The following is a 114,459-nucleotide window of genomic DNA, read 5'->3' as shown; positions in this document are numbered from 1 at the left end:
GACGGCCTTGCCGCCCGCCCCGGAACCCGATCCCGAGCCGGATCCGGTGGCGGCCGGGCTCGCGGAGGCGCTGGTCAGGGGGTCTCCCCCGCCGCACGCGGTAAGTGAGAGCATCGCGGACAGGACGACCGCCGCGGTGCCGAACAGACGCTTCATCGTGCATTTCCCTTTCAAGCGGGAGGTTATTAGTAGATTAGCGGACGCGCTGCCTCCGGCTCACGCCAGGCGACACCGCCATCCGCTGTGCCAACGTGAACAACAGCTGTACGGCGAGCGCGAACAGCACCACCAGCACGGCTCCGCCCGCGACGCTCGCGTAGTCCTTCGTCGCCAGGCCGTCGATGATGAAACGGCCCAGCCCGCCGAGTCCGGCGTAGGCCGCCACGGTCGTGGTCGCCACCACCTGGACGGCCGAGAGCCGCAGCCCGAGCAGGATCAGCGGAAGCGCCACCGGCACCAGCACCCTGCCCAGGACCTGGCCGCCGCGCAGGCCCATGCCGTACGCGGCGTCCCTCAGGTCGGGATCCACGCCCCGGACGCCCTCGTAGGCGTTGACCAGGATGGGCGGCGCCGCCAGCGCCACCAGCGGGATGAGCACCGGCAGGACCGTGGTGGTGCCGAGCAGCAGCACGAACAGCACGAGCAGGCCGAGGGTGGGCATCGCGCGGGCGACGTTGACCGTCGCCACGATGAGATAGGCGCCCCGGCCGGTGTGGCCGATCCACAGCCCCAGCGGCAGCGCGATCAGCGCGGCCAGGGCCAGCGCCGCCGCGGAGAACGCCAGGTGCTCCAGGAGCCGGGCCGGGATGCCGTCGGGCCCCGACCAGTGGGCGGGGTCGCCGAAGAAGTCGGTCAGCCAGTTCACGCGTTCCCCCTCGCCCGCTGCCAGGGGGTGAGCAGCCGCTGCGCGGCGAGCAGGAGGCCGTCCACCAGCAGGGCCAGCGCCACGATGAGCACGATGCCCACGACCGCCGGGGTGGGGAAGTCGCGCTTGAACGCGTCGGTGAACAGGTTGCCCAGCCCGCCCTGGCCGATGAGCGCGCCCACGCTGACCAGGCTGATGCTGGAGACCGCGACCACGCGCAGGCCCGCCAGCACCACCGGGACGGCGATCGGCAGCTCGACCCGGAGCAGCCGGCGCAGCGGGGTGAAGCCCATCGCGACCGCCGACTGCCGGACGTGGTCGGGGACCGAGGCGATGCCGTCCACCACGGCGGGGATCAGCACGGCCACGCCGTAGAAGCTCAAGGGGATGATCACGGTCGCCGGACCGAGGCCGGTCACCGGGAGCAGGAGCATGAAGACCGGCAGGGACGGCAGCGCGTAGACGACGTTCATGAAACCGGCCGTCGGCTGGTAGAGCCAGCGCCAGCGCACGCAGGCCAGCCCGATCGGCAGCGCGACGAGGAGTCCGAACACGACCGGCAGCAGCGCCATCACGACGTGCTGCTGGAGCAGGGAGTCGATGCTGCCGGCCCGGCCGGTGCTCCAGTTGCGCCAGATCCAGTCCCAGCGGACCAGTGGCTCACCGTCCATCCGCGGCCTCCCGGGCTGCGCCGGTCTCCCCGGTCTCCCCGGTCTCCCCGGCGTCCCCGGCTCCGCCGGTCGTTCCGGTGTCCGCACCGGGTCCGGTCGATCCGGTGTCCGTGCCGGGTCCGGTGGGGCCGGGTCCGGTGGACCTCTCCGCCACGCGGGACGCCTCCTCGGCCGCCATGACCAGCGCCTCGTCCAGCACCTCGCGGGTGACCACGCCCTCGGCCCGCCCGGAGTCGTCCACCGCGATCGCGTTCCCCGAGGGCGACAGCAGCGCCGCGTCCAGCGCCGCGCGGAGCGAGTCGCGGCCCCTGACGAACGTCCCGTACGGCGCGAGCCGCACCTCCTCGAACGTCCCGCTCTCCGGCAGATCGGCGGTGGCGGCCCAGCCCAGGGGCTCGCCGTCCGGGCCGACCACGGCCAGCCAGGGCTCCGCCGTACCGCGCGCCGAGGCGACGTCGGCGGAGACCGGCACGGTCAGGCCGTCGCGCAGCCGCAGGCCCTCGCCGGGGACGAACGACAGCCGCCGGATGCCCCGGTCACGGCCGAGGAACTCCCGGACGAAACCGCCGGCGGGCCTGGCGAGCAGCGTCGCGGGGTCGTCGAGCTGCGCCAGGCGCCCGCCGACCTGCAGCACCGCCACCCGGTCGCCGAGTTTGACGGCCTCGTCGATGTCGTGGGTGACGAACACGATCGTCTTCTGCAGTTCGGACTGGAGCCGCAGCAGCTCGTCCTGAAGGCTCGCGCGCACGATCGGGTCCACCGCGCTGAACGGCTCGTCCATCAGCAGCACCGGCGGGTCGGCCGCGAGCGCGCGGGCCACGCCGACGCGCTGCTGCTGGCCTCCGGACAGCTGGAAGGGGTAGCGGTTCGCGAGCCCGGTCTCCAGGCCCACCCGCTCCAGCAGCTCCATCGCCCGGTCCCGGGCCTTCTTGCGGTCCCAGCCGAGGAGATGGGGAACGGTCGCGACGTTGTCCACGATCTTCCGGTGCGGGAAGAGGCCGGCCTGCTGGATCACGTAGCCGATGCCCCGGCGCAGCGTGGGCGGATCGACGGTGGTGACGTCCACACCGTCGAGGAGGATGCGACCCTCGCTCGGGTCGATCATCCTGTTGATCATTCGGAGGGACGTCGTCTTACCGCATCCCGAGGGACCGACGAACACGGTTATCCCGCCCGTGGGAACTTCGAGGCTGAGGTCGTCCACGGCGACGGTTCCGTCTGGATATCGCTTGGTGACACGGTCGAATGTGATCATGCGTAACCTTTTGCTCGCCGGCGGGGCGTGGGACCCCCTGCCCACAACCGCCCCATGGTCTAACGCGGGACCGACAAAGGTGAGGTATCCAACTCAACCCTCCCATGGCCCCCACCAGGGGGCCGCTCAGGCTAGCAAGCCCTCCGGAGAAAGGGCAGTCAATAGTGCGATTGGGCCCGCCGACCCGGCATGATTACCCATATCGTGGGGAGTGACTCATCTGACACACATGGATCAACAGCTACACCGACACCGCAGGTATTCCGCTCGTCCGGGTTCATCGTCAGATGCCCCGCCTGAACCATCCGAACCACCAGAGGAACCGGTCCCGTGACCCAACCCCTCCTCGGTCTGCGCCCGCGCGGTGGCCCCGTCACCGAGGTCACCGAGCTCTACGACCGTCACGCCGCCGGACTGTTCGCGTACTGCCACGACCAGCTCGGTGATCCCGGCGCCGCGGCCGGCGCGCTGACGGCCGTCTTCGCCGCCGTGGAGGCCGCGGGACCACGACACGCCACCGTGGCCGCGGAGGTCCCCGCGCCGTACCCCGCGGAGGGCCCCGCCGCGGAGGCCGCCGGGCCGCACGCCGCCGCGGAGGACGCCGGACCGCCGCGTGCCGCCCTCTACGCGCTGGCCCGCCGCGAGATCCAGCACCGCGACGTCGTCTACGCGCCACCGGTCGTCGGAGCCGACCTGGTGGCGTCCTTCGTCGGGCGGATCCTGCGCGACCTGCGGCCCCACCAGCGCGAGGTGCTGTACCTGTCCGGCGTGTGCGAGATGGACGCCTTCGAGCTCTCCTGGGTGCTCGACGTGGCCGCCGACACCGCCGACGAGCTGACCGTCAGCGCCTGCCGGCGCTTCGCCCAGGCACTGCGCCCGGCCCTGGCCTCGATGAGGGTGCCGGACCACATGGCCGAGGTGTTCGGCGCCCTGGACGCCGCGCCCATCCGCGACGTGCTCGCCCGCGCCCCCTGGGCCGTCCCGCCGCCGGGACTGCGCGCCACCGTGCTGGGCGCCGCCGTGCTGGGCGCCACCGCGCCGGGCACACCGGGTACGGCCTCGGCCCCGTCAGGGGTCCGGCCGGTGACGCGGCCGGGTACGGTTCCCGCTCCGCCGGGGGCCCGGCCGGGTACGGCCTCCGCCTCGCGTCCCTCCGGTCCCCCGCTCAGGGCGCTGTGGCCCGCGCCCCCGGTGTGGCCGCTCCCGCCCTCCGCGGCCGACGCGCTGACCGGCACCACCGTGTTCCCGCTGCCCGCCGGCCCGGCGGGCGGCCCGCGCGACGGCTCGCCCGTCACCCCGGGCTCCGCGGGCTCTCCGGGCTCTCCGGGTTCCCTGAGCTCCACGGGCTCCGTGGGTTCTCCCGGCGCCTCGGACCCCTCCGGCTCCTCCGGCTCCTCCGGCTCCCCTGGCTCCTCCCTGCGGGACCGCGCGTCCGACCCGCTCTCGCCGCCGGACCCGGACGTGGTCTCCGCACACGAGGCCACCACCGAGCCGATGCCCCGGCTCAGGGACTCGGTCCTGACCTCGCTCGACGACATGTCGCCCCGCGCCCGGCGGGCGAGGCTGCGCCGGCCCTCGCCGCGCGGCGCGGCTCCCGGCCCGGCTCCCCTGCCCGCCCCGGTCCCCGGGGACGTGCTCGAACCCGAGACGCCGTCCTCGCCGTCGCCGTCACCGCCGTCACCGGACGGGTTCCCCTCCGTGGGAAACCTGTTCCAGCCCCTCACCCCCGAGGCGCGGGCGGCCCTGATCCGGACCGACAGGCTGGTCGCCGCCGCGCCGCGTGAGGAACGCGACCGCGACGGGCGGAGCACGGACCGCGGACGGCGGCAGGGCCCCGATCAGCGGGTGGACCAGGAGCGCCGCGAGGACTCCGGACCGCAGGGGGAGCACGAGCGGCGGCTGCCCGGCTGGCCGCTGCGGACCGACGAGCTGGACGACCTGCCCGCCTCCGGCGCCGCGGCGTCCCCGGCCCCCGACCGGGCGCCGTACGACGAGTGGCCGATCGTCGACTGGACCGCGCCGGAACGACCCGTCCGCGTGCACGGGACGGACCGGGCCGCGGGCACCGGGCGGCCCCTGAGCGGCCGGGAGCCCGCGGGGACGGCCGCCGCCGGGACGAGCGGCCTTCGGACGGCCGCCACGGAGACGCACGACCTCCGGACGACGGGGACGCCAGGCCTCCGGACGACCGCCGCGGCCACGACCGACTTCCAGGAGGTCGCCGCCTGGCGGGCCGGGATGCTGGCGAGCGCCGGGGACCCCGGGAAGCTCGGGGACCCCGGGAACGCAGAGGCCGGCGCCACGGCCGTGATCGGGGTCCGGACCGAGGTCCCGGAGACGGGCGCCCGGGTGTCCCGGGCGTCCCGTACGACGCGGACCGGCGGACGATCGCACCGCAGGACCAGGCGCCGGCCGGGCAGGCACGCCGAGCGTCACCACGACTGGGTCTGGGAGCTCGCAGGCTTCCTCGTCTGCGTGGCGATCGCGATGATCGTCTTCCTCGCCATGCCCGCCCTGACACCGTGACGCCGTGGCGCGGCGGCCCGGCCCCGGGCGGTGCGCGTCTCAGCCCGCCGACAGGATCAGCCCGCTGGTCGGCACGCCGGTGCCCGCGGTGACCAGGACGTTGCGGACGTCCGCGACCTGGTTGGCCGCGGTGCCCCGGACCTGCCGTACGGCCTCGGCGATGCCGTTCATTCCGTGGATGTACGCCTCGCCGAGCTGCCCGCCGTGCGGGTTCACCGGCAGGCGGCCGTCGATCTCGATGCCGCCGTCCGCCACGAGGTGGCGCGCCTCGCCCCGCCCGCAGAACCCCAGCTCCTCCAGCTGGAGGAGCACGAACGGCGTGAAGTGGTCGTACAGGACGGCCGTCTGCACCCCCTCGGGCCCGAACCCCGCCTGCTCCCACAGGCGGCGGCCGACCACCCCCATCTCCGGCAGGCCGGTCATGTCGTCGCGGTAGTAGCTGGTCATCATCATCTGCCCGGCCCCGGACCCCTGGGCCGCGGCGGTGATCAGTGCCGGGGTCCGCCGCAGGTCGCGGGCGCGTTCGGCCGAGGTGACCACGAGCGCCACCGCGCCGTCGCTCTCCTGGCAGCAGTCGAGCAGGTGCAGCGGCTCGACGATCCACCGCGACGCCTGGTGCTCGGCGAGGGTGATCGGTCGGCCGTGGAACCACGCGGCGGGGTTGGTGGCCGCGTGCCGCCGCATGGCGACGGCCACCCGGCCGAAGTCCTCGGACGTCGCGCCGTGGACGTGCATGTACCGGCGGGCGAACATGGCGACCCACGCCGCCGGGGTCATCAGACCCTGCGGCACGTGCCAGCTCATCTCCAGGCCCAGGGACGACGGCGCGCCGCCGAGCCCCGGGTCGGGCCGGCCGTACCTGCGGCCGGAGCGCTCGTTGAACGCCCGGTAGCAGACGACGGTCTCGGCGGCGCCGGTCGCGACGGCCATCGCCGCGTGCATCACCGTGCCGCACGCCGCGCCGCCGCCGTAGTGGACCCGGGAGAAGAAGGTCAGGTCGCCGATGCCCACCTCGCGGGCCACGGCGATCTCGTCGTTGGCGTCCTGGGTGTAGGTGACCAGGCCGTCCACGTCCGACGGGCCGAGACCGGCGTCGTCCAGCGCCGCGAACACCGCCTCGGCGGCGAGCCGGAGCTCCGACCTGCCCGACTGCTTGGAGAACTCGGTCGCGCCGATGCCGGCGACGGCCGTACTCCCCGAAAAGGAGACCACGGTGGGGCCTTTCTGCGAAGTCTTCGAAGAGGCGCGGTTGTTCGGGATGTCAGGGGTCGTCCGGATGCCGGGGACGCGGTTCTCCGGGAGTCCGGGAAACCGGCCCTCCGGGAGAGGATGCGGCCGGGAGGGGCGCGTGTGGCCTTCGGGACGGGTCAGCGGTCGGGGAGGGCGAAGCGGACGGTGCCGAAGGCGTGGTCGCCCAGGCTGACCCTGCCCCGCACCTCGACGGTGAACTCGCCGTCCTCCCGTCCGACGACGGCGCCGGTGAAGGTCAGCCGGTCCCCGGCGTAGGCCGGGACGCCCAGTTTGACGTTGATGCCGCGGATCAGCGCCTCGGGACCCGCCCAGTCGGTGACGTAGCGCTCGACGAGGCCCATCGTGGTCAGGATGTTGAGGAAGACGTCCTTCGATCCCTGGGCCCTGGCGCTCGCCGGGTCGTGGTGGACGGGGGTGAAGTCCATCGTGGCCAGTGCCGTCGAGACGACCGTGGTGGGGGTCAGGTCGATCGCGAGCTCGGGGAGCGCCACTCCGACCTGGACCTCGTCTTCGGTAAGCGTCCGCATCACGTCTCCCGGGGGACCCAGAGGGGCAGTATGAGGTTGTCGTCCTTCTGGCGATACGTCACACGCAACGGCATACCGATACCCACTTCCGAGGGAGGGCAGTCCACGACGGCGCCCACGATCCGCACACCCTCCGGCAGCTGGACCACCGCCACCGCGAACGGCGTCTCCCATCCCGGGACCGGCGGACTGTGGTGCACCACGTAGCTGTAGACCTCGCCCTCGCCGCTCGCCACGACGTACGTCCGGCCGGCCGAGCGGCACGAGGGGCAGACCGGACCTGGGGGATGCCGGAGTTCGCCGCAGTCGGCGCATCTCTGGATCCGCAACTCGCCTCGGGCCACACCCTCCCAGAAGAAGGCGGTGTCGTCGCCGACGGCCGGTCCCAGCGGGTACGGCTGCCGGGTATCGGTAGTGGTTATGCGCTCCTCGGGATGAAATTTCAGTACCCGGAACAGCATCTCGGCCACCCGTTCGCCCTCCGAGTACCAGGTGACGTTCCAGGTGACGAAGTAGCCCTCGCCGAGGGCCGTCCGTTTCGGCCCGGACAGCCCGGTGAGCCGGGTGGCCGGGACCGGCCGCTCGCCGAGCCTCAGGTAGCGGTCGTAGGTCTGCTCGCAGTTCGTCGCGACCACCCCGGTGTAGCCGGCGGCGTCCAGCGCCGCGAGCACGTCGCCGATCGGGCCGCCCGCCCGCTCGGCGGGTCCGGCGAGGCCCGGCATGGTCCAGACCTGGATCATCGCCGGGGGCGCCACGATCTCCCCGTGGACGCCCGCGGCCGCGGCCTCCGCGTCGGTGTGGAGGGGGTTGGCGTCGCCCATGGCGGCGGCCCAGTGCCGGATCATCGGGAGGTTGACCGGGTCGGCCGCGGCGTCGCCGTACACCTCTCCCGCCGCCACCCGCTTCTCGGCCAGCGCGGTGAGCCGTTCGTGGAACCCCGGGTCCGGGGCCCAGGCGGGCCGCCCGGCCGGGTCCGGCGCGTCCTGACCGGACGTCCGGGCGTCCCGGGCGGCGGGGCCTCGACGGTCCCCGGGGGAAGGCGGGACGGGAGGGTTCGCGGCGGTCATCGGGGCGGCCTCGGCAGGTTCAGGCCCAGCATGGCGATGAGCTCGCGCTGGACCTCGTTGACGCCGCCGCCGAAGGTCAGCACGATCGCGCCCTTGACGCCGCGGTCGAGGCGCTCGGTGAAGCCGGCCGTCTCCTCGTCGTCCGGATCGCCGTACCGGGCCAGGACGTCCCCGACGATCCGGCCGACCTCCTGCATGCGCTCCGAACCGTAGATCTTGGTGGCCGAGGCGTCGGGGGCGCCCAGCCAGCCCGAATCCATGCCCGCCGCGACCTGCCAGTTCAGCAGCTCGTTGGTCCGCAGGCAGGCGTACACCCTGGCCAGAGCCCGCCGTACGGCGGGCTCGGCGATCAGCCCGGTGGCGCGGGCCCACCGCAGGAACCGGTCGTGGACGTGCGCGATGTTGCCCGCCGGGCCGAGCGTGACCCGCTCGTGGTTGAGCTGCTCGACGATCAGGTCCCAGCCCCGGTTCTCCTCCCCCACCACCATGTCCACCGGCACCCGCACGTCGGTGTAGTAGGTGGAGTTGGTGTGGTGGCGGCCGTCCATGGTGGTGATCGGGGTCCACGAGAAGCCCGGGTCGGCGCAGTCGACGATCAGCATCGTGATGCCCCGGTGCTTCGCCGCGGCCGGGTCGGTGCGGGCGGCCAGCCAGATGTGGTCGGCGTGGTGGGCGCCCGAGGTGAAGATCTTCTGCCCGTTGACGACGTAGTGGTCGCCGTCGCGGACCGCGGTGGTGCGCAGGGCCGCGAGGTCGGTGCCCGCCTCGGGCTCGCTGTAGCCGATGGCGAAGTGGCACTCCCCGGCCAGGATGCGCGGCAGGAAGGACTCCTTCTGCGCGGCCGTGCCGTACCGCATGATGGTCGGGCCGACGGTCTGCACGGTGATGATCGGGTAGGGCACCTCGGCGCGGGCGATCTCGTTGGCGAAGATCTGCTGCTCCACCGGGCCGTATCCGCCGCCGCCGTACTTCTCCGGCCAGCCCAGGCCGAGCTTGCCGTCGCGGCCGAGTCTGCGGCAGTGCCGCATGTAGGCCGGGCCGAACGGGTCGGCGGCGATCTCCCGGCGTTCCTCGTCGGACAGGCAGACGGTGAAGTACTCGTGCAGCTCGTGGCGGAGCCGCCGCTGTTCGGGGGTCAGGTCGATCATCATCAGAGGAGCGCTCCGATCGCGTCGAGCCGGGCCTCCACGCCGCCCAGCAGGTGGGCGTGGTGCTTGCCCCAGGCGAAGTGGCGGTGCAGCGGGTAGGCCACGTCCAGGCCGATCCCGCCGTGCAGGTGCTGGCAGGTGTGCAGCGCGGCGAGCGCCGCGTCCGTGACGGTGAGGGCCGCGACGGACAGGTCGGCCTCGGCCTCGGAGTCCATGCCCTCGGCCAGCCGCCACACCCCGGACCACATGGCGACGTCGAGGGTGCGGGCGGCGATGTAGACGTCGGCGATCTGTACGGTGACCGCCTGGAACTCGGCCAGTGCGCGGCCGAACTGCCTGCGGCTCCTGATGTGCTCGGTGGTCAGCGCGAGCGCTCCGGCCAGCACGCCGGAGGCGACGGCGACGATCCCGGCGAGCGCCAGCAGGCGCAGGTCCGCGGCGGCCCGGCCGTCCGGCCCGCCCACGGGCTCGGCCGGGGAGTCGTGGAGGGCGAGGGTGGCGGCGGGCTCGCCGGTGGAGACGCGCACCGGCCGCAGGGTCGCCGCCCCGGGGGCGACCAGGAACAGGCCGACGCCGTCCGCGGTGGCCGCGGGGACGAGGATCGCCGACGCCTGGGCGGCGTAGGGGACGGTTCCGGCCCGCCCGGTCAGCAGCCACCCGCCGTGGCCGGGTCGGGCGGTCACGACGGGGGCGGCACCGGGCTCCCCGGCGGGCCCGGGAACGGAACCGGCGCCGGGCTCTCCGGCGGGATCGGGGCCGTCAGCGAGGCGGGCGGTCACGGTGGGGGCGGCGCCGAGGTCGCGGCCGGGGCCGCGCAGCGCGGCTGTCAGCACCGCCCTCCCCTCGGCCAGGGGGGCCAGCGCCGCGCGCTGCTCCGGGGAGCCGTGCCGGGCGACGGCCAGCCCGGCGACCAGGCTCGCCAGGAGCGGCGCGGGGGCCACGTGCGCCCCGGCCTCCCGCAGCAGGACGGCCGCCTCCACCGGTCCGAGCCCCGCGCCGCCCGCCTCCTCGGGAAGGCATGCGCCCAGCAGCCCGGCCTGGGCGAGGGAGCGCCAGAGCCCCGCGTCGTACGGCGCGCCGCCCGCCTCGTGGGCCTCGATCCGTTCGGTGGCGGCCTCCCGGCCGAGGAGGTCCCCGGCGAGGGCGCGCAACTCACTCTGTGTCTCGTCAAGGGTGAAGTCCACGGGCGCTCCAAGGGACTCGCTCCAGGGGATGAAACGCTCAAGCCAACCGATCCGGAAACTAGAACAGATTTCAGTCCCCGTCCAGGGGCGGCCGGCGGGAACGCGCGGCGACGTGCGCCGGACAGGCGTCTTCAATGGAAGGACCGATGGCTCTCGTAACCGGCGGGTAACCCACTGGGACGAGCGGAGATCAGATAACGTGTTCTCATGCGTGTCCCGCGTACGACCATCGGAGCATCCGCGGCCGCCCGCGCCCCGCACGCTCCGCCCCCCGGATCCCCCCGCCCGGCCGCCGCCAAAGGCGCCTCGGGCGCGACCAAGGGCGCCTCGGGGGCGCGGGGAGCGCAGGGTGAGCCCGCGGCGGCCGGCGGCGTCCGCTCCAGGAGCCAGCACCAGCGCCGCAAGCGCATCATCCAGGCGGCCGCCGCGCTCGCCTCCCGCGGCGGCGTCGAGGCCATGCAGATGCGCACGGTCGCCGAGCGTGCCGGGGTCGCCCTCGGCACCCTCTACCGCTACTTCCCGTCGAAGATGGACCTGGTCGTCGCGGTGGTCAGCGAGGAGTTCGACCTGCTCGAAGGCAGCATCGAGCGCCGTCCTCCGAGTGCGGCCACCCCCGCGGGCCGGGCCGTCGACGTGCTGATGCGCGCCACCCGCGGCCTCATGCGCGAGCCCGAGCTGGCCGACGCGCTCATCCGCTCACTGATCATGGCCGAGGTCGACACCCCGTTCGGCGACCGGATGACCGGCCTGCTGCTGCGCGCCGCCGTGGACCGCCCGGGCGACCGGCTGACGACGGAGACCGCCACGGAGGAGCAGGCCATCCTGGCCGGCTCCCTGTCCAGCGTCTGGGTGCAGGAGCTGCTGGAGATGCTCCGCGGCCGCCGTACGCACGAGCAGGCGCAGCGCCGCGTCGAGATCGCGGCCGACCGGCTGCTCGCCGGCTTCTGACCTCTCGTCCGCCTCCCGGAGGCCCCCCGGGCGACCCTTCGCCGGCGCTCCCACCATGCCCCTCGGGAGCCCCCTCGGGACGCCCTCTCCCGCCCGAGACCTCGACCCCGCTCCTCCCTCCTCCGCCTTCCACCCGAAACTAGAACGGGTTACAGTCACAGGGCGGGCGCGGTCGGGATGGGAGGCCGGATGGGTGCGGTGATCGTCGAAGCCGTCAGAACCCCGATCGGCAGGCGAGGCGGCCTGCTCGCGGGCCTGAAACCGCAGGCGCTGCTCGCCGCCGCGCTGAACGGCGTGATCGGCAGGTCCGGGATCGACCCGGCGGCGGTGGACCAGGTCTTCGCCGGGTGCGTCACCCAGGCGGGCGAGCAGGGCGGGCACGTGGGCCGGTACGCCTGGCTCTACGCCGGCCTGCCGTACGGGACGGGCGTGACCACGATCGACGCGCAGTGCGGCTCCTCACAGCAGGCCGTGCACCTGGTCGCCGCCCTCATCGAGGCGGGCGTCGTCGAGGTAGGAGTGGCCTGCGGCGTCGAGGTGATGAGCCGGGCCCCGCTGGGCAGCAACGTGCTCCCGGCCGACCCCCGGCCCGGCGACTGGGCCATCGACATACCCGACCAGTTCACCGCCGCCGAGCGGATCGCGCGGCGGCGCGGGCTGACCCGCGAGCGGCTCGACGCCTTCGGCGTCCGGTCCCAGCGCCTGGCCGCCCGCGCGTGGGCCGAGGGCCGCTTCGACCGGGAGATCGTCCCGGTGACCGCCCCGGTCCTGGGTGAGGACGGACGGCCCACCGGCGAGAGCCGCGTCGTCACCGCCGACCAGGGGCTCCGCGAGACCACCGCCGAGGGGCTGGCGCGGCTGCGGCCGGTGATGGGAGAGGACGGGCTGCACACCGCCGGGACCTCCTCGCAGATCTCCGACGGCGCGGCGGCGGTGCTGCTGGCGAGCGAGGAGGCCGCCGCCCGGTACGGCCTGCGCCCCCGCGCCCGGATCCGCGCCCAGGCGCTCGTCGGCGCGGAGCCGTACTACCACCTGGACGGGCCGGTGGAGGCGACCGCCAGGGTGCTGTCCGCGGCGGGCATGCGGATGGAGGACGTCGACCTGTTCGAGGTGAACGAGGCGTTCGCGTCGGTCGTCCTGTCCTGGGCGTCGGTGCACCGGCCGGACATGGACCGGGTCAACGTCTGCGGCGGAGCCATCGCGCTCGGCCACCCGGTCGGCGCGACCGGCGCCCGCCTGGTCGTCACCGCCCTGCACGAGCTGGAGCGGTCGGACTCCTCGACCGCGCTGGTGACGATGTGCGCGGGCGGCGCGCTGTCCACCGCGACCGTCCTGGAACGGTTGTGACACGCCCGCGGCCGTCCCGGAGCCGCGCCGTGCCCGTCCCCGGAAACGCGCCGCGCCCGTGGACGGGCGGGGACACGGGGCGGCGCGCGGCCGGGCCGTACGGTCCGGCGACCGTTCGCGGGCCCGTGGGTTCTGTCCGCGTTCCCCCGCCGGGGGTGATCACGAAGCCGTACGCTTGCGGCGACCCGTTCCCCCCATGAGGATGACGCCATGCAGCCACTCGGTGAAGCCGATCTGCGGGTGGTCGCCGCCCTGCAGGTGAACGGGCGGGCCACCTGGGACCGCATCGGGCGCGTGCTGGGCGAGCCCACGCGCAACGTCGCCAGGAGGGCGACCCGGCTGATCGACTCGGGTGTGCTCTCGGTGATCGGGCTGGTCGACGACCGGCGGCTCGGGTCGTCGGTGCTGCGGTTGCGCTGCCGTCCCGGGACGGTGATCGACGCGGGCGAGGCGCTCGCCGAGCTGCCCGAGACCCGGTTCGTCGCGCTGGTGTCGGGTTCGGTGGACTGCACGGCCGAGCTGTCCGTGGCCGACGACGCCATGATCGACCTGCTGTTCCGGGGCATCCCGTCGATCGACGGGGTGGTGGAGAGCGTCGCCTATCCGGCGCTGCGTTACTTCAAGACCCCCCAGGAGTGGCACCTCGACGTGCTGACCCCGCAGGAGGTGGAGGGGCTGCGCGAGCAGTGGGCCCCGCTGCCGGGCCGCCTGCAGCGCCCGCGCGAGGCGCCGCCGGCCGAGGACGCGCGGATCATCGCGGCGGTCGTCACCGACGGCCGCGCCACCCACGCGGAGGTCGCGTCCGCCGCCGGGATCAGCGAGTCCACGGCCCGCCGCCGCCTGGACTCCCTGCTGCGCCGGGGGATCCTGCGCATCCGCGCCGAGATCGAGCCCCCCTACCTGGGACTGCCGGTCGAGGCCGTGCTCTGGCTGCGGGTGGCCGAGTGCGAGGTGGAGGCGGCCGGGCACGCGCTGGCGGCTCTCCCGCAGGTGCGATACCTGGTGGCGGTGGCCGGCGACCACCAGCTCGTGGCGCACGTGGTCGTGCCGGGCCGGCCCGAGCTGTACGAGTTCCTGCGGGGCATCGGCGGCCTGCCCGGCATGCGGGCGATCGAGACCACGGTGGTGCTCCGGCCGCTCAAGCGCGGCTTCATGATCAAACGCGACGGCCGGGTGGAGCGCTGGGTCGGCCCGATCGGGACGTACGGCGGAACGCCGGGAGGGAGCGCGGAGGAACGCCGGGAGGAGGCCCGGAAACCGGTGGAGGACGCGGAGGAACGCCGGAGGGAGACGCGGAGGCCGCTCCTTGACTCGCCCGGCGGTACATAATAGAACGCGTTACAGCAGGCGCCCCACCAAGCGCTTGATCGGTTAGGTCGGCGGGGCGGGCGGGCACGCCCGTCACCCGCGGCGTGGCGCACGTCGTCAGCACGTCGTCAGCATGACGCCCCGCGAGGACGCGCGGGCGATTCCCCGGGGAGGGCCATGGACATCAACCTCGTCGACCAGGATCTCTACGCGCGCGAGGGCGCACCCCACGACCAGTTCGCCTGGCTGCGGGCCAACGACCCGGTCCACCGGCACGGAGGCGGCGACCCCGGCTGGCCCGACTTCTGGGCGGTCACCAGGCACGCCGACGTCGTGCAGGTCTCCCGCCGTCCCGACCTGTTCTCCTCCAGCAGGAAGCTCGCGCTCTTCGACGAGATGCCGGAGGAGCAGCGCGAGTTCCAGCGGATGATGATGCTCAACCAGGACCCGCCGGAGCACACCCGGCGCCGTTCACTGGTCAACCGGGGCTTCACCCCGCGCGTCATCGGCGCCCTGGAACAGCACATCCGCGACATCTGCCACGCCCTCGTGGACGAGGCCAAGGGCCGCCCCTCGGTCGACTTCGTCCGGGACATCGCCGCCCCGCTGCCGCTGTACGTGATCTGCGAACTGCTCGGCGCCCCCGTCGAGGACCGCGACAAGCTCTTCGGCTGGTCCAACCAGATGATCGGTGCCGAGGACCCCGACTACGCGGCCGACCCCGCCGAGGGACGCGACGCCGCCGCGGAGGTCTACGCCTACGCCAACCGGCTCGCGGCCGAGCGCCGCGAGGATCCCCGCGACGACATCATCACCAGGCTCCTGCGCCCCGACGACGACGGCGAGGTCCTCGACGAGAACGAGTTCGACCTGTTCGTGCTGCTGCTGGTGGTGGCGGGCAACGAGACGACCCGCAACGCCGCCTCCGGCGGCATGCTGGCGCTCTTCGAGCATCCCGAGCAGTGGCGGCGCCTGGTCGCCGACCCCTCGCTGGCCGGCACCGCCGCCGACGAGATCGTCCGCTGGGTCTCCCCGGTCAACCTCTTCCGCCGTACGGCGACCGCCGACACGGTGATCGGCGAGCAGGAGGTCAGGGAGGGCGACAAGGTCGTGGTGTTCTACACCTCCGCCAACCGCGACGAGGACGTCTTCGCCGACCCGGGGACGTTCGACATCGGCCGCACCCCCAATCCCCACATCGGCTTCGGCGGCGGCGGCGCCCACTTCTGCCTCGGCAACCACCTGGCCAAGCTGGAGCTGCGGGTGCTCTTCGAGGTGCTGGCCGAGCGGCTGCCGAACCTCGCCCAGGCGGGCCCGGCCCGGCGGCTCCGCTCCAACTTCATCAACGGCATCAAGGACCTCCCGGTCACCGTCTCCTGAACCCCCGCGGCCGGCCGGGGAGGCCGGCCGCGGCACGGGCTCCGGGCGGGCCGGGCGGCGCGGGGCCGCTCCCCCGTCCCCCGCGTCCCGCGTCCCGCGTCCCGCTCAGAGGTTCCGCAGGAAGTCGGCCAGGGCGGCGCCGATCTCGTGCGGTGAGTCCTCCTGCACATAGTGGCTGCCCGCCACGGTGACCTCGCGCTGCGCGGGCCAGGTGCGGGCGAACTCCAGCGCCCTTCCCACCAGCAGCGCTCCGGGCCGCGCCGACACCAGCAGCTTGGGCACCCGGCTCGTGGACAGCCAGGCGCCGTACGACTCGACGATCTCCGTGACGTCCTCGGGCGTTCCCTCGATCGGCAGCTCGCGGGGGAACATCAGCGTCGGGACGCGCGAGTCCGGGGTCGGGAACGGCGCCCGGTAGGCCGCCATCTCCTCTTCTCCCAGCGGGCGCAGCACGCTTTTGGGCAGGACCGTCTCCACGAAGAAGTTCTCCTCCAGGACGAGGCGCTCACCGTGCGCCGACCGCATCGCCCGGAACAGCGCGTCGCGGCCCTCCGGGAAGTCGCTCCAGAGCCTGGGCTGGACGATGGCCTCCATGTAGGCGATCGCCCGCACCCTCTCCCGGTGCCGCTCGGCCCAGTGGAAGCCCAGCGCGGAACCCCAGTCGTGCAGCACCAGGGTGACGTCCGCGTCCAGATCGAGCGCGTCGAACCAGGCGTCGAGGTGGCGGACGTGGTCGGCGAACCGGTACAGCCCGTCCGGCGCGGGGCCCGAGTCCCCCATGCCCACCAGGTCGGGCGCCAGGCAGCGGCCCTGGTCCTCGACGTACGGGATGACGTTGCGCCACAGATAGGACGACGTCGGGTTGCCGTGCAGGAAGACGATCGGCGCGCCCTCCCCGACGTCGACGTAGCTCATCTCGGTCCCGGCCACGCTGACACGGCGGCGCGGGTGGGGGTCGGCGGCGGGGATCTCCGGGCGGATCCCGGCGGGTGCGGAGGTCATGACGAACGGCCCTTCGGGGGAGACGGGAGAAGACTTCAGGGGAGACCGGGGGAGAACGGACGTCAGCGCAGCACCGACGAGAACACGATCCGCTTGAAACGTTCGAGCGGCTCGGCGCCGCGTTCGACCTTCATCCGCAGGATCGCGCCCTGCCACGAGGCGAGCAGGAAGTCGGCCAGATCGAGCGCGGGCAGGTCGAGACGGATCTGCCCGGCCGCGGCGGCCTCCTCCAGGCAGTCGGCGAACGGCCGCCGCCATTCGGAGAAGATCTCCGACAGTCGTGTGCGCAGCGCCTCGCTGTGCTCGGCCGACTCCAGGCTCAGGTTGCCGATCAGGCATCCGTCACGCCAGCCGCGCTCCTCGAACCGGGCGGTGATGGCGTCGAAGTACGCGCGCAGCCTCTCCACCGGCGGCAGGTCGCCGTCGCGCAGGGTGGTCTCGACGAGCACGCCGACATCCGCGAAGTACCGGTCGAGGATCTCCAGCCCGAACGCCTCCTTGGACGCGAAGTGGTTGGTGAAGGATCCCTGCGGCACTCCGGCCGCCGCCGTGATGTCGCGCACGCCGGATGTGGTGAACCCGCGCCTGCGCACGGTCTCCAGCCCTTCGCGCAGGATCTGCTCTTTGTTGGATGTCCTGGCCATGGCAATCAATATGTACGACCGTATTATTCGTGTCAACCCGATGCCGCCTGGACGCTCCGGGCCCGGCCGGCGGGCGGCGTGCGGCCGGATCCGTGGCGCCCGGCCGGGCGGACCGTCCCGCTCCGCCGGCCCCGATCCCGGCCCCGGTCCCCTTCACCGCGCCAGCAGGGACTCCGCCCGGTCGACGTAGGCGCCGGGCAGTGCGTACAGGGCGGCGGCGACCTCCGGGTCGGCGATGGCGGGCAGCGCGGCCAGGGCGTCCGCGGCGAGGCCCCGGCAGTACTCCAGCGTGTCGCCGACCATGCGGCCCTCGCGCAGGCGGGCGAGCAGGAACGTGATCTCCTCCTCCGTCAGCCGCCTGCCGAGGAAGGACCGCAGCTCCCCGCGGTCGTGCCGGAGTGCCAGCAGCAGCGGCAGGGTGTAGACGCCCTGCCGCAGGTCGTTGCCGACCGGCTTGCCCAGCCGGTCGGCGGTGGAGGCCAGGTCCAGCAGGTCGTCCAGGACCTGGAAGAGGACGCCGAACCGCTCGCCGTACGCCGCCATGGTCCACCCCTCCGGGTGGGCCACCGCGCAGCTCGCCCGGAACAGGGAGGCGGTCTTGCCGGTGATGGACCGCAGGGCCGCCTCGGGGGTGCGCCCGGGGTCGAAGAGGTCGGCCGTCTCCTGGAACTGCCCCTCGGCGAGCTCGACGACCACCGCGGCGAGCGTCCCGGCCACGTGTTTGGAAGCCGAGGTCAGTGCGGCGAGCCAGGCACGGGCGAGCATGAAGTCGCCGACGACCAGCGCCCGGGCGTCGCCGAGTTCGGCGTTGAGGGTCCGCACCCCGCGGCGCTGCGCGGCGCCGTCCATGAGGTCGTCGTGGACCAGCGACCCGGCGTGGACCAGCTCGACGCAGGCCGCCGCGGTGACCGTCCGGCCGTCGATCCGCCCGCCCAGGGCGAGCGCGGTCGCCAGCGTCAGCGCGGCGCGCAGCCGTTTGCCGCCCGCGCCGGTGATGTGACCGGCCGCCCGGTTGACGAGCGGCAGCCGCGAGGAGGCGCTCAGCCGCCGGATGCGCTTCTCCACCCGCGCCAGCCCCGCGGAGACGGCGGGGACGGCGAGGATCTCCTCCGGCCGCACGGCGTGGACGGGCATGGCGCCTCCTCATGGCTCATCTCATCGACCGCCTCCACGGTGCCGGATGGTCGCTGAGGCGACGCTGAGCGCCGCTGAGACCCCTCTCAGCCCGCGTGCTCCGGGGCCTTCCGCATCACCTCGAACAGGCTGGTGAAGCTGGAGTCGCCGTGCCCGGCCGCCACGCCCCGCCGGAAGATCTCCAGGACGGCGCCCGGCAGCGCGACGTCGACGCCGGCCGCGTGGACGGTGTGCGTGACGTGCTCGACGCTGGCCACCCCCATGGCCAGCCGGTCCACGTCGCCGGGGTGCTCTCCGGCGTCGATCCGCGGCGTGTAGAACTCCATGAACCCCGGGACCGACGCCGCGGTCCGCGCGGCGTACGGCAGGAACTCCGCCGCCGTGATGCCGTTGGCGTCGGCCGTCGCGAGCGCGTGCAGCCAGCTGAGCATCGAGGTCCAGAAGATGTCCATCTGGAGCTGGTAGTACAGCGCCGCCAGACCCGGGTCCTCTCCCCGGTAGTCGGCGCCGGTCAGCACCTCCAGGGTCGGGCGGTGCCGTTCGAACACCTCCCGCGGGCCGCTGTAGAAGGTGGAGGAGGCCGGGTCCCCGATGCCGGACGGCGGCACCTGCACGCCACCGGTCAGCTGCCGGGCGCCGTGGGCGGCCAGCCACTCCGCCCCCTTCCGTGAGCGGTCCGGGGTGTCGGAGCTCAGGTTGACGATCACCTTGCCGGCCAGGTGCGCCGCAGCTGGTTCGAGGATCGCGTACATCGCGTCGTAGTCCGTCAGGCTGAGGACCGCCACCTCGCCCGCGGCCAGCGCGTCGCCGACCGTGGCGGCCAGGATCGCGCCCCCGGCCACCAGTTCGCCGGCCTTCTCCGGGGTCCGGTTCCACACGGTGACCTCGTAGCCCCGGTCGAGGAACACCCGCGCCATCGCCCGGCCCATCGGCCCGAGCCCGATGACCGTCACCTTCCGCACGCTCATCGCGCATCCCTTCTAAAACGAACGTTCTATTCAGGGAGGACCGTAGCACACCTCTAAAACGAACGCTCTATTCGGTAGAATCGCCGGATGAAGACCAGCGCACGACAGCGCGGGGCGGCCGGCCCGCACGGCGCCCTCGGCACCCGCGACCGGATCGTCCGTACCGCCTCACGGCTGATGCAGCGGCAGGGCTACGACGGCACCGGGATCAAGCAGATCTCCCAGGAGGCCGAGGCCACGCTCGGCTCCGTCTACCACTTCTTCCCGGGCGGGAAGCAGGAGCTGGCCGTCGCCGCGATCCGGCACGGCGAGAAGGAGTTCGCCGACGAGCTGCGGGAGACCCTCGACGGCGAGGACGACCCGGCCGAGGCCGTCGTCGCCTGCACCCGCAGGCTCGCCGAGGGCCTACGCGCCTCCGACTGGGCGGACGGCTGCCCGGTCACGGCCACCGCCCTGGGTACGGCGGGCCGGGTGCCCGACGTGCAGCGGGCCGCCGCCGAGGCGTTCGCCCACTGGCGGCGGCTGGTCTTCGACCGGCTCCGCCTCGCGGGCCTGGCCGAGGATGACGCCCACGACCTGGCGCACACCGTGATCAGCACGCTGGAGGGCGCCGAGCTGGCCGCCCAGGTCTCCCGGGACGACCGGCCGCTGCACGCCGCCGGACGGCACCTGGCCCGGCTGATCGACCTCCACCGGCCCGGCGCCGCGCGCTCCTGACCGGACGGCGAACGCGCCGGACCACCGGACGGCCGGCGCCTGGCTGTCGGGTACCGAGCGGCTCGCGAGGCGGCCTCCGGGCGGAACGGCGCATCGACTGCGAAGCCGGAGGCGAACCGGGAAATAATTTGCAGTGGACTCCAAGTTTGCAATACGTTCCACCATGTGGCCGATGGACTGAGGGAACGCAAGAAACGCCGGACGCGGCGGCACATCTCCGAGGTGGCCATCACGCTGTTCGTGGAGCGGGGCTTCGACCGCGTCACGATCGTCGAGGTGGCCGAGGCGGCCGAGGTGTCGGTCAACACCGTCTACAACCACTTCCAGACCAAGGAGGACCTCGTCTTCCCACCCGAGGAGGCGTCCGCGGAGCGGCTGGTCGAGATGGTGCGGGACCGCCCGCCGGGTGAGCCGGCCGCGCGGGCGATGCTGTCCGTCCTCCGCGCCGAGTTGCGCCGCGGGGACCGCAGGGTCGGCCTGGCCCACGGCTTCGGGCGCTTCCTGGAGATGACGCGCGCCGCCCCGACCCTCGTCGCCCGGCTGGAGGAACTGGCCGGGCGGATGGTCGCGGCGCTCGCCACCGTGCTGGCCGAGGAGACGGGCGCCGCGCCGGACGACCCGCTGCCGGGTCTCGTCGCCTCCCAGCTCGGCTGGGTCCACGAACAGGTCCTCCGGGAGATCGGCCGGCGTGCGGCGGCCGGGGAGGATCCCGGCGTCACCGCCGAGGCCGCGCTGACCCTCCTCGACGCGATCGAGGGGCTGCTCGGCGAGGCGGTCCTGACGTACGCCCCCGGGGGACCGGGGGGAGACACCGGAACCGCCCGGCACGCCCCGGAAAGACCGTCCGGGGAGACCGAAGACGCCTGAGGCGCCCGGTAGGGCCGCCCGGAGAGTTCTCACACGTCCCGGGAGGCCGCCCGGAGACGTTCCGTGAGCCCCCGGCGAACCGTCCGGCGGGCCTTCCGACGACGAAGGATGACGACGTGGCAGAGCACACGTTCCGCGTGACCATTCGCGGCAGGTTCGACGGGCTGGGCGACGACGACCGGGCCTCGCTCCTCGCCGGGGTCGGCGACCTCGACCCCACCAGGATCGCCTTCACCGACGAGGGCACACTGGTCTACGACCGGAGCCTGTCCTGGTTCGCCTTCCGCTGCCAGGTGTACGGCGACGCCGGCGACGGTGAGGCCGCGGACGTCGCGGACGCCGAGCGGGCCGCGCTCGACGCCCTCGCCGCGCACGGCTACGGCTTCCGGGACACGCAGTCGACGGTGACGGACATGAGCGCCGTCCCGATCCGCAGGAAGGGCCGCCGGACGGGCTGACCCGGGCCTTCCGCAGACCCCGGCCCTTCCGGGGGCGTCCGGACCCTTCCCGGCCCTCCGGAACCCGGGGCGTCCCCGCTTCGGCCGGGTCAGGGCCAGGAGGAGTCCTGGCCGGGGTCGCCGCCCTCGGACAGGAGCCTGACGTCGGACTCGACCATCATCGCGACGAGCTCCTCGAAGGGGACCGTGGGCTCCCAGCCGAGCTGCACCCGGGCCTTCTTCGGGTCGGCGCAGAGCAGGTCCACCTCGGCGGGGCGGTGCAGGGACGCGTCGCACACCACGTACCGCTCCCAGTCGAGGCCGGCGGCGGCGAAGGCGGCGACCACCAGGTCGCGGACGGTGTGGGTGCGGCCTGTGCCGATCACGTAGTCCTCGGGCGCGTCCGCCCGGAGCATCAGGTGCATGGCGCGGACGTAGTCGCCGGCGTAGCCCCAGTCGCGGCGGGCCTCCATGTTGCCCAGGCGCAGCTCGTCGGCCAGGCCGAGCTTGATCCTCGCCACGCCGAGGCTGACCTTGCGGGTGACGAACTCCGCGCCCCGGCGCGGGGACTCGTGGTTGAACAGGATCCCGGACACGGCGTACATGCCGTAGGACTCGCGGTAGTTCTGGGTGAGGAAGTGCCCGTACGCCTTGGCGACGCCGTACGGCGAGCGGGGGTGGAAGGGCGTGGTCTCCGTCTGCGGGGTCTCGCGGACCTGGCCGAACATCTCCGAGGACGACGCCTGGTAGAAGCGGATCTGGCCGGAGCCGGCCGCCGTCCGGGAGGAGGAGACGCCGGAGCAGACCCGGATGGCCTCCAGCATGCGCAGCACGCCCATGCCGGTGACCTCGGCGGTCAGCTCGGCCTGCTCCCAGGACATGGGGACGAACGAGATGGCGCCCAGGTTGTAGACCTCGTCGGGCTGGACCTTCTCCACGGCGGAGATCAGCGATCCCTGGTCGAGGAGGTCACCCCGGACGAGCCGGACGTCCTGCAGCAGGCTGCGGACCCGCGAGACGCGCGGGTTGGCCTGGCCCCGCACCAGGCCCCAGACCTCGTAACCCTCGCCCAGCAGGTGCTCGGCCAGGTAGGAACCGTCCTGCCCGGTGATGCCGGTGATCAGTGCGCGCCTGGCCAACGCGTCCTCCTTGCTGGTGGATGAGACTTTTGCCCCTCATATGGCGTGTGACGGCGAATGTACCGTCCTGCCGTCGGCATGGGCATCATGCCGACCGCGCCATAGCTAGAACGCGTTACATAGAATAATGCTCTGTCGCCCTGACATCGCAGATGGGACCGGGTGCGACGGACTGCGGGAACGATTACACCTCGGGTCGGCGAGACCTACTGAATGGTAGGGTCCGGAGGGAAAGGTCGTCTTTCACGGTACCTGTCCCCTTCCGGACAGGATAAGGAAGGGGTCGCCGTGCCAGGGGCGGATTCGCTGCGCGTCGCGCTGCTGTCGTACCGCAGCAAGCCGACATGCGGTGGCCAGGGCGTCTACCTGCGCCATCTCAGCAGGGAGCTGGTCGCTCTCGGCCACCACGTCGAGGTCTTCTCCGGCCAGCCCTACCCCGAACTCGACGAGGGCGTCATCCTCAACAAGGTCCCCAGCCTGGACCTCTACCGCGACGAGGACCCCTTCCGCACCCCCGGCCTCCGCGAGTACCGCGACTGGATCGACCTCCTGGAGGTCGGCGCCATGTGGACCGCCGGCTTCCCCGAGCCGCTGACCTTCACCCTCCGGGCGTACCGCGAGCTGAAGAAGCGCGTCGGCGACTTCGACGTGGTGCAGGACAACCAGACGCTCGGCTACGGCCTGCTCGGCATCCAGAAACTCTTCCCGGTGGTCGGCACCATCCACCACCCGATCAGCGTGGACCGGCGGATCGAGCTGAAGGCCGCGTCGGGACGCAAGCGGCTGTCGCTGCGACGGTGGTACGGCTTCGTCCGCATGCAGGCCAAGGTCGCCCCCCGGCTGAAGCCCATCCTGACCGTCAGCGAGTCGTCCCTGGCCGACATCCACCGCGACTTCAACGTGCCCCAGGCCAACATGCGGCTCATCCCGCTCGGCGTGGACACCCGCTACTTCCACCCCCGCCCGGACATGCCGAAGCGGCCCGGCTCGATCGTCGCGGTGGCCAGCGCCGACTCCCCCATGAAGGGCGTCGCGACGCTGCTGCGCGCCGTGGCGAAGCTGGCGACCGAGCGCGACGTGAACCTCACCGTGGTCAGCAGGCCGACCCCGGGCGGGCCGACCGAGAAGCTGGTCGCCGAGCTGTCCCTCCAGGACCGGGTGCGGTTCGTGCACGGCATCTCCGACACCGAGCTGGGCGAGCTGATCGCCACCTCGGAGATCTCGGTCGTCCCCTCCCTTTACGAGGGCTTCTCGCTGCCCGCCGTCGAGCACATGGCCTGCGGCACCCCGCTGATCGCCAGCCGTACCGGCGCGCTGCCCGAGGTGGTCGGCGACGCGGCCGTCCAGGTGACGCCCGGCGACCCCGAGGAGCTGGCCGCCGCGCTGCGCCGCCTGCACGACTCCCCCGAGGAGCGGGCGGCGATCGGCAGGAAGGGCTACGACCGGGCCATGGAGCGCTACACCTGGAACGTCGTCGCCCAGCGGACCGTGGACGCCTACCGCGAGGCCATCCGGGCACGCCGCGGCCGGTGACGTCCCCGCCGCCTCACCCCCCAGAACCCTCGGAACCCTGAAAGCCCCGAACCCCCCGGAACCCCTCGGACCAGAGCCTTCGGGCCCTGACCATCCCTCCACCCCCGACCATCTGAAGAGGAGCGGCGAGTGCTGACTGTCGACTTCGGCCGGCTGCCCGTCGGACCCGGAACCCGGGTCCTGGATCTGGGCTGCGGCGCCGGGCGGCACGCCTTCGAGGTGCTGCGCCGGGGCGCCGACGTGGTGGCCTTCGACATGGACGCCAAGGAGCTCGAAGGCGTCGCCACCATGTTCACCGCCATGGACAAGGCCGGAGAGGTGCCCCCCGGCGCGACGGCGCGGACCGTGACCGGCGACGCGCTCGACATGCCGTTCGAGGACGCGGGCTTCGACCGGGTGATCGCCGCCGAGGTGCTGGAGCACATCCCCGATGACATGTCCGCGATGCGGGAGATCCTCCGTGTGCTCAAGCCCGGCGGCCTGGCCGCCGTCACGGTGCCGAGCTTCCTGCCGGAGCGGATCTGCTGGGCCCTCGACGAGGCGTACCACACGGCCCCCGGCGGGCACGTCCGCATCTACACGCTCGCCGAGCTGAGCGCCAAGCTCAAGTCCGTCGGCTTCGAGATCGGCCCCCACCACCACGCCCACGGCCTGCACGCGCCGTACTGGTGGATCAAGTGCGCGGTCGGTGTGGACAACGACGACCACCCGCTGGCCAAGGCGTACCACGAGCTTCTCGTCTGGGACATCATGAAGCGCCCGGCCGCCACCCGGATCGCGGAGGCCGTCCTCAACCCCCTCATCGGCAAGAGCGTGGTGCTCTACGTCCGCAAGCCCGCATGAGCGACTCCGTCATGGAGTGGGGGCGGGTCGTCCAGACCGCCCGGAGCATCGCGGCGCTGCAGGAACCCGACGGCGGCGTGCCGTGGCCCGAGGGGCACGTGGACGCCTGGAACCACGTCGAGTGCCTGATGGCGATGAGCGTGGCGGGACTCACCGGACCGGTGCGCCGCGGCTACGACTGGCTGGCCCGCACCCAGCGGGCCGACGGCTCCTGGCCGATGAAGCTGGTCGGGGGCCGCGCGGCCGAGCACGGCGGCGAGTCCAACCACGCCGCCTACGTCGCGGTCGGCGTCTGGCACGAACTGCTGGTCACCGGTGACGAGGCCTTCGCCCGTGAGATGTGGCCGGTCGTCCGCGCCGCGCTGGACTTCGTCGTCGGCCTGCAGACCACCCGGGGCGAGATCGTCTGGGAGCGTACGGCGAGCGGCGAACCCGCCGGGTACGCCCTGCTGACCGGGTGCGCCTCCATCCACCAGGGACTGCGCTGCGGTGTGCTGCTAGGCGAGCGCCTGGGCGACCCGCAGCCCGACTGGGAGCTCGCGGCCGACCGGCTCGGCCACGCCCTCGCCGCCCACCCCGAGGCGTTCGCCGACAAGAGCCGCTTCTCGATGGACTGGTACTACCCGATCCTCGGCGGCGCCGTACGCGGTGAGGCGGCCCGGACACGGCTGGCCGAGGAGTGGGACACGTTCGTCGTGCCCGGCCTCGGCATCCGCTGCGTCTCCGACCAGCCGTGGGTGACCGGCGCCGAGTCGTGCGAGCTGGTGCTCACCCTGGACGCCCTGGGCGACCGGGAGCGGGCGCTGCGGCTGTTCGCCGACATGCAGCACCTGCGGCACGAGGACGGCTCCTACTGGACCGGCTGGCAGTTCGTGAACGGCAGGCACTTCCCGGACGAGCGCTCGGCCTACACCGCCGCGGCCGTCGTGCTCGCCGCCGACGCGCTGGACGGCCGCACACCCGCCGGGGGCGTCTTCCGGGACGCGGGCGGGTACACGGACCGCCCCACGGCGGGCTGCGGATGCAGCCACGCGGGCTCGCGGGCCTGACCCGCCTTCCGGCCCCGCGGGCTCCGGTTCCGGTCGTCCCCGCCTCCGCGAACCCCCTGGATCGCAGGCTCCGGTTCCGGCCGTCCCCTGCCTCCGCGGACTCCCTGGACCACGGGGCCCCGGCCCCGGCTGTCCCCGCCCCCGCAGGTCCCGTTCCTGATCCGTCCCGAGCCCTCCAGGCTGGCGTTTTCTTTGCCGGGCACCCGAAACGCGGTGCTTGAAGGCCCGGATGCGCCTTACTACGTTCGGGCCTGTGAGCGATGCGGAGGGTGCCCGGACGGGGGTCGCCGGACTCCCGCCCGCGAGGGCGCGGCGGACGGCGCTGCGCTGCCTCGCCGGCTCGCTCACCCTGGTGACCGTCCTCGGGCACCTCGTCCCCGGTTTCGAGCAGCCCTGCCTCGCACCGGTCGCGGGCACGGCCACCGGCGTCGCCGCCGAGTTCGCCCTGGAGAGCCTGGACGCGTGGGCGTACCTGCGCAGGCCCCGCTACCTCCGCCTCCGGAGCGGACGGAGGGGCGGGACGCTCGACTTCTTCCTGCCGTCGTACGTCACCGGCCTGCTCTGCGCGATGTTCCTGTACGGCGGGGGCCGCCTGTCCCCCGTGGTGATGGCCACGCTGGTCGGTGTCAGTGGCAGGTACGTCCTCCGGTTCCGCGGGACGGGCGGGCCCGTCCTGAACCCCGCGGCCCTCGGCACGGCCACGGTGCTGCTGCTGTGGGCCGGCACGCCGCCGCCGTACCGGTTCGCCGCGGGGGTTCCGGGGCCGTTCGACGTGGTGGCGCCGCCGGTCGTGCTGGGCCTGGGGGTGGCGCTGCACGCGGGACTGACCGGCAGGCTGCCGGTGCTCGCGGGCTGGGCCGGCGGGTTCGCCGCGCAGGCCGTCGCGCGGGGCTGCCTGTCCGGCGTCTCGGTGATGGACGCCCTGCTGCCGATGACCGGCCCGGCCTTCGCCCTCTACACCGTCTACGTGGTCGCCGACCCGGAGACGACCCCCGCCGGCCGCCGCGCCCAGGTCGTGTTCGGCGCGGCCACCGCCACGGTCCACGGCCTGCTGGTCGCGCTGGACGTCCTGGGCGTCGCCCACGGGCCGTTCCTCGCCCTCGTGGCCGTCTGCGCCTGCCGCGGCGCGCTCCTGGCCGTGCGGGCGCGGAGGAGGCGGCGCGCGGCCCGGCCCTCCGCCGTCGCCCCCGCGCCCTCCCCAGTGTCCGTCGCCACGGCTTCCCCGGGTGTCGCCGTACCGGCCGGAGGCGCCGTCTCCCTCGCCGTCCCCGGATCGGCGGGCGGCCCGGCGGAGTCCGGGGTTCCGGCGGGTCGCGGCGGATGAGCACCGGGACCGCAGGGGCCGCCGGAGCGGGCGGGGCGAGCGGGGACGGCCGGGGACGCTTCCTGACCGGGGCGCGTGTCCACGTGCCCGGGGTGGATCTCGTCGCCGACAGCCGCCTGTCCCTCGCCGGCGACCCCTACCTTGCCGACTACCGCGTCGACGGCCGCGCGACGCTCCCCGCCGTGGTGGCCCTGGAGGCCATGGCGCAGGCCGCGTGCGCGCTCGCCGGACGGCCGCTGGACGAGATCACGCGGATGGCGTTCGACCGGCCGGTGGCCGTGCCCGACGACGGCGGCGCCGTGATCCGGGTGCGCGCCCTGCGGTGCGGGCCGCTGATCGAGACGGTGCTCCGCTGCGAGGAGACGGACTTCCACGTCGACCACTTCCGCGCCGCCTTCCCGCTGGAGCCGACCGACGGGACGCTGGAGGTCCCCCGGCTCGGCCCGGACGGCCCTCCTCTGGAGGCCGCCGACCTGTACGGCGCGGCCGGCCTCCCCGGCGGCCCGGCGTGCTTCCCCACCGGCCGGTTCCGCCGGGTGATCCGGCTCACCCTGGCCGGGCCGCGGGGCTGCCGGGGCGAACTGCGAGGCGACGACGCCCTGGGCTGGTTCGGCGCCGGGTACGGCAGGCCGGTGCTGGGCAGCCCCGGGCTGAACGACGCGGTGATCCACGCGTTGCAGGCATGCGTGCCGCGTCACCGGCTGCTGCCCTCGGGGGGCGAGCGCCTCCTGGTGCGGCCCTCGCAGGGGGACGTCCGGCTGCACGCCGTCGGGCGCGGCCGCCGGGGGGACGAGCACGTCTGGGACGTCACCGCGACCGACGTGCGGGGCCGGCTGGTGGTGGCGTGGACCGGACTGCGGCTGCGGGAGGCGGACCCCGCGGGGTGGGAGCCCCCGCCGGAGGCGGCGGGGGAGCCGGCCGGAGGACCCGCGGAGCCGCAGGAGCCGGAGTCGGAGTCGGAGGAGGAGTCGGAGGAGGTGGAGGGTCAGCCGGCGCCGGGAGCGACCCTCTCCAGCACGCGCAGCGAGCCGGTGTGCCTGACCTCCTTGAACTCCCCGGAGGCGAGGACCCGCTGGTAGACCCGGTACGGCGCCTGCCCGCCGTCGGCCGGGTCGGGGTAGACGTCGTGGAAGGCGAGCGCGCCGCCCGGCATGACGTGCGGCGCCCATCCCTCGTAGTCCCTGGTCACCGGCTCCTCGGAGTGCCCGCCGTCGATGAAGAGCATCCCCAGCGGGGTGTTCCACAGCGCCGCGACCCGGTCGGAGGCGCCGACGACGGCGATGACCTCCTCCTCCAGGCCGGCCGAGGCGATCGTCTGGCGGAAGGTGGGCAGCGAGTCCATCTTGCCGAAGCGGTGGTCCATCAGCGAGGGGTCGTGGTAGGCCCAGCCGGGCTGGATCTCCTCCGAGCCGCGGTGGTGGTCGACGGTGACGACGACGGATCCCGCCTGCCGCGCCCCCGCGCCGAGGTAGATCGCGGACTTGCCGCAGTAGGTGCCGATCTCGCAGATCGGGCCGCGCGTGCCGTACTCGGCGGCGGTCTCGAAGAGGGCGAGGCCCTCGGCGTCGGGCATGAAACCCTTGGCGCGCCGGGCCGCGCTCCGCAGCTCGGCGGGCATGGTCGGGATGCTCATCGGGGCAGCCTACCCAGAACCGGCATCTTCCCGACGAACAACCCGTGACGCCGTGTCAGCCCCAGAAACCGAACAACATTCCAAACAACCCTTGCCCGCCCCTGTGCCCCATGTTCTACTTTCCTCCGTGAACCAGCGCGCCCGCATCGCGATGGCGGAGGACGAGGTCACGGCCTTCGTCGCCGCGTCACGGAAACTCCAGCTCGGCACGATCAACCCGGACGGGACGCCGCACCTGGTGACCATGTTCTACGGGCTGACCGGCGGCAGGATCTCCTTCTGGACGTACGGCAAGGCCCAGAAGGCACGCAACATCGAGCGGGACGCGCGGGTGACCTGCCTCATCGAGGCCGGTGAGGACTACTTCGACCTGCGCGGCGTCCTGCTGTACGGCACCGCCCGGCGGATCGGCGACCCCGAGGGCGTCCTCGGCGTGGGCATGGACGTGGCGCGCCGGATGGCCGGAATGCCCTCCGACGACGAGGCCCTGCGGGGCTACGTCGAGGAGACCGGCCGCAAGAGGGTCGCCTTCGTCGTCGAGCCCGGCCGGGTGGTCTCCTGGGATCACCGTAAGCTCGCCTCACCGGCATAAGGAGGTCCCCATGAGAATCACCGTCGACTACATGGTCTGCGAGGCCAACGCCGTCTGCACCGGGCTCGCCCCCGAGGTCTTCGAGCTCGACGACGACGACCAGCTGCACCTGCTGCTGCCCGAGCCGCCCGCGGAGCTGTCGGACCGGGTCCGGCACGCCGCGCGGTCCTGTCCCAAAGCCGCCATCTCCCTAGCGGAGAACTAGGAGGATCCCCATGCGTGGTGCGCTTCTGCACGCCGTCGGCGACGACAAGCTGGACATCCGCGACGACTTCACCCTCGCCCCGATGGGCCCGACGGACGTCCGGATCAAGGTCAGGGCGACCGGCGTGTGCCACTCCGACCTCTCGGTGATCAGCGGCGTGCTGCCCATGCCGCTCCCGATCATCCCGGGCCACGAGGGCGCCGGAGAGGTACTGGAGATCGGCGACCACGTGACCTCGGTCCAGCCGGGCGACCGCGTCATCGTCAACTGGACCCCGGCCTGCGGCCACTGCTTCAACTGCCTGGCCGGCCAGCCGTACCTGTGCATGACCTACGTGATGGAGAGCTTCGTCAACGCCCGGTTCCGCTACGGCGGCGACACCCCGGCGTTCGGGATGGCCGGGTGCGGCACCTGGTGCGAGGAGATCGTCGTGCCCTGGCAGGGGGCGATCAAGGTCGATCCGGAGATCCCCTACGAGATCGCGGCGCTGATCGGCTGCGGCGTCACGACCGGCGTCGGCGCGGCGCTCAACACCGCCAAGGTGCGGCCCGGCTCGACGGTCGCGGTGGTCGGCGCCGGCGGCATCGGCCTGTCGATCATCCAGGGGGCGCGGATCTCCGGCGCGACCACCATCCTGGCGATCGACCCCCTCGAGTCCAAGCACGAGCTGGCGAAGAAGGTCGGCGCCACGCACGCCGTCACTCCCGACCAGCTCCAGGACGCCGTCGCCACGCTGACCGGCGGCCACGGATTCGACCACGGCTTCGAGGCGGTCGGCAAGTCCGCCGCCATCATGACCGCCTGGCAGGCCACCCGGCGCGGCGGCGACATGATCGTGGTGGGCGCGGGAGCCGTCGACGACACCGTCCCGCTGAACGCCTTCAGCCTCCTGTTCGAGGGCAAGAACATCCTCAGCTCGATGTACGGCGGGTCCGACGTCCGGCACGACTTCCCCTTCCTCGCCGGGCTGTACAAGGCCGGCAAGCTCGACCTGGAGAGCATGATCAGCGCCCGGATCAGGCTCGCCGACCTCAACGACGCCGTGGCCGCCCTGCGCGGCGGCGAGGTCCTGCGCCAAGTGGTCGTCCTGGACTGACGACCTGGACCGACGGCCCGGCGGGAACACCGCTGGCGAGCGGGTCCCTCACCGGACCCGCTCGCCGCCGGCCAGGCGGTCCGTCAGCCACGGCCGCGCGACAGCGTGAGGGCCGCGGCCGTGGTGGCCGCCAGCGTCACGGCCGCGACGCACAGGGCGACCCGCAGATCCGCGACGAACCCGCTGCGGTCAGCGACCAGGGCCCCGAAGACGGCCACGGCGAGCGCGCCGCCCGCCTGCCGGAAGGAGTTCAGGATCCCGGCGGCCGTCCCGGCCCGGTCCGCGGCGACACCGTCCAGCAGGACGGCGGTCAGGGAGGGCACGACGAGGCCCATGCCGAAGCCGGCCGGGACGAGCATCACCGCGATCACCGTCACGCCGGTCCCCTCGTCCATCCAGAGCAGACCGGACAGCGCCAGCGCGAAGACCGCCTGCCCCAGGGCGATCGGCACCCGCGGCCCGAAGCGCGCCGCGACCCTGGCCGAGACCAGGTTGGCACCGGCGATCACGGCCATCATCGGCAGGAACACCAGCCCGGCGGCCATGGCGGACAGGTTCAGGACGTCCTGCAAGAACAGGCTCAGCACGAACACCAGCCCGTAGAAAGCGGCGCTGGCGACGAAGCCGATCACGACCGGGACCGTCACCGCGCGCGACCGGAAGAGGCCCAGCGGGACCATCGGCGCGGCGGCGCGCGCCTCGATCACGACGAACGCGGCAGCCGCCACCGCGGCGAGCCCCAGGCAGCCCAGGACCACGGGCTCATCGAAGCCGTTCTCCCCTCCGTCGATCATCCCGAAGGTGAGGGCCGCGAGCGCGACGATCGCCGTGAGCTGGCCGTACGGATCGAGCGACGTGGCGCCGCGCGGCGAGCGCTCCACGCGCGCCAGCACCGCGAGGGTGGCGACGCCGACGGGCAGGTTGACGGCGAAGATCGCCCGCCAGCCCAGGGTCGCGGACAGCACCCCGCCGGCCACCGGGCCGGCGGCGACCGCGGAGGCTCCGCCGACGGCCCACAGCGCGATGGCCCGCGTCCGTTCGGCCGCATCCGGGAACGCCTGCCGGACGAGGGCCAGCGAGGAGGGAAGCATGATCGCCGCGGCGCTCCCCTGGAGCAGCCGGGCGGCGATCAGCTCGCCCAGCCCCGGCGCCAGTCCGCAGGCCGCCGAGGCCACCGTGAAGAGCGCGACGCCGGCGCCGAACGCGCGGCTCGCCCCGATGCGGTCGGAGAGCGTGCCCGCGGAGAGCAGGAGCGCGGCGGACATCAGCGTGTAGGCGTCCACGATCCACTGCAGCCCCGCCGTGCCCCCGCCGAGGGTCCGCCCGATCCCGGGCAGCGCCACGTTCATCGCCATGGCGTCGAGGTTGAGCATGAAGGTGCCCATGAGCGCGGCCGCCAGGATCGGCTTCGGTGCGGCCGTGCGTCGCCGGGCGCCCCGTGGCGCGCGGGCCGGTGCGATGGAGGTCATCCGCCCAGGCTGGCGCGGCTCGCCAGGGTGAGGCAGACCGCGGTCCTCCGGGGTGCGCCAGAGGGGGTGTGACAGGGCCTGGCTCCGGGCCGGGCCCGTGACCGTCCACTGGCAGACTGAGGACATGACCGAGTTCGGGAGGTTCCTGCTGGCTCGCCGCGGCGGCATACGCCCGGAGGACGTCGGACTGCCCGCCGGAACCGGCACGCGCCGTACGCCGGGTCTGCGCCGGGAGGAGCTGGCGGCGCTGGCCGGTGTGAGCATCGACTACTACGTACGCCTGGAACGCGGCAAGGAGACCCGCCCGAGCCCCTCCGTCGTCGAGGCGCTGGCCGACGCGCTCCGCCTCGACGAGGAGGAACGCGGCTTCCTGCGCGAGCTGGCTGCGCGGGCGGCGCGGCGCGCGCCCGAGCCCCGCCCCCTGCCGTCGCGGCGGGTCCGCCCGACCGTCATGCGGCTGCTGGAGACGCTCCGGCCCAACCCGGCGTACGTCCTGAGCCGCACCAACGACCTTCTGGCGGCCACCCCCGGGGGCCTGCGGCTGCTCCACGGCATCGCCGACTGGCCGGAACGGCAGCGGAACACCATCCGGTACACCTTCCTGCACCCGGCCGCCCGGGACCTGTGGGTGGACTGGGAGCGGAAGGCCAAGGGGTGCGTCGCCCAGCTGCGGGCGATCGCCGGCGCCGACCCGGACGCCCCGGACCTCGCCTCGCTCGTGGGCGAACTGATCGTGAAGAGCCCCGACTTCAACCGGCTCTGGGAGCGGTACGAGGTGCACACGATCGGCGACGGCACCAAGACGCTCCGGCACCCGGAGGTCGGCACGATGACGCTCTCGCACGAGGGGCTGTCCCTGAACCGCGCGCAGGGCCAGCGCCTCGTCGTCTACATGGCGCCGCCCGGCAGCCCGGACCACGACGCGATGACACTCCTCGACCTCACCACCCCCGATCCGCCCGGCGCCTCCGGCGGTTCCGGCGGGACGGCGTCCGTCTCATCGTCCAGGGGACAGCGCTGACCGGAGCCACCGGATCGGCACGGCGGCACGCGCAGGACGGCGCCCCGACCCCTTCGCCCGGCGAGAACCGGGACACCACCGGTTCAAGCTACGCGGAGGAGGTTCGCCCAATCACCCTCTGTCACAGTCGCCATGGAAGCAGGCTCCTCATCGAGTTAAGGCTATCCTTGAATTCCGGAGGCTTCCGTGACATGGACGGTGAAGGTCACAGATGAGTACGCCGCCTGGTTCAGAACTCTGATCAAGGAGGATCTCGATTCAGCGACCCAGGTCGCACAAGCCGTCACGGCTTTGCGCGAAGAAGGACCCACGTTGGGCAGGCCGCTGGTCGACCGGCTCAAAGGAACAGGCCTCCACCATCTGAAGGAACTACGCCCAGGGTCACGGGGTCGCTCAGAAATCAGAATCATCTTTGCATTCGATCCGACCAGGGCCGCCTTGCTGCTACTGGGCGGTGACAAGGCGCGGAACTGGGACCGGTGGTACAAGGAGAACATCCCCATCGCCGTCCGGCTCTACATGGAATACAGGCGAGGACGAGGAGTGAGCATGCCCGAGCGGACGCCCGGAGACTGGGAAGACCTGGAGCGGGAGCTGCACGCGGCCGGAGTCGATCCCGCCGAGATCGAAGCGGGCGCGAAGCGTCTTCTGGCCGAAGCCAGAGGTCATCAGCTGGCCGGGGCACGCAAGCAACTGGGGCTCGGCCAGAAGGACGTCGCAGCGGCGATGAACGTGAGCGTTGCCCGGGTCTCCCAGATCGAACACGGCGAGGTCACCTCCATCGAGGTCATCGCCCGCTATGTCGAAGCGCTCGGCGCTCGGCTCGACCTGGTCGCCGACTTCGGCGACCGGACCTTGCGGCTGCCCGTATCCGAGAGGTCTGTGGACAGCGCCGCCTGATCGTCCCGTTCGTCGCGGGCGGATGGCACGGCGGCCGCCGCCGTACTCCGTCTCCGTACGGCGGCGGCCGGCGTGGCGGTCGTCAGTCGGTGGAGAAGGCCGCGTCGAAGGACGCGGTGGGCGGGGTGATCGCGTTGAGTGCCCGGATGAGGGCCAGCGCGTCGGGGGCGCCGTCCAGCCGGTCCATGCCCGCGTCCTCCCACTCGATGGAGATCGGCCCGTCGTAGCCGATCGCGTTGAGCGCGCGGAAGCAGTCCTCCCAGGGAACGTCGCCGCGGCCGGTGGAGACGAAGTCCCAGCCGCGGCGCAGGTCGGCCCAGGCCAGGTGGGAGGCCAGCCGGCCGCGCCGGCCGTCCCCGGTGCGGACCTTGGCGTCCTTGCAGTCGACGTGGTAGATCCGGTCGGCGAAGTCCAGGATGAACCCGACCGGGTCGATCTCCTGCCAGACCATGTGGGAGGGGTCCCAGTTCAGCCCGAAGGCCGGGCGGTGGCCGATCGCCTCCAGCGTCCGCACGGTGGTGTGGTAGTCGTAGGCGATCTCGCTGGGGTGCACCTCGTGGGCGAAGCGCACGCCGACCTCGTCGAAGACGTCCAGGATCGGGTTCCACCGGGCGGCGAAGTCGGCGTAGCCGTCCTCGATCATCGAAGGCGGCACCGGCGGGAACATCGCGACGGTGTGCCAGATGGACGAGCCGGTGAACCCGACCACCGTCTTCACGCCGAGCTTCGCGGCGGCGCGGGCGGTGTCCTTCATCTCCTCGGCGGCGCGCCGCCGCACACCTTCGGCCTCGCCGTCGCCCCAGATCCGCGCGGGCAGGATGCCCCGGTGCCGCTCGTCGATCGGGCTGTCGCAGACGGCCTGGCCGACCAGGTGGTTGGAGATCGTCCAGACCTTCAGGTCGTACTTGGCCAGCGTCTCCTTCTTCCGCTCGACGTAGGAGTCGTCGGCCAGGGCCTTGTCCACCTCGAAGTGGTCGCCCCAGCAGGCGATCTCCAGCCCGTCGTAGCCCCACTGGGCGGCCAGCCGGCACACCTCCTCGAAGGGCAGGTCGGCCCACTGACCGGTGAACAGCGTGATGGGTCGGGTCACGATTCCTCCTCCGGAGTCTGCGGAACGGCGTCCGACGCGGCGGCGTCCGGTACGGCGGAGCCCGCGGCCGGGGCGTCCTCCACCGCGGTGAACCGGCTGCCGTCCGCCGCGCTCGCCTCGACCGCGGCCAGCACCCGCTGCACCCGCAGGCCGTCGGCGAACGACGGTGACGGCGCCCGGCCGGCGGCGACCGCCTCGACGAAGTCCTTCACCTCGTGGGTGAAGGTGTGCTCGTAACCGAGGCCGTGGCCGGGCGGCCACCACGCCCCCGCGTAGGGGTGGTCGGCCTCGGTCACGATGACGCGGCGGAAGCCCGCCTCGGAGGCGGGCAGGGTGTGGTCGTGGAACCACAGCTCGTTCATGGCCTCGAAGTCGAAGGCCAGGCTGCCGGCCGAGCCGTTGATCTCCAGGCGCAGCGCGTTCTTGCGGCCGGTGGCGAACCGGGTCGCCTCGAACGAGGCCAGCGCCCCGCCCTCGAAGCGGCCGATGAACAGCGCGGCGTCGTCCACGGTGACCTCGCCGGTCTCCTGCGCGGCGCCGCCCGCGGACAGCCCGGCGGAGCCCTCGGCCAGCGGACGGCGTTTGACGAACGTCTCGGTCAGCGCCGACACGCCGGTCAGGCGGCGGCCGGTGACGAACTGGGCGGTGTCGATGATGTGGGCGCCGATGTCGCCCAGCGCGCCGGACCCGGCCTTGTCCCGCTGGAGCCGCCACACCAGCGGGAAGTCCGGGTCGACGATCCAGTCCTGGAGGTACTGGGCCCGCACGTGGCGCAGCTCGCCCAGGCGGCCCTCGGCCACCCACTGCCGGGCCAGCGCGACGGCCGGGACCCGGCGGTAGTTGAAGGCGACCATGGCGTGCACGCCGCGGGCCGCGGCGCGCGTCGCCGCCTCGACCATCGCCTCGGCCTCCGCCACGGTGTTGGCCAGCGGTTTCTCGCAGATGACGTGCTTGCCGGCCTCCAGGGCGGCGATCGCGATCTCGGCGTGGGAGTCGCCCGGGGTGCAGATGTCCACCACCTGCACGTCGTCGCGGGCGATGAGGTCGCGCCAGTCGGTCTCGGCCGCGGCCCAGCCCAGGTCGCGGGCGGCGGCGGCCACGGACTCCTTCGACCGGCCGGCCAGCGCCGCCATCACGGGCCTGGCCGGCAGGTCGAAGAACGCGCCGGCGCTGCGCCACGCCTGGGAGTGGGCACGTCCCATGAACGCGTACCCGACCATGCCGATCCCCAGCGTCGGTGAGTCGTGTGCGGCCATCAGGACTCGAACCCCAGCGGCAGGTACTTGTCGACGTTCTCCTTGGTGACGGTCTCCGACGCCAGCGTGATCGACTGCGGCACCTCGTTCTCCAGCAGGTCGCTCATGCCCTTGCCCTGCGCGATCAGGCGGGCCAGCTTGATCGCCGAGGCCGCCATCGTGGGGCTGTAGGTCACCGTCGCCTTGAGCACGCCGGTGTCGGCCTGGATGTCGCGCATCGCGTTGGCCGAGCCGGCGCCGCCCACCATGAAGAACTCGTTCCGCCCGGCCTCCTTGATCGCGGCCAGCACGCCGATCCCCTGGTCGTCGTCGTGGTTCCAGATCGCGTCGATCTTCTTGTGGGCCTGGAGCAGGTTGCTCGCCACCTTGGTGCCGGACTCCACCGTGAACTGCGCGTCCTGCTTTGCCGTCACGGAGAAGCCGTACGTCTTCAGCGCGTCCTCGAAGCCCTTGCTGCGGTCCTGGGTCAGCGGCAGCGTCGCGATGCCCTGGATCTCCAGGATCACCGGGTTCGACGCGCCCTTCTCCTTGAGCGTCTTGCCGATGTAGTGGCCGGCCGCGACGCCCATGCCGTAGTTGTCGCCGCCGATCCAGGTCCGGTACGACAGCTTGTCGGGGAACACCCGGTCCAGGTTGATCACCGGGATGCCCGCGTCGGCGGCCTGCCGGGCGACCTGGTTGAGCTGCTCGCCGTCGTTGGGCAGGATGACCAGCGCGTTCACCTTCGCCGCGATCAGCGACTCCACCGCCGAGATCTGCGCGTTGATGTCGTTGGTCGGCTCGACCGGCTTGAACTCCACGTCGGAGTACTGCTTGGCGGCGCTCTCGGCGTTCTTGGCGATCGCGGCGATCCAGCCGTGGTCGGCGGCCGGCGCGGAGAAGCCGATCACGACCTTCTCGCCGGGCTTGTCGTTGTCACCGGCGGGCGCGGGCGCCGCGGGCGGCGAGGTGGCCGCCGTACTGGCCGGGGTGTTGCTCGTGCATGCCGTGACCAGCGCTCCGGCGCCGATCGCCGCGCCGCCGAAGAGTAGCCCCCGACGGCCGACCGGTGTGGACATGGTTGTTCTCCTTGCTCCCGTGGAGGGTGGTGAGGGGTCTCGCGGACGAAGGGACGGTACGGCGGGCCGTACGGCACCGCGGGTCTGTACGGCGTCCGCGGGCCGTACGGCCGGCCGCGGGTCAGGTCGGTGAGCGCAGGCTGCGCCGCTGCAGCAGCACGGCCACCACGATGATCAGTCCCTTGGCGACGAGCTGGTCGCTGGTGTTGAGGCCGTTGAGGATGAACAGGTTGGTGATCACCGTGAAGATCAGCAGACCGAGGATCGAGCCGATGATCGAGCCCCGGCCGCCGGTCAGCAGCGTGCCACCGATGATCACCGCGGCGATCGCGTCCAGCTCGTACAGGTCGCCGTGGGTGGAGGAGCCGGTGGTGGTCCGCGCCATGATCAGTACGGCGGCGATGCCGCAGCACAGCCCGGACAGCGTGTACAGCCACATCGTGTGACGGCGCACGTCGATGCCGGCCAGCCGGGCGGCCTCGGGGTTGCCGCCGACCGCGTAGGTGCGGCGGCCGAACGTGGTGCGGTTCAGCAGGATCCAGCCCGCCGCCACCACGACCGCGAAGATGTAGACCAGCAACGGGATGCCGAGCACCCGCGTGGTCGACAGGTCCACGATGGCCTGGTTGCCCTGCTGGACGAGCTGGGTCCTGCGGTCCGACATCCGCTGGGCCAGGCCGCGGGCGGCCACCAGCATGGCGAGCGTCGCGATGAACGGCACCAGTCGCCCGTAGGCGACGAGCAGGCCGTTGACCAGCCCGGCGCCGGCGCCGACCAGAACCGCGCACACGATCATGACCAGCGGGCCGTAGGACTGGGTGGCCAGCGTGGTCGCCCACACCGACGCCAGCGCCATGACGGCCCCCACCGACAGGTCGATCCCGCCGCCGATGATGACGAACGTCGCGCCGACCGTGATCACGCCGATCGTCGCGGCCAGCGACAGGATGCCGACCAGGTTGGAGGTGGTGGCGAAGGCGTCGGGCACCCTGACCAGGCCCACCACGGCGAGCAGCGCCAGGGCGACGACCAGTCCCAGGTGCGGCACCTCCCCCAGCCGGGACAGCGGGGTCACCCGGCCGGCGGCGGGCCTGTGGACGGCCGTCCCCGCCCGGTCGTCCTCCCCGGCCGGTGACCCGGCGACGTCCACGGGGCTCGCGGGGCTCCCGGGGTCCACGGGGCTCTCGGGGCTCGCGGAACTCGCGGGGGCCCGGCCCTGCGGTTCGGTCACAGCGCACCGCCTTCCATGATCATGTCCAGCACTCGATGTTCGTCCAGGTCGCGGGCGTCACCCTGGTGGATGGCCGCCCCCTCGCGGATGACCAGCACCCGGTCGGCCAGGCCCAGCACCTCGGGCACCTCGCTGGAGACCAGCAGCACCCCGAGGCCGGAATCGGCCAGCTCGCGGATGACGGCGTACAGCTCGGCCCGCGCGCCCACGTCCACGCCGCGGGTGGGCTCGTCCAGCAGGAGCAGCCTGCGCTCATTGAGCAGCCAGCGGGCCAGCACGACCTTCTGCTGGTTGCCGCCGGACAGCGTCTTGACCGGCCGGTCCGGGTCGCCCGGCCGGACGTCCAGCCGCTCGACGAGGGCGCGGGCGTCGGCGGCCTCGCGGCGCCGGTCGAGCCAGCCGAGCCGGGAGTAGCGGCCCAGACCGGCCAGCGAGATGTTCCGGGTCACGCTCTGGTCCAGCAGCAGCGCCTGGGACTTGCGCTCCTCGGGGGCGAGGCCCATGCCGAGCCGGACGGTGCGGCCGGTGCCGCCCCGGCCCACCGGCCGCCCCTCCAGCAGCACGTTCCCGGTGTGGCGGCGCGCGCCGTAGACGGCCTCGATGATCTCCGAGCGGCCGGAGCCGACCAGCCCCGCCAGGCCGACGATCTCGCCGGCCCGCACCGAGAAGGAGATGCCGGACAGGACGCCGGGGACGGTGAGGTCCTCGACGCGCAGGACCTCGGGGCGGCCCTCGTGGCTCCCGGGCGCCGGCCGGGGCGGGAAGACGTGCTCCACGGACCGGCCGGTCATCAGTGAGACGATCTCGCCGGTCGGGGTGGTCTTGGCGGGCAGGCCGACGGCGACCGTACGGCCGTCCTTGAGCACCGTCACCCGGTCGCCGATCTCGCGGATCTCCTCCAGCCGGTGGGAGATGTAGATCACCGCGACCCCCTGGGCGGTCAGCTCGCGGATGATCCGGAACAGGTTCGCCACCTCGTCGTGGGCCAGCGCGGCCGACGGCTCGTCCATGACGATCAGGCGGGTGTCGCGTGACAGCGCCCGCGCCATGCTCACCACCTGCTTGGCCGCCGGGGACAGCCGGCCGACCTCGGTGCCGGGGCGGATCTCGCCGTGTCCCAGCCGGGTCAGCAGGCCGCGCGTGGCGCGGCCGACCTCGGACTGCCCGACGAACCCGAGGCGGGACGGCTCGTGGCCGAGGAAGACGTTCTGCGCCACGGTCAGCCCGTCGACCAGGTCGAGCTCCTGGTAGATCGTGGAGATGCCCAGCCGGATCGCGTCGATCGGGCTCGCCGGGCGCACCTCCTCGCCGCCGAGGGTGATGACGCCCTCGTCGGGCCGGTGCGCACCGGCCAGGACCTTGATCAGGGTGGACTTCCCGGCGCCGTTCTGGCCGAGCAGGCAGTGCACCTCGCCGGGCAGGACCTCCAGGTCGACGCCGTCGAGCGCGCGCACGCCGGGGAACCGCTTGACGATCCCCTTCATCTGCAGCAGGGGGGTGACGGCGGACATGGAACCTCGCTGGGGGTCGGGGGTCTGGCCGCATCCGGAGCCGGTGCAGCAGAAGGTAACCCCCTTCTTCTAGCGTTGTGAAGACCTTTCGCCGAAAGTCACCAAACTTTTGCAGAAATCCGCAAAAGTCCGCCTGGCCGTACGGCCGGCGGTTTCGGCGGCGGTCCGGGCGAGGGTGCGCGAGCCGCCGGGAACCGTCCCTGAACAGCGAAGAGGGCGCCCCGGTCGGGGCGCCCTCTTCGACGGGCGGAGGTCGGAGCACGGACGGCGGGGGGGCCGGCGGCGACACGGACCGCACGGAGGTCAGAGCACGGACGGCGGAGTGCAGACGGCGGAGTGCAGACGGCGGCGCGGGTCGCCGGGACGTGCCCGGGCGGCGGCCGGAGCGCGGTCAGAGCATGGCCCGCAGCGACGCTCCCGCCTGCTCGCCGAGGGTGGTCGGGGTGAGGTACGGCTGCTCGGCCATGATCGCCTGCCAGTTGTCCCGGATGTCCTCGACGGTGTGGTCCTCCTGCCTCCAGCCCGGCCCCTCGGCCACGAACACCCGGGCGATCCGGCCCGCGCCGACGCTGAAGACCTCGCCGCTGGTCTCGCAGGACTCGTGTGCGAGGTAGGCGACCAGGGCGCTGATCCTGCCCGGTGTGAACCTCTCCTCGAACTCGGCCGGCAGCAGCGACTCGGTCATCCGGGTCCAGGCGATGGGCGCGATCGCGTTGGCCCTGATCCCCGCCCTGGCGCCCTCGATGCCGAGCGTCTTGGTGAAGCCGACCAGCCCCATCTTGGCGGTGGAGTAGTTGGCCTGGCCGAAGTTGCCGAACAGCCCGGCCGGCGAGGAGGTGTTGACGATCCGGCCGTAGCCCTGCTCCTTGAGGTGGGGGAAGGCGGCCCGGGTGACCAGGAACGAGCCGCGCACGTGGACGGCGAGGACCTGGTCGAACTCCTCGACGCTCATCTTGCCGAAGGACTTGTCGCGCAGGATGCCCGCGTTGTTGACGACGACGTCGATCTTCCCGAAGGCGTCGATCGCGGTCTGCACGATCGCGGCGGCGCCGTCCGGGGTCGCGACGTCATGGGTGCTGACGACGGCCTCCCCGCCGTTCTTGGCGATCAGCTCGGCCACCTCGGCCGCCGGGCCGGTGGAGGATCCGGTGCCGTCCAGCGCGCCGCCGAGGTCGTTGACGACCACCTTCGCGCCGCGCTCGGCCAGCGTCAGCGCGTGCGAGCGGCCGAGACCGTGCCCGGCGCCGGTGACGATCGCGACCCTGCCGTCGAACCGCAGCTCCGTCATGCGGACTCCCTGGAGAATATAGTTCTGTTTTTCACAGAATATCCGGCAAAGCCGTCGAATGCCATCTTTCGTCCAACGGAGTGCGTCTCCGAAAACCTGTCCGCCGCCTCTCCGGAAGTACGCCCCGCGTCTCCCCGGGACGGTCCCCCGTCGCCGCTTTCTCCCGGATGCCCGGAGAAGGCCGCCGGAAGACCCGGGGAAGGATCGCAGAAGGCTCACAGAAGACTCGGAGAAGGTCCCGGAGAAGACCGGTCCGCCGGCCGGAAAACGCGGCCGAAGTGAAATCGTCGCGGATAGCGGGCGGACATGTGAATTTCTGCTAAAGTTTCTGCCCCCGCACAGGGCGAGGGTCATTGATGGCACTCCTCCGACCGCACCCCCGCCCCGATAACCGGGCTGGAGGCATGGCATGGCCACACAGCCGCCCCTCCGCGTGGTCCAGTGGGCCACCGGCGCCGTCGGCCGCTACTCGCTGCGCAGTCTGATCACCCGACCCGAGTTCGAGCTCGCCGGGGTGCTCGTCTACGACCCCGACAAGGCCGGGCAGGACGCCGGCACGCTCGTCGGCCTGCCCGGGACCGGCGTCGCCTGCACCGACGACGTCGACCGCATCCTGGCCCTGGACGCCGACTGCGTGCTGCACATGCCGCTGCCCGCCGCGTTCTTCGGCGAGAGGAGCGCCACCGACGACGTCGAGACGATCTGCGCCCTCCTCGCCTCGGGCAAGAACGTCATCACCACCACCGGCTTCGTCCACCCCGCCTGCCACGGCCGCGGGCTGGTCGACCGCCTGGAGGACGCCTGCCGCCGGGGCGGCTCCTCGCTGCACGGCACCGGCATCAACCCGGGCTTCGTGAGCGACCTGCTCCCCCTGGCGCTGAGCGGGCTGTCCAGCCGGATCGACCACATCTACGTCCGCGAGTCGTCCGACTTCCGGGGCCACCCGTCCCGCCAGATCGTGGTGGACCTGTACGGCTTCACCCGCTCCGCCAAGGACTACGCCGTGGCGGTGCGCCCGTTCCGCGCCCTGCAGCGCTCGCTGTTCGCCGAGAGCGTCCAGCTCGTCGCGGGCCACCTCGGCGTGACCCTCGACGAGGTGGAGGAGAGCGACGAGTTCGAGCTCGCCACCGAGGAGTTCGAGATCGCCGCGGGCCCGGTGCGGGCCGGCACGGTGTGCGCGTCCCGCTGGACCTTCAGCGGGCTGGTCCGCGGCCGGCCCTTCATGACCGTGGAGTGCGTCTACAAGGCCGACTCCACCCGGGTGAGCCGCTGGTCCGCCCCGGGGTTCACCGTGCACATCGAGGGCGTCCCGCAGATGACGCTCGCCGTGGAGGAGATGTCCCACGGCCTGGCCGGGGCCGCCGCGCACGCCGTCAACGCGGTGGCCGCCGTCTGCGCGGCCCCGCCCGGCATCCGCACCGTCCTGGACCTGCCCCTCACCACCGGCCGGGGCACCGTACGGCTCGCCTGACGGAGGCCGTACGGCCCGCGTACCGGACACGTACGGCCTGACCGGCGGGCGCGGACGGCACGACCCACGGATGGGGGCGGGCGGGCCGGCTCCGGAACGCGCGGCGGAAGACGCCCCGCGGCGACCATAAATAAAATGAAATAGGCGATATTTAGGGACAATCGCCTTTTACCGCCGGACTCGGCGACGGCACGACCGCGCCCGCGGCGCGGCCGTGCCGGTACGGTAATCGCCCGATTCCCGGACCCCGCGCGATTATCCCGGGGAGCCGCTCCCCGTCGCGTTCGGAACCCGTCGCCGATGTCCTTTCCGGCGCCCGTTTCCGTCCCCGGGGACACGCCCCGGGGACAGGGCTCAGAAGAGCCAGTCGAGCAGGCCGCCCCCGCGCTCCTTCTCGGGCGGCGGGTTCTGGGCCGGCGCGGTGGCCTCGGCCGGGGCGGAGGGCTGCGCGGGCTGTGTGGGCTGCTCGGGCGCGGTGCTCTGCCGGGAGTCGGGCGCCTCGGCGGACGGAGCGGAGGTGACGTGCGGCTCGCGCTCGGTGCCGCGCCGCTCCTCGCGTTCCCCGGTGGGCGCCGAGGTGCGCCTCGCGGTCGGCGTGGCGCGCGCCCGTTCCGGGCGGGGCGCCCTGGTCCGGGGCGCGGCGGGACGGGAGGTCTCCGGCGCGGCGGTGGCCCGCTCCTCGGCGGGGGGCGGCGTGGTCTCCGCGGGCTGCGCCTGATCCGTCGGCGCGTCCGCCGGTCCCTCCGTCGGCGCGGCGGTGGGCGCCGGGGGCATCTCGGCCTTCACGCACCGGCCGCCGGCGGAGCATCCGGACTCGGGGGCCGACCCCACGGACGACAGGAACCAGCCCCCGGCGAGGCCCACCGCCACCACGCCCGTGACGGCCGCTAGCAGGAGCCTGCCCCGGCGGCGGCGGGGCCGGTCGTCGCCCTCGGGTCCCCATATCGCACGGGCCACGTCGCGGTCGGCCTCCCGGTCCGCCGCGGCCATCTCGTCGCGATCGGACGTCCACTCGGCCGTGAACGGCCCGTCCGCTCCGGCGGTTCCGCCGGTTCCCCTCGTTTCGTCCACCCCGAGCGCGCCGGGTTCCGCGGGCTCCACGGGCTCCACGGGCTCTCCGAGCTCCACGAGCTTCGCGAGCCCCGCGGCCGCGTCATGTGAGGCGTCGCCGTCGAGCACCAGGTCCGGGGACCGGAGGTGATAGGCGACCGCCCCGGGCTCCCGGAGTTCCACGAGGTCCGGGGACTCGCCGTCGCCGTCCGGTCCCCGCTCCTCCGCCGTGTCCCATCCGTCGGACAGCACGTCCCCCGCCGGGGGGACCGCCTCCCCCGACCGTGCGACCGGTTCCATGGGGCCGGTCTGCTCGCGGGCGTCCTCCTCGTACGGCTCCCGGTCGGGATGGTGCCGCATGATGTACGGCCTCGGTAAGTTCTCCGGTTCCACAGCGTCCCTCCCCGTGGTGAATTTCGGTCCTGGGATTTCCTAGCAGACTTCACAGGGAGCTGTCCGAAAAATCCACCCATGTAGGTGATTTGACGTCTGTGACTCAGGAGTCCGGGACGAAGTGGCCGAAGCGGCCGCGATGGTAGAGAAGGGGCAGTCCCCCGGGATCGGTACGGGCCTCGGTGACCAGGCCCACGACCAGCACGTGGTCGCCGATGTCCACGGTCGAGTGGGGCGCGCACACCAGGTGGGCCGACACCCCGGCCAGCAGCGGCACCCCCGGCGGGGCCAGCTCCCAGACGGTGGGGGCGGCGAAGCGGTCGACTCCCCGGCTCGCGAACCGGGCGGCCAGTTCCGCCTGGTCATCGGCCAGGACGTTCACCGCGAAGCAGCCCGCCTCGCGGAGCCTGGGCCAGGTCCTCGACCCCCGGCCGACGTAGAAGGAGACCAGCGGCGGCTCAAGGCTGACCGAGGAGAACGAGGTGGCCGTCAGCCCGACGGGCCCCTCCTCGCACTGCGCGGTGATCACGACGACCCCGGCCGCGTGCAGGGCCAGTGCCCGCCGGAACCGCTGGGCGTCGATCGCCCGGCGTGAGATGGCCTCGGTCACCGTTCCTCCTCGTCCTCTCCGGCGTCACACCCGCCCGCAAGCCGTCACGCCCGCCCGCACGACGCGACGTCCGTTCACCCGCCCGCACGACGTGACGTCCGCCCGCCCATAACCCGATAACAGCACTGCGTCTTCCCGAAGTGTCATAAATCTCCCCTGAACCGGACACCCCAGAACGGCCCGGAACAGCCCGGAACGGATCGCGGTCAGGCGGGGAACCAGAGCTCGGGCTCCCCCGCGACCCGGCGCAGCCGCCCGGCGGCCTCCAGCCACACCAGGTGCGCCAGTGTCTCGTTGTTGGCCCCCCGCCGCATGTACGACGGGATGCTCTCCCAGGGCCGCGACCACGTCAGCCGGGTCGCCGTGTCCCAGCAGGAGACGCCGTCCGCCGCGCCGACCACCTCCTCGATCTCGGCCAGCCTCTCGTGGTGGTGGGCGATCACGTCGCCCACCCGGCCGGCCAGTTCCAGGAAGCGGTACTCGTGCGCGGGCAGCACCTCCTCCACGTCGAGCCTGCCCACCGCCGCCAGCGCCTCCAGGTAGTCGGCGAGCGGGTTGGGCCCGGACTGCGGGTGCACGGCGACGATCGGCGTGATCCGGGGCAGCACGTGGTCGCCGGAGAACAGCAGCCGCCGCTCCGGCTCGGCGAAGCACAGGTGGCCCGGCGAGTGCCCCGGCGTCCACACCGCCCGCAGGTCCCAGCCGGGCAGGCCGAGGCGTTCGCCGTCCTCGATCAACCGGTCGGGCTTGGCCATGCTCACGAAGTGCCGGATCATCATGGACGCCCCGGCGAGCTCGTCCAGGGACGGCTCCGGCACCCCGGACCGCGCCAGCAGGCCGCGCTCACGCCGTACGAGGTCGTCGGCCAGGCTCTCGTCGTAGCGGCCGGCCAGCAGCCGGGCGTCCGCCGGGTGCAGGCCGATCCACGCGCCCGACGCCTCGCGGACCCGCCCCGCCAGCCCGTAGTGGTCGGGGTGCATGTGGGTCACCAGGACCGCCCGGACGTCGGTGATCTCGTACCCGGCGACCCCCAGCCCGGCGACCAGCGCGCCGTACGCCTCCTCCGTGTCCCACCCGGCGTCCACGATCGCCACCCCGCCGGGGAGTTCGAGGGCGTAGACCAGCACGTAGCGCAGGGGGTGGATCGGGATCGGCACCGGGATCGACCACACCCCCGGCCGCACCCGTTCCACCTCGGGGAAGCCCCCGCTCCGCCACGCCTGGCGCTGGGCCTCGTTCGCCGGGGTCACCGTCTCTCTCCGCATGTCCCGCTTCTCCCTTCGTCACCCCTGCTCTCCCGTGATTCTGCCGGGTTACCGAACCATGTTCTACTGCGGTGCCGTACGGTCGGGAGCATGGACCTGGCACGCGAGACCTCCGACACCGGGCGCTTCGTCCGGCAGCCGAACCGGTTCACCACGCGGATCGAGGAGGGCGGCGAGCACCCGCCCGAGGCCGGCCGCTACCGGCTCTACGCCTCCTACGCCTGCCCGTGGGCGCACCGCTCGCTCATCGTGCGCGAACTGCTCGGCCTCCAGGAGGTCGTCGGCGTGACGATCGTCGACCCGATCCGCGACGAGCGGGGCTGGCGGATCCCCGGAGGCGACCCCGTCAGCGGCGCGGAGTTCCTCTCCGAGCTCTACCTCGCGACCGATCCCGGCTTCGAGGGCCGCTACACCGTGCCCTGCGTCTGGGACGCCGAGACCGGGGTCCTGGTCACCAACGACTACCCGCAGATCACGCTGACGCTGGAGACGGCCTTCGCGCCCTGGCACGCCGAGGGCGCCCCCGACCTGTACCCGGCCGCGCTGCGCGCGGAGATCGACGCGCTGAACGACCAGATCTTCCACGGCCTCAACAACGGCGTCTACCGCGCCGGGTTCGCCACCTCGCAGGAGGCGTACGAGGAGGCGGTCACCGACGTGTTCGCCACGCTCGGCACGCTGGAGGAGCGACTCGCCGACCGCCCCTACCTGCACGGCGACGCCCTCACCGAGAGCGACGTACGGCTCTACCCGACGCTCGCCCGGTTCGACGCGGTCTATTACTCGCACTTCAAGTGCTCGGTGCGGCGGCTGACCGACCACCCGGCGCTGTGGGCCTACGCCCGCCGCCTGTACGCGATCCCGGCCTTCCGCGACACGACCGACTTCGACCACATCAAGCGGCACTACTTCGTGACGCAGCGGAACATCAACCCCACCGGGATCGTCCCCCTGGGCCCCGAGATCGACTGGACGGCCCCCTGACCGTCGCACCGGCACGCACCCGCCGCGACGCCGGCGGCCCCTGAGCACCGGACGCCGACCGGCGGACCCCGGACCCTGAGCGCCGGGACGCCGGACCCCGATCACCGGACTCCGAGCGCCGGGCCCGGCGCTCGGGGTCTGTCGGTCATGGTCCGGTCGCCGGGCCCGGCCGGTCGGCCCCCGCCCGGCCGCTCCATGAAAGTTTCACCGGGCGCGCCGCCCGCCGGGCCGGTCAGCGGGCGCGCCGGGGGCCAGGCCGTTGACGCCCTGGGAAACACGCTGGAACCATCGGGCGTCCCATCCGTGGGAACGCTCCCACGACCCTCCCCGGGTCGTCCCCGGTTCCCAGAGCACCCGCTGACCGCGCGCCCCCGAAGGACACCACGTGATCAGACCCCCCGCCTGGCTCGCCCTCGCCGTGGCCGCCGCCGCGATGACCTTCTCCGCGACGCCCGCCACCGCCGCCGCCGAGGAGGGCCCGGAGCAGATCCCCAACGGCACCTTCGACACCGGTTCGGCCCCCTGGTGGAGCACCGGCAACACCGCCCTGGAGGTCGACGGCGGCCGGCTCTGCGCCGACGTCCCCGGCGGCACCGTCAACCCCTGGGACGTCATCGTCGGGATCAACGACATCCCGCTGGTCAAGGACGAGACCTACGCGTTCTCCTTCTTCGCCGCCGCCGACCCCGGGCACGTCGCCAAGGCCATCGTCCAGATGCCCTCCGACCCCTACACCGCCTACCTGTCGGTCAACCCCGAGCTGAGCGTGTCGGGCAACGACTACGCCTACACCTTCACCTCCCCCGTCGACCAGCCCAAGGGCCAGGTGGTCTTCCAGCTCGGCGGCGGCGCCACGCCCTGGCGCTTCTGCCTGGACAACGTGTCCCTCAAGGGCGGCGCCGAGCCCGACGTGTACAAGCCCGACACCGGACCGCGGGTCCGGGTGAACATGGTCGGCTACCTCCCCTCGGGGCCGAAGAACGCCACCCTGGTCACCGAGCGGACCGAGCCGGTGACCTGGCGGCTGAAGAAGGGCGGCGAGGTCGTCGCGACCGGCGAGACCACCCCGCGCGGAAACGACGCCACCTCCGGCCAGAACGTCCACTCGATCGACTTCGGCTCCGTCGAAGCCGCCGGGACCGGCTACACGCTGGAGGCCGACGGCGAGACCAGCCGCCCCTTCGACATCGGCCGCGACCTCTACGACCGGATGCGGGACGACGCGCTGAAGTTCTTCTACCCCCAGCGCAGCGGCATCGAGATCCGCGACGACCTCCGCCCCGGGTACGGCAGGCCCGCCGGCCACCTGGGCGTCGCGCCGAACCAGGGCGACGTGAAGGTGCCCTGCCAGCCGGGCGTCTGCGACTACACGCTCGACGTCAGGGGCGGCTGGTACGACGCCGGAGACCACGGCAAGTACGTCGTCAACGGCGGCATCTCGGTCCACCAGGTCATGTCGGCCTTCGAACGGGCCGCGGCGACGGGCGTCTTCTCCGACGGGCAGCTCAACATCCCCGAGAGCGGCAACGGGGTGCCCGACATCCTCGACGAGGCCCGCTGGGAGCAGGAGTTCCTGCTCAGCATGCAGGTCCCGGACGGCAAGCCGCACGCCGGGATGGCCCACCACAAGATCCACGACGCCAACTGGACCGGCCTGCCGCTGCTGCCGCATCTCGACCCGCAGAAGCGCGAGCTGCACCCGCCGTCCACCGCCGCCACCCTCAACCTGGCCGCCACCGCCGCGCAGGCCGCCCGGCTGTTCGCGCCGTACGACGCCGCGTTCGCCGAGCGCAACCTCAAGGCCGCCCGCAAGGCGTGGGCCGCGGCCAAGGCCGAGCCCGCCCTCTACGCCAGCCCCTCCGACGGCGTGGGCGGCGGCGCCTACGAGGACGCCACCGTGACCGACGAGTTCTACTGGGCGGCGGCCGAGCTGTACATCACCACCGGCGAGAAGGAGTTCGCCGACCACGTCCTCGCCTCCCCGCTGCACAAGGCCGACATCTTCAACCCCGAGGGCTTCAACTGGGGCAGCGTCGCCCAGCTCGGCCGCCTCGACCTGGCCTCCGTGCCGAACGCCCTGCCGGGCCGCGACGCCGTACGGGCGTCGGTCCTGGCCGGCGCGGACAAGTACCTCGCCATCCAGAAGGCCCAGCCGTACGGCATGCCGTACGGCCCGGCGAGCTTCGAGTGGGGCTCCAACAGCCAGGTGCTGAACAACGCGGTCGTGCTGGCCGTCGCCCACGACCTGAGCGGCGAGGCGAAGTACCGCGACGGAGCGGTCGAGACGATGGACTACATCCTCGGCCGCAACGCGCTCAACCAGTCGTACGTCACCGGCTACGGCGAGGTCGCCTCGCACAACCAGCACAGCCGCTGGTACTCCCACCAGCTCGACCCGTCCCTGCCCAACCCGCCGCGCGGCACCCTGGCCGGCGGCCCCAACTCCGGCCTGCAGGACCCGACCGCCCAGGCCAAGCTGCGCGGCTGCGCCCCGCAGTTCTGCTACATCGACGACATCGAGTCGTGGTCGACCAACGAGCTGACCATCAACTGGAACGCCCCGCTGGCCTGGGTGGCGGCCTTCGTCGCCGACGACGCCCCCGCGGCCTCCTGCGAGGTCTCCTACACCCGGCACGGCGCCTGGCCCGACGGCTTCACCACCCAGGTCACCCTCCGCAACACCGGCACGAAGGCGATCGACGGCTGGACGCTGAAGTGGTCCTTCGTCGGCGGCCGGAAGATCACCGGCGCCTGGAGCGCCGAGGTCGACCAGAAGGGCGCGGCGGTCACCGCGCGGAACCTGAGCTGGAACAAGAAGATCGCCCCCGGCGGGTCGGTCACCTTCGGGTTCAACGGGAAGTCCGCCCCGGGCGCCGACCCGGCCCCCGAGCGGTTCCTCCTCAACGGCTCCCCCTGCCGCTGAGCGTCCCCGCCCTCCCCGATCCCCGGCCCCTCCCCGGCGGCGCACCCGCCGCGGAGGGGCCGGTTCCACGTCCACGGACCGTCCCCGCCGTCCCGCCTAAACTGGGCCCGTGATCGACGACATCCGGGTGGACCCCTCCGTCACCTCCCTGCGGCCCGACTTCGCCGTCCTGGTCATGGGCGTGTACGGCCTGCGCAACGGCCCGACCGACGACCGGTCGCGGGCCTGGCTGGCCGAGGCCGCCCGCGACGCCGTACCGGCCGGCGACCCGAGGATCGAGGCGTGGCGGGAGGCCTACCGCGCCTTCGGGGCCAAACCGCAGCGGACCCGGCCGTCGGTGGACGCGCTGGTCCGGCGGATGCCGCTGCCGGAGGTCAACCTCGCGGTCGACGCCTACAACGCGGTCAGCGTCCGGTACGGCCTGCCGATCGGCGGCGAGGACCTCGGCCGCTACGAGGGGGCGGCCAGGCTGGTCCGGGCGGGAGGCGACGAGCCGTTCGAGACGACCGACCGGGGCGAGCCGGCCGTCGACCACCCCGAGATCGGCGAGGTGGTCTGGCGCGACGACCGCGGCGTCACCTGCCGCCGCTGGAACTGGCGTCAGTGCGTGCGGACCCGGATCACCGAGGAGACGACCGACGCGCTGTTCCTGCTGGAGCGGCTCGAACCCATGACGATCGGGGAGCTGACCGCCGCCGGTGACGAGCTGGCCGGGCTCCTGCGGGCCGTCGGCCCCGGCGCGCGCGTCGAGACGAGGACCGTCGGCCCGGCCGATGGCGAATGATCCGGTCCGGCGGGCGACAGGCGGCCCGGACCGGCCGACGACGAGTGACGAGGATCGCATCTCCCGGACAGAGCCCTCGGGCGTGACCGTTTTCGACTACCCTGGGAAGGTCGGGCGGCGAGGTGCCGCCGGAATGGCGCAGGTCCGGGTCCGGGCGAGTAGCCTTGGACCGGTTCTCCATCATCAACATCATCAACGCCGATCTGCGGAAGAGGGCGATTTCCGCCGTGTCGTCTGAGTCGTCGCGGACAAACCCGCTGGCAGCCTTTGGTCAGAACGAATGGCTGGTCGACGAGCTGTACCAGAAGTACCTCCAGGATCCCGAGTCCGTCGACCGGGCCTGGTGGAACTTCTTCGCCGACTACACCCCTGACTCCGGGGCCGGTCGTGCCGCGCCCCCGGGCACGGCCGCCGCCGCGCCCGCCACCCCCACCCCGGCTGCGGCCCCGGCGACCCCGGCCCCCGCACCGGCAGCCCCCGCGCCGAAGGCGGCGGCCCCAGCGGCCGCCACGACCACCCCGGCGGCCAAGACCAAGCAGGAGACGAGCGTGCCCGCCGCCGGCGCCGAGGAAGTCCGACTCAGGGGGGCCGCCGCCCGTACGGCGTCCAACATGGAGGCCAGCCTCCATGTGCCCACGGCGACCAGCGTCCGCGCGGTCCCGGCGAAGCTGCTCATCGACAACCGCATCGTGATCAACAACCACCTGTCGCGCGGTCGCGGCGGCAAGGTGTCGTTCACGCACCTGATCGGCTTCGCGGTCGTCAAGGCCCTCGCGGCCCTGCCGGAGATGAACTTCTCCTACACCGAGGTCGACGGCAAGCCGGTGCTGGTCAAGCCCGAGCACGTCAACCTCGGCCTGGCGATCGACATCCAGAAGGGCGACACCCGCCAGCTCCTCGTGCCCTCCATCAAGGGCGCCGAGAACATGGACTTCCGCCAGTTCTGGGTCGCCTACGAGGAGATCGTCCGCAAGGCCCGGGGCGGCAAGCTCGCCGTCGAGGACTTCGCGGGCACCACGATCTCCCTGACCAACCCCGGCACGATCGGCACCGTCCACTCGGTGCCGCGCCTGATGCCCGGCCAGGGCACGATCATCGGCGTCGGCGCGATGGAGTACCCCGCCGAGTACCAGGGCGCCTCCCCCGAGACGCTCTCCCGGCTCGCGGTGAGCAAGGTCATGACGCTCACCAGCACCTACGACCACCGGATCATCCAGGGCGCCCAGTCGGGCGACTTCCTGCGCCAGATCCACCGTCTGCTCCTGGGCGAGGAGGGCTTCTACGACGAGATCTTCGAGGCCCTGCGCATCCCCTACGAGCCGGTCCGCTGGGTCCAGGACATCTCGGCCACCCACGACGACGACGTGGCCAAGTCCGCCCGGGTCATCGAGCTGATCCACGCCTTCCGGGTCCGCGGCCACCTCATGGCCGACACCGACCCGCTGGAGTACAAGCAGCGCAAGCACCCCGACCTCGACATCAAGTCGCACGGGCTGACCCTGTGGGACCTCGAGCGCGAGTTCGCCACCGGCGGCTTCGGCGGCCGCCCGCTGATGCGGCTGCGCGAGATCCTCGGCGTGCTGCGCGACTCCTACTGCCGCACCATCGGCGTGGAGTACATGCACATCCAGAATCCCGAGGAGCGGGCCTGGATCCAGGCGCGGGTGGAGCGCCCGCACGCCAAGCCAGACCGGGACGAGCAGCTGCGCATCCTGGAACGCCTGAACACCGCCGAGGCGTTCGAGACGTTCCTGCAGACCAAGTACGTCGGCCAGAAGCGGTTCTCGCTGGAGGGCGGCGAGTCGCTGATCCCGCTGCTCGACTCGGTGCTGAGCGCCGCCGCCGACGACAAGCTCGACGAGGCCGTGGTCGGCATGGCCCACCGCGGCCGCCTGAACGTCCTGGCCAACATCGTGGGCAAGTCCTACGGCCAGATCTTCGGCGAGTTCGAGGGCAACATCGACCCGCGCAGCGCCCACGGCTCCGGTGACGTGAAGTACCACCTGGGCGCCAGCGGCGACTTCGTCTCCGCCGACGGCTCCAAGCTCAAGACCTCGGTCGTGGCCAACCCCTCCCATCTGGAGACGGTCGACCCGGTCCTGGAGGGCGTGGTCCGCGCCAAGCAGGACCTCCTGGAGCGCGGCGAGGAGGGCTTCACCGTCCTTCCGGTGCTGGTCCACGGCGACGCGGCCTTCGCCGGCCAGGGCGTGGTGGCCGAGACGCTGAACCTGTCGCAGCTGCGCGGTTACCGCACCGGCGGCACCGTGCACATCGTGGTCAACAACCAGGTCGGTTTCACCACCTCCCCGGCCTCGTCCCGGTCGTCGGTCTACGCCACCGACGTCGCCCGGATGGTCCAGGCGCCGATCTTCCACGTCAACGGCGACGACCCCGAGGCCGTGGTCCGGGTCGGGCGGCTGGCGTTCGAGTACCGCCAGGCGTTCCGCAAGGACGTCGTCATCGACCTGATCTGCTACCGGCGGCGCGGTCACAACGAGACCGACAACCCGAGCTTCACCCAGCCGCTGATGTACGACCTGATCGACGCCAAGCGCTCCATCCGCAAGCTCTACACCGAGGCGCTGATCGGCCGGGGCGACATCACGGTGGAGGAGGCCGAGGGCGCGCTCCGCGACTACCAGGCCAAGCTGGAGAACGCCTTCGCCGAGACCCGCGAGGTCGACAAGGAGGCGACCGGCGAGTTCACCCGCCCGGTCGACGTCGACGGCAGCATCGAGTGGTCCCACGACGACGTCCAGACGGCCGTCTCCGAGGAGACCGTCAAGCGGATCGTCGACACCCAGCTCAACCTCCCCGAGGGCTTCACCGTCCACCCGCGTCTGCAGCCGGTGCTGCAGCGCCGCGGCCAGATGGTCGCCGAGGACCGCATCGACTGGGGCACGGGCGAGACCCTGGCCTTCGGCTCGCTGCTGATCGACGGCCACCCGGTCCGCCTGGTCGGCCAGGACTCCCGGCGCGGCACCTTCACCCAGCGGCACGCCGTGCTGGTCGACCGCCTCACCGGCGAGGAGCACACCCCGCTCAAGACGTTCAACCAGGGCACGACGAAGTTCTACGTCTACGACTCGCTGCTCAGCGAGTACGCCGCCCTCGGCTTCGAGTACGGCTACAGCGTGGAGCGCCCCGACGCGCTGGTCTGCTGGGAGGCCCAGTTCGGTGACTTCGTCGACGGCGCGCAGTCCGTCATCGACGAGTACATCACCGCCGGCGAGCAGAAGTGGGGCCAGCGCTCCGGCGTGACCCTGCTGCTGCCGCACGGCTACGAGGGCCAGGGCCCCGACCACTCGTCGGCCCGCATCGAGCGCTTCCTGCAGATGTGCGCCTACGACAACATGACCGTGGCCCAGCCGACCCTGCCGGCCAACTACTTCCACCTGCTGCGCTGGCAGGCGAAGTCGAACCGGCACCGCCCGCTGGTGGTGTTCACGCCCAAGTCGCTGCTGCGGCACAAGGCGGCGGTCTCATCGGTCTCCGACTTCACCTCGGGGGCGTTCCGGCCGGTGCTGGGCGACGTCACGGTGAACCCGGGCGACGTCCGCAAGGTCGTGCTCTGCTCCGGCAAGATCTACTACGACCTGGCCGCGGCGCGTGACGCGCAGGGCCGCAACGACGTGGCGATCGTCCGCCTGGAGCGGCTCTACCCGTTCCCGACGAACCCGCTCCAGGCGGAGCTGGCGCGCTACGGCGACGGCGTCGAGCTGGTCTGGGCGCAGGACGAGCCGCTCAACATGGGGCCGTGGCCGTTCCTGACGCTGAAGATGGCGGAGAAGCCCGACGTGTTCGGCGGGCGTCCGATCCGGCGGGTCTCCCGCAGGGCCAACTCCTCCCCGGCGACCGGCTCGCACTCGGCGCACGAGCGGGAGCTGCAGCAGATCCTGGCGCAGGTCTTCGGCTGATCGCCGTCCCGGCCCAGGCCGCAGCCCGGCCGTCCCGGCTCAGGTCGCGAACCCGGCCGACCCCGTCTCCCGCCGGATTCCCGGAGGAGGCGGGGCCGGAACCGGGCACCGCTTCCCGGAAGTCCCCCGCATGCTCCGTGCGGGGGACTTCCCCGTTACCGCCCCTTTCCACCTTCGAGGAGAACCATGTACTTCACCGATCGCGGCATCGAGGAGCTCGCCGCCCGCCGTGGCGAGGAGGAGGTCAGCCTCGCCTGGCTGGCCGACCGGCTGCGCGAGTTCGTCGACCTGAACCCGGAGTTCGAGACCCCGGTGGAGCGGCTGGCCACCTGGCTCGCCCGGCTGGACGACGAGGACGACTGACCCGTTTCGACGCGATATATCTTGACCTTCGTCGGCGACGCGACATATCGTGTCCTCAAGGAGGTCACCGACATGCGGCAGTGGACCATCGACGAACCCGGACAGCTCACCTTCGACGCGGTCAGCGGGCTCAACGTCCGGATCGTCGCGGGCAGACTGGCGGTGCTGGCCAGCGACGGCCCCGCCACCCTGGACGTCACCGGCATCGACAGCCCGCCGTTGGTCGTCACCCACGACGACGACGGCACCCTCACCGTCGCCTACGGCGACCTCACCTGGGACGGCCTGCTGAGCTGGCTGCGGTCCGGGCGCCGGGAGGCCACGCTGACGTTGACCGTACCCCGGGAGTGCCCGGTCGCCGTGGGGGTGGTCTCCGCCTCCGCGGTCGTCACCGGCTTCGAGAACCGCACCACGGTCAGGAGCGTCTCCGGGGAGATCGTGCTCGACGGCGTGAGCGGCGAGACCCACGCGGACACCGTCTCCGGCTCCGTCGAGAGCCGCGGCCTGGCGGGCGACCTGTCGGTCAAGAGCGTCTCGGGTGAGCTGACCGTGGCCAAGGGAACGCCCCGCCGGCTGCGCGCCAACACCGTCTCCGGCCGGATCACCGCCGACCTGGAGCTCCCGCCGACCGGCCACGTGACGCTGCACAGCGTCTCCGGCGACATCGTGCTCCGCCTGCCGCACGACGTCGAGGCCGACGTCACGATCCGCTCCACCTCCGGCAGGCTGGCCAGCGCCTTCGCCGGGCTCGCCGAGTCCGGCCAGCCCGGGATCAGGACGCTCGGCGGCAGGCTCGGCGGCGGCATGGCGTCCCTGTCGGCGGCCACCGTCACCGCGGACGTCACGCTTCTGAAGGGAGAACGCGCATGAGCCCGGTCTTCGGTCACGGACGGCTCCGGCTGTACCTGCTGAAACTGCTCCAGGAGAGCCCCCGCCACGGCTACGAGGTGATCCGGCTGCTGCAGGACCGCTTCCTCGGCGTGTACTCCCCCTCCCCCGGCACGATCTATCCGCGCCTGGCCCGGCTGGAGGAGGAGGGCCTGGTCACCCACGAGGTGGTGAACGGCAAGAAGATCTTCACGATCACCGAACGGGGCCGCGAGGAGCTGGACGCCCGGATGGACGAGCTCGCCGACCTGGAGCAGGAGATCTCCGACTCCGTCCGCGACATCGCCCGCGAGGTCAAGGAGGACGTGCGCGACACGGTCCGCTCGCTGCGCGAGGAGCTCACCCAGATGGCGCGCGACATGCGCCAGGGCGCCGGACAGCAGGGCGCCGGGCAGCAGGGCGAGGGCCGCCGGGACCACCGCGACCACCCGGACGACCAGCGCAACCAGCGCGAGGCGTGGCGGGAGCAGAAGGCCGAGTGGCAGCGCCAGAAGCAGGAATGGCAGCGCCAGAAGACCGAATGGCAGCGGCAGAAGCAGGAGTGGCAGCGGCACGCCGGTGAGCTGAAGCAGGAATGGAAGCAGGAGTGGAAGCGCCTGTGGGCCGAGGGCTTCCCCGGGCAGGACCCGTCGGGTGACCCCCGGCTCGGGCAGATGCTGGCCGAGTTCGCCGAGGAGGTCCGTGCCGACGCGGCCGGCCGCCGGGTGACCGAGGAGACCCTGGCCACCGCGCAGGACGCGCTCTACGACGCCGCCCGCCGCATCCGCGACGCCCTGCGCTGAGCCGCGCATCGACCCGCGGGTACGGCCCGCGGGGTCCGGAACGTGCCGGGGCGGCGCCGGCGGGCGACGGCCGCGCCGCCGGTCCGGCTCGGTACGGCCCGCCCGGTGGCCGGCCGTACCCTGTCCGGTTCAGCCTCCGGTGGTGAAGACGACCTTCCCGAAGAGGTCGCCCTTCTCCATGGCCGCGAACCCCTCGGCGGCCTCGGTCAGCGGGAGCGTCCGGTCGATCGGCGGGCGGACGCCGGTCTGCTCCAGGAACCGGGCGAGCCGGGCGAGCTGGTCGCGGGTGCCCATGGTCGAGCCGACCACGGAGAGCTGGAGGAAGAACACCCGGTTCAGGTCGGCCGGCGGCACCGCGCCGCTGGTCGCGCCGGAGACCACGATCCGCCCGCCGGGCCGCAGCGACTTCAGCGAGTGGTCCCAGGTCGCCTGGCCGACGGTCTCCATCACCGCGTCCACCCGCTCGGGCAGCCTGGCCCCGCTCTCGAAGACCTGATCGGCGCCCAGGTCGAGGGCACGGGACCGCTTCTCCTCCGAGCGGCTGGTGGCCCAGACCCGGTAGCCGCCCGCGCGGCCCAGCGCGATCAGCGCGGTCGCCACGCCGCCGCCCGCGCCCTGGACGAGCACGGTGGAGCCGGGCTCCAGACCGGCCTTGTCGAACAGCATCCGGTAGGCGGTCAGCCACGCGGTCGGCAGGCAGGCCGCCTCCTCGAACCCGAGCGCGGCGGGCTTGGGAACCAGGTTGCGCCGCGGCACGGCCACCCGCTCGGCGAAGGTCCCGTCGTACGTCTCCGACAGCAGGGACCGCTTCGGATCGAGTGTCTCGTCGGGGCCGTTCCCGATCACCGCGTGGACGATGACCTCGTTGCCGTCCTCGTCGACTCCGGCGGCGTCGCAGCCCAGGATGATCGGCAGCCGCTCCTGGCGGATGCCCACGCCCCGCAGCGTCCACAGGTCGTGGTGGTTGAGCGCGGCGGCCCGGACCGTGACGGTGGTCCAGCCGTCGGGGACCTCGGGTTCGGGTCGCTCACCGAGCGTCAGCCCGGCGAGGGGGTTGTCGGGGTCGGTCTGTGTGGCGGTTACGGCGAACATGGCCGCACCCTACGCCTCCGGCCCGCGCCTCCCGCGGCACCCCCGCCCGCCCGGCGGGTCCTTCGGCGCATGCGGGCCGCCCGCCCCGGCAGGCCCTTCGGGACGCGCGGGTCGTCCGATCCGGCAGGCGAGACCGGGACGCGGCGACCCGGTCCCACCGACCGGCCCGCGGCGCCTGCGCCTGACGGTTCCTCACGGGACCGGGGTACGGCCGAGCCGGAACCGGACGCCGTCGATCACCCGCTCGACGTGCCCGCGCTCGCCGGAGGCCGCGACGTACACCCCGTCGCGGCAGGTCTCGGCGGAGAAGCGGCGCCGCTCCCCGATCATCGCCATCCGGATCCTCCCGGCGTCGCAACCCGGCATCGGCGCCATCACCACCAGCGTCTCCCTGGCGCCCCCGAACCACAGCTGCGGCCCCGCGGGCTCCTGCCCGAACAGCTCCCCGGGCCGGGCCAGCCGCAGCGGAGGCCCGGCCGTCAGCACCAGGTAGCCGTTCCCGGTCGTCCTGCCGCGCAGGCCGCGGGCCCACAGGAGCCGGTCCTCGAAGGCCATTCCCTCCTTGGAGTCGTGCAGCGCGACGTACCAGGGGGCGAAGTCGAACAGCAGCACGTCGCCTTCGGCGGGGCTCACCGGGGGCCACAGGGTGACCCGTTCCGCCATCGACCGGATCGGCGAGCCGTCCCGTTCCGGCCCGCCGGACGGGGCGACGAGCAGCCGGAACAGGCCGGGACGCCCGTCGGGCCATCCGCCGTACGCGGGCCGTACGCCCAGCTCAGCCAGGCCCAGCCCTGCCGGGTAGCTCAGCTCGGCCGCGGTGCCGTCGGGGAAGACGAGATCCAGGATCTCCCTGCCGCCCCGGTGCCGGGTCCGCGGACGCAGCACGTTGGGCGCCGGATCGTCGGAGGGAGCCTGGGAGGACCTTCCGGTGGGCGCCGCCGACGGCGGGGACGGCCTGGACGGCGGGGACGGCGGGACCTCTCCGGGCTCGGGGCCGGACAGCAGGCCGGAGACCGTCACGGCCGCGAGCACGAGCAGTACGGCGATCCCGGCTCCGGCCCCGGCCCGCCGCCGGGCGCCCTCGGGCCGTCCCGTCTCGATGATGTCGTCTCGCTCGCCGGCCATGCCGCTGCCGCCTTCGTACGGAAGGTGCACTCCGTGTCCCATCATCGAGCCACGGAGGTCCCGGCGCCCTCGTCGGGGCGGTCACAGGTCGGCGTCTTTCCATTCCGCGCCGCATCGCACCGCCGCCCCGTCCGCGCCTGAACCGAACCACCGCGCCGCCCACGCCTTGCACCGCACCACTTCCCATGCGTTCCGTACCGCGTCGCCCCCAATCGACTCACGTGCCCCCGGTTACCGGGGAAACGAATTCCTGCCAGTGGTGACGATGGTGCTACAGACTATTTCGCGCGATCCCTACAGGCACTCCCACCAGGAGATATACCTTTTCGACAAATCATAACCAATCGCTATTCACATAACACCTTCGCATCACATGGAACCGTTCCAGACTTTTTCGCGTCATTTCATCGCCGAAGCCTTGATCAATTCAGTAGCGTTCCGAGCGTTTTCCTGGCGAGCGGAAGTCCCGACCCTCGCCGAGAACGAAAGGAGCTCCATTGAATCCCCGAGCACGGCGCCTCGCGATCCCCCTCACCGGTGCCCTCATGGTCACCGGCGTGATCGGCGCCACCTCCACCGCGCAGGCCGGCGCGTCGTCCCCCGGTGACGTGGTGAGTTCCCCCGCTTCGGAGACCCCCGTCGAGGCCACCTCCTTCTGGTCACCGGAGCGGATGCGCCGGGCCACCGACGCCTCCCGCGACCTCGACCTGAGCGTCAGGGGCGGTACGGCGTCCAAGGCCGCCGGGCAGCCCGACGGCAAGGCCGGATCGGTCCCGCCGATCGGGCAGGAGGGCGGCAGGTCCACCAGGAGCAGGAGCGTCAACCTGCCCAACACCGTCGGCCGGGTCTTCTTCACCCTGCCCGGCTCCGACCCGGCGGACCCCAAGAGCTGGAAGTACTGCTCCGGCAGCTCGATCCAGGGAAGGTACCGCAACCTGGTCGCCACCTCGGCGCACTGCGTCTACGACGTGAAGAGCAACAAGTTCTACGACAACTGGGTCTTCATCCCCTCCTACTGGGACGGCGACCAGGCGTGGAACGGCAAGAACCCGTACGGCGTCTACGCCGCCAAGTGGTTCAACGCGCACGATGACTTCGTGGTCAAGGAGGACTACGACTTCGACTACGCGTTCGTCAACGTCAGCTCCGGCTACAAGGTCGACTGGGAGAAGGGCACCGACGGGAAGTGGAAGCCGGCCATCAAGAACGTCGGCCGGCTCGGTGACAACGTCGGCGGCCAGGGCTTCGCCTGGAACCAGAAGGTGAAGAACGACATCTTCTCCTTCGGCTACCCGGCCGGCCTGCACCCCGACGGCGACAAGCCCTTCAGCGGGCGCACCATGAAGTGGTGCTACGGCACCGCGGCCGCCATGCCCGCCGCCCCGCAGTACAACATCCAGGAGCACGTCGGCTTCAGGTGCGCCTTCACCGCGGGCGCCAGCGGCGGCCCCTGGCTGCTGAAGTACAAGAACTCCACGCGGACCGGTTACATCAACGGCGTCAACAGCGTCGCGTGGGACACCGACAAGAACGACCGCTACGACAGGATCTCCTCGCCGTACTTCGACACCGACACCTACAAGGTCTACAAGGCCGCGGCCAACCGCTGGACCGGTTGACGGGGTCGCGCGAAAACCCCCGCCGGGCGGCCGCAAGGCCATTCGGCCGCCCGCCGTGACGAGGGGCCCGGTCTCCGTGGAGACCGGGCCCCTTCGTGGTCCGGGGGCCCGCGGTTTCGGGATTCCGCGGCCCTCACCCGGGGCTTGCGGTGCGCTGCGGCACCGGGGGTTCACGACGCCCTCGGGCATCGGCGCCTCACGGCGCGGGGCGCCGCGAGGCACTCATGGGAACCGGATCCCCTTCTCCGGGATCCTGATCACCTCGGTTCGGGTCCGGACGTCTCCTAGAAGGCGAAGACCGAGCCGGTGCTGGCCCGCATCACGCAGGAGTTGCCGAAGGTGTGCTGGTACCTGATGCTGCGGCCGTCCCAGATGCCGCTCGCGGTCACGGTCACCGGGTCGTACTGCATCGTGCACGCCACCCCCGGCTGCGGCCGGAGCGCGGTGAACTCGCCGTTGACCACGCTGAGCTCCGCGCACGCCCTGGCCCCCTGCGGGTGCGAGCCGCGCGGCGGGTCGCAGACGAGCAGAGCGGACCGCGCCGTGGAGGCCGAGAACTGCTCCCCCGGCGTGACGGTCAGCACGAGCACCCGCATGTTCTCGGGCGACATCAGGGGCGCCGGCCTGCGCGGATCGGTCATGGACTGCGGGGAGACGGCGGGCCCCTGCTGCGCCGCGGGAGCCGCGGGCGGCCGTTGCCGGGCCGAGGGGGGCCGCTGGCCGGTCGCGGACGGACGCTGCTGGTCGGCGGGCCGCTGCTGGTCGGCGGCGCGGGGTGGTGCGGCCGGTTCGATCCGGATGGTCTTCCAGGGACGCCTGCGCCGGGGCGGCGCGGCGTTGCGGTTCCGCATCCGCTGGACCCGCGGCGGTACGGGTTTCAGCGAGGAGGCCCCGGGCGTCCTCGCGATCCCGGTCTCCCGGGTCCCGGACGCGGCGGTGGCGGCGGTCGCCGCGGCGGTGGTGAGGGCGGTGCTGGAGATCAGGACGAGACCGGCGGCTGCCAGGCAGCGGAGACGTGACATGGAATCCCCCGAGGACGGCGTTGCGTGGGCGGGCCGGAACGAGGTGACCGGCCTGACCGGGGGGATGGATCAAGGCTCTGAACTGCGGGAATGCTACAACGCCCGGCCGCTTCCTGTCTCGCGGCGACGCACCTTCCGGAAAAAGATCGTGGACCGTTCCGCCGTCGCGGCGGCGGCGCGCAGCCCCAGCTCAGCACGGCGTACGGCCGGTTTCGAGGCAGTCGATCAAGAAGAAGTAGATCAGACGCCGGTTCGCGGATTTCGGTTCCATGGTTTTGGTAACGACCCCGTAACGGTCCCTCTTGACTGTCCACTTTCGGTCTCTTTAAGCCGACTTTGCCGAGTACGGTCTCCTCTTGTCTCTTTACGCATGCGTGAGTCAACCCGAGCGACTCACGACAAAGAAGGAGCTAGATTGAACTCCCGAGCCAAGCGCCTGGCCCTCCCCGCCGGTGGCGCCCTCGTCGCGGCCACCATGATCGCGGCCCCTCTCGCGGGCACCGCCCAGGCCGCGCCGAAGCCCGACGTCAAGTCGGCCGCGCTCACCCCGTCCGGCAACGCGAAGGCCATCGCGGCGTACTGGACCTCCTCCAAGCTGAAGTCGGCGAAGACCTTCACCGCCGACTCCACCATCTCGGCCAAGCTGACGAAGACCGGCGCCGCCAAGGCCGCCGCCGACGGCAAGCCGGGCCAGGTCGCCCCGACCGGCGAGGGCGGCAAGACCGCCGGCCGTTCGAAGAACGTGAACCTGCCCATCACCGTCGGCAAGGTCTTCTTCGTCGACGACAAGGGTCAGGAGCGCTGGTGCTCCGGCACCTCGATCCAGTCGAAGTTCCGCAACCTGGTCGCCACCGCCGGCCACTGCGTGTACGACACCGACAGCAACAAGCCGTACGACAACTTCGTCTTCATCCCCGGCTACTACCAGGGCAAGGCTCCCTGGGGCATCTACGTCGGCGCCAAGGTCAACACCCACGACGACTTCACGGTCTTCGAGGACTACGACTACGACTACGCCTTCGTCAACGTCTACAACGGCATCAAGCAGCAGGCCGAGAAGGAAGTCGACTACAAGACCTACAAGGCGCACGTCGACAAGGGCGGCGCGGGCCGCGAGGACTCCAAGGTCGTCGACTTCGAGACCTACGACCGGTGGACCCAGAAGGGCGGTCTCGGCAAGGTCGAGAACGTCTCCTCCGAGGACGAGGTCGGCCCGCAGTACAAGGACGCCATCGGTGTCGCGGTCGAGACCGACAAGTGGACCTGGGAGAAGGTCTCCGGCGACGTCTACGGCCTCAAGGACGGCAAGGTCACCCGCGGCGACAAGACGCTGGACCAGGCCGACTGGCCCAAGAGCGGCTCCAAGCTGGCCACCAGCGTCGAGAACGTCACCAAGACCGAGTACGACGCCTACAAGGGCCCGGGCTACAAGAAGCTCGACAGCAAGGGCAACTACACCATCACCCACTACTACGTGGTGAAGTACATCAAGAAGACCGCGTCGGTGAAGTACGTGATCTTCCGGTACTTCATCACCACGGTGGCCGACGCCGGCCGCCTGGGTGACAACGTCGGCGGCCAGGGTGTGGCCTGGAACCAGAAGCTGGGCAAGAAGGTCTTCACCTTCGGCTACCCGACCCAGGGCCACCCCGACGGCAGCCGCCCCTACAGCGGCCAGACCATGAAGTGGTGCTACGGCACGACCGTCGCCGCCCCCGTGGTCTCGAAGTACAAGGCCGAGGAGCAGCAGGCCATCAAGTGCGCCTTCACCCCCGGCGCCAGCGGCGGCCCCTTCCTGCTGCGGTACTCGAACAGCAAGCGGATCGGCTACCTCAACGGCGTCGTGAGCCTGACGGTCGACAGCGACAACAACGACCGCTACGACCGGACGACCACGCCGTACTTCAACGGTGAGACCGCCGCCATCTACAAGCACTCCGCCAACCTCTGGACCGGGAAGCTCCCCTCCTAGTCCTCGCGGTGCGAAGCAACGGAAGGGCCGGGCGCGCAAGCCCCGGCCCTTCCGGGTCTCGCGGGTCTTGACGGGGCGCTTATGCGCCCGGCGGCAGGCTGACAGGACGACCGGGCCAGAGCGAATCGGTTGGCCGACCTGCCCAAAACCAAATTGATCTGGAAAAATAGTTTTCCACCGCCTCCCCAGCCCCCCTCCCCCCAGCTCCGTCCCCCGGAAGGAAGCCCCTCATGTCCCCCCGCGTCCGGCGACTCACCGCCACGCTCGGCGCGCTGTTCGCCGCCTGCGTGACGCTGGCGTCCGCGTTCGCCGGGAGCGCATGGGCGGACGCGGTGGCCGCGCCCTGGGCGGGCACTCCCAACGGCATCACCTCCGTCACGCTGACCAAGACCGACGCGGACATGAAGCGGATCGCGGAGTACTGGAACCCGGACCGGCTGAAGAAGGCCCAGGACAACACGCCGGCCACCCCGGAGATCAAGCCCAGTGGCGCCACCTCCACCGCGTCGGCGTCCCCGGCGTCCAGCGCGAAGGCGAGCGCCACCGCGACGGCCGCGGGCGGGATGCCCATCCCCGCCGGGGGCGCCGCCGTCCCCGCGGGCGGCACGAGTTCCGGGAGTGCGAAGACGGCCGGGGACGCCTCGTCCTCCGTCATCAGCCCCAGCTTCCCGAAGAAGAGACCGCCGGCCGGCAGCAACCCGATCACCGTCGGCAAGGTCTTCTTCCGGATCGGCGACAAGGACTACTGGTGCTCCGCCTCGTCGGTGGCCGCCGCCAACCACCGGCTGGTCGCGACGGCCGCGCACTGCACCTATGACGCCAAGCAGGACAGGTTCGCCGAGTACTGGATCTTCATCCCCGGTTACGCCGACGGCGGCAGCCCGTACGGCATCTACGTCGGCCACACGCTCAACCTGCACTCCAAGTTCATCGCCCAGGGCGACTACGACTACGACTACGCGTTCATCACCGTGCACGACGGGTTCCGCTGGAAGCCCGGCAAGACCGCCGGCGCCTACACGATGGAGGACGTCGGCGCGCTGGAGGACAACGTCGGCGGGCAGGGACTGATGGTCAACCGCGGCGTCGGCCTGTCCACCTTCGCCTTCGGCTACCCCGCGGCCCCGCAGATCGACGGCAGCAGGCCGTTCGACGGCCGGACGATGAAGCGGTGCGACGGGCGCACCTACCGGGCCAACGCCCCGGCCCGCCTCGTGGACCGCGGCATCGCGTTCCGCTGCGGGTTCACCGCCGGGGCCAGCGGTGGCCCCTGGCTGGTCTACTACGACCCCGCCAACGGCGTCGGCTACCTCAACGGCGTCAACAGTTTCGCCTGGGACACCGACACCGACAAGAAGTACGACCGCATCTCCTCGCCGTACTTCATGGCCTCGACATATGTCGTCTACCGCTGGGCCGCGCACCAGACCGCGAGCTGAGTCCTGCGGGGGCGGATGAGGGGGATCCGCCCCCTCCGCCTGCCGGATCTTGGTAGGTTTCTTCCTTGTCTTCCCGCAGTTTCCGGATCATCCGGAAAACGGTGCAGCACAAGGAGCATGTCTGTGAAGCGTTCCCTCCTCCCCCTCGGCGGCGCCGCGCTCGTTCTCGGCCTGCTGGCCGGTGGCACGGCCGGCACCGCCCAGGCAGCCCCCGACTGGGCCACCGACTCCATGGCGACCAACAACGCCTCGGCCGTCTCGGTCATCAACTTCTGGGCCGCCTCGAACTTCGCCGCCCTCAAGAGGGCCACGGCCTACAACCCCGACCCCGGCGGCGTGAAGATGAAGGCGGGCGGCGGCTTCTCCGCCGACGGGCGTCCCGGCAGCGTCGGCCCGACCGGTTCGGAGAGGCCGGCCCAGACCCGCGTCACGAACGTCAACCTGCCCCGCACGGTCGGCAAGGTGTTCTTCGTCGTCAACGGCCAGTACCGCTGGTGCACGGCCACCTCGATCCAGTCGAAGTACCGCAACCTCGTCGCCACCGCCGGTCACTGCGTCTACGACCCGGAGACCAACAGCGACACGATGAGCAAGTGGGTCTTCGTCCCGGGTTACTACCAGGGCAAGGTGCCGTGGGGCATCTACGTCGGCAAGACCGCCTACACCCACTACGACTTCGCCAACTACGAGGACTACGACAAGGACTACGCCTTCGTCACCGTCTTCAACGGCGTGGCCTTCGACGGCGTCAACAAGGTCAGCCGGGGCGACTTCCAGAAGTTCACCGGTCCCAAGTGGGGCGGCGGCGGCCAGTACTACATTCTGAAGTCCAAGGACGTCGGCGCGCTGGGCGACAACGTCGGCGGCCAGGGCGTCACCTGGAACCAGCCGACCGGCAAGCCCGTCTACGCCTTCGGCTACCCCGCGGCCCCGCACCCCGACGGCGACAAGCCCTACAGCGGCGTGACGCCCAAGTACATCTACGGCAAGCCGTCCGGCAAGGTCTATGTCTCCCCCGAGCACAAGGTCGAGGAGCACATGGGCCTCAAGGGCTCCTTCACCCCGGGCGCCGACGGCGGTCCGTGGCTGACGCAGTACAGCAGCGGCCGGCGTCTCGGCTACGTCAACGGCGTCACCAGCCTCTTCGGCGACCAGGACAAGAACGACCGCTACGACCTGATCACCTCGCCGTACTTCGACGGCGAGACGGCCGACATCTACCGCCAGGCCGCCAACGTGTGGTCCGGCAAGATCGTCGGCCCGAACGGCGAGCTGTACCGGTAGGCCACCCGCCTCTCGGGGTCCCTGGCGGGCTCTGAGGGCGCTTCTCCACCCCATCCACGGGACCTGGCAGAGATCTTCTGCCGGGTCCCGTCGGCGTTTACGGGGGTTGCACGACGGGTTTCCCGGTTTCCCGGCGGATTCCGGGGCCTCGAGCGGGATCCGGGGTTCCACGGCGGCGTCCGGGAGGAGCGGGATCGGGCCATCCCTCCACAGAAAGCGGACTTTGGGCCATATAGAGGACGAACCAGAGAGAGCCAAAAGGCAAGATCTCGGGGGTTGGAGGTCCGCGCGGGGTGGGGATCGGGCGCGTTAGACGTGGTTCGGCCGGATTCGGTGCCATCGGTTCCATGTGATCTGCGTCACATTGGGATGATCACGGACCGCGATCGGACACTCACCCCACTTGGGCCACGTCCGCGACGAGATCATGACTATCTGCGGAAACAGGTCCGGCAAACCCCAACCGTCACAACGGTTTCATCGCGCCGCGAAGGTAACAGAACGGTCTCGGCACCGCTCATACCCTTCTTACCCACCAAAGCGGCTTCCGATTCACAAGATCCGCCCTGTATGTTTCTGGCTATCCCTTTACTGACGCATGGGACGCAAGAAGCGTTCCACATCAGACCAAGGAGTTTCCCTTGAAGCGCATCCTCCTCCCCGCCGGTGGCGTCGTCCTCGCCTCCGGCCTGCTGGCCGCCGGCCTCGCCGGTACCGCCAACGCCGCTCCCGACTGGGCCTCCGACACGATGGCCAAGGACGCTCCTGCTGCGCAGGACGTGGCCGAGTTCTGGCTCGCGAAGAACGGCGACACGATCAACCTGGCCAAGGCCACTCCCTACACCTGGGAGACCAAGGCCACCCCGCAGCTGAAGGCCGGTGGCGGTTACACCGCTGACGGCAAGCCGGGTCTCGCCGCCCCCATCGGCGAGGAGAAGAAGACCGCGGCCAAGGTCAAGAACATCAACCTGCCGAAGACCATCGGCAAGGTGTTCTTCGAGGCCCCCGACGGCAGCCTGAAGTGGTGCTCCGCCACCTCGGTGCAGTCGAAGTACCACAACCTCGTCGCCACCGCCGGCCACTGCGTCTACGACGACAAGGCCAACGGCAGCGTCATGAACAAGTGGGTCTTCGTCCCGGCCTACTACCAGGGCAAGGCTCCCTTCGGCGTCTACGTCGGCAAGACCGCCTTCACCCACTACGACTACTCCGTGTTCAACGACCGCGACCGCGACTACGCGTTCGTGACCGTTTACAACGGTGTCCAGATCGGTGGCGGCTCGGCCAAGGAAGTCTCCAAGGCCGAGTACGACAAGTTCGAGGGCAAGAAGGAGGTCAAGGAGGAGGTCGTCAAGGACTTCGAGACCTTCGACCGCCTGACCCAGAAGGGCGCCCAGGGCGAGGTCCGCAAGGTCGACGCCTCGGACGAGGTTGGCCCGCAGCACCAGGACGCCAAGGCCGCTCCGGTCGAGGTCGACAAGTGGGCTTTCGAGAAGGCCCCCGCCCTTGAGCGTGGCCAGGACCCCCACTCCCGTGACCCGCGTAACCGTCCGGCGCCCGGCACCAAGTGGTACAGCCACAAGGAGAACGTCACCAAGGCGACGTACGACGCCTACACCGGCCCCGGTTACAAGGAGGTCGTGAACGGCAACTACATCATCACGCACTTCTACGTGGTGAAGTACGTCAAGGAGAGCGCGTCCGTCCAGTACGTGATCTTCCACTACGTCATCGCCGACGGCTTCATCAAGGACGCCGGCAAGCTCGGTGACAACGTCGGTGGCCAGGGTGTGGCCTGGAACCAGAAGACCGGCCAGAAGGTGTTCGTGTTCGGCTACCCGGCCGACGCGCACCCCGACGGCAACAAGGCCTTCACCGGTGTCACGCCGAAGTGGTGCTACGGCACCACCTCCGCCAAGGTGTACGTCTCCGCGGCCGAGAAGGTCGAGGAGCACGTGGGCCTGAAGTGCTCGATGACCCCGGGTGCCGACGGCGCTCCGTGGCTCATCAAGTACAGCAACACCAAGCGTCTCGGCTACGTCAACGGCGTCACCAGCCTGTTCGGCGACCAGGACAAGAACGGCCGCTACGACCTGAGCACCTCCCCGTACTTCGACGGTGAGACCGCGACGGTCTACAACCAGGCCAACGCTGTGTGGTCCGGCTCGATCGTCAAGTAAGTCTGACGATCACCTGAGCTAGGGGGTCCAAACCTCAAGCTCACCTGCTCCACCTGAGGGGCCCGGCTCTTGCCGGGCCCCTCAGTCTTTTCCCGCCCCATCCAGTTCGGGTCGTCCTCGGCTTCTCCAGCCCCCGAGCCGCCCGAAGACCCGCCCCCGGCGCGCCCGTCAGACCGCCGCCGTGCTCCCGGTCCGCTCCCCCAGTTCCCTCACCACGCTCTCCCCCGCGAACGGCGCGAACCTCCGCCGCAGGTCGTCCGCGTACGACCGGCTGCGCGCCGACTGGAGGTCGCGTGACAGCTCCAGCGCCTCCCCCGCCGCCGAGCACGCCTGCTCCAGGTCGCCGCTGCGCAGCCATCCCGCCGCGAGCAGGGACAGGTTGAACATCCGCCCCCGCACGTACCGCCCGTCCATGTCGAGCGACCGGGTGGCGTGCCGTACGGTGGCCGGGCCGTCGCCCAGGTCGCGGAAGCAGTGGGCGAACTTCGCCGCGAGGTACGCCTCGTCGAAGTAGGAGATCCAGCCGGGTTCATCGCCGCCCCGGCGGCGGTCGAAGGCCAGCTCGGCCTCGTGCAGCGACGCGGCGCACGCCGTACGGTCGCCCTTGACCGCGTGGGCGTGCGCCTCCATCACGTGCGCCTCGGCGAGCAGGGTGAAGATCCCGGCGCGGCGGGCCGAGAGCTGGGCGGCCCGCGCGAGGTCGAGGGCGTGCGCCGGCTGCCCGACGTACACCGCCTGGTGGCTCATCCCGGCGAGGATCTCCCCGCCGAGGCCGTGGTCGCCGGCCTCCCTGGCCAGCCTGAGCGCCTGGATGAGGTAGCGCTGGGCCAGGCCGTGCCGTTCCAGGTCGTAGGCCATCCACCCGGCCAGCCGGGTCAGCTCGGCCGCGGCGGACGCCAGGGCCCGGCCGGTGGTCTCGCCGTAGGAGCCGTCCGACAGCAGCGGGGCGACCGCGGTGTCGAGGTACTTGACGACGGCGGGGCGGATCCGGCCGCCGCCGAACCTGTTGTCCAGCTCGCCGAAGGAGCGGGTCACCTCCCGGATGGCCGCGATGTCGGCCGTGCCCACCCGCCGGTGGCCGCCCGCGGCGGGGGCGGACTCCAGCGGGAGGGTCAGCCAGCGCAGCGCGCCGGTCGAGCCCGCCCCGACCGCGAAGGCCGAGTCGATCAGGAACCTGCGTCTCTCCACGTCTCCGTGCCACAGTGCCGTCACGGTCGTGATCGCCTCCTGCCAGGTATGGGGGAACTCCTGCCCGGGGGCGTCGGCCCCGCGGGACGGCCTCGGGCGGATGAACCCCGCCTCGGCCATGAGCCGCCGAAGTGAGTGGTCGGGCCGGTGTGTCATCGCTCTCCTACCGTGAGCACCGCTGAGCACCCGTGCGCGCCGTGCGCTCCACGCGCCGCGGAGACGGTCGCGGGGGCACGGCGCGGGTGCCGGACGGGCACGGCGTGGGCACCGCGGGGGCGCCGGGAGGGTTCGCACCCCGTGCCGGTGTCCGCCCCTCCCGCACGTCTTGCCGGGATAGTGACGGAGCGCTCTGTTTATAGCACGTTCCGTTACCGACTTTTAGGGATTCCGGGGAACATCCGCCGAAGAAGAGCGTCGGCTGAAGGGGACACCGGCCGATGGGGAATCTCCGCTGAGGGGGACACGACCGAAGGGGAAACGTCGGCCGAAGCCGTACAGCGAGCACGACGCGTGCAACGCGTACAACGCGCGACGCCCCCCGCCGGTCGGGCGGAGGGCGTCGGGTCGAGGGAACCGCCGGGGGTCTACCGGCGGGCGACCCCGTCGAGCCGGGCCTGCGCGGCGACCGCGGCGGTGACCGCCGGGGCGACCCGCTCGTCGAACGGGCTGGGGATGACGTAGTCGGCCGCGAGGTCGTCGCCGACCACCGCCGCCAGCGCCTCGGCCGCGGCGACCTTCATGTTCTCGGTGATCGCGGTGGCGCGGACGTCGATCGCCCCGCGGAAGACGCCAGGGAAGGCCAGCACGTTGTTGATCTGGTTGGGGAAGTCGGAGCGGCCGGTCGCCACCACCCGGGCGTACTTCGCGGCGATCTCCGGGTAGATCTCGGGCGTCGGGTTGGACAGCGCGAAGACGATCGAGCCGGGCGCCATGGAGGCGACGGCCTCCTCGGAGACGGTCGATCCTGACAGGCCCACGAACACGTCGGCGCCCGCCAGGGCGTCCTCGGTGGAGCCGCGCAGGCCGGCGCGGTTGGTGTCGCGGGCCAGGGCCTCCTTGACCGGGTTCAGCCGGTCGCGGCCGTCGTGGATCAGGCCGCCGGAGTCGGCGACCGCGAGGTCGCCGATCCCGGCGTCGAGCAGCATGCGGCTGACCGCGACGCCGGAGGCGCCGGCCCCGGCGACGACGGCCCGCAGCTCGCCCAGGGAGCGGCCGGTGAGCCGGGCGGCGTTGCGCAGCGCGGCGAGCACGACGATGGCGGTGCCGTGCTGGTCGTCGTGGAAGACGGGGATGTCGAGCAGCTCGCGCAGCCGGGCCTCGACCTCGAAGCAGCGGGGTGCGCTGATGTCCTCCAGGTTGACGCCGCCGAAGGAGGGCGCCAGGCGGGCGACGGTCTGGACGAGCGCGTCGACGTCGGTGCAGTCGAGGCAGATCGGCACCGCGTCGACCCCGGCGAACTGCTTGAACAGCAGGGCCTTGCCCTCCATGACCGGCATCGCGGCGGCCGGGCCGATGTCGCCGAGGCCGAGGACGGCGGTGCCGTCCGAGACGACGGCGACGACGTTGGGCACCCAGGTGTAGTCGTCGGCGAGCTCGGGGCGTTCGGCGATGGCGCTGCAGACCCGGGCCACGCCGGGGGTGTAGGCGAGCGCCAGGTCGGCGGCGTCGCGGACCGGGACGGTGGAGCGGACCTCCATCTTCCCGCCGCGGTGCAGGGCGAACGCCGGGTCGAGATCGAGGCGGTCGGGAGATTCGACGGAAAGCGAGGATGGCGTGACGGCCAAAGCGACCCCTGTGGTTCAGTCGGACGGAAGGACTTGTTCCTACGTGGACGGTGCGGAAGCAGCCCGGCCCGGCTTCGGTGGCAGCCCGGGGCCTGCTTGCCGGAAACACTCGTCCGGAGGGTTCGGGGGTCACCCGTCGCTCGATTCTGCCACATCGCCGGGCCGCGAATGGTGACAGATAGCGCTTAGTTTGTTTCGCATGGTGGCGGCCGTGACAGCGTGTAATACTCGAACCCCTGCACATCGCTTACAGCAAAGACGGACCACCGGTGGATCTGACCTCCTACGCCGAGCTGGCTGTGCTGCTCATCAACAGCCCCGACCGACTGACCGGAATGGACGGGCTCCGGTCCGTCCTCGAAGAGGGCAACCGCTACCGCCCCGGTTGCCGCATCATGCGAAGCGACCTCGACGCCCTGCGCGACCTGCGCGAGGAGCTCGTGGCCGTGTTCGAGACCGCCGCGCTCGGCGACGAGCAGGCGGTCGTCGACCGGCTCAACTCGCTGCTCATCCAGCACCCCGTCCAGCCGCAGATCTCGGGCCACGACGGCGAGCGCTGGCACCTGCACCTCACCGAGGGCGGGCGGATGGCCGACCAGTACGCCGTGGGCGCGGTGATGGGCCTGGCCACCATCGTCACCGACCTCGGGGTGGACCGGCTGGGCCTGTGCCAGGCCGCGCCGTGCCGCCGTGCCTACCTCGACACCTCCTCCAACCGCTCGCGCCGCTACTGCTCCGAGCGGTGCGCCAGCCGGGCCAACGTGGCGGCCTACCGGGCGCGCAAGAAGGTCAGCGGCCAGTAGCGCAGCACCACCCCGCCGACCAGCAGCTCGGGCGGCAGGGCGCCGAAGTCCCAGCTGTCGCGCCGTCCCGGGGCGCGCTGGTTGTCGCTCTCCAGCCACCACCGCCCGTCGTCCTGGCGCCAGGCGGCGCGCTTGACGATCAGCCGCTCCGGGTCGTCCGGCAGCCGGGCGACGACGAGGCCGCCCTGCCGTACGGCGGCGCCCCGCCGTACCCAGAGCCAGTCCCCGGGGCGCAGGGCGGGCAGCATCGAGTCTCCCTCGACACGCACTCTCATCGGTCTCCTCCCCCTGCCGCGCCGGGAATTCCGAGGCGAGTAAGGTCTGTTGTGGACCATGCCTAATCCAGCATCAAGGAAGGATTTTCCGATGCTTGCACGACTTCTGCGACCCAAGCACGTGGCGTCGGCGCACTGCGACCTGCCGTGCGGCGTCTACGACCCGGCCCAGGCTCGCATCGAGGCCGAGTCGGTCAAGGCGATCATGGAGAAGTACGCCGCGAACGACGACCCGGTCTTCCGTACCCGCGCGCTCATCATCAAGGAGCAGCGGGCCGAGCTCGTCAAGCACCACCTGTGGGTCCTGTGGACCGACTACTTCAAGCCGCCGCACCTGGAGACCTACCCCCAGCTCCACCAGCTGTTCTGGGAGGCCACCAAGCTGGCGGGCGCGGCCGGCGGCAAGGGCACGGTCGACCCGGCGCAGGCCGACGAGCTGCTCGGCAAGATCGACGAGATCTCCAAGATCTTCTGGGCGACCAAGGCCGCCTGAGCGGATCACCGCTGGTCGGACCACCTCAGGCCCCGTGCGACGCGTGTTCGCACGGGGCCTGACCTGTTGGGATGTCCCATTCAGGTGTCTTAGGGTGTTCTTGAGGTGCTAATTCGCCCCGATCGCGAGTCCAAACGGACCGCTCACCCCGGAGGGGCTGTAGGTTGCAGTCAGCGACTCTGCGAGGAGGAACGTGACCGAACACACCGAGACACCCGCTGTCGGCATGGGCGGGATCCGTGACGTGGTGAGCGTCCGGTTGCCGGCGGCGAGTGCCTATCTGTCCGTGCTGCGTACGGCCACCGCCGGGCTGGCCGCACGGCTGGACTTCACGCTGGACGAGATCGAGGATCTCCGGATCGCGGTCGACGAGGCGTGCGCGATGCTGCTGGGCGAGGCGGTGCCGGGCACGGACCTGACCGCCGAGTTCGAGCTCACCGGTCAGGTGATGCAGGTCCGGGTCGAGGTCAGCACGGTCGGCGGGTCCGCGCCGAAACGCGATGACTTCGCCTGGATGGTGCTCACCGCCCTGACCGACGACGTCGACGCCGTAACCGACTCCCCCGACCGCATGGCGATCGTGCTACGCAAGCGCCGAGGCGCGGCGAGGCCGGCGTGACGGAAAGGACTCGTGCCATGGCCGCCAGCGATCACGCGGTACCCGACCGGGTGCGCGCGCGCCTGCTCTTCGCGGAACTGGCGGAGTTGACCCCCGACGACTCGCGGCGCCAGCGTATCCGCGACGAGCTCGTGGAGCTTCACCTGCCCCTGGTGGAGTACCTCGCCCGCCGGTTCCGCAACCGGGGCGAATGGCTCGACGACCTGACCCAGGTCGCCACAATCGGCCTGATCAAGTCGATCGACCGTTTCGACCTCGACCGCGGGGTGGAGTTCTCCACCTACGCCACCCCGACGATCGTGGGCGAGATCAAGCGGCACTTCCGCGACAAGGGCTGGGCGGTGCGCGTGCCGCGCCGGCTCCAGGAGCTGAAGCTGTCGCTGACCAAGGCGATCAGCGAGCTGTCGCAACGGGAGGGCCGCGCGCCCACGGTGAGCGAGCTCGCGGCCTTCCTGAAGATGTCCGAGGAGGAGGTGCTCGAAGGGCTGGAGTCGGCCAACGCCTACTCCACGGTCTCGCTCGACGCCCCGGACTCCGGTGACGACGACGCGCCCGCGGTGGCCGACTCGCTCGGCATCGTCGACGACTCCCTGGAGGGCGTCGAGTACCGCGAGTCGCTGAAGCCGCTGCTCGAACGGCTGCCGCCGCGCGAGAAGCGGATCCTGCTGCTGCGGTTCTTCGGCAACATGACGCAGTCGCAGATCGCCACCGAGCTCGGCATCTCCCAGATGCACGTCTCGCGGCTGCTGGCCAGGACCCTGGCGCAGCTCCGCGAGGGCCTGACCGCCGAGGACTAGGAGCGCGAGACCGGCCGGCAGGGGGGTCAGTCCGGCCGGTCGTCCCCGTAGAGGGCGTGGGTCGTCGGCGGGGACAGCAGCGTGACCAGTCCGGCCAGCGCCGCGGCGACGAGCGGGACGCCCATGGCGCCCTGGCCGGACTGGATCAGCGTGATCGCGACGATCGCGGTGAAGATCTGCGCCACCACTCCGGGGCCGCGCGCCCACCTCTGGCTTCCCAGCAGGCCCCACGCCACCCACAGCAGGGCCGCGCCGACGGCGATCCCGAACCCGGCGACGAAGAGGGAGCTGACGGTGTCGGACGGCTTGCCGATCACCGTCTCGACGCCGACGTAGCCGCCGAGGATAAGTGCGAGGGTTCCTTCGAGCGCCACGACGGCGGCGGCGACGGCGAGGGTGACGGGGCGGTTGGGCACGCCCCAACCCTATCGCCGGGCCGTCCCGGTCCCCCTTTCCCCGTCATAACTCTCGTATCGGCGGATACGCTGGCGTTATGCGCGCCCTCCTCCTGGTGAATCCCAAAGCGACGACGACCAACCGGCGGACGCGCGATGTGATCATCAGGGCGCTCGGTGCGAGCGTGGACCTGACCGTCGAGGAGACCGGCTACCGCGGCCACGCCGCCCTGCTCTCCCGCAAGGCCCGCGAGTCGGGGTACGACGCGGTGGCCGTCCTGGGTGGCGACGGCACGATCAACGAGACGGTGAACGGCCTGCTGGACGATCCCGGTGATCCCTTGGAGCCGCGGCGGGGGCCGCGCACCTCCGCCGACCGGCCGGCGCTGCTGGTGATCCCCGGGGGGAGCGCCAACGTCTTCGCGCGGGCGCTCGGCCTGCCCAACAGCCCGGTCGAGGCGGCCGGCGCGGTGCTGGAGGCGCTGCGCGAGGGGCGGCGGCGGACCGTCGGCCTCGGGCACGCGTCCTGGAACGGCGAAAGCCGCCACTTCACCTTCTGCGGCGGCATGGGGTACGACGCCGAGGTGATCCGGGCGGTCGAGGGGCTGCGCGGCACGGGATACCGGGCCACCCCGGCCCGCTACGTGAACACCGCGCTGCGGCACTACCTGTCGACCGACCGGCGGCGGCCCGCCATGTCACTGGAGGGTCCCGGGGTGCCGCCCGCCGAGGGCGTCTTCCTGGCGATCGTCTCCAACACCTCGCCCTGGAGCTACGTGGGGTCCCGGCCGGTCTGCCCGACCCCGTGGGCGAGCTTCGAGACCGGCCTCGACATGCTGGGGCTGCGCCGGCTGGGCCTGCCGACGATGCTCGACCTGGTGCCGCAGATCCTCGGCCACCGCGAGAACCTGCCCGTCGGCCGCCACCTGGTGCAGCTGCATGACGAGAGCGAGTTCACGCTCACTGCGGAGCGGCCGGTGGCCTTCCAGCTCGACGGCGACTACCTGGGGGAGACGGAGCGGGTGACCTTCCGTTCCATCCCGGACGCGTTACAAGTCCTGGTCTAGATAGTTACATAGTGTAATTGTGTGACGCATCCGACATGCACGGGCGGCAAAACATTCGGGCAAACCTCTTGCGTGTACTGAGCGTGGCTGACAATCTCAACAGTGACGTCGGAACGTAGGACCTTTGAGCGGACACCTCGCTCCCAGGCCACCGGCGATCGAACGGACACGCCCCGAACCGAACAGGGTCCGGGTCACTGTTCGCCATGGTTAGTGAAACTCTTCACAAAGTGAGCCGACGGAGCCTGCGGCAAGGGGCTCCTCTTACGAAGGAGTGGACGCATGGACTGGCGCCACCGCGCTGCCTGCCGTGACGTGGACCCCGAGCTGTTCTTCCCCATCGGCAACACGGGCCCCGCTCTCATGCAGATCGAAGAGGCCAAGCAGGTGTGCAACACCTGCCCGATCATCGATGCCTGCCTGAAGTGGGCCCTGGAGTCCGGCCAGGACGCCGGCGTCTGGGGCGGCCTGAGCGAGGACGAGCGCCGCGCCCTCAAGCGCCGCACCGCCCGCGCCCGCGTCCGCAGCGGCGCCTGACCGACCCTTCCCAGGGCGCCTGACCGATCCTTCTCAGGCCGCGGGCAGGGGGATGTCGAGGGTCACCTCCGTCCCCCCGCCCGGCCTGGGATCGATGGCCAGCCGCCCGGCCAGCTCCCCGACCACCAGCGTCCGGACGATCTGCAGGCCCAGGCTGGTGGTCGACTCCGGGTCGAACCCCTCCGGCAGGCCGCGTCCGTCGTCCGAGACGACCACCCGCAGCCGCTCGTCACCCCGTGACACGATCACCTGGAGCAGGCCCGGCCGGTTGGCGAACCCGTGCTGGACGGCGTTCTGCAGCAGCTCGGTGAGGACCATCGCCAGCGGCGTGGCCACCTCCGAGGGCAGCACCCCGAACGCCCCGACCCGGCGCGGCGTCACCTTCGCCTCCGTGGCCGCCACCTCCCCCGTCATCGCGATCACACGGTCGGCGATGTCGTCGAAGTCGACCTGCTCCTCGGGCGTGTGGGACAGCGTCTCGTGCACGATCGCGATCGACCCGACCCGGCGCACCGCCTCCTCCAGCGCCTCCCGGCCCTCCGGCACCCGCAGCCGCCTGGCCTGGAGCCGCAGCAGCGCGGCGACCGTCTGCAGGTTGTTCTTCACCCGGTGGTGGATCTCCCGGATCGTGGCGTCCTTGGTCATCAGCTCCCGCTCGCGCCGCCGCAGCTCGGTGACGTCGCGGATGAGCACCAGCGCGCCGATCCTGCCGCCGCCGACGACCAGCGGGATCGCCCGGAGCTGCACGACCGTGCCGCCCGACTCGACCTCGGTCTCCCGGGGCTCGCGACCGCTTGCCACGATCATCAGGTTCTCGTTGATCGGCTCGTCCGAGTAGCACAGCGCGGCGGTCGTCCGGCCCAGCTCCGCCCCGACCAGATCGGCGTTGAGGCCGAGCCGCCGGTAGGCCGACAGCGCATTGGGCGAGGCGTAGGTGACCCGGCCGGCGCGGTCGAGGCGGAGCAGCCCGTCGCCCACCCGGGGCGAGCGCACCAGGATGGGCTCGGCCCCGGAGAACGGGAACCGCCCCTCGGCCACCATCTGGGCCAGGTCGGAGGCGCTCTGCAGGTAGGTCAGCTCCAGCCGGGACGGGGTGCGCGCCGACGACAGGTTCGTCGAACGCTGGATCACGCCCAGGAAGTGGTCGGACCGCCGTACCGGGATGGTCTCCTCACGGACCGGGACGCCGCTCGACCAGTCGGGGTCGCCCTCCCGGCAGATCCGGCGCTCGTTCCACGCCGTGTCGATGAGCGGGCGCTCGCCCTTGCCCACCGTCACCCCGACGATGTCGTCGTGGTAGACGGTGGGGCCCGTGGTGGGGCGCATCTGGGCGATCGCGATCCACCCGGAGGCGTCCCGCAGCGGGATCCACAGGATGAGGTCCGCGAACGACAGGTCGGCCAGGAGCTGCCAGTCGGAGACCAGCGAGTGCATCCACTCGATGTCCGCTTCGTCGAGCGCGGTGTGGCGAACCGCCAGGTCGCTTAGAGTCGGCACTCGTGCATCATGCGTTCTTTGCCGGTCCGAACGCGAATCGGGCGGGTCCGGCTGGAAGGATTCCTCCATGGAGCAGAGCCCCCGGCACGTCCCGGACCCGCTCGCGCGGCTGCGCTCGGCGGCTGAGGACCGCGAGGCGGCCGGGCTGAGGAGGGCCCTGCGCCCCCGCACCCCGGACGACGACGGCATGATCGACCTGGCCTCCAACGACTATCTCGGCCTGGCCAGGGACGCCCGGCTGGCCGAGGCCGCCGCGGAGGCCGTCCGCGCCTGGGGCACCGGGTCCACCGGCTCCCGCCTGGTCACCGGCTCCACCGCGCTGCACGCCGAGCTGGAGGCCGCCCTGTGCGACTTCACCGGCTCCCCGGCCGCGCTGGTGTTCTCCTCCGGCTATCTCGCCAACCTCGCCGCGGTCGCGGCCCTGGGCCGGGACGCGCTGGTGGTCTCCGACGCCGGGAACCACGCCTCCATCATCGACGCCTGCCGTCTGTCGCGCTCGCGGGTGGCCGTCACCCCGCACGGCGACGCCGAGGCGGTGGACAAGGTCCTCGCCGGCCGGACGGAGGAGCACGCGGTCGTGGTCACCGACGCGCTCTTCTCCGTCGACGGCGACCTCGCCCCGCTCACGGCACTCCACGAGGCCACCGTACGGCACGGCGCGCTGCTCGTCGTCGACGAGGCCCACTCGCTCGGCGTGCTCGGCCCCGGCGGCCGGGGCGCGGTGTACGAGGCGGGTCTGGCCGGTGAACGTAACGTTGTGAAAACGATCACACTCTCCAAGTCCCTGGGATCCCAGGGAGGGGCCGTGCTCGGCGCCCCCGAGGTGATCCAGACCCTGCTGGACACGGGTCGCCCGTTCATCTTCGACACCGGTCTGGCGCCCGCCTGCGTTGCGGCGGCACTCGCCGCTCTGGATATCCTTCGGAACCAGCCCGAACTGCCCGGACGCGTGCGAGCCAGGGCGAGGGAGCTGGCCTCTGCGGCCCGCGAACTCGGCCTGGAGACGAACGACCCGGCGGGTGCGGTCGTCCCGATCGTGCTCGGCCATCCCGAGACGGCGCTTCGGGCCGCCCTCATCTTCGCGGACCACGGAGTGCGCGCCGGATGCTTCCGGCCGCCCTCGGTGCCGGTCGGCCGCTCTTGCCTGCGGCTTACCGCGCGGGCCAATCTGACTTCCGATGAACTTGCGGTGACCGGGGACGCACTCACCGCCGTGGCCGAGACGAAGGTGACCATGTGAGTGAGCGAAGCGGACGGGTCCGGCGGGCCCGGTGTCTCGGGCACGCCCGTTCCACGCCGTCCGGCGAGGTGCTGCCGTGACGGACGACTCTCCCCGGATCCCGAAATACTACGACGTCAAGCGCAACCTGCTCACGCTCACCAAGACCCTGCCCGCGGGCAGCGCGCTGCCCCCGGAGCGGACGCTCGCCGTACGCTTCGAGACCTCCCGTACCACCGTGCGCCAGGCCCTGTCGGAGCTGGTGGTCGAAGGCCGCCTGGTGCGCATCCAGGGCAAGGGGACGTTCGTCGCGCACCCCAAGGTCGCCCAGGTCCTCCAGCTCACCTCCTACACCGGTGACCTGCGGACCGTCGGCCTGGAGCCGGACACCAAGATCCTCGACATCAGCTACGTGACCGCCGACGAGCCGCTGGCCCGCCGCCTGGCGATCAACCCCGGCGGGCGGGTGCTGCGCATCCACCGGCTACGCCTGGCCAACGGCGAGCCGATGTCGATCGACACCACCCACCTGTCGGCCAAGCGCTTCCCCCGGCTCCGGCGCGAGATGGAGGTGCACTCCTCGCTGTACGAGACGCTGCACAACGCCTACAACGTGCGGCTGACCGACGCCGAGGAGATCATCGAGACCGTGCTGGCCACGCCGTACGACGCGCAGGTGCTGGGGGTGGACGTCGGCCTGCCGATGCTCCTGCTCACCCGGCACGCCTTCGACGCCGAGGGCAACCCGGTGGAGTGGGCGCAGTCCCTCTACCGGGGAGACCGCTACAAGTTCGTCACCCGGCTGCGCCGCCCCTGACCGCCCGCCCCGCACGGTCACACCGTACGGCGGGGCGGCGGGCGTGGCGGGACGGCCGGGACGGCGGGGCCGCCGTCCTGGCACTCCCGGAAACGGTCCGTGGCCGGGGCGCGGGGGCCCGGGGCCTCCTAAGGTGAGGTGGGTGAGCATTCTCGTGGTCACCGGTACCGACACCGGAGTGGGCAAGACGGTCGTCACCGCGGCCGTGGCGGCGCTCGCCAGGGAGCGGGGCTCCTCGATCGCCGTGGTGAAGCCCGCGCAGACCGGGGTGGGCGAGAACGAGCCCGGGGACCTCGACGACGTCATCCGGCTGTCCGGGGTGACGACCACGTTCGAGTTCGCCCGGTTCCCCGATCCGCTGTCCCCCGCGGCGGCCGCCCGCGTGTCGGGCCTGCCGCAGGTCTCCCTGGCCCGCGCGGCGCAGCGGGTCAGGGAGCTGGCCGAGTCGCACCGGCTGGTGGTCGTCGAGGGGGCGGGCGGGCTGCTCGTCCGCTTCGACGAGGAGGGCGCGACTCTGGCCGACCTGGCCCGCGCCCTGTCCGCGCCGGTGCTCCTGGTGTGCCGGGCCGCGCTGGGCACGCTCAACCACACCGCGCTGACCCTGGAGGCGATGGCCCACCGCGGGCTCGACCTGGCCGGGGTGGTGATCGGGTCCTGGCCCGCCGAGCCCGGCCTGGCCGAGCGGTGCAACGTGGCCGACCTGGAGATGCTGGCCGCCCGGCCCCTGGCGGGGGCGCTCCCGGAGGATTCCGGCGCGCTCGACCGCGCCTCCTTCGCCCGTACGGCCCGCGCGGGCCTGAGCCCGGCGCTGGGCGGCGCGTTCGATCCCGCGGCCTTCCGGGGCCCCCTGGGCCGCCTGCCGTAGCATCGGAGCCGTCCGCCTGCGGTGATATCCGTACCGGTATGGATCCGGCGTCAACCGCAATATTGGACACGAACGGCCGGATCTGGTGTCCTCATCCTTTCAACGACCCCCTTGACGACCCAGATGAGGAGCCTTCCCGTGCGGCACCCCCTTGTCCCCTTCCGACCGGCGCCGGACGCCGCCTCCCGCGGCGGGAGCGCCTCGCGCGCCGCGCGCCTCCTGGTGGCGGCGACCGCCGCGGGCGCGCTGGTGGCGGCCATCGCGCTGCCGGCGGTCGGCGGCGCGGGGCTGGCCGTCATCACGGCGTCCGACGAGCTGAACCTCTCCCCGGCCGACCTCGTCGAGCCGCCGCTGGCGGAGAAGTCGACGGTGCTGGACGCCCGGGGCAAGGTGATCGCCCAGTTCTACGAGGAGTACCGCGAGGTCGTCCCGCTCGACCAGGTGGCCGACGCGATGAAGACGGCGATCGTCTCGATCGAGGACGACCGCTTCTACGAGCACGGCGCGATCGACCTCGAAGGAACGGCCCGGGCGCTGGCCAGGAACCTGTCCTCCGGCGGGGTGAGCCAGGGCGGCTCCAGCATCACCCAGCAGTACGTCAAGCAGGTGCTGCTCAACTCCGCCACGACCGAGCAGGGCAAGGCCAAGGCCCTGGAGGCCAGCTACGCGCGCAAGCTCAACGAGCTGCGCCACGCGATGGCGGTGGAGAAGAAGTACACCAAGGACCAGATCCTGGAGAAGTACCTCAACATCGCCTACTTCGGCGCGGGTGCCAACGGCGTGCAGGCCGCGGCCAAGCGTTTCTTCGGCAGGTCCGCGGCCAAGCTGACCCTGTGGCAGGCCGCCACGCTGGCGGCGGCCGTGCAGTCGCCCAACGACACCGACCCGAGCCGGGGCGCGGCGTACCGGAAGCGGCTGCTGGAGCGGCGCGACGTGGTGCTGGACCGGATGGCGCAGCTGGGGAAGATCACCCCGGCGGAGGCCGCGGAGGCGAAGAAGCAGAAACTCGGCTACCGCGGCACCCCGCTGCCGGGCGGGTGCGGGGCGAGCCCCTACCCCTACTTCTGCCTCTACGTGCGCAACGAGATCCTCACCGACCCGGCCTTCGGCAAGACCCCGCAGGCCCGCAGCCGGTTCCTCAACCGCGGCGGCCTGACGATCCACACCACGCTGGACCCGAGGATGCAGGCCGCCGCCGACCGCGCCATCAAACGACGGGTGTACGCCTCGGACAACGCGATGGCCGCCGAGGCCCTGGTGCAGCCCGGCACCGGCGCGATCAAGGCGATGGCGGCCAGCCGCCGCTACGGCTCCTCCACGCGGAAGAACGAGATCTCCTACAACGCGGTCGCCGACCGGGCGCACGGCGGCCTGGCCGGGTTCCAGGCCGGCTCGACGTTCAAGACCTTCACGCTCCTCACCGCGCTGAAGAAGGGCATGAAGCCCGACCAGGGGTTCACGGCGGGTGCGGGCTACCGCGCGCCGGGCTACTCGGCGTTCAAGAACTGCGCGGGCCAGAGCATCGGCGACCCGACCCACACCGTCACCAACGACGAGGGCTCGCCGGGCTTCAAGACGCTGCGCACCGGCACCTGGGCGTCGGTCAACACCTTCTTCGTGGAGCTGGAGCAGCGCGTGGGGCTGTGCGACACCGTGCGGACCGCCCAGTCGCTGGGCATCCAGCGCGCCGACGGCAAGCCTCTGCAGGAGTTCGAGACCTTCACGCTCGGGATCAACGAGATGGACCCGGTGACGGTGGCGAGCGCCTACGCGGCCATCGGGGCGCGCGGCAAGTACTGCCGGCCGACGTCCATCGCCCGGATCACCGACCGCGACGGCAAGGACGGCGTGCGGCGGCCCCGGTGCCGGCAGGCGCTGGAGCCCGAGATCGCCGACGCCGCGGCCGACATCCTGTCCGGGGTGTTCACCAGGGGCACCATGCGCGGCGTGGGCGGCATCGGCCGCGACGCCGCGGGCAAGACCGGCACCACCGACGCCTACGCCACCGCCTGGTTCGCCGGGTTCACCCCGGACCTCGCGGGCGCGGTGAGCATCGGCGACCCGCGCGGCTCGCAGAAGTACAAGCTCACCGGCGTCACCATCGGCGGCCAGTCCTACGGTTCCGTCGCGGGCGCCACCCTCCCCGGCCCGATCTGGAAGGACACCATGCTGGCCGCGCTGAAGGGCGTCCCCGCCACGTCCTTCCACCCGATCGACCGGGACCGGTTCGGCGGCTGCGGCGACGGCTGCGCCCCCCGGAGGCCCACCGGCGAGCGGGACGGCGACCGGGACCGGGGCGGGAACGGCGACGGGGACGAGAGCGGGCAGGTGGAGGTGTTCGGGTGAACGGCACCGTCCGCCCCGGGCATGATGATCAACTCTGGTGCTAGCGTGCCCGGCATGGAGTACCGCACGCTCGGATCGAGCGGACTGACCGTCAGCGCGATCACCTACGGCAACTGGCTCACCGCTTCCCCCCAGGCCGTCGAGGCCACGCGCCGGTGCGTGGAGGCGGCGCTGGACGCGGGGATCACCACCTTCGACACGGCCGACGTGTACGGCAACCCCGACTTCGGCGCCGGGGAGCGGGCGCTCGGCGCGGCCCTGGCCGGAGTCCGCCGGGAGTCGGTGGAGATCCTCACGAAGGTCTGCCTGCCCACGGGTCCCGGGCCCAACGACCGGGGGCTGTCGCGCAAGCACATCATGGAGAGCTGCAACGCCTCCCTGCGCAGGCTCGGCACCGACCACATCGACCTCTACCAGGCCCACCGGTACGACGGGAACACCCCGCTGGAGGAGACCATGACCGCGTTCGCGGACCTGGTCCGGCAGGGCAAGGTGCTCTACCTCGGCGTGTCCGAGTGGCGTCCCGAACAGATCGAGGCGGCCGCCGCCCTGGCCTCCGAGCTGAAGGTGCAGCTGATCTCCAACCAGCCGCAGTACTCGATGCTGTGGCGGGTGATCGAGAAGGAGGTCCTGCCGACCTGCGCGCGTCTGGGCCTCGGCCAGATCGTCTTCTCACCGGTGGCGCAGGGCGCGCTGTCCGGCAAGTATCTCCCCGGCAGGCAGCCGCCCTCCGGCAGCCGGGCCGAGGACTCCCGCGGCGGGGTCTTCGTCGGCCGCTACCTCGGCGACCCGGTGCTGTCCGCCGTGCAGCGCCTGCGCCCGATCGCCGACGAGCTCGGCCTCACCACCGCCCAGCTCGCCGTCGCCTGGGTGCTGCGCGACCGCGCGGTCTCCAGCGCCGTCATCGGGGCGTCCCGGCCCGAGCAGATCCGCGAGAACGTCGCCGCGGCGGGCCGTACGCTCGACGCGGACGCGCTGGCCCGCATCGACGCGGTCTTCCTCGACCCCGATCACGGAGACCTCGTCGAACGCGACCCCGGGAAGATCGCCGCCCCGTTCGACGTGATGCCCGCCTGGCGGGTCCGGGACGCCGCGGCGGGGTGAGACCGTGGCCCCGGTGGCGGCCCGGGGCCGGGCGCACCGGGGTGGTGACGCCGGGGACGCCGCTCCCTCGCGGGAGGTCCCACGGCCACCGGACCTGGGGAAGGCGACTCCGGCGGCGTTAGGCGGGACGAATCTGGGCAGGGTGAACATCCCCTGTCCGGCTAAGTGACTGACTGGTAGGTTGCGCGGTATGGAGTCTCCAAAGCACGCGGGTGACATCGCCGTCGCCGTCTCCAAGGCGTACGGCATCGAGACCATGTTCACCCTTTCCGGCGGACACGTCTTTCCGCTCTACGACGGAGCTGTCCACGAGGGAATGCCCATCGTCGACGTGCGGCACGAGCAGAGCGCGGTCTTCGCCGCCGAGGCGACCGCCCGGCTGACCCGTAAACCGGGCCTGGCCGTGCTCACCGCCGGTCCCGGTGTCACCAACGGCGTCAGCGGAGTCGCCACCGCGCACTTCAACGGCTCCCCCGTGGTCGTCATGGGCGGCCGGGCGCCGCAGTCGCGCTGGGGGGCCGGCGCGCTGCAGGAGATCGACCATCCGCCGCTGTTCGCGCCGATCACCAAGCTGGCCTTCACCGGCTCGGGCCCCGACTCGGTGGCCGACGACGTGGAGATGGCCTTCCGCACCGCCCTCGCCCCGCACCGCGGCCCGGTCTTCCTCGACTTCCACATGGACCACCTGTTCGCCGCGGCGCCCCCGCCGGACCACGCCACCGAGACGCTGACCCCCTCGCCGCTGGAGCCCGACTCCGACGGGCTCGCCGAGGTCGCCAGGCTGCTCGCCGAGGCCGAGCGCCCGGTGCTGGTCCTGGGTTCCGACGTGTGGATGGACCGCGCCGAGGAGGTCGCCCTGGGCTTCGCCGAGGAGCTCCGCCTGCCGGTCATCCTGAACGGCCAGGGCCGCGGCATCCTGCCCGCCGGGCACGAGCTGCTGGTCACCCGGGCCCGCGGCATGGCGTTCTCCCAGGCCGACCTGGTGATCGTGGCCGGCGCCCCGCTCGACTTCCGCCTCGGCTACGGCTGGTTCGGCGGCAGGGACGGCGCCCCGCTCGCCAAGGTCGTCCACCTGGCCGACGCGCCGTCGCAGCTCGCGACGCACATGCAGCCCGTCGCGACCGCCGCGGGCGACATGTCGCTGGTCTTCTGGGGCCTCGGCACGGCCTGCGCCGACGCCGGGGTGTCCCCCAAGACCTACCAGCCGTGGCTGTCCCGGCTGTCCGAGGCCGCCGCCGCGGCCGTCGCCGGGGACGCCGAGCTGCTGGAGTCCGCCTCCGACCCGATCCACCCGATGCGGATCTACGGCGAGCTGAACAAGGTCCTCGCCGACGACGCCGTGGTCATCGGCGACGGGGGCGACTTCGTCTCCTACGCCGGCAAGTACGTCGAGCCCAGGCGGCCGGGCAACTGGCTCGACCCGGGCCCGTACGGCTGCCTGGGCACCGGCCTGGGATACTCCATCGCCGCCCGGCTGGCCCGCCCCTCCTCACAGGTGGTGCTGCTGCTCGGCGACGGCGCGGCGGGCTTCTCGCTGATGGACGTCGACACGCTCGTGCGTCACGGCCTGCCGGTGGTGATGATCTGCGGCAACAACGGCATCTGGGGCCTGGAGAAGCACCCCATGCGGATGCTGTACGGCTACGACGTGGCCGCCGAGCTTCAGCCGCAGTGCCGCTACGACCAGGTGGTCACCGCGCTCGGCGGCGGCGGCGAGCTCGTCACCGACCCGTCGGAGATCGGCCCGGCGCTGCGCCGCGCGTTCGACTCCGGCGTGCCGTACATGGTGAACATCGCCACCGACCCGTCCATCGCCTACCCGCGTAACACCACGGGCATCTGACCCGGTGGGCCGGACGCCACAGGCGCCCGGCCCACCGTCACGGGCGTCACGGGCCCACCGGCACGGGCGCCCGGAACGTCAGGCCCCGGGGCTCCTTGGAAGAGCCGGCGTCGCGGACGCGCGGCCCGTCAGGGCTTGGGCGTCACGGCCGGGGAGGCCGGCGGCGAGCTCTCCGGGCACTTGGGGTTGGCCAGCACGATCTCCACCGGCTTGCTCGGGTCCCACTCGGTTCCGGGGGCGGGGTTCTGCTCGACCACCCGCACGCACCCGGCGTAGTCGATGTCGCCGCTCGCGGTCACCTTCACCTTCAGGCCCGCCTCCGCGAGCCTGGCCTTGGCGGCCCCCGGCTCCAGGCCCCGGACGTCAGGCACCTGCACCTTCTGCACGGTCGGGGTGGGCTTGGGCGACTTCTTGGGCGTCGGCCTGGGCGACTTCTTGGGCGTCGCCTCCGGCGTGGGCTCCTCCGTCGGCTCCGGCTCCTCGGTCTCCTCCGTCGGCGCGGTCGGCCTCGCCTGCTCGTGGGTGACGGCCGGGGTGGGAGTCCTCCTGGGCCTGGGCGGCCTGGAGGTCTTCGCGGGCGGCTCGGAGGGGGCCGTCGTGACCTCCGCCATCCGGTCGCTGTCCGGCGTGTCGTCGCTGGAGGCCATCGCGTTGATGCCCACCGCGCCCAGGCCGCCGCAGAGCACGACCGCCGCGGCGACCGCGGCCAGCATCCCGCCCCGGCGGCGCGGCGCGCGCCCGGAGCGGCGGCCGCGTCCCCCGGAGGCCGCCTCGACGGCCGCACCGGACGCCGCCGTCGTCGCGGCGGCCGACGCGATCCCCTGGGACGTCTGCTGCCCGCTCTGCCAGCCCGTCTGCGGCGCGGAACCCTGCCAGCCGGTCTGCTGCCCACCCTGGCCCTGCCAGCCCGCCTGCTGGCCGCTCTGGCCCTGCCAGCCCGCCTGCGCGGCGTTCCACCCCGTCTCGGGCGGGGGACCCGGCTGACCGAGCATCATCGGACCGGTCTTCGGCCCGAGCTGCCCGGCCTGCCGCGCGGCGGCGCTCATCGCGTCGGCGCTGGGGAAACGCCGGGCCGGATCCTTCGACAGCGCCTGCTCCACCAGGGCGCGGACCGCGGGCGGGACGTGCGGGGGCAGCGGCGGCGGGGCCTCCCGGATGTGCTTGAGCGCGATCGTGACGGGCGTGTCGCCGTCGAACGGCCGCTGCCCGGCGAGGCACTCGTAGGCCACCACGCCCAGCGCGTAGATGTCCACCGCCGGGGTGACCGGCGCGCCCTCGGCCTGCTCGGGCGCGCAGTAGGCGGCGGTGCCGAGCACCATGCCGGCGTCGGTCAGCCTGCTGGCGGCGTCGGATCTGGCGATACCGAAGTCGGTGAGCACGAGCATGCCGTCGGGCCGCACCAGCAGGTTGCCGGGCTTGATGTCGCGGTGGACGATCCCCTGGTCGTGTACGGCCTGCAACGCCGAGGCCGCCTGGGAGATGAGCTCCATCGCCGGGCCCGGGGCGATGCTCCCCAGCCGGCTCAGCAGCCGGTCCAGCGGCTCGCCGTCCACGAACTTCATCACGAGGTAGGCCGTCGCCCCCGCGCCGGGCACCTCGTGGACACCGTAGTCGTAGACGTCGACGACACCCGGATGGTTGATCGTCGCCATGGCCCGCGCCTCGCCCTGGAAACGCACGAGGAAACCGGGGTCGTCGGTACGGCCCGGAAGCAGCACCTTGACGGCGACGGTCCTGGCCAGGACCATGTCCTCGCCGCGCCAGACCTCGCCCATGCCGCCGGCGCCGATGCGGGTATCCAGGCGATACCGCCCCGCCAGCGTCGTGCCTTGGGCCACCATTACTCCCCCGTAACCCTTCCCGCTCCCACCCCAGGATTCTCCAAGAAAGCGGATCCGTGTCGCGCCACCGTAACGCCACGGTAACGAAACCCTGCGTGCCGGATGCCTCGCAAATAAGACGCGTGCCGTAGCATCGCACAAAACTCACAGCTTTTGCGGAGACTTGTACACCTTGCCCGACTCGTGAGGATAAGGGGAAATCTCTGGCGGTCCGCCGGAAGCCCCGGCGACTCGGTGAGCGGACACGACGACCTCGCCCGGAAGCCACGGCGACCCGGCGACCGGGCGACCGGACACGACGGCCCCGCGGGGAAGGCCCGGCGCGGCCGGCGCCGACCGGACACGATGGTCCGGGGAGACGGACCCTATGCTGGTGCGCATGACGCTCGCTCCCGGCCTGCACGCCCGGATTCTCATCATGGTCGAAACATCGGACACCGCGGCGAAGGTCGGCAGCGGAGACGTCCCGGTACTGGCCACCCCCCGGCTGCTGGCCCTCGCCGAACAGGCCACCGTCCAGGCGGTCGCCGGAGCCCTCGGCCCCGGGCAGACCTCCGTGGGCACCAGGGTCACCCTGGAGCACCTGGCGGCCAGCCCGGTCGGCACCCACGTCGAGATCGCCGCGGAGCTCACCGAGGTGGACGGCCGCCGCCTGGCCTTCGCCTTCACCGCCCGCGACCGGCGCGACACCGTCGTCGCCACCGGCACGATCGAGCGGGCGATCGTCGACCGCGAGCGCTTCCTCGCCAGAGCCGCCCGCTGACCGCCCGCGGCCCCCTACTCGATCACCGCGATGACGTCGCCCTCCTGGATGACGTCCCCCTCGGCCACCTTGAGCTGGGCGACGACGCCGTCGTCCTCCGCGATGACCGGGATCTCCATCTTCATCGACTCCAGGATGACCAGGGTGTCGCCCTCCTCGACGGTGTCACCCTCGGCGACGACGACCTTCCAGACGTTCGCCACCATCTCCGCGCGCACTTCAGCCACCGGAAACTCCCATTGCTCTCGTAGTACAAACGTGTCAGAGGGGCGCGTTCAGGCCCTCATGCGGGCCACCAGCCCGGTGTCGTAACCGCCGCCGACGAACTCGGGACGCGTCAGCAGCTCGGCGCAGAACGGCAGGTTGTTCTTGGGGCCCTCGACGAGGAAGGCCGCCACCGCCTTGCCCGCGCGCTCAAGCGCCTCGTCGCGGGTCTCGCCGTACACGCACAGCTTGGCCATGAGCGGATCGTAGAACGGTGTGACCGTGTTGCCGCCGGTGTAGCCGGAGTCCACCCGGACGCCCTCGCCGGACGGCTCCTCCCACACCGCGATCCTCCCGGGACCGGGGAAGAAGCGCTTGGGGTCCTCGGCGTACACCCGGAACTCGATCGCGTGGCCGCGCGGCGCCGGCGGCGGCTCGACCGCCTCGCCCGCGGCGATCCGCAGCTGCATCTCCACCAGGTCCACCCCGGTGACGAGCTCGGTCACCGGGTGCTCGACCTGCAGGCGGGTGTTCATCTCCAGGAAGACGAAGTCCTGCCGGTCGGCGTCGACCAGGCACTCCACGGTGCCGGCGCCCAGGTATCCGACCGCCTCGCCCGCCCGGACCGCCGCCGCCAGCATCCGCTCGCGCAGCTCCGGGGTGACACCGGGCGACGGCGTCTCCTCCACGACCTTCTGATGCCTGCGCTGCACCGAGCAGTCGCGCTCGCCCAGCGCGAGGACGGTGCCGTCGGCGAGACCGAGGATCTGCACCTCGACGTGACGGGCGCGCTCGACATAGCGCTCCAGCAGGATCGCCGGCGGCCCGCCGAACCGGGCGGCGGCCCGGGACGCCTGCTCGAACGCCTTGGCCAGGCCCGCCTCGTCGTGGGCGACGCCCATGCCGATGCCGCCGCCCCCGCCCGCGGCCTTCACCATGACGGGGTAGCCGATCCCGGCGGCGGCCTCCACGGCCTGGTCGAGCTCGGTGACCGGCTCGCGGGTCCCGGCGGCGACCGGCACGCCGGCGGCCTCCATGAGGTTCCGCGCGTTGATCTTGTCGCCCATCTGCTCGATCGCCTCGGGCGAGGGGCCGATCCAGGTCAGGCCCGCCTCGACGACGGCCCGGGCGAAACCGGCGTTCTCCGAGAAGAACCCGTAGCCGGGGTGGACGGCCTGGGCGCCCGACGCGCGGGCCGCCTCCAGCACCTTGCCGGCGTCGAGGTAGCTCTGCGCGGGATTGGCCGGACCGAGGAGGATCGCCTCGTCGGCCTCCCGTACGAACGGCAGGTCGGCGTCGGCCTCGGAATACACCGCGACGGCCCGCAGGCCCATGCGCCGCACCGTGCGGATGATTCGCCGCGCGATTTCGCCGCGGTTGGCGACCAGAACGGACTCGAACACGTTGGTGGACCCCTTTCGACCGCTCCACCCTATGACCGTGGGCTCCGCACAACCCTTCGCCCGAAACCACCGATCACAGCGAGGCGATCTGTAGGAATTCCACAAATCCCTCAGGCGCGGTGCACCGGGACGTGCCTGCCGACGACCCGGGTCATCGCCTCGACGATCTCCGGGTCGTACTCGTCGCCGGCGCCGAGACGGATCCGGTCGAGGGCCGCCGCGGCCCGGACCCGGTCGGTGGACCCCCCCACCAGGTCGTCGTAGGCGTTGGCCGCCTTGATGATCCGGCTGGCCTGCGGCGGGTCCTCCGCGCAGGAGTCGCACTGGCGGCGGACCGTCTCGGCCACCCGGTCCAGCACCCCGGTCTGCCGGATCACCTCCGCCCCCAGCTCCGCGATGCGCCGGGCCTGCCCGCGGTCGGTGAGCACGGTGGCCCCGCCGGGAATCGGGTCGCGCAGCGAGAGCTGGCCGATGTCGTGCATGAGCGCGGCGTACTCCAGCTCCAGCAGCTCGGGCTCGGCCATGCCCAGCTCCCGGCCGATCGCCACCGCCATCCGGCTCACCCGATGGGAGTGACCCGGCTCGACGTACCCGCCGACCTCGGTCACCCGCGCCAGCGCCCGGACCGTCTGCAGGTACGTCGCGCGGATCCCCGCGTACTTGCGGAAGGCGACCTGGGTGACCAGCAGCGGCGCGGCGAAGACCAGCAGCGCGGCCATGCCCATGCTGTGCGAGGCCAGCGCGAGCAGGATGCCGGAGGCGGACACCGCCGACCACAGCGGCGCGGCCGTCCGCAGCTCGTCGCGGAGGACCACCCGGAAGGCCGCCCGGACCCGTTCGGCCCGCAGCACGGCGGCCAGCGCCACGTCCGCCAGCACCATCAACGCGATGAGCAGGGCCATCACCCCGAGCGGCGGCCACCAGCCCCCTCCCGGCCCCCGCGTCAGGCCGAACAGCCCGTCGGCCAGCGGCCGGTAGGCCAGGGCCAGCAGCCCGCCGGTGAACAGCCTGCGCGCCATCGCGTCCAGCTTCGGCGGACGGCCCACCGCCAGGTGCGGCAGCGCCCCGGCCGTCATCCCGACCGCAAGCACCGCTACGACCTGTAACGCCGGGTGCCGCGCAGGGACGTCGCCCATGTCCAGCAGCAGCGTGTAGCCGAGCGCAGCCGCCGCGCCGATCGGCGCCACCTCCCGGTTGCCCGGCATGGTGAGCCTCGCCAGCTCCCCGACCGCGATCAGCGCGCCGAACCCGACGGCGGTCTCCGGGTCGGTCAGCCCCGCGGCGGCGGTGTGCGCCACACCCGCCGCTGCCAGCACCCCGGCCACACAGACCAGCAGGAACCGGACCGAGTCGAACCGGCGCAGGAGCCGGGCCGCCGCGCCGACGGCGGGAGAACCCGCCGCCCGGCGGCCCACCGCTCCGTGTCCGACGGCCGCGTCCGCCCTCTCGCCCGCCGCACTCACCCGGCGGCTCACCGCACGACCCCCATGGCCGCGTCCGCCTTCTCACTCGCCGCGCTCACCCGGCGGCTCACCGCTCCGACACCACCTGGATCGGAGCCGTGGGGTCGTCGTGGTCCTTGGTGACGGTCTGGGACGCGTCCGCCGGGAGCGGGACGACCTTGCGCGGCGGCTCCCAGCCGTCGCGGTCCACCGCCCTGACGAACGCCGCGACCATCACGGGGTCGAACTGGGTGCCCGCGCCCTTGCGCAGCTCGGCCACGGCCTCCCCCACCGGGCGGGCGCCGCGGTAGGAGCGGTCGGAGGTCATCGAGTCGAAGGCGTCGGCCACCGCGATGATCCGGGCGAACTCCGGGATCTCGTCCCCGGCCAGCCCCATGGGGTAGCCCCTGCCGTCCTGCCGCTCGTGGTGGTGCATGATCCCGGCGAACGCCTCGTCCAGGAAGTCGATGCCCCGCACGATCTCCAGCCCGCGCATGGGGTGGAGCTGGATGGCCGCGAACTCCTCCTCGGTGAGCGGCCCTTCCTTCTGCAGCACCTTGGTCGGCACGCCGAGCTTGCCGACGTCGTGCAGCATCCCCGCGTAGCGGATCGCCCGGAGCCGCTCGGGACCCATGCCGATCTCCTCGGCGATCATCCCCGAGGCGAGCGAGACGCGGGTGCAGTGCCCGCGGGTGTAGTAGTCCTTGGTCTCCACCGCCTGGCAGAGCGCGGCGATGGTGGCGTCGTAGGCACGCTGCTGGGCGAGGTACTGGCCGAAGGCCCACCGGGCGACGAACAGCGGCAGCAGCACCAGCACCGCGGAGATCGAGTTCACCGTCGTCCACAGGCCGGCGATCAGCAGCCCGAAGGTCGCGTAACCGAGGTAGGAGACCAGGAACTGCGCCAGGCCGCGCAGCGGCACCTGGTGGGCCTGGCCGGTCGTCACGAGCACGACCGCGATCAGGACGAAGTTGAGCGGCACGAACGCCGCGGCGGCGCCCGCGAACGGCACGATCAGGTCGTCGAACCCGGCGATGGACGGGATGACGGGATGGCCGCCCAGCAGCCGCTTGTAGACCCAGCCCGCGACGAACCCGCAGATCGCGAACTGGGCGCCGTTGAACAGCCGCTTGACCAGCGGCAGCCCCGGCCGGACGCTGAAGACCGCCGTCATGCCGACGAGCGCCGCGCCCTCGGGGCCGACGAGGACCACCGCGGCGAGCGCGGCCGAGAAGCTGACCGAGACCGCGGCCTGCCGGACGTTCAGAAGCGTGGGAACCGACTCGCAGACCAGGAACAGCAGGGCCAGCACCAGCAGGGTGGACCAGTCGAGCGGTGCGAGCCGGGCGCTCACCAGCACGCTGTGACCGATCAGCGCCCATGCGGTTCCGATGACCGCGACAAGGTAGACCTTGGCAAACCACGGCAGTCCACGCAAAGCAGCCACCCTCGGTTCTACGGGCGCGTGCTCAGGTCCAGGAGATCCCCGGACGCACCGGGCCGACCGTTTCCTTCAACATGCGCTGCCTCCACGTTGGTATCCGCGACTCAGGCTACAGAAGCGTGTGAGGCCCCGAGGGGAGGAACGGGAATCGCAAGCAAAGCGTAACCAATTCATCACCACGAGCCACGGACATGAGTCGTGCTCAGAGCGTCGCCTGGCGAGCCCTTGCCCAGGCGACGGTGGCCTTCAGCCCGGTCGCGAGGTCGGTGTGCGGCCGCCACCCCAGCCCCTCGAAGGCGGGCGCCGGGTCGACCGCCATCGCCGGGAGGTCTCCCTGCCGCGCCTCGGCGAGCGCCGGCTCGTCGGGGGCTCCCGCCGCGGCCGCCACCAGCGCGTGCAGCTCGCGGTCGGTGGTCTGCAGGCCCGTGCCGAGGTTGAACCGGCGACCGCCCCCGGCCTCCCCGCAGGCGCGGACGAAGCCGTCCACCACGTCGTCGACGAAGATGTAGTCGCGGGTCTGGCCGCCGTCGCCGTACAGCACCGTGGGACGGCCGGACAGCAGCGCGTCGGTGAAGATGGCCACCACCCCGGCCTCGCCGCCGGGCGACTGGCGCGGGCCGTAGACGTTGGAGAGCACCAGCGTCGTGTAGTCGATGCCGTGCAGCGCCCGGAACGCCGCGAGGTACACCTCGGCGCTGAGCTTGGAGGCCGCGTACGGTGAGCGCGGGTCGGTCCGCGCGTCACCCGGGACCGGGATGACCTCCGGGACGCCGTAGACGGCGACCGAGGAGGCGAAGACGACCTTGCGAACACCGCCGTGGTGCGCCGCGTTGAGGACGGAGGCGGTTCCCTCGACGTTGAGGCGGGCGTCGTGCACCGGGTCGTCCACGCTCTTGCGCACGCTGATCTGTGCGGCGAGGTGGCAGACGACCTCCGGCCGCCACTCGGCGGCCAGCCCGGTCAGCGCGGGGTCGCGGACGTCCATCTCGTGGAGGGCGAACCGCGGGCTGCGCGCCGCCTCGGCGAGGTTGGCGCGGTCGCCCCCGGACAGATCGTCGACGGCCGCGACGTCATGGCCGTCGGCCAGCAGCCGGTCCACCAGGTTGGACCCGATGAAACCCGCTCCACCGGTGACGAGAATCCGCATGCCGCCCCCCACGATCGTATGGCCATGGCCGTAGGAGAGAATCCTAGGAGGTCATCCGGTCAGCTCGGAGCGGACCTGGTCGAGCCGCCGCAGGACCTTGGCCCTCAGGTCCTCGGGCGCCCGGTCGCAGCCGCAGTGCTTGGCGATCAGCTGCTTGACGACCTGCTCCAGGCCGTACTCCTCCAGGCAGGGACCGCACTCGTCGAGGTGCTCGCGGATGTCGACGCACTTGCCGTCGTCGAGCTCGCCGTCGAGGTAGCTGTAGACCTTCTCCAGGACCTCGCGACAGTCCGTGCTGTGGGGCTTCCCGCAGCTCATGCGATCACCTCGCCCTGCTCGTCAGGGCCCGCGGGCGCACCCCGCGGAACCCGCTCGTCACGGCTCGCGGACACGCCCCGCGACACCCGCCGGCCGATCCGCTCACTTCGCGCCCTCCGCCGAGATCAGCCCGCGGTCGCGGGCGTAGTCCTCGAGCTGCGTCCGCAACTGGCGGCGGCCACGGTGGAGCCTCGACATGACGGTCCCGATGGGGGTGCCCATGATGTCGGCGATCTCCTTGTACGGGAAACCCTCGACGTCGGCGAGGTAGACCGCGATGCGGAACTCCTCGGGCAGCGCGGCGAGCGCCTGCTTGACGTCGCTGTCGGGGAGGTGCTCGAGCGCCTCGATCTCCGCCGACTTCAGCCCGGCGGAGGTGTGCGACTCGGCCCTGGCGAGCTGCCAGTCCTCGATCTCCTCGGCGCCCGACTGCTTGGGCTCCCGCTGCTTCTTGCGGTAGCTGTTGATGAAGGTGTTGGTGAGGATTCGGTAGAGCCACGCCTTGAGGTTCGTGCCCTCCTGGAACTGGTGGAAGGACGCGAACGCCTTGGCGAAGGTCTCCTGAAGGAGGTCCTCGGCGTCGGCCGGGTTCCTCGTCATCCTGAGCGCGGCGGAGTAGAGCTGGTCGAGATACGGCATGACATCCCGCTCGAACCGCGTGCTCCGCTGCTCCAGAGTCTCCTGGTCTGTCGCAGGGACCGGACCCACCCCCTTAAGATCGCCGGAGCCCTGCTGACGCGGGACTCCGTACTGAGCGGAGAATACCCGCTCGCCGGGAAGGGACCGGTCACCGGGGCGGGCCATGGGTTCGCTCAACGCGAGCATCGGCTTGCCTACCTCCGAAAGGATCGTTTGGTGTCCGCTGCAACACCCCCGACCGGTCACTTGTTCCCACAAGATGGAAGGTGACGATCAACCCGGTACGGGGAAAAAAATACGTACCGGCAGGTAGCCAGACCACCGGAAACCCCGACGCCAGGAGCCGCTCGTGCTGCCCATCCCGGCCGAAGAGCTGAACGGCACAGGAACCCTCGGCCCGTACTGGACCTTCTACCGCGCGGTCGCCTCCGAACAGCTGTCCCGCTGGCTGCCGGAGGGCCCGTCGACGGTCCTCGACCTGTCCGGCGGCCGGGGCCGCTGGTCCGCGCAGGCGGCCAAGGCGGGGCACCGGGTGCTGGAGGTGGTCGACTTCCGCCGCACCGGGGAGGGCCCGGCGCCGCTGCACGACGCCTCCCGGGTCGGCCAGGTCCGCGCCGACGACCTGCGCTTCCTGCCCGACGGCAGCGTGGACGCCGTGCTCGCCGAGGAGCGCGCGCTGTCGATAGAGCTCATGGCCGAGTCGGCGATCGCCGACGTCGCACGGGTGCTGCGGCCGGGCGGGCGGGCGCTGGTCAGCGTCGACTCCCTCGTGCTGGGCATGGCGATCCTCGCCGAGCAGAACTTCTGGGCCCACCTGCGCCAGACCGACGAGGTCATGCTCGTGCCCTGGCCCGACGGCAGCATCACCCGCTGCTTCAGCAGCGCCCAGCTCCGCGAGCTGCTGACCGGCGCGGGCCTCGAGGTGGAGTGGATACGGCCGCGCACGGTGCTGTCCCCCTCGACGGTGGACCACGTGCTCGCCTCCGACCCGCGCGCCCTGACCTGGCTGGTCAACACCGAGCTGGACGCCCACCCGGACGACGACGACACCGTGGGCATCCACCTGGTCGCCAGCGCCCGCCGTCCCTGAGCCGCCCGCCGCACGGGCCCCGGGCCGCCCGCCGTACGGCCGCGCCCCGCCGGGACCCCGCACGGCCCGCGCCCCGCTCGGTCCGGGCCCGGGTCAGCGCCTGCGCTCGCGCCTGGACTGGCACGGCACGCAGCGTTCGGCCTCGGGCCGCGCCTGGAGCCGCCCCTCGGGGACGGCCGCGGCGCAGTCCACGCACAGGCCGTAGCGCCCGCCGTCCAGCCGGGCCATGGCCTCCATGACCGCGCGGCGGTGCTGGACGGCGGCCTCCAGCAGGGCGCGGTCGCGATCGGTCTCGGTCAGGACCGACCCGCCGTCGGGCCCGGAACGGTCCCTGACCGAGGGGTCCCCGCGCAGCACCGCGATGGACCGGTCGAGTTCGGCGAGCACGCTCTCCAGGCGCATACGCGCGGTCGCGGCGTCCACGGCTCCGCACCTCCGCAAAGGCAGGCGGCCTGTGAGGGGGACCCCGACTTCTCCCGGCAGGCACGAAAGGGGACGAGTCATCGCGGCGGAACCCGGGAGCCGGAAGGCCCCGCGGGACCCGGGACCCGGGGGATCCACCGCGAAGCTCGCTTTCCTCAGCGGATGCCCACTTGACGTGGTTTTTACACGTGTCCGCTACGGAGGGTTCTCAGAAGAGCACCTTAGAGTCACCCTCCCCCTCGCCGAGCGGCTCGATCAGCTCGGGGCCGTTGTTGCGCACCGAGTTGACCGCGGTGGAGACCGGGTACGCCGCGAGACCGGCCGATCCGGCCGGCACGAGGAACTCCCGCGCGTCGGCCGTCCCGGGATCGAGCCAGTCGGACCAGCGGTCCCGCTCGATCAGCATCGGCATCCGGTCGTGGATGGCTCCCAGCTCGTCCTCGGCGGTGGTGGTGATGACCGCGCAGGTCACCAGCCACGCGAGCGGGTCGTCCTCGGGGCGGCCGCGGTCCCGCCAGAACTCGTACAGGCCCGCCATCGCCATGACCCCGCCGTCGGCCGGATGGATGAAGTATGGCTGTTTCTTCGGCTTCTTCGCGGTCCCGGCGCCCTCGACCACCCCCCACTCGTAGTAGCCGTCCGCCGGGAGCAGGCACCGCCGCTCGGCGAACGCCTTGCGGAACGACGGCTTCTCGGCGACCGTCTCCACCCGCGCGTTGATCATGCGCGCGCCGATGGACGGGTCCTTGGCCCAGGAGGGCACCAGGCCCCACCGCATCACCCGGAGCTGCCGGACCGGATGCCCCTCGGGTTCGTCCTTGGGCGCCCGGCTCAGCACCGTGTAGACCGGTTTGGTGGGCGCTATGTTGTAGTCGGGCCGGAGCTCCTCGTCGGCAGCCCCGTCGACCTCGACCTGGAACTCCTCAAGAAGCTGCTGCTTGGCCCGCGCAGACGCGTATCTCCCGCACATATCATCACCTTGCCACGCGTTCCGGTACGGGGTGGCGACACCCCGGTAGGCTTTGCACCATGTCCGCTCCGCTGTGGCCCGCGCCGACCGCCGCCGACCCCGTCCGCGCGACCGTCCCGCTGCCCGGTTCCAAGTCGGTGACCAACCGCGCCCTGCCCCTCGCCGCGCTGGCCGACGGTCCCGGCACCGTACGGCTGGCGCTGCGCAGCCGCGACGCCGACCTGATGGCCGCCGCGCTGCGCGCCCTCGGCGCCACGCTCACCCCTTCGGGCGAGACCGCGTCGAGCGTCGACTGGGAGGTCGTCCCCGGGCCCGTCACCGGCGGGGCGAGGATCGACGTGGGGCTCGCCGGCACGGTCATGCGGTTCGTGCCGCCGATCGCCGCGCTGGCCGACGGGGAGGTCTTCTTCGACGGCGACCCGCACGCGCGCAGGCGCCCGATGGGCGTGATCCTGGACGCGCTGCGCGCCCTCGGCGCCGACGTGCGGGGCGACGCGCTGCCGTTCACCGTCCGGGGGCCGCTGACCGGCGGGGAGGTCACGCTCGACGCCTCCGGCTCCTCCCAGTTCCTGTCGGGCCTGCTGCTGGCCGCGGCCCGGTTCGACAAGGGCGTGACCGTACGGCACGCCGGCCCGCCCATCCCGTCGCAGCCGCACATCCGGATGACCGTCCGGATGCTGCGCGGGTTCGGCGTCGTGGTCGACGACTCCGAGCCGGACGTCTGGCGCGTCGAGCCCGGCCCGATCCGCGCCCGGGAGTTCACCGTCGAGCCCGACCTGTCCAACGCCGCGCCGTTCCTGGCCGCCGCGATGGTCACCGGCGGGTCGGTCACCGTCCCGGGCTGGCCCGGGGAGACCACCCAGCCGGGCGACCAGCTCCGCGGGCTGCTCGCCGACATGGGCGCCTCGGTCGAGCGCACGCCCGCCGGCCTGACCGTGACCGGCACCGGCCGCGTCACCGGCGTCGAGGCCGACCTGCGCGACGTGGCCGAGCTGACCCCGACGATCGCCGCGCTGGCGGCCCTGGCCGACTCCCCCAGCCGGATCAGCGGCGTCGCGCACATCCGCGGGCACGAGACCGACCGGCTGGCCGCGCTGGTCACCGAGATCAACCGGCTCGGCGGCGACGCGACCGAGACCGACGACGGCCTGGTGATCCGGCCGCGCCCGCTGACCGGCGGGGTGTTCCACTCCTACGCCGACCACCGGATGGCCACCGCCGGAGCGGTGATCGGCCTGGTCGTGCCGGGCGTGGAGGTGGAGGACATCGCCACCACGGGTAAGACCCTCCCGGAGTTCGTCTCCATGTGGGAATCGATGCTGGGCGGCGGTGACGCCCCGTGACGGGCGGCAGGACCGGATCGGCCGAGGGCAGAACGAGGCGGGAAAGCTGAAGAAGCGGCAGTACGACGAGGACGACGTCAGGATCAGGCCGGGAAAGGGCTCCCGGCCCCGCACCCGTATCCGCCCGGCCCACGAGGACGCGGTCGAGGGGATGGTGGTGGCGGTCGACCGCGGCCGCTACACCTGCCTGGTCGAGACCGGCGACGGCGGGGGCCGCCGCCGCGGCAGAGGCGGCAAGAGCGGGAAGGGCGGCGGGGACGCCGCGGCGACCGGCCTGACCGTGGTCGCCATGAAGGCCCGCGAGCTGGGCCGCAAGGGGATCGTGGTGGGCGACCGGGTGGCCCTGGTCGGCGACGTCTCCGGCGCCCCCGACACCCTGGCCCGGGTCGTCCGCGTCGAGCCCCGCAGCTCGATCCTGCGCCGCTCGGCCGACGACACCGACGACGGCGACGGCGTCGGCGTCGAGCGCCCGGTGGTGGCCAACGCCGACCAGCTCGTGATCGTGACGGCCCTGGCCGACCCGCCGCCGCGTCCCCGCATGATCGACCGGATGCTGGTGGCCGCGTTCGACGCCGACATCGAGCCGCTGCTCTGCCTCACCAAGTCCGACCTGGCACCGCCCGACGAGCTGGTCTCCCTCTACGCCCCGCTGGGCGTCCCGTACGTGGTGCTGCGCAGGGGCGCCTCGCTGGAGGAGATCCGCGAGCACCTGCGCGACCGGGTCAGCGTCCTGGTCGGCCACTCGGGGGTGGGCAAGTCCACCCTGGTGAACGCCCTGGTGCCGGACGCCAACCGGGCCGTCTCCCACGTCAACGCGGTGACCGGCCGGGGCCGGCACACCTCGACCTCGGCCGTGGCGCTGGAGCTGCCCGACGGCGGCTGGATCATCGACACCCCGGGCGTGCGGAGCTTCGGCCTGGCCCACGTGTCGGTGGAGACCGTCCTCGCCGGCTTCCCCGACCTCGTCGAGGGCACGGTCCACTGTCCCAAGGGCTGCACCCACCTCGACGACGACTGCGCGCTGGACGCCTGGGTGGCCGCCGGGCACGCCGATCCGGTCCGGCTGCTGTCCCTGCGCCGCCTGCTCGCCAGCCGCGAGGGCGCCGCCGACGACCTGCTCGCCGGCCGCGAGGGCACGGCCGACGACGAGCAGCCGGGCGACCCGGACGACCGCCGCCGCTGATCCGCCGCCGGAGGATCCCGGGGGTTTGTGATCCGTCACAGGTTTGACCGCCGAGATTTACCGCTCCCCACACTTCCCAGAAGACCGCTGTCAGCTCATGGTTTGAGAGAGACGTAGGCGATCACTGGAGTCCCCCTCATGCGCCGCCGCACCTTCATCGCGTCCCTCTCCGCCGTCCCTCTCCGCCCTCGCCCCCGCCGGAACCCCGCGGCGGCCCGCCCCGCGCGGAACCATGCGGCGGAACGCCGTGCGCGCCTCGTCCACGCCCGCGGGTGAGAGCCCGGCACCCCCTCTTCTCCTCCCCCGGTCCCCTCTTCAGGGACATCGCATCCTCTCCTCCCAGCTCGGCGACAGCCGACACCCCCCGAAGGGAGTCCAGCGTGATCCGATCAGTGATCACCGCGCTCATCATGGTGGCCGCCACGACGGTCGCCCTCGTCTCGCCCGCCCGCGCCGCGGCCGGCGAGGTCTACGTGGCCCTGGGCGACTCGGCCGCCGCCGGGCCGCTGGTGCCCGACCAGGTGCTGCCCGACCTCGGATGCTGGCGCTCCACCCGCAACTACCCCCACCTCACCGCGCAGGCCATCGGGGCGTCGGTGTTCCGCGACGTCACCTGCTCGGGCGCCGACACCAAGGACATGTACGACCCGCAGCGCACCGACCTCGGCTCGGTGCCGCGGCAGCTCGACGCGGTCAGCGCGGACACCACCCTGGTCACCGTGCAGATCGGCGCCAACGACGTGGGCCTGACCGGGTTCATCGAGGACTGTCTCAACCTGCTGCCGCCGCCCGTCGGCGACGCCTGCAACGACGACTACGTGGTGAACGGGCAGGACGCCTGGCGGGTCAAGACCGACGCGCTGCGTCCGAGACTGACCGCCCTGGCCGCGGACATCCGGGCCCGCGCACCGCGCGCCAGGATCTTCTTCGTCGGGTACGGGACCTACGCCCCGCCGAACGGCTGCTACCCGCGGGTCCCGATCATCAAGGCCGACGCCAACTACATCCGCGCCACCCTGCAGTACTTCAACCGGATGCTGGCCGAGCAGGCCGCGGCGGCGGGCGTCGGCTTCATCGACCTGGAGACGCCGAGCGTGGGCCACGACCCGTGCGCCTCGTCGGGCACCCGGTGGATAGAGCCCTACGTCCCCGCCTCGCCGGCGGCGCCCTTCCACCCCAACGCGCGCGGCATGCGCGGCTTCGCGGACGTGGTGATCCCCGCGGTCAGCGGGGCGTGAGCCGCCCGGCCGATCCCGGCGGTCAGCGGGGCGTGAGCCGCCTGGCCGCCAGCGCGGCTCCGATCCGCTGGAGCTGCGCCGGATGGGCCGGGTCGAGCCCGGTCAGGCTCACGGCCCGCCGCAGCCGGTAGTCGACCGTATTGGGGTGCACATGCAGCAGCTCGGCCGCGCGGCGGCGGTCGAGCCCGTTCTCCAGGTAGACCTTGAGCGTCCGGAGCAGGTCGGGGTTGTCCAGCAGCGGGTCGAGCAGGCCCGCCAGCTCGGCGGTGGCCGGGCTCGGCCGGGTGAGCTGGTACTCCAGCAGCACGTCGGTCAGCCGGTAGGCGCCCGGCGGGTGCCCGAAGGCCCGCGCCACCTCCAGGACCTCCTCGGCCGTCTTCGCGGCGGCCGGGACCTCGGCGGGGACGGCCCGTTCGGCCGCCGCCCAGACCGGCGCCCCGGCCGCCCGGGACATCTCCTCGACGACCCCGGTCGCCTCCGGCGCCTCGCCGGAGGCGACCGGGAGCAGCACGAGCCCGCCCGTCGCGTCGAGCACGAAGAGGACCTGCTCGGTGGCGTGCCGCTGCACGGCGGCCCTGATCCTGGCCAGCTTGCGCCGCGCGGCTATGGCCCCGCCGGGCTCGTCCTGTTTCTCGTCGGGGTGCTCGGCCACGAAGATCGCCATGACGAGGTAGGCGGGCGCCGGCCGTACGGCCGCCAGGGCCGCGGGGTCCCCGCCGAGCAGCGCGGAGACGGCGGCGTGCATGGCGTGCTGCTCCTGGCTGAGCATGCCCTCGCGCTCCCCGAGGTAGGCGGCGGACACGGCGGAGGTCACCGCCTCGGTGTAGGCGAAGACGAGGCGGTTCATGTCGAGCACCGCGGCGAAGTCGGCCGGTGTGGCGAGGGCGATCAGGTGGTCCCAGACCCGGCGGGCGCCCAGGTGGTAGGCGGCCAGCAGGGCTTCGAGCGGCACCCGCTCCTGGGCCCGGCGCGCGGCCGAGGCGCGTACCGGGGCCAGTTCGGCGGGGAGGGGCGGGCGCCCGTGGCGGAACATCCCGCAGATCATCCGGAGGTTGTGCTCGGTGATCCAGGTGATGTCGCCGTCGAGCTCCTCCCTGGGCAGCCGCCGGTAGATGGGGATCTCTTCGACGAAGGCGCGCACGAGCTGCCTGGCCAGGCCGGCCGCCTGACGTTCCAGCAGCTCGTGCACGGGACATCCGGCCAGGACGAGCACACCTGTCACTGTCTCACACCGGGTTGTGATATCCACCTTTTCGGAGCATTTCGCACCGAACGGCCCGAGCCGGCGACCGGCCGTCGGGGGCCCGCCAGCCGCCCAGGGATGCCGTCTCCCGTGCCGGGCGGCGCGTCAGCGGTTGGGGCGCAGGGTCCAGGTGACGATCATCTCCGACACCGGGGTGCCGTCGGCGGTGGCGATCCCGACGCCGACCTCGAACTCCGGGCGCCGCCCCGCGTCCAGTTCGGCCAGGACCTCCTCGCGGGAGGCGCGGAGACGGGCCTCGGCGACGACCTCGCCCATCGCGAGCTTCACGTAGCGGATCGTCGCGCCCGCGGCCAGCGGGGTGGCCCGCGGCAGCTGGTCGCCGAACGCCGAGAGCATCGCGGCGCCGGAGGCGGACTCGGCGAGCGTGAACAGGGCTCCGGCGTGCGGGCCGCCCACGTGGTTGTGCAGGTCGGCGCGGTCGGGCATGCGGGCGACCGCCCGGCCCGGCTCCACCGCGTCGAAGGAGATGCCCAGCGTCCGTGCGAACGGCACGCTCTCCAGCATGAAGGCGCCCACGTCAAAGGTCATGCCCGGAATGCTACTGGCTGGTAACCATGAATTCGACGGGGGATTTACGCGGTATCCGGCCGACTGACGACCCGCGACACAATTCCCCGCCTTGTTCCCCGGTCTCCTGTACCGGGCCGCCGACGCGATAGCGTTGCTCTCCGTGACGGGTTACAACGACGATCTACGCCTCGCGCACGTCATGGCCGACGCCGCCGACGACCTGACCCTCCGCCGGTTCAAGGCCGTGGACCTGCGGGTGGAGACCAAGCCGGACCTCACCCCGGTCAGCGACGCCGACCAGGCGGTCGAGGAGTCCATCCGGAGCACGCTGCGCCGCGCCCGGCCGCGCGACGCGGTGATCGGCGAGGAGTTCGGCAAGACGGGGTACGGCGTGCGGTCGTGGGTGATCGACCCGATCGACGGCACGAAGAACTACGTGCGGGGCGTCCCCGTGTGGGCCACGCTCATCGCCCTCATGGACGAGGGCAGGGTCGTCGTGGGCCTGGTGTCCGCCCCCGCGCTCGGCCGCCGCTGGTGGGCGGCCCGGGACAGCGGCGCGTGGACCGGCCGGAGCCTCAGCAGGGCCACCCGCTGCCGCGTCTCCTCCGTCTCCCGGCTGGAGGACGCCTCGTTCTCCTACTCCAGCCTCGGCGGGTGGGAGGAGGCCGGCCGGCTCCAGGAGTTCCTCGACCTCAACCGCTCCGTCTGGCGCAGCCGCGCCTACGGCGACTTCTGGTCGCACATGATGGTCGCCGAGGGGTCGGTCGACGTGTCCGCCGAGCCGGAGCTGTCCCCCTGGGACATCGCGGCGCTGACCGTGATCGTCGAGGAGGCCGGCGGCACCTGGACCGACCTGTCGGGAGTCCCCGGCCTGGACGGCGGCAGCCTGGTGTGCAGCAACGGCCCGCTGCACGGGGACGTCCTCAAGCGTCTCGGCGGAGGACCGCTCACCCTGCCCGTCTGAGGAGACCGTGCCGCCGGATATGACCTGACGAATCAGGTCATATCCATTTTTGTGAACCAGGCCACGCCTTCCCTCCGGCGGTGACCGTAGAGGTTCATTCTCCGTTCACCTTCGTACGGGCTTCGAGTCATCTTGCCTCCCTACCGTCCTTGAGTGTTGAAGGACTTAGTGGGAGGAACCCAACCGTGAAGTATGCAGGCCGGCTCGCCGCGGTCACCCTCGTCGGCGCGCTCTCGCTCGCTGCGTGCGGCACCGATAACAACAGCGCCGACGGCGGCGGCACCTCCAGTGCCGCGGCTCCCTCCGCCGGGTCGGACGCCGGTCTCAGCGGCACGATCAACGCCGCGGGCTCGTCGGCGCAGGCCAACGCCATCGACGAGTGGAAGAAGAACTTCCAGCAGACCAACTCCGGCGTCAGCGTCAACTACCAGCCGAGCGGCTCCGGCGCCGGCGTGCAGGCGTTCATCCAGGGCACGGTCGCCTTCGCGGGCTCCGACTCCGCCCTCAAGGACGACAAGAACGAGCCCGCCCAGGCCGACGCCCGCTGCAAGACCGGCAAGGCGATCAACCTGCCGATGGTGACCGGCCCGGTGGCCGTCGTCTACAACCTTCCGGGCGTCGAGGGCCTGCAGCTCTCCCCCAAGACCCTGGCGGGCATCTTCAACAGCAAGATCACCAAGTGGGACGACGCGGCGATCAAGGCCGACAACCCGGACGCCAAGCTCCCCTCGACCCCGATCCAGGCGTTCCACCGCGCGGACGAGTCGGGCACCAGCGACAACTTCACCAAGTTCCTCTCCAAGACGGCCGGCTGGCCGTACGAGCCCGCCAAGGCGTGGCCGGCCGAGGCCAAGGGCCAGGGCGCCAACGGCTCCGACGGCATCGCGCAGGCCGTCAAGGGCGCCGAGGGCGCGATCAGCTACGTGGAGCTCTCCTACGCGGAGAACTCCAGCCTGACCAAGGCCAAGGTCGCCAACGGCTCCGGCGAGTTCGTCGAGCTGACCCCCGAGAGCGCCGCCAAGACGGTCGAGGCCGCCGAGGTCGCCGGTCAGGGCAACGACCTGAAGCTCGACATCGACTACGCCACCAAGGCCGCCGGCGCCTACCCGATCGTCCTGGTGACCTACGAGATCACCTGCGAGAAGGGCCTGCCCGCCGAGGACGCCAAGCTGGTCAAGGCCTTCCTGACCTACACCGCCAGCGACGAGGGCCAGAAGGCCCTGACCGGCCTGGGCTACGCCCCGCTGCCGGCGTCGCTGCTCACCAAGGTCCGGACCGCCGTCGAGGCGATCTCCTAGGGTCATGACGGCTACGACTCACACCCGCGACGGCGGATCGGCCCTGGGCCGGTCCGCCTCGCGGCGCAGCCGGGGCGAGGCCCCCTTCCGCTACGCCGCCATGGGCGCCGGAATCCTCCTGCTGGCGATCATGGCGGCCATCGCCGTCTTCCTCATCGTCGAGGCGATCCCCGCCCTGCGGGCCAACACCGGCGGCTTCTTCACCACCCAGACGTGGGAGCCGAACGCGACCCGGCCCAGCTTCGGCATCGCCGCCCTGGCCTTCGGCACCGTGTTCAGCGCGCTCCTCGCGCTGGTCATGGCCGTCCCGGTCGCCGTGGGCGTGGCGCTCTTCATCTCCCACTACGCCCCCCGCCGCATGGCCGGCGTCCTGGGATACGTCGTCGACCTGCTCGCCGCCGTCCCCAGCGTCGTCTACGGCCTCTGGGGCATCACGTTCCTCGCCCCCTTCATGGTGGCCCCCTCGAACTTCCTCCACGACCACCTGGGCTTCATCCCGCTGTTCGGCGGCGACATCGTCGCGGGCCGCTCGATGCTGACCGCGTCGATCGTGCTCGCCGTCATGATCCTGCCGATCATCGCGGCGATCTCCCGCGAGGTGTTCCTCCAGGTCCCCAGGGCCCACGAGGAGGCGGCCCTGGCCCTCGGCGCGACCCGCTGGGAAGTGATCAGGATGGCGGTCCTGCCGTACGGGCGGCCCGGCGTCATCAGCGCGGCCATGCTCGGCCTCGGCCGCGCCATGGGCGAGACGATCGCGGTCGCGCTCATCTTCCAGGCGACGTTCGACATCAGCTTCCGGATCCTCACCCCCCAGGGCAACAGCATCGCCGCCAACATCGCCAACAGGTTCGGCGAGGCCACCCAGATCGGCCGCGGCGCGCTGATCGCCTCGGGCCTGGTGCTGTTCGTCATCACCCTGCTGGTGAACACGGGCGCCCGCCTCATCGTCGCCCGTCGCAAGGAGTTCTCCGGAGCCGCCGCGTGACCACGCACACCGTCCAGCACGTCTCGGCCGGCCGGCGCATCAAGGACCGGCTGGTGCAGTTCCTGGTCTACCTGGCGTTCGCCGTCGCCGTCATCCCGCTGATCTCCGTCCTCTGGCTGGTGATCAAGAACGGCCTCGCCCGGTTCGACCTGGACTTCCTGACCCACTCGATGCGCGGCATCGGAGCCCGGGACATCGGGGGCGGCGCCTATCACGCCATCCTCGGCACCCTGGAGCAGGTCCTCCTCGCCTCGCTGATCTCCGTCCCCGTCGGCCTGCTCACCGCGATCTACCTCGTGGAGTACGGCCGTGGCGGCCGGCTGAGCCGGATGATCAGCTTCTTCGTGGACGTCATGACCGGCATCCCCTCGGTGGTCGCCGGCCTGTTCGTCCTGGCCTTCTGGGTCCTGGCTCTGGGCATGCCGTTCTCCGGCTTCGCCGGCGCGCTCGCCCTGTCGATCCTGATGATGCCGACCGTGGTCCGCTCCACCGAGGAGATGCTCCTGCTGGTCCCGAACGATCTGCGCGAGGCCTCCTACGCCCTGGGCGTGCCCAAGTGGCGGACCATCCTCAAGGTCGTGCTCCCGACCGCCCTCACCGGCATCGTGACCGGCGTCATGCTCGCCATCGCCCGCGTGGCGGGGGAGACGGCCCCCCTCATGCTGACGGTCTTCTTCACCGACTCCATCAACTCCGACCCGTTCAACGGGCCGCAGATGGGCCTGCCGCTCTACGTCTTCGACCAGGCGAGGCGTCCGACGGACATCGCCGTCGACCGCGCGTGGACCGGAGCGCTCACGCTCATCGTGATCGTCATGCTGCTCAACCTGGTGGCGCGCCTCATCGCCTGGTGGCGTTCGCCGGCCAGGGGCCGATAGGAGGAACCCGTAAATGAGCCAGCAGATCCAGGTCTCCGGCCTCGACGCCTACTACGGCAAGCACAAGGCCATCGAGGACATCTCGATGACCATCGAGCCCAACACGATCACCGCGTTCATCGGCCCCTCGGGCTGCGGGAAGTCGACCTTCCTGCGCACGCTGAACCGCATGCACGAGGTCATCCCCGGCGCGCGCGTGGAGGGCAAGGTCCTGCTCGACGGCGAGGACCTCTACGGCTCCGGCATCGAGCCGGTGTCGGTGCGCCGGATGATCGGCATGGTCTTCCAGCGCCCCAACCCGTTCCCCACGATGTCCATCTACGAGAACGTCGCGGCCGGCCTCCGGCTCAACGGGCGGCACTCCAGGTCCGAGGTCGACGGCATCGTCGAGACCTCCCTCAAGGGCGCCAACCTGTGGAACGAGGTCAAGGACCGCCTCGGCAAGCCCGGCGCCGGCCTGTCCGGCGGCCAGCAGCAGCGCCTGTGCATCGCCAGGGCCATCGCCGTACGGCCCGAGGTCCTGCTGATGGACGAGCCCTGCTCCGCCCTGGACCCGATCTCCACCCTGGCGATCGAGGACCTGATGGCCGAGCTGAAGAGCAGGTTCACGATCATCATCGTGACGCACAACATGCAGCAGGCCGCCCGGGTGAGCGACCGCACCGCCTTCTTCAACCTCGCCGGGCAGGGGCAGCCGGGCCGCGTCATCGAGATGGACGAGACCTCCCGGATCTTCACCAACCCCTCCCAGAAGGCGACCGAGGACTACATCACCGGCCGCTTCGGGTGAGCAGACCGCACCGTCCGGGCGAGCCGGCCACGCCGTCCGGGTGAACCGACCGCATTGGAGGGACCGGGTGACCCAGCCGCAGACGGCACCCGAGGTGAACGGGGACCCCCGGACGGCGCCGCTGCTGCTGGTGGCCGATCCGGAGACGTCTCTGGTCCAGGGGCTGTCCGACGCCCTCGAACGCGAGGGCGTCGAGGTCACGGGCGTGACCGACGGCGCCCAGGCCCTGTTGCAGGCCGGCGCCCTCCAACCCGACGTCGTGCTGGTCAGCGCCTCACTGCCGGTCATCGGAGCGGTGGAGTTCGTCCGCGCCGTACGGCTCGCCCGGACCGTCCCGGTGCTGCTCGGCGTGGGCGAGGGGCACGCCGAGCAGGCCGTGCAGGCGCTCGCCGCCGGAGCCACGGCGTGCGTGGCCCGGCCGTACCGGGTGCCGGAGCTCCTGCCCCTGGTGCAGGGCGCGTTCTCCGGCGAGCCGGGAGGCCGCCGGACGCTCGTCGTCGGCCGGGTGGAGCTCGACGTGAACGCCTACCTGGTCAGAGTGGACGGCCGCGCCGTCCACCTGCCGCTGCGCGAGTTCGAGCTGCTCCACTACCTGATGCGCAACGCCCACCGTACGGTGACCCGCGAGCAGATCATGCGCCACGTCTGGAACTCCACCGAGAACACCTCGACCAACACGATCGCGGTCCACGTCAAGCGTCTGCGGGCCCGGCTCGGCGACACCGACGACCGGCTGATCCAGACGGTGCGTGGGGTGGGCTACCGGCTGGTCGACAGGACGGCCCAGGACCGGTCCGTCGGAACGCCGTGACGCCGTGACGGCGGACGGTGGACGGCGGACGGTGGACGGTCCCGGCCCGGCTCGTGACCATCCCGGGGGGCGTTCGCGGGGAACCGGGCTCAGGGCCGTCGAGGAGGATCCTCAGACGATTCCCGGCCCGGCCGGGGCGGGCGGGGCACGAGCGCGAACGGCCGGGCCGTCGGCGAGGGGGGCCGTCGGCGGTCCGGCCGGATCGTGGGTGACCGCTCAGCGGGCGCCGGCGATCAGTTTCGCGATGGAGTCGTCGTCGCAGTCCGCCCAGAACCCGCCGACCACGTCCTCCAGGTGCTCCAGCGAGTCGGCCCGGAACAACACATCCTGATATTTCGTGATGTCGTACTTGGTGGTGCCCATGGCGGCCAGGTCCAGCGGCCGGATGTCCATGCCGCGGAACTCCTCGATCTCCCCGTAGGAGGACAGGATGCCCGCGCCGTACGCCCGCAGCTCGCCCTGGTCGGTCATGACGCCGAACTCCATCGTGAACCAGAAGATCTTGGAGACGAACTCCAGGGCGTCCTCGCTCTCGACCCGCCGCGCCGCACCGCCGGCCAGCCGGTAGAGCCGCGCGTACCGGTCGGAGGCCAGCGCGTTGGCGTGCCCGATCACCTCGTGGATCACGTCCGGCTCCGGCGTGTAGAGCGGCGTGGAGTGGTGCCGGATGTACTGCGTCGAGTGGAAGAACCCGTCCGCCAGCACACCGTAGAAGTCGCGGAGCGGCACCAGCCCGGCGGCCGGGAGGTACCGGAATCCGGTCAGCGGCTCCAGCAGCTCGCTGACCTCCTGCAACTGCGGAATGCGATCGGTGGGCAGCCGCAGCCGCTCGACCGCGTCCAGATACTCCGCGGTCGCGTACTTACGATGCTTGACCGCCAGCTCCCTGCTCACCAGCGCCCACACCTCGTGTTCCTGCCCGGTGTAGTCGGCCGTGGGGATCGGCGCGCCGGGAACGTGGTTCATGGCGAGGCCGGCGATGGCGTTACGGCGGGCCCGGTAGACCGGGTCGGAGAAACCGGGGTGGCTCGCGGCGAGCTCGACCTCGACCGTGCCGTCGTCGCGGGTCGCCACCGGTGCGAAGTACTGCGCTTCCTCGAACATAAGGAAATGACAGCAATTGCGCGAATCATTGGCAAGAGCGAGCAGTTATAGTGGGCGTTTCGCGCATGAACGCGAGCTCAGGTCTGGTTTCGACTGGTCATATCGCCTAGCCTGATGCGGTGCCGATCGACAGGCTGGACAGCCGCCTCCTGGTGACCATGCGCGCCCACCCCCGCGTCGGCCTCACCGAGCTCGCCCGTCTGCTCGGCGTGGCCCGCGGCACCGTCCAGGCCCGCCTCGACAAGCTCATCGCGCGGGGTGTCATCACCGACTTCGGGCCCACGGTCACCCCCGAGGGCGCCGGATATCCGATCCTCGCCTTCGTCTCCCTGCAGATCGCCCAGGGCCGCCTGGCGGAAGCCGTACGGGCGCTCGAAGCGGTCCCCGAGATCCTTGAGGTGTACGGCACCAGCGGCCAGGCCGACCTGCTCTGCCGGGTGGTCGCCCGCAGCACGCCGGATCTCCAGGAGGTCATCGCCCGCATCCTGACCTCGCCGGCGATCCAGCGCTCGGACACCACGATCGCGCTGTCCGTACAGGTGCCGTACCGGATCGAGCCGCTGCTGGAAGCCTCACAGGGTTGACCCCGCGGGAGCCGCGCGGGCGAGCCCCGGCGGAGCCCTCTTCGGCAGGCTCAGGTGAGAAGCACCTGGTCGAGAACGTGGTCGCCGATGGCCGCCATGCCGGGGGCGTCGGCCGAGTGAGCGGCCAGGGCGGTGCCCATGACGAGGGCCCAGCCCCGCGCGCGCTCCCAGGTCACCTCGTCGGCGTCCACATGTGATCGGAAGACCTCGCGTGCGTCCTCCTCGAACACCAGCCACGCGGCGGCGAGGTCGGTGGCGGGATCGCCGCTGGTGAGGTCGCCGAAGTCCAGGACGGCCGCCAGCTCCTCCCCGTCGGCCAGGAGGTTTCCCGGGTGCGGGTCGCCGTGGAGCCAGAGCGCGGGGCCCTGCCAGGGCGGGAGGGCGGCCAGTTCCTCCCAGAGGGGGAGAAGATCGGCTGATCGGGGAATGGACCGCAGGCGTCGCCTTACCGCTTCGTCACGGCCGGCGAGCGGGACGCCGCGGACGGGGTTACGCGGTGCGTCGGATGGTGCGGGCCGGTGGAGGTCCGTCATGAAACCGGCCAGCTGAACGGCGATGCCGGAGCGGGCGGGCGGCGGCACCTCGGCGACCGTACGGCCTTCGAACCAGGGCGCGATCGTCCACGGCCATGGGTAACCCTCACCGGGCACGCCGACCCTGACGGGCACGGGCAGCGCGATCTCGACGTACCCGGCCAGGACCGGCAGCCAGCGCTGCTCGTTGACGATGAGGTCGACGGCGACCTGGCGGCGCGGCAACCGTACGGACAGGTCCGCCCCCAGACGGTAGATGACGTTGTCCCACCCGTTGGCGATGAGGGTGAGCGGGCCCGCCAGGTCCGGATGCTGCGCACGGATCAGGCGGTCGACGAGGTCGGCGTCGATGTCGGCTTCGGCTACGGGGGTGTTCACGCGGCAACGATAGTGCGGCACGGCCCTGACAGACGGGGGCGCTTCCGTGGCGCGCTCGGCGACCGGTACGAGGACGGCCCGTCCGCCGGCCAGGGAACCGCGTTCCGCCCGACGACGACGGCGCTCCAGCGCCTCGGTCCACATCACGGTGGACACCGTCGGGTCAGGAGATCCGATCGAGCGTCGGCTGACCGCCCGTGCAGACGCCATGACTCCGCCTCTCCGGCACCGGGACAGCGGAGCCGCGCCAGGCGCCCCGCGAAGCTCTCCCTACTCATTTTTGAGTACTCGTCATTGACTTCCTCTCCTACTCGTATTTGAGTACTCATATGCGAGCTACACGCCTCTTCATCCTCGGCGCACTGGCCGACGGCGGCCCCATGCACGGCCACAGGATCCGCACCGCCGCGCAGATCGACCGGGTGGAGCTCTGGGCGGACGTCAAACCCGGCTCGCTCTACGGCGCGCTGCGCCGAATGGCCGACGAAGGCGTCGTCGAGGTGGTCCGCACGGAGCAGGAGGGCAACCTCCCGGCCCGCACCGTCTACGCGATCACCGACAGAGGCCGGACGGAACTGCTCTCGGTGATCAGATCGGTCCTCGCAGACACCGGCCTGCGACCGGACCCGATCCAGCTGGTACTGCTCCACGGCGGTCAGATCGACCCCGGAGAACTGCGAGCGGCCGTCCGGCGCCGGCGCGACTCCTACGCGACGCAACTCGGCTTCTGGCGGAACCTGCGCCTCGAAGCCGATCGGCACCTGACCAGGCTGGAGGCCATCGCCTTCGAGCAGACCCTCATGCGGCTCGAAACAGAGGTGGCATGGCACGACCGGCTGCTGGCGGAAATCGCCGACGCGGCGGAGCAGACCTGAAACCCCGGGTCCGCCGAGAGCGGGCCCTCACGGAAGGGAGGACCCCCATGTCCTCTGGACCGTCCTCTGGACGCTTGGACGTCGCCGTGATCGGCGGCGGGATAGGCGGGCTCTGCCTCGCACAGGGCCTGAAGCGGGCAGGCGTGAACGTCACCGTCTACGAGCGCGACCTCTCACCCGACGCACGGCTCCAGGGCTTCCGGCTGAACATCGAACCGACCGGAAGCACCGCCCTGCACGCCTGCCTGCCACCTGTGCTGTGGGAGACACTGGTGGCCACGGCGGGCGCCTCGGGGTCCGGGATCGGTTTCCTCGACGAGCGGATGCGGCCGCTGGTCCTGATCGGCGAGGACCGCCCGGAGGGGGACCCGCTGGACCCCGCGACCGGTGAACACGCGGTCAGCCGCGTCACACTGCGCAAACTGCTCCTCGCCGGTCTGGACGACGTCGTCCGCTTCGGCAAGGAGTTCACCTGCTTCACCCGGAACACCGACGGGACCGTCACGGCGGAGTTCGCCGACGGCACCGCCGCCACCGCCGACGTGCTCGTCGCGGCCGACGGGACGAAGTCCCGGGTATGGGCGCAACTCCATCCCTCGGCCGGTCGTGCCGAACTGCCCGCGACAGCCGTGGGCGGCAAGCTCTTCCTCACCGATGAGAACCGGCGCTGGTTGCCGGAACGGCTGCTCGCCGGCAAGAACGCCTTCTGGCCACGGCGGGATTTCCTGTTCACCGCCGTCTTCCACAGGCGAGAGAATCCGTCGTCGATCATCGAAAGGCTCGGCGAACGGGTACAGGCCCTCGGCCTGGACCCGGAACACCTGCTGGCGGAGTCGCATGACGATGACTACGTGCTGTGGGCGTTCATCGCGCATCGCGACTCCCTTCCCGCGGGCTTCGACCCGGCCGGGGCGTCGATGAAACCTTCCCAGGTGCAGGAACTCCTGACCGAACGGACGGAGAGCTGGCACCCCGATCTACGCCGGCTGATCAGCGACTCATCCCCGGACACCCTGTTCCCCACCCGGTTCAGCGCCGCCGAACCGCTCGAACCCTGGGAGACCGGGCCCGTCACAGGGCTGGGGGACGCCGTCCATCACATGCCGCCGGTGGGCGGGCTGGGAGGCAACACGGCGCTGCGCGACGCGCAACGGCTCTGCACCGCGCTGGTCACGGCGGACCGAGGGGAGAGACCCCTGCTTCAGGCCCTGCACGCCTACGAGGCGGACATGCTGCGGTACGGGTTCGGGACAGTCCGCGAGTCGGTACGCAACACCGAGGCCGCCATCACCCGCAATACGCTGAAACGGTCCGCGAGCCGCTTCTTCTTCCGGGTCTGCGGAGCCGTCCCGCCTCTCGGACGCGCGGTGTTCCGGGGACGCTGAGAGGCACGGTCCGCCTCGACTCACGGACCGTTTCAGCGGGAACAGAAAAGGGCCGCTTCCCCGGATTCACCGGGGGAGCGGTCCTTTTCTGTTCCCGACCACCCGAGGACGGCCCTTCCCCACACCCGGAAACCCGGGAAACGCGAAAAAGGCGGGGCCCCGGACGACGAACGTCCAGAGCCCCGCCGAAACCCAGAATCCCGAAACCCGGGAACCCCCGAAAGCCCGACAAACACAGAAAGGGCCGTTCCCTGACGAAGCCAGAGAACAGCCCTTCCCATGAAAGATTGTCCGGCGGCGACCTACTCTCCCACACCGTCCCCGGTGCAGTACCATCGGCGCTGAAGAGCTTAACT

Annotated in this window: 104 protein-coding genes (1 of these 104 only partly in view); 57 read left to right on the top strand and 47 right to left on the bottom strand. The window is 72.1% G+C overall.

Going from position 1 to position 114,459, the window contains the following annotated elements; translation table 11 throughout:
- The 4 genes in view from ACFYSC_RS10510 to ACFYSC_RS10495 are tightly spaced (at most 37 nt apart) and all read right to left on the bottom strand, a layout consistent with a single transcriptional unit that may run on beyond the window.
- Nucleotides 1-156 carry the 5' portion of an ABC transporter substrate-binding protein gene (locus tag ACFYSC_RS10510; protein ID WP_389959528.1) on the bottom strand. The gene continues 777 nt to the left of window position 1, outside the view, so the window shows 156 of its 933 coding nt (coding positions 1-156); it begins with the start codon at nt 154-156; its stop codon lies off the left edge, out of view.
- Between the two features lie 37 nt (nt 157-193).
- Nucleotides 194-865 (bottom strand): ABC transporter permease, encoded by a 672-nt coding sequence (locus ACFYSC_RS10505; protein WP_389959525.1) that lies wholly within the window; start codon nt 863-865, stop codon nt 194-196.
- Nucleotides 862-1,536 (bottom strand): ABC transporter permease, encoded by a 675-nt coding sequence (locus ACFYSC_RS10500; protein ID WP_389959522.1) that lies wholly within the window; start codon nt 1,534-1,536, stop codon nt 862-864. Before ACFYSC_RS10500 ends, ACFYSC_RS10505 begins: the two co-directional genes overlap by 4 nt.
- Nucleotides 1,526-2,791: an ABC transporter ATP-binding protein gene (locus tag ACFYSC_RS10495; RefSeq protein ID WP_389959519.1), complete on the bottom strand. Its 1,266-nt coding sequence runs from the start codon at nt 2,789-2,791 to the stop codon at nt 1,526-1,528. Before ACFYSC_RS10495 ends, ACFYSC_RS10500 begins: the two co-directional genes overlap by 11 nt.
- A 330-nt stretch (nt 2,792-3,121) precedes the next feature.
- Between ACFYSC_RS10495 and ACFYSC_RS10490 the strand changes: the two genes are divergently transcribed.
- Nucleotides 3,122-5,317 (top strand): hypothetical protein, encoded by a 2,196-nt coding sequence (locus tag ACFYSC_RS10490; protein WP_389959516.1) that lies wholly within the window; start codon nt 3,122-3,124, stop codon nt 5,315-5,317.
- Between the two features lie 39 nt (nt 5,318-5,356).
- Here ACFYSC_RS10490 and ACFYSC_RS10485 read toward each other — a convergent pair whose 3' ends face one another.
- The 5 genes from ACFYSC_RS10485 to ACFYSC_RS10465 all read right to left on the bottom strand — a co-directional run bounded on the left by ACFYSC_RS10485 (nt 5,357) and on the right by ACFYSC_RS10465 (nt 10,494).
- Nucleotides 5,357-6,529 (bottom strand): lipid-transfer protein, encoded by a 1,173-nt coding sequence (locus tag ACFYSC_RS10485; RefSeq protein ID WP_389959514.1) that lies wholly within the window; start codon nt 6,527-6,529, stop codon nt 5,357-5,359.
- A gap of 155 nt (nt 6,530-6,684) precedes the next feature.
- The gene (locus tag ACFYSC_RS10480) at nt 6,685-7,095 is read right to left on the bottom strand and encodes a MaoC/PaaZ C-terminal domain-containing protein (RefSeq protein WP_389959511.1); all 411 of its coding nucleotides are present in this window, start codon (nt 7,093-7,095) and stop codon (nt 6,685-6,687) included.
- A complete protein-coding gene (locus ACFYSC_RS10475) occupies nt 7,095-8,162 on the bottom strand; it encodes a bifunctional MaoC family dehydratase N-terminal/OB-fold nucleic acid binding domain-containing protein (protein WP_389959508.1) in 1,068 nt (355 codons plus the stop codon). The genes ACFYSC_RS10480 and ACFYSC_RS10475 overlap by 1 nt, the downstream gene beginning before the upstream one ends.
- Nucleotides 8,159-9,313, bottom strand: a complete 1,155-nt coding sequence (locus tag ACFYSC_RS10470) for an acyl-CoA dehydrogenase family protein (protein ID WP_362935101.1) — start codon at nt 9,311-9,313, stop codon at nt 8,159-8,161. Before ACFYSC_RS10470 ends, ACFYSC_RS10475 begins: the two co-directional genes overlap by 4 nt.
- A complete protein-coding gene (locus ACFYSC_RS10465; protein ID WP_389959505.1) occupies nt 9,313-10,494 on the bottom strand; it encodes an acyl-CoA dehydrogenase family protein in 1,182 nt (393 codons plus the stop codon). Before ACFYSC_RS10465 ends, ACFYSC_RS10470 begins: the two co-directional genes overlap by 1 nt.
- A 207-nt stretch (nt 10,495-10,701) precedes the next feature.
- Here ACFYSC_RS10465 and ACFYSC_RS10460 point away from each other — a divergent pair, with 207 nt between their 5' ends.
- From ACFYSC_RS10460 to ACFYSC_RS10445, 4 genes are all read left to right on the top strand, one after another.
- Nucleotides 10,702-11,442: a TetR family transcriptional regulator gene (locus tag ACFYSC_RS10460; RefSeq protein WP_389959502.1), complete on the top strand. Its 741-nt coding sequence runs from the start codon at nt 10,702-10,704 to the stop codon at nt 11,440-11,442.
- Nucleotides 11,443-11,631: 189 nt separating this feature from the next.
- On the top strand, nt 11,632-12,789 hold the full coding sequence (locus ACFYSC_RS10455; protein ID WP_389959499.1) for a steroid 3-ketoacyl-CoA thiolase: 1,158 nt from the start codon (nt 11,632-11,634) through the stop codon (nt 12,787-12,789).
- Between the two features lie 210 nt (nt 12,790-12,999).
- Nucleotides 13,000-14,118 (top strand): Lrp/AsnC family transcriptional regulator, encoded by a 1,119-nt coding sequence (locus ACFYSC_RS10450; protein WP_389959496.1) that lies wholly within the window; start codon nt 13,000-13,002, stop codon nt 14,116-14,118.
- A 156-nt stretch (nt 14,119-14,274) separates the two neighbouring features.
- On the top strand, nt 14,275-15,477 hold the full coding sequence (locus ACFYSC_RS10445) for a cytochrome P450 (protein WP_389959493.1): 1,203 nt from the start codon (nt 14,275-14,277) through the stop codon (nt 15,475-15,477).
- Nucleotides 15,478-15,582: 105 nt separating this feature from the next.
- Here the strand turns inward: ACFYSC_RS10445 and ACFYSC_RS10440 are convergent, their stop codons facing one another.
- The 4 genes from ACFYSC_RS10440 to ACFYSC_RS10425 all read right to left on the bottom strand — a co-directional run bounded on the left by ACFYSC_RS10440 (nt 15,583) and on the right by ACFYSC_RS10425 (nt 19,225).
- Nucleotides 15,583-16,479: a haloalkane dehalogenase gene (locus tag ACFYSC_RS10440; RefSeq protein WP_389959491.1), complete on the bottom strand. Its 897-nt coding sequence runs from the start codon at nt 16,477-16,479 to the stop codon at nt 15,583-15,585.
- A 62-nt stretch (nt 16,480-16,541) separates the two neighbouring features.
- Nucleotides 16,542-17,123, bottom strand: coding sequence for a TetR family transcriptional regulator C-terminal domain-containing protein (locus ACFYSC_RS10435; RefSeq protein WP_389959488.1), 582 nt, complete (start codon nt 17,121-17,123; stop codon nt 16,542-16,544).
- A 153-nt stretch (nt 17,124-17,276) separates the two neighbouring features.
- A complete protein-coding gene (locus ACFYSC_RS10430) occupies nt 17,277-18,257 on the bottom strand; it encodes a polyprenyl synthetase family protein (RefSeq protein ID WP_389959485.1) in 981 nt (326 codons plus the stop codon).
- An 86-nt stretch (nt 18,258-18,343) separates the two neighbouring features.
- On the bottom strand, nt 18,344-19,225 hold the full coding sequence (locus tag ACFYSC_RS10425; protein WP_389959483.1) for an NAD(P)-dependent oxidoreductase: 882 nt from the start codon (nt 19,223-19,225) through the stop codon (nt 18,344-18,346).
- Between the two features lie 87 nt (nt 19,226-19,312).
- On the opposite strand from ACFYSC_RS10425, the gene ACFYSC_RS10420 reads away from it, so the two are divergent.
- The 3 genes from ACFYSC_RS10420 (at nt 19,313) to ACFYSC_RS10410 (ending at nt 21,267) form a co-directional block, all read left to right on the top strand.
- On the top strand, nt 19,313-19,942 hold the full coding sequence (locus ACFYSC_RS10420; RefSeq protein WP_389959480.1) for a TetR/AcrR family transcriptional regulator: 630 nt from the start codon (nt 19,313-19,315) through the stop codon (nt 19,940-19,942).
- 165 nt (nt 19,943-20,107) lie between these two features.
- The gene (locus ACFYSC_RS10415) at nt 20,108-20,809 is read left to right on the top strand and encodes a TetR/AcrR family transcriptional regulator (RefSeq protein ID WP_389959477.1); all 702 of its coding nucleotides are present in this window, start codon (nt 20,108-20,110) and stop codon (nt 20,807-20,809) included.
- Between the two features lie 116 nt (nt 20,810-20,925).
- On the top strand, nt 20,926-21,267 hold the full coding sequence (locus ACFYSC_RS10410; protein WP_389959474.1) for a DUF6204 family protein: 342 nt from the start codon (nt 20,926-20,928) through the stop codon (nt 21,265-21,267).
- 89 nt (nt 21,268-21,356) lie between these two features.
- Here ACFYSC_RS10410 and ACFYSC_RS10405 read toward each other — a convergent pair whose 3' ends face one another.
- Nucleotides 21,357-22,385 carry a GDP-mannose 4,6-dehydratase gene (locus ACFYSC_RS10405; protein WP_389959471.1) on the bottom strand — a complete coding sequence of 343 codons (1,029 nt, stop codon included), beginning with the start codon at nt 22,383-22,385 and terminating at the stop codon, nt 21,357-21,359.
- Between the two features lie 252 nt (nt 22,386-22,637).
- Here ACFYSC_RS10405 and ACFYSC_RS10400 point away from each other — a divergent pair, with 252 nt between their 5' ends.
- From ACFYSC_RS10400 to ACFYSC_RS10380, 5 genes are all read left to right on the top strand, one after another.
- Nucleotides 22,638-23,918: a glycosyltransferase family 4 protein gene (locus ACFYSC_RS10400; protein WP_389960305.1), complete on the top strand. Its 1,281-nt coding sequence runs from the start codon at nt 22,638-22,640 to the stop codon at nt 23,916-23,918.
- Nucleotides 23,919-24,047: 129 nt separating this feature from the next.
- Complete coding sequence (locus ACFYSC_RS10395; RefSeq protein ID WP_362935062.1) at nt 24,048-24,761, top strand: methyltransferase domain-containing protein; 714 nt, start codon at nt 24,048-24,050, stop codon at nt 24,759-24,761.
- On the top strand, nt 24,758-25,810 hold the full coding sequence (locus ACFYSC_RS10390) for a prenyltransferase (RefSeq protein WP_389959467.1): 1,053 nt from the start codon (nt 24,758-24,760) through the stop codon (nt 25,808-25,810). The genes ACFYSC_RS10395 and ACFYSC_RS10390 overlap by 4 nt, the downstream gene beginning before the upstream one ends.
- 253 nt (nt 25,811-26,063) lie before the next feature.
- Nucleotides 26,064-27,134 carry an enediyne biosynthesis protein UnbU gene (locus ACFYSC_RS10385; protein ID WP_389959465.1) on the top strand — a complete coding sequence of 357 codons (1,071 nt, stop codon included), beginning with the start codon at nt 26,064-26,066 and terminating at the stop codon, nt 27,132-27,134.
- Nucleotides 27,131-28,213 (top strand): polyketide synthase dehydratase domain-containing protein, encoded by a 1,083-nt coding sequence (locus ACFYSC_RS10380; protein WP_389959462.1) that lies wholly within the window; start codon nt 27,131-27,133, stop codon nt 28,211-28,213. Before ACFYSC_RS10385 ends, ACFYSC_RS10380 begins: the two co-directional genes overlap by 4 nt.
- Here the strand turns inward: ACFYSC_RS10380 and ACFYSC_RS10375 are convergent.
- On the bottom strand, nt 28,120-28,767 hold the full coding sequence (locus ACFYSC_RS10375; protein ID WP_389959459.1) for a class I SAM-dependent methyltransferase: 648 nt from the start codon (nt 28,765-28,767) through the stop codon (nt 28,120-28,122). The genes ACFYSC_RS10380 and ACFYSC_RS10375 overlap by 94 nt on opposite strands.
- Before the next feature lie 127 nt (nt 28,768-28,894).
- Here ACFYSC_RS10375 and ACFYSC_RS10370 point away from each other — a divergent pair, with 127 nt between their 5' ends.
- Genes ACFYSC_RS10370 through ACFYSC_RS10360 form a run of 3 tightly spaced genes read left to right on the top strand, consistent with a single transcriptional unit; the run spans nt 28,895 to nt 30,660 of the window.
- Nucleotides 28,895-29,359, top strand: coding sequence for a pyridoxamine 5'-phosphate oxidase family protein (locus ACFYSC_RS10370; RefSeq protein ID WP_389959456.1), 465 nt, complete (start codon nt 28,895-28,897; stop codon nt 29,357-29,359).
- A 10-nt stretch (nt 29,360-29,369) separates the two neighbouring features.
- A complete protein-coding gene (locus ACFYSC_RS10365) occupies nt 29,370-29,564 on the top strand; it encodes a ferredoxin (RefSeq protein ID WP_362935044.1) in 195 nt (64 codons plus the stop codon).
- 10 nt (nt 29,565-29,574) lie between these two features.
- A complete protein-coding gene (locus ACFYSC_RS10360) occupies nt 29,575-30,660 on the top strand; it encodes an alcohol dehydrogenase catalytic domain-containing protein (RefSeq protein WP_389959451.1) in 1,086 nt (361 codons plus the stop codon).
- Nucleotides 30,661-30,743: 83 nt separating this feature from the next.
- Here the strand turns inward: ACFYSC_RS10360 and ACFYSC_RS10355 are convergent, their stop codons facing one another.
- Nucleotides 30,744-32,129, bottom strand: a complete 1,386-nt coding sequence (locus ACFYSC_RS10355) for an MFS transporter (RefSeq protein WP_389959448.1) — start codon at nt 32,127-32,129, stop codon at nt 30,744-30,746.
- A 124-nt stretch (nt 32,130-32,253) separates the two neighbouring features.
- Between ACFYSC_RS10355 and ACFYSC_RS10350 the strand changes: the two genes are divergently transcribed.
- Together ACFYSC_RS10350 and ACFYSC_RS10345 are read left to right on the top strand one after the other, a co-directional pair.
- Nucleotides 32,254-33,150, top strand: a complete 897-nt coding sequence (locus ACFYSC_RS10350) for a helix-turn-helix transcriptional regulator (protein ID WP_389959445.1) — start codon at nt 32,254-32,256, stop codon at nt 33,148-33,150.
- Between the two features lie 186 nt (nt 33,151-33,336).
- A complete protein-coding gene (locus tag ACFYSC_RS10345) occupies nt 33,337-34,050 on the top strand; it encodes a type II toxin-antitoxin system RelE/ParE family toxin (RefSeq protein WP_389959443.1) in 714 nt (237 codons plus the stop codon).
- An 82-nt stretch (nt 34,051-34,132) separates the two neighbouring features.
- Here ACFYSC_RS10345 and ACFYSC_RS10340 read toward each other — a convergent pair whose 3' ends face one another.
- The 6 genes from ACFYSC_RS10340 to ACFYSC_RS10315 form a co-directional block, all read right to left on the bottom strand.
- Complete coding sequence (locus tag ACFYSC_RS10340) at nt 34,133-35,140, bottom strand: sugar phosphate isomerase/epimerase family protein (RefSeq protein WP_389959440.1); 1,008 nt, start codon at nt 35,138-35,140, stop codon at nt 34,133-34,135.
- A complete protein-coding gene (locus tag ACFYSC_RS10335; protein ID WP_389959438.1) occupies nt 35,137-36,396 on the bottom strand; it encodes a Gfo/Idh/MocA family protein in 1,260 nt (419 codons plus the stop codon). The genes ACFYSC_RS10340 and ACFYSC_RS10335 overlap by 4 nt, the downstream gene beginning before the upstream one ends.
- Nucleotides 36,396-37,454 carry an ABC transporter substrate-binding protein gene (locus tag ACFYSC_RS10330; protein WP_389959436.1) on the bottom strand — a complete coding sequence of 353 codons (1,059 nt, stop codon included), beginning with the start codon at nt 37,452-37,454 and terminating at the stop codon, nt 36,396-36,398. Before ACFYSC_RS10330 ends, ACFYSC_RS10335 begins: the two co-directional genes overlap by 1 nt.
- A gap of 121 nt (nt 37,455-37,575) precedes the next feature.
- Complete coding sequence (locus ACFYSC_RS10325; RefSeq protein ID WP_389959433.1) at nt 37,576-38,685, bottom strand: ABC transporter permease; 1,110 nt, start codon at nt 38,683-38,685, stop codon at nt 37,576-37,578.
- The gene (locus tag ACFYSC_RS10320; RefSeq protein ID WP_389959430.1) at nt 38,682-40,196 is read right to left on the bottom strand and encodes a sugar ABC transporter ATP-binding protein; all 1,515 of its coding nucleotides are present in this window, start codon (nt 40,194-40,196) and stop codon (nt 38,682-38,684) included. The genes ACFYSC_RS10325 and ACFYSC_RS10320 overlap by 4 nt, the downstream gene beginning before the upstream one ends.
- A 391-nt stretch (nt 40,197-40,587) precedes the next feature.
- Nucleotides 40,588-41,484 (bottom strand): SDR family oxidoreductase, encoded by an 897-nt coding sequence (locus ACFYSC_RS10315; protein WP_389959427.1) that lies wholly within the window; start codon nt 41,482-41,484, stop codon nt 40,588-40,590.
- Nucleotides 41,485-41,893: 409 nt separating this feature from the next.
- Here ACFYSC_RS10315 and ACFYSC_RS10310 point away from each other — a divergent pair, with 409 nt between their 5' ends.
- Entirely contained in the window at nt 41,894-42,955 is a 1,062-nt protein-coding gene (locus ACFYSC_RS10310) for a dihydrodipicolinate reductase (protein ID WP_389959424.1), read from the top strand.
- A 354-nt stretch (nt 42,956-43,309) separates the two neighbouring features.
- Here the strand turns inward: ACFYSC_RS10310 and ACFYSC_RS10305 are convergent, their stop codons facing one another.
- The 3 genes from ACFYSC_RS10305 to ACFYSC_RS10295 form a co-directional block, all read right to left on the bottom strand.
- Nucleotides 43,310-44,365 (bottom strand): hypothetical protein, encoded by a 1,056-nt coding sequence (locus ACFYSC_RS10305; protein ID WP_389959421.1) that lies wholly within the window; start codon nt 44,363-44,365, stop codon nt 43,310-43,312.
- A 136-nt stretch (nt 44,366-44,501) separates the two neighbouring features.
- Nucleotides 44,502-45,008, bottom strand: coding sequence for a flavin reductase family protein (locus ACFYSC_RS10300; RefSeq protein WP_389959418.1), 507 nt, complete (start codon nt 45,006-45,008; stop codon nt 44,502-44,504).
- A 206-nt stretch (nt 45,009-45,214) separates the two neighbouring features.
- The gene (locus tag ACFYSC_RS10295; protein ID WP_389959415.1) at nt 45,215-46,273 is read right to left on the bottom strand and encodes an MBL fold metallo-hydrolase; all 1,059 of its coding nucleotides are present in this window, start codon (nt 46,271-46,273) and stop codon (nt 45,215-45,217) included.
- 90 nt (nt 46,274-46,363) lie between these two features.
- Between ACFYSC_RS10295 and ACFYSC_RS10290 the strand changes: the two genes are divergently transcribed.
- From ACFYSC_RS10290 to ACFYSC_RS10260, 7 genes are all read left to right on the top strand, one after another.
- Nucleotides 46,364-47,257: a glutathione S-transferase family protein gene (locus ACFYSC_RS10290; RefSeq protein WP_389959412.1), complete on the top strand. Its 894-nt coding sequence runs from the start codon at nt 46,364-46,366 to the stop codon at nt 47,255-47,257.
- 385 nt (nt 47,258-47,642) lie between these two features.
- Complete coding sequence (locus ACFYSC_RS10285; RefSeq protein ID WP_389959409.1) at nt 47,643-50,180, top strand: glycoside hydrolase family 9 protein; 2,538 nt, start codon at nt 47,643-47,645, stop codon at nt 50,178-50,180.
- A 109-nt stretch (nt 50,181-50,289) separates the two neighbouring features.
- The gene (locus ACFYSC_RS10280) at nt 50,290-50,964 is read left to right on the top strand and encodes a B3/4 domain-containing protein (protein WP_389959405.1); all 675 of its coding nucleotides are present in this window, start codon (nt 50,290-50,292) and stop codon (nt 50,962-50,964) included.
- Nucleotides 50,965-51,191: 227 nt separating this feature from the next.
- Nucleotides 51,192-54,881 (top strand): multifunctional oxoglutarate decarboxylase/oxoglutarate dehydrogenase thiamine pyrophosphate-binding subunit/dihydrolipoyllysine-residue succinyltransferase subunit, encoded by a 3,690-nt coding sequence (locus tag ACFYSC_RS10275; RefSeq protein WP_389959402.1) that lies wholly within the window; start codon nt 51,192-51,194, stop codon nt 54,879-54,881.
- Between the two features lie 186 nt (nt 54,882-55,067).
- Complete coding sequence (locus ACFYSC_RS10270; protein ID WP_362934986.1) at nt 55,068-55,244, top strand: DUF6104 family protein; 177 nt, start codon at nt 55,068-55,070, stop codon at nt 55,242-55,244.
- 72 nt (nt 55,245-55,316) lie between these two features.
- Nucleotides 55,317-56,114, top strand: coding sequence for a DUF4097 domain-containing protein (locus ACFYSC_RS10265; RefSeq protein ID WP_389959398.1), 798 nt, complete (start codon nt 55,317-55,319; stop codon nt 56,112-56,114).
- Complete coding sequence (locus ACFYSC_RS10260) at nt 56,111-56,914, top strand: helix-turn-helix transcriptional regulator (protein ID WP_389959395.1); 804 nt, start codon at nt 56,111-56,113, stop codon at nt 56,912-56,914. The genes ACFYSC_RS10265 and ACFYSC_RS10260 overlap by 4 nt, the downstream gene beginning before the upstream one ends.
- 129 nt (nt 56,915-57,043) lie before the next feature.
- On the opposite strand, the gene ACFYSC_RS10255 is transcribed toward ACFYSC_RS10260, so the two are convergent.
- Both ACFYSC_RS10255 and ACFYSC_RS10250 read right to left on the bottom strand, forming a co-directional pair.
- Nucleotides 57,044-58,006, bottom strand: a complete 963-nt coding sequence (locus ACFYSC_RS10255) for a zinc-binding dehydrogenase (RefSeq protein ID WP_389959393.1) — start codon at nt 58,004-58,006, stop codon at nt 57,044-57,046.
- A 192-nt stretch (nt 58,007-58,198) separates the two neighbouring features.
- Complete coding sequence (locus ACFYSC_RS10250; RefSeq protein WP_389959390.1) at nt 58,199-59,131, bottom strand: hypothetical protein; 933 nt, start codon at nt 59,129-59,131, stop codon at nt 58,199-58,201.
- A 497-nt stretch (nt 59,132-59,628) separates the two neighbouring features.
- Between ACFYSC_RS10250 and ACFYSC_RS10245 the strand changes: the two genes are divergently transcribed.
- The gene (locus tag ACFYSC_RS10245) at nt 59,629-60,750 is read left to right on the top strand and encodes a serine protease (RefSeq protein WP_389959387.1); all 1,122 of its coding nucleotides are present in this window, start codon (nt 59,629-59,631) and stop codon (nt 60,748-60,750) included.
- Nucleotides 60,751-61,034: 284 nt separating this feature from the next.
- Here ACFYSC_RS10245 and ACFYSC_RS10240 read toward each other — a convergent pair whose 3' ends face one another.
- Entirely contained in the window at nt 61,035-61,772 is a 738-nt protein-coding gene (locus ACFYSC_RS10240) for an SSI family serine proteinase inhibitor (RefSeq protein ID WP_389959384.1), read from the bottom strand.
- A 415-nt stretch (nt 61,773-62,187) separates the two neighbouring features.
- Here ACFYSC_RS10240 and ACFYSC_RS10235 point away from each other — a divergent pair, with 415 nt between their 5' ends.
- The 4 genes from ACFYSC_RS10235 (at nt 62,188) to ACFYSC_RS10220 (ending at nt 68,647) form a co-directional block, all read left to right on the top strand.
- Complete coding sequence (locus ACFYSC_RS10235) at nt 62,188-63,744, top strand: hypothetical protein (protein ID WP_389959381.1); 1,557 nt, start codon at nt 62,188-62,190, stop codon at nt 63,742-63,744.
- Nucleotides 63,745-63,974: 230 nt separating this feature from the next.
- Entirely contained in the window at nt 63,975-65,183 is a 1,209-nt protein-coding gene (locus ACFYSC_RS10230; protein ID WP_389959378.1) for a trypsin-like serine peptidase, read from the top strand.
- Between the two features lie 117 nt (nt 65,184-65,300).
- A complete protein-coding gene (locus ACFYSC_RS10225; RefSeq protein ID WP_389959375.1) occupies nt 65,301-66,467 on the top strand; it encodes a trypsin-like serine peptidase in 1,167 nt (388 codons plus the stop codon).
- Nucleotides 66,468-67,108: 641 nt separating this feature from the next.
- Nucleotides 67,109-68,647 (top strand): trypsin-like serine peptidase, encoded by a 1,539-nt coding sequence (locus tag ACFYSC_RS10220; protein WP_389959372.1) that lies wholly within the window; start codon nt 67,109-67,111, stop codon nt 68,645-68,647.
- 168 nt (nt 68,648-68,815) lie between these two features.
- On the opposite strand, the gene ACFYSC_RS10215 is transcribed toward ACFYSC_RS10220, so the two are convergent.
- Both ACFYSC_RS10215 and ACFYSC_RS10210 read right to left on the bottom strand, forming a co-directional pair.
- Nucleotides 68,816-69,991 (bottom strand): hypothetical protein, encoded by a 1,176-nt coding sequence (locus ACFYSC_RS10215; protein WP_389959369.1) that lies wholly within the window; start codon nt 69,989-69,991, stop codon nt 68,816-68,818.
- Nucleotides 69,992-70,419: 428 nt separating this feature from the next.
- A complete protein-coding gene (locus tag ACFYSC_RS10210; RefSeq protein WP_389959366.1) occupies nt 70,420-71,619 on the bottom strand; it encodes an NADP-dependent malic enzyme in 1,200 nt (399 codons plus the stop codon).
- A 269-nt stretch (nt 71,620-71,888) separates the two neighbouring features.
- Here ACFYSC_RS10210 and ACFYSC_RS10205 point away from each other — a divergent pair, with 269 nt between their 5' ends.
- Nucleotides 71,889-72,422 carry a CGNR zinc finger domain-containing protein gene (locus ACFYSC_RS10205; protein ID WP_362934946.1) on the top strand — a complete coding sequence of 178 codons (534 nt, stop codon included), beginning with the start codon at nt 71,889-71,891 and terminating at the stop codon, nt 72,420-72,422.
- Here ACFYSC_RS10205 and ACFYSC_RS10200 read toward each other — a convergent pair.
- Complete coding sequence (locus tag ACFYSC_RS10200) at nt 72,389-72,697, bottom strand: S24/S26 family peptidase (RefSeq protein ID WP_362934943.1); 309 nt, start codon at nt 72,695-72,697, stop codon at nt 72,389-72,391. The genes ACFYSC_RS10205 and ACFYSC_RS10200 overlap by 34 nt on opposite strands.
- A 91-nt stretch (nt 72,698-72,788) precedes the next feature.
- Between ACFYSC_RS10200 and sodN the strand changes: the two genes are divergently transcribed.
- The 3 genes from sodN to ACFYSC_RS10185 all read left to right on the top strand — a co-directional run bounded on the left by sodN (nt 72,789) and on the right by ACFYSC_RS10185 (nt 74,606).
- The gene (sodN, locus tag ACFYSC_RS10195) at nt 72,789-73,190 is read left to right on the top strand and encodes a superoxide dismutase, Ni (RefSeq protein WP_179825179.1); all 402 of its coding nucleotides are present in this window, start codon (nt 72,789-72,791) and stop codon (nt 73,188-73,190) included.
- 193 nt (nt 73,191-73,383) lie between these two features.
- Nucleotides 73,384-73,809, top strand: a complete 426-nt coding sequence (locus ACFYSC_RS10190) for an anti-sigma factor (protein ID WP_373287403.1) — start codon at nt 73,384-73,386, stop codon at nt 73,807-73,809.
- A 17-nt stretch (nt 73,810-73,826) separates the two neighbouring features.
- On the top strand, nt 73,827-74,606 hold the full coding sequence (locus ACFYSC_RS10185; protein WP_389959361.1) for an RNA polymerase sigma factor SigF: 780 nt from the start codon (nt 73,827-73,829) through the stop codon (nt 74,604-74,606).
- A 26-nt stretch (nt 74,607-74,632) separates the two neighbouring features.
- On the opposite strand, the gene ACFYSC_RS10180 is transcribed toward ACFYSC_RS10185, so the two are convergent.
- A complete protein-coding gene (locus ACFYSC_RS10180; protein WP_362934937.1) occupies nt 74,633-75,022 on the bottom strand; it encodes a hypothetical protein in 390 nt (129 codons plus the stop codon).
- A 77-nt stretch (nt 75,023-75,099) separates the two neighbouring features.
- On the opposite strand from ACFYSC_RS10180, the gene ACFYSC_RS10175 reads away from it, so the two are divergent.
- Both ACFYSC_RS10175 and ACFYSC_RS10170 read left to right on the top strand, forming a co-directional pair.
- The gene (locus ACFYSC_RS10175) at nt 75,100-76,068 is read left to right on the top strand and encodes a diacylglycerol kinase family protein (protein ID WP_362934934.1); all 969 of its coding nucleotides are present in this window, start codon (nt 75,100-75,102) and stop codon (nt 76,066-76,068) included.
- 282 nt (nt 76,069-76,350) lie between these two features.
- On the top strand, nt 76,351-76,605 hold the full coding sequence (locus ACFYSC_RS10170) for a WhiB family transcriptional regulator (RefSeq protein WP_362934931.1): 255 nt from the start codon (nt 76,351-76,353) through the stop codon (nt 76,603-76,605).
- A gap of 33 nt (nt 76,606-76,638) precedes the next feature.
- Here the strand turns inward: ACFYSC_RS10170 and ACFYSC_RS10165 are convergent, their stop codons facing one another.
- Nucleotides 76,639-78,102 (bottom strand): histidine kinase N-terminal domain-containing protein, encoded by a 1,464-nt coding sequence (locus ACFYSC_RS10165; protein ID WP_362934928.1) that lies wholly within the window; start codon nt 78,100-78,102, stop codon nt 76,639-76,641.
- Nucleotides 78,103-78,169: 67 nt separating this feature from the next.
- Between ACFYSC_RS10165 and ACFYSC_RS10160 the strand changes: the two genes are divergently transcribed.
- The 6 genes from ACFYSC_RS10160 (at nt 78,170) to ACFYSC_RS10135 (ending at nt 86,296) form a co-directional block, all read left to right on the top strand.
- Nucleotides 78,170-79,342: an 8-amino-7-oxononanoate synthase gene (locus ACFYSC_RS10160; RefSeq protein WP_389959355.1), complete on the top strand. Its 1,173-nt coding sequence runs from the start codon at nt 78,170-78,172 to the stop codon at nt 79,340-79,342.
- A gap of 76 nt (nt 79,343-79,418) precedes the next feature.
- Nucleotides 79,419-80,138, top strand: coding sequence for a GntR family transcriptional regulator (locus ACFYSC_RS10155; RefSeq protein WP_362934922.1), 720 nt, complete (start codon nt 79,419-79,421; stop codon nt 80,136-80,138).
- Between the two features lie 142 nt (nt 80,139-80,280).
- Nucleotides 80,281-81,003, top strand: a complete 723-nt coding sequence (gene bioD / locus ACFYSC_RS10150; protein ID WP_389959351.1) for a dethiobiotin synthase — start codon at nt 80,281-80,283, stop codon at nt 81,001-81,003.
- A gap of 138 nt (nt 81,004-81,141) precedes the next feature.
- A complete protein-coding gene (locus ACFYSC_RS10145) occupies nt 81,142-83,349 on the top strand; it encodes a transglycosylase domain-containing protein (protein ID WP_389959348.1) in 2,208 nt (735 codons plus the stop codon).
- A gap of 54 nt (nt 83,350-83,403) precedes the next feature.
- Complete coding sequence (locus ACFYSC_RS10140; RefSeq protein WP_389959345.1) at nt 83,404-84,453, top strand: aldo/keto reductase family protein; 1,050 nt, start codon at nt 83,404-83,406, stop codon at nt 84,451-84,453.
- A 190-nt stretch (nt 84,454-84,643) separates the two neighbouring features.
- Nucleotides 84,644-86,296: an acetolactate synthase gene (locus tag ACFYSC_RS10135; protein WP_389959342.1), complete on the top strand. Its 1,653-nt coding sequence runs from the start codon at nt 84,644-84,646 to the stop codon at nt 86,294-86,296.
- 128 nt (nt 86,297-86,424) lie between these two features.
- Here ACFYSC_RS10135 and ACFYSC_RS10130 read toward each other — a convergent pair whose 3' ends face one another.
- Nucleotides 86,425-88,137 (bottom strand): serine/threonine protein kinase, encoded by a 1,713-nt coding sequence (locus tag ACFYSC_RS10130; protein WP_389959339.1) that lies wholly within the window; start codon nt 88,135-88,137, stop codon nt 86,425-86,427.
- Between the two features lie 379 nt (nt 88,138-88,516).
- On the opposite strand from ACFYSC_RS10130, the gene ACFYSC_RS10125 reads away from it, so the two are divergent.
- Nucleotides 88,517-88,900, top strand: coding sequence for a thioesterase family protein (locus ACFYSC_RS10125; RefSeq protein ID WP_389959337.1), 384 nt, complete (start codon nt 88,517-88,519; stop codon nt 88,898-88,900).
- Nucleotides 88,901-88,914: 14 nt separating this feature from the next.
- On the opposite strand, the gene ACFYSC_RS10120 is transcribed toward ACFYSC_RS10125, so the two are convergent.
- The 7 genes from ACFYSC_RS10120 to ACFYSC_RS10090 form a co-directional block, all read right to left on the bottom strand.
- The gene (locus ACFYSC_RS10120) at nt 88,915-89,127 is read right to left on the bottom strand and encodes a biotin/lipoyl-binding carrier protein (RefSeq protein ID WP_389959334.1); all 213 of its coding nucleotides are present in this window, start codon (nt 89,125-89,127) and stop codon (nt 88,915-88,917) included.
- Nucleotides 89,128-89,175: 48 nt separating this feature from the next.
- Entirely contained in the window at nt 89,176-90,507 is a 1,332-nt protein-coding gene (locus ACFYSC_RS10115; protein WP_389959331.1) for an acetyl/propionyl/methylcrotonyl-CoA carboxylase subunit alpha, read from the bottom strand.
- 110 nt (nt 90,508-90,617) lie between these two features.
- Nucleotides 90,618-91,871, bottom strand: a complete 1,254-nt coding sequence (locus ACFYSC_RS10110) for an HD-GYP domain-containing protein (protein ID WP_389960303.1) — start codon at nt 91,869-91,871, stop codon at nt 90,618-90,620.
- Between the two features lie 166 nt (nt 91,872-92,037).
- The gene (locus ACFYSC_RS10105) at nt 92,038-93,387 is read right to left on the bottom strand and encodes an HD-GYP domain-containing protein (protein ID WP_389960301.1); all 1,350 of its coding nucleotides are present in this window, start codon (nt 93,385-93,387) and stop codon (nt 92,038-92,040) included.
- 208 nt (nt 93,388-93,595) lie between these two features.
- Nucleotides 93,596-94,540 (bottom strand): NAD-dependent epimerase/dehydratase family protein, encoded by a 945-nt coding sequence (locus tag ACFYSC_RS10100; protein WP_362934859.1) that lies wholly within the window; start codon nt 94,538-94,540, stop codon nt 93,596-93,598.
- A gap of 51 nt (nt 94,541-94,591) precedes the next feature.
- Nucleotides 94,592-94,858 carry a mycothiol system anti-sigma-R factor gene (gene rsrA / locus ACFYSC_RS10095; RefSeq protein WP_389959327.1) on the bottom strand — a complete coding sequence of 89 codons (267 nt, stop codon included), beginning with the start codon at nt 94,856-94,858 and terminating at the stop codon, nt 94,592-94,594.
- A gap of 102 nt (nt 94,859-94,960) precedes the next feature.
- Complete coding sequence (locus ACFYSC_RS10090; protein ID WP_389959324.1) at nt 94,961-95,566, bottom strand: sigma-70 family RNA polymerase sigma factor; 606 nt, start codon at nt 95,564-95,566, stop codon at nt 94,961-94,963.
- A 280-nt stretch (nt 95,567-95,846) separates the two neighbouring features.
- On the opposite strand from ACFYSC_RS10090, the gene ACFYSC_RS10085 reads away from it, so the two are divergent.
- Nucleotides 95,847-96,587 (top strand): methyltransferase domain-containing protein, encoded by a 741-nt coding sequence (locus tag ACFYSC_RS10085; RefSeq protein ID WP_389959321.1) that lies wholly within the window; start codon nt 95,847-95,849, stop codon nt 96,585-96,587.
- A gap of 93 nt (nt 96,588-96,680) precedes the next feature.
- On the opposite strand, the gene ACFYSC_RS10080 is transcribed toward ACFYSC_RS10085, so the two are convergent.
- Complete coding sequence (locus ACFYSC_RS10080) at nt 96,681-97,010, bottom strand: TraR/DksA family transcriptional regulator (RefSeq protein ID WP_389959319.1); 330 nt, start codon at nt 97,008-97,010, stop codon at nt 96,681-96,683.
- A 208-nt stretch (nt 97,011-97,218) separates the two neighbouring features.
- Nucleotides 97,219-97,980, bottom strand: coding sequence for an SOS response-associated peptidase (locus ACFYSC_RS10075; RefSeq protein WP_362934843.1), 762 nt, complete (start codon nt 97,978-97,980; stop codon nt 97,219-97,221).
- Between the two features lie 59 nt (nt 97,981-98,039).
- On the opposite strand from ACFYSC_RS10075, the gene aroA reads away from it, so the two are divergent.
- From aroA to ACFYSC_RS10060, 3 genes are all read left to right on the top strand, one after another.
- Nucleotides 98,040-99,323, top strand: coding sequence for a 3-phosphoshikimate 1-carboxyvinyltransferase (aroA, locus tag ACFYSC_RS10070; RefSeq protein WP_389959315.1), 1,284 nt, complete (start codon nt 98,040-98,042; stop codon nt 99,321-99,323).
- A 46-nt stretch (nt 99,324-99,369) separates the two neighbouring features.
- Nucleotides 99,370-100,506, top strand: coding sequence for a ribosome small subunit-dependent GTPase A (gene rsgA, locus ACFYSC_RS10065; RefSeq protein ID WP_389960299.1), 1,137 nt, complete (start codon nt 99,370-99,372; stop codon nt 100,504-100,506).
- A gap of 380 nt (nt 100,507-100,886) precedes the next feature.
- Entirely contained in the window at nt 100,887-101,744 is an 858-nt protein-coding gene (locus ACFYSC_RS10060; RefSeq protein WP_389959312.1) for an SGNH/GDSL hydrolase family protein, read from the top strand.
- Nucleotides 101,745-101,766: 22 nt separating this feature from the next.
- Here ACFYSC_RS10060 and ACFYSC_RS10055 read toward each other — a convergent pair whose 3' ends face one another.
- Nucleotides 101,767-102,957 (bottom strand): helix-turn-helix domain-containing protein, encoded by a 1,191-nt coding sequence (locus tag ACFYSC_RS10055; protein ID WP_362934836.1) that lies wholly within the window; start codon nt 102,955-102,957, stop codon nt 101,767-101,769.
- 135 nt (nt 102,958-103,092) lie between these two features.
- A complete protein-coding gene (locus ACFYSC_RS10050; protein ID WP_389959309.1) occupies nt 103,093-103,536 on the bottom strand; it encodes a DUF4442 domain-containing protein in 444 nt (147 codons plus the stop codon).
- A 142-nt stretch (nt 103,537-103,678) separates the two neighbouring features.
- Between ACFYSC_RS10050 and hisN the strand changes: the two genes are divergently transcribed.
- From hisN to ACFYSC_RS10020, 6 genes are all read left to right on the top strand, one after another.
- Complete coding sequence (gene hisN, locus ACFYSC_RS10045; RefSeq protein ID WP_362935236.1) at nt 103,679-104,482, top strand: histidinol-phosphatase; 804 nt, start codon at nt 103,679-103,681, stop codon at nt 104,480-104,482.
- 185 nt (nt 104,483-104,667) lie between these two features.
- Nucleotides 104,668-105,780 carry a phosphate ABC transporter substrate-binding protein PstS gene (pstS, locus tag ACFYSC_RS10040; protein ID WP_389959306.1) on the top strand — a complete coding sequence of 371 codons (1,113 nt, stop codon included), beginning with the start codon at nt 104,668-104,670 and terminating at the stop codon, nt 105,778-105,780.
- A 4-nt stretch (nt 105,781-105,784) separates the two neighbouring features.
- Nucleotides 105,785-106,765, top strand: a complete 981-nt coding sequence (gene pstC, locus ACFYSC_RS10035) for a phosphate ABC transporter permease subunit PstC (protein WP_389959303.1) — start codon at nt 105,785-105,787, stop codon at nt 106,763-106,765.
- Entirely contained in the window at nt 106,762-107,643 is an 882-nt protein-coding gene (pstA, locus tag ACFYSC_RS10030) for a phosphate ABC transporter permease PstA (RefSeq protein WP_389959300.1), read from the top strand. Before pstC ends, pstA begins: the two co-directional genes overlap by 4 nt.
- 13 nt (nt 107,644-107,656) lie before the next feature.
- A complete protein-coding gene (pstB, locus tag ACFYSC_RS10025; RefSeq protein WP_362934821.1) occupies nt 107,657-108,433 on the top strand; it encodes a phosphate ABC transporter ATP-binding protein PstB in 777 nt (258 codons plus the stop codon).
- A 67-nt stretch (nt 108,434-108,500) separates the two neighbouring features.
- A complete protein-coding gene (locus ACFYSC_RS10020) occupies nt 108,501-109,244 on the top strand; it encodes a response regulator transcription factor (RefSeq protein ID WP_389959296.1) in 744 nt (247 codons plus the stop codon).
- Between the two features lie 216 nt (nt 109,245-109,460).
- On the opposite strand, the gene ACFYSC_RS10015 is transcribed toward ACFYSC_RS10020, so the two are convergent.
- Complete coding sequence (locus ACFYSC_RS10015; RefSeq protein WP_389959293.1) at nt 109,461-110,348, bottom strand: phenylalanine 4-monooxygenase; 888 nt, start codon at nt 110,346-110,348, stop codon at nt 109,461-109,463.
- A gap of 119 nt (nt 110,349-110,467) precedes the next feature.
- Between ACFYSC_RS10015 and ACFYSC_RS10010 the strand changes: the two genes are divergently transcribed.
- Complete coding sequence (locus ACFYSC_RS10010) at nt 110,468-110,932, top strand: Lrp/AsnC family transcriptional regulator (protein WP_389959290.1); 465 nt, start codon at nt 110,468-110,470, stop codon at nt 110,930-110,932.
- A gap of 50 nt (nt 110,933-110,982) precedes the next feature.
- Here the strand turns inward: ACFYSC_RS10010 and ACFYSC_RS10005 are convergent, their stop codons facing one another.
- Entirely contained in the window at nt 110,983-111,843 is an 861-nt protein-coding gene (locus ACFYSC_RS10005; protein WP_389959288.1) for an aminoglycoside phosphotransferase family protein, read from the bottom strand.
- 329 nt (nt 111,844-112,172) lie between these two features.
- Here ACFYSC_RS10005 and ACFYSC_RS10000 point away from each other — a divergent pair, with 329 nt between their 5' ends.
- Entirely contained in the window at nt 112,173-112,718 is a 546-nt protein-coding gene (locus tag ACFYSC_RS10000) for a PadR family transcriptional regulator (protein WP_389959285.1), read from the top strand.
- A gap of 74 nt (nt 112,719-112,792) precedes the next feature.
- On the top strand, nt 112,793-114,103 hold the full coding sequence (locus ACFYSC_RS09995) for an FAD-dependent oxidoreductase (RefSeq protein ID WP_389959282.1): 1,311 nt from the start codon (nt 112,793-112,795) through the stop codon (nt 114,101-114,103).
- Nucleotides 114,104-114,459 lie beyond the last annotated feature (356 nt).

Source organism: Streptosporangium sp. NPDC004379 (assembly GCF_042873875.1).
Taxonomy (GTDB): domain Bacteria; phylum Actinomycetota; class Actinomycetes; order Streptosporangiales; family Streptosporangiaceae; genus Streptosporangium.
This window is presented reverse-complemented; position numbering and strand designations above follow the sequence as displayed.

Bases quoted from the DNA above. Each gene is read 5' to 3' on its own strand.
- ACFYSC_RS10135 (WP_389959342.1), top strand. From the start codon at position 84,644: ATGGAGTCTCCAAAGCACGCGGGTGACATCGCCGTCGCCGTCTCCAAG.
- ACFYSC_RS10230 (WP_389959378.1), top strand. From the start codon at position 63,975: ATGTCCCCCCGCGTCCGGCGACTCACCGCCACGCTCGGCGCGCTGTTC.
- pstB (WP_362934821.1), top strand. From the start codon at position 107,657: ATGAGCCAGCAGATCCAGGTCTCCGGCCTCGACGCCTACTACGGCAAG.
- sodN (WP_179825179.1), top strand. From the start codon at position 72,789: ATGCTTGCACGACTTCTGCGACCCAAGCACGTGGCGTCGGCGCACTGC.
- ACFYSC_RS10375 (WP_389959459.1), bottom strand. From the start codon at position 28,767: ATGAGCATCCCGACCATGCCCGCCGAGCTGCGGAGCGCGGCCCGGCGC.
- ACFYSC_RS10265 (WP_389959398.1), top strand. From the start codon at position 55,317: ATGCGGCAGTGGACCATCGACGAACCCGGACAGCTCACCTTCGACGCG.
- ACFYSC_RS10475 (WP_389959508.1), bottom strand. From the start codon at position 8,162: ATGACCGCCGCGAACCCTCCCGTCCCGCCTTCCCCCGGGGACCGTCGA.
- aroA (WP_389959315.1), top strand. From the start codon at position 98,040: ATGTCCGCTCCGCTGTGGCCCGCGCCGACCGCCGCCGACCCCGTCCGC.
- ACFYSC_RS10125 (WP_389959337.1), top strand. From the start codon at position 88,517: ATGACGCTCGCTCCCGGCCTGCACGCCCGGATTCTCATCATGGTCGAA.
- ACFYSC_RS10330 (WP_389959436.1), bottom strand. From the start codon at position 37,454: ATGTCCACACCGGTCGGCCGTCGGGGGCTACTCTTCGGCGGCGCGGCG.
- ACFYSC_RS10440 (WP_389959491.1), bottom strand. From the start codon at position 16,479: ATGACCTCCGCACCCGCCGGGATCCGCCCGGAGATCCCCGCCGCCGAC.
- ACFYSC_RS10360 (WP_389959451.1), top strand. From the start codon at position 29,575: ATGCGTGGTGCGCTTCTGCACGCCGTCGGCGACGACAAGCTGGACATC.
- ACFYSC_RS10380 (WP_389959462.1), top strand. From the start codon at position 27,131: ATGAGCACCGGGACCGCAGGGGCCGCCGGAGCGGGCGGGGCGAGCGGG.
- ACFYSC_RS10365 (WP_362935044.1), top strand. From the start codon at position 29,370: ATGAGAATCACCGTCGACTACATGGTCTGCGAGGCCAACGCCGTCTGC.
- ACFYSC_RS10450 (WP_389959496.1), top strand. From the start codon at position 13,000: ATGCAGCCACTCGGTGAAGCCGATCTGCGGGTGGTCGCCGCCCTGCAG.
- ACFYSC_RS10305 (WP_389959421.1), bottom strand. From the start codon at position 44,365: ATGCGGCACCATCCCGACCGGGAGCCGTACGAGGAGGACGCCCGCGAG.
- ACFYSC_RS10435 (WP_389959488.1), bottom strand. From the start codon at position 17,123: ATGGCCAGGACATCCAACAAAGAGCAGATCCTGCGCGAAGGGCTGGAG.
- ACFYSC_RS10075 (WP_362934843.1), bottom strand. From the start codon at position 97,980: ATGTGCGGGAGATACGCGTCTGCGCGGGCCAAGCAGCAGCTTCTTGAG.
- ACFYSC_RS10350 (WP_389959445.1), top strand. From the start codon at position 32,254: ATGACCGAGTTCGGGAGGTTCCTGCTGGCTCGCCGCGGCGGCATACGC.
- ACFYSC_RS10320 (WP_389959430.1), bottom strand. From the start codon at position 40,196: ATGTCCGCCGTCACCCCCCTGCTGCAGATGAAGGGGATCGTCAAGCGG.
- ACFYSC_RS10015 (WP_389959293.1), bottom strand. From the start codon at position 110,348: ATGTTCGAGGAAGCGCAGTACTTCGCACCGGTGGCGACCCGCGACGAC.
- ACFYSC_RS10315 (WP_389959427.1), bottom strand. From the start codon at position 41,484: ATGACGGAGCTGCGGTTCGACGGCAGGGTCGCGATCGTCACCGGCGCC.
- ACFYSC_RS10390 (WP_389959467.1), top strand. From the start codon at position 24,758: ATGAGCGACTCCGTCATGGAGTGGGGGCGGGTCGTCCAGACCGCCCGG.
- ACFYSC_RS10460 (WP_389959502.1), top strand. From the start codon at position 10,702: ATGCGTGTCCCGCGTACGACCATCGGAGCATCCGCGGCCGCCCGCGCC.
- ACFYSC_RS10420 (WP_389959480.1), top strand. From the start codon at position 19,313: ATGAAGACCAGCGCACGACAGCGCGGGGCGGCCGGCCCGCACGGCGCC.
- ACFYSC_RS10140 (WP_389959345.1), top strand. From the start codon at position 83,404: ATGGAGTACCGCACGCTCGGATCGAGCGGACTGACCGTCAGCGCGATC.
- ACFYSC_RS10480 (WP_389959511.1), bottom strand. From the start codon at position 7,095: ATGCGGACGCTTACCGAAGACGAGGTCCAGGTCGGAGTGGCGCTCCCC.
- ACFYSC_RS10175 (WP_362934934.1), top strand. From the start codon at position 75,100: ATGCGCGCCCTCCTCCTGGTGAATCCCAAAGCGACGACGACCAACCGG.
- ACFYSC_RS10470 (WP_362935101.1), bottom strand. From the start codon at position 9,313: ATGATGATCGACCTGACCCCCGAACAGCGGCGGCTCCGCCACGAGCTG.
- ACFYSC_RS10185 (WP_389959361.1), top strand. From the start codon at position 73,827: ATGGCCGCCAGCGATCACGCGGTACCCGACCGGGTGCGCGCGCGCCTG.
- ACFYSC_RS10335 (WP_389959438.1), bottom strand. From the start codon at position 36,396: ATGGCCGCACACGACTCACCGACGCTGGGGATCGGCATGGTCGGGTAC.
- ACFYSC_RS10455 (WP_389959499.1), top strand. From the start codon at position 11,632: ATGGGTGCGGTGATCGTCGAAGCCGTCAGAACCCCGATCGGCAGGCGA.
- ACFYSC_RS10000 (WP_389959285.1), top strand. From the start codon at position 112,173: ATGCGAGCTACACGCCTCTTCATCCTCGGCGCACTGGCCGACGGCGGC.
- ACFYSC_RS10260 (WP_389959395.1), top strand. From the start codon at position 56,111: ATGAGCCCGGTCTTCGGTCACGGACGGCTCCGGCTGTACCTGCTGAAA.
- ACFYSC_RS10425 (WP_389959483.1), bottom strand. From the start codon at position 19,225: ATGAGCGTGCGGAAGGTGACGGTCATCGGGCTCGGGCCGATGGGCCGG.
- ACFYSC_RS10170 (WP_362934931.1), top strand. From the start codon at position 76,351: ATGGACTGGCGCCACCGCGCTGCCTGCCGTGACGTGGACCCCGAGCTG.
- pstC (WP_389959303.1), top strand. From the start codon at position 105,785: ATGACGGCTACGACTCACACCCGCGACGGCGGATCGGCCCTGGGCCGG.
- ACFYSC_RS10215 (WP_389959369.1), bottom strand. From the start codon at position 69,991: ATGACACACCGGCCCGACCACTCACTTCGGCGGCTCATGGCCGAGGCG.
- ACFYSC_RS10255 (WP_389959393.1), bottom strand. From the start codon at position 58,006: ATGTTCGCCGTAACCGCCACACAGACCGACCCCGACAACCCCCTCGCC.
- ACFYSC_RS10225 (WP_389959375.1), top strand. From the start codon at position 65,301: ATGTCTGTGAAGCGTTCCCTCCTCCCCCTCGGCGGCGCCGCGCTCGTT.
- ACFYSC_RS10240 (WP_389959384.1), bottom strand. From the start codon at position 61,772: ATGTCACGTCTCCGCTGCCTGGCAGCCGCCGGTCTCGTCCTGATCTCC.
- ACFYSC_RS10430 (WP_389959485.1), bottom strand. From the start codon at position 18,257: ATGCCCGTCCACGCCGTGCGGCCGGAGGAGATCCTCGCCGTCCCCGCC.
- ACFYSC_RS10355 (WP_389959448.1), bottom strand. From the start codon at position 32,129: ATGACCTCCATCGCACCGGCCCGCGCGCCACGGGGCGCCCGGCGACGC.
- ACFYSC_RS10100 (WP_362934859.1), bottom strand. From the start codon at position 94,540: ATGCGGATTCTCGTCACCGGTGGAGCGGGTTTCATCGGGTCCAACCTG.
- ACFYSC_RS10130 (WP_389959339.1), bottom strand. From the start codon at position 88,137: ATGGTGGCCCAAGGCACGACGCTGGCGGGGCGGTATCGCCTGGATACC.
- ACFYSC_RS10310 (WP_389959424.1), top strand. From the start codon at position 41,894: ATGGCCACACAGCCGCCCCTCCGCGTGGTCCAGTGGGCCACCGGCGCC.
- ACFYSC_RS10290 (WP_389959412.1), top strand. From the start codon at position 46,364: ATGGACCTGGCACGCGAGACCTCCGACACCGGGCGCTTCGTCCGGCAG.
- ACFYSC_RS10495 (WP_389959519.1), bottom strand. From the start codon at position 2,791: ATGATCACATTCGACCGTGTCACCAAGCGATATCCAGACGGAACCGTC.
- ACFYSC_RS10200 (WP_362934943.1), bottom strand. From the start codon at position 72,697: ATGAGAGTGCGTGTCGAGGGAGACTCGATGCTGCCCGCCCTGCGCCCC.
- ACFYSC_RS10160 (WP_389959355.1), top strand. From the start codon at position 78,170: ATGGAGCAGAGCCCCCGGCACGTCCCGGACCCGCTCGCGCGGCTGCGC.
- ACFYSC_RS10250 (WP_389959390.1), bottom strand. From the start codon at position 59,131: ATGGCCGGCGAGCGAGACGACATCATCGAGACGGGACGGCCCGAGGGC.
- ACFYSC_RS10050 (WP_389959309.1), bottom strand. From the start codon at position 103,536: ATGACCTTTGACGTGGGCGCCTTCATGCTGGAGAGCGTGCCGTTCGCA.
- rsrA (WP_389959327.1), bottom strand. From the start codon at position 94,858: ATGAGCTGCGGGAAGCCCCACAGCACGGACTGTCGCGAGGTCCTGGAG.
- ACFYSC_RS10500 (WP_389959522.1), bottom strand. From the start codon at position 1,536: ATGGACGGTGAGCCACTGGTCCGCTGGGACTGGATCTGGCGCAACTGG.
- ACFYSC_RS10270 (WP_362934986.1), top strand. From the start codon at position 55,068: ATGTACTTCACCGATCGCGGCATCGAGGAGCTCGCCGCCCGCCGTGGC.
- ACFYSC_RS10295 (WP_389959415.1), bottom strand. From the start codon at position 46,273: ATGCGGAGAGAGACGGTGACCCCGGCGAACGAGGCCCAGCGCCAGGCG.
- ACFYSC_RS10445 (WP_389959493.1), top strand. From the start codon at position 14,275: ATGGACATCAACCTCGTCGACCAGGATCTCTACGCGCGCGAGGGCGCA.